Genomic DNA, 113,891 nt, shown 5'->3' on the forward strand with positions numbered 1-113,891 from the left:
GTCGGGGATGGGCGTCGGCAGCACCACGTCGTAGATCGAGATGCGGTCGGAGGCGACCAGGATCAGGTCGTCGCCGTCGGCGTAGACGTCCCGGACCTTGCCCGAGTGCAGAAGTTCCACGCGCCCTAGTACACCACGCGGCCCGGGGACGCCCGGTGTGGCCACCCGGCGTCCCGCCGTCCGTCGTGCGGGGTCGACTCCGCCGCGGCCAGGTCGGCCCGGCCGCGGGACGTTGACACCCGGGCGCGGAGCCTGCGTGAATGGTCCGACCTCGTCCACCCGCCCAGGAGCGCACCGTGCCCGCTGTCCGCCCATCGCTCTCCCGGCCCGGCGCCGACCCGGCCCGACGGCGGCTGCTCGGCGCGCTGCTCGCGGTGCCCGCGCTCGCCACCGGCGGGCTCACCGGGTGCCGCGCGGAGGTGGTCGACGGGGTGACCGACGGCCCGATCGAGCTCTCGGTCTTCTGGTACGGCACGGCCCGGCGGGCCCAGGCCACCGAGCGGGCGCTGCGCCTCTACTCGGCCCGCAACCCCCGGGTCACCTTCCGGGTGACCTGGCAGGGCGGTGCCGGCTACTACGACCGGATCGCCACCCAGGCCGCCGGCGGCAACGTGCCGGACCTGTTCCAGCTCGACGACACCATGCTGACCGAGTACGCGCAGCGGGCCATCGCCCTCGACCTCGGCCCGTACGTCGCCGACGGCCGGCTCGACCTGCGCGGCCTGCCGCCCGGGCTCGCCGACTACGGCACGGTGGACGGTCGTCCCGTCGGCGTCCCGGCGGCGCAGACCCACCCCGTCGTGGTCTACAACCGGGACCTGCTGCGCCGGCTGGGGATGCCCGTCCCGACGATCATGCCCTGGGCCGAGTACCTCGACTGGGCGGCCCGGGTGACCCGGGCCAGCGGCGGCCGGGTCGCCGGCACCATGGACCCCTCCGGCGACCAGCGCGCCCTCTGGCTGTGGCTACGCGGGCAGGGCGGCAAGTTCTACCAGGGTCGGCAGCTCGGCTTCGACTCGGCGGCGCTGGTGGACTGGTTCGAACTCTGGCAGCGCGCCCGGCTGAACCGGGCCACCCCGGCCGCCATCCTGGTCGACCGCGCCGACTCCGGCGACCCGGCGCGGCAGCTCGTGGTGACCGGGCACACGGCCGCCTCGTTCGCCTGGTCCCACCAGCTCCCCGAACTGCAGCGGCACACCGACGACGAGCTGGGGCTGGCCGGCTTCCCCGGCCCGGCGGCCGCCCAGTGGGACCAGGCCTCGATGTACTGGGCCGCCTTCCGGGGCACCCGGCACCCGGGTGTGGTGGCGGACGTGCTGAGCTTCCTCACCACCAACGTCGAGGTCGGCCGGGTCCTCGGCATCGAACGAGGGCTCCCGGCCGACCTCGCCGTACGGGAGGCCGTCACCCAGGCCCTCGACGACCCGGCCGCGAAGCGCGTCGCCGCCCTCGGCACGACCCTCGACGACCTGGTCGGCCCGGCCCCGGCACCACCTCCCAAGGGGCACGGCCGGGTGCGTACGCTGCTCGCCGCCTCGGCCCGGACCATCCGGTCCGGGGACGCCGGGGTGCGCGCGACCACGTCGAAGTTCATGGCGCAGGCGCAGGCAGCGCTGGCCGCTTGAGATCGGCCGGTGCGCCGCCTGCGCCGGGGTCGTGCCGCGCCGACCACCCGGTCAGCGCGGCGGTCCGTTGCGGCGGCCCCGCATCATCTTCAGCACCAGCAGGACGATCACCACGACCACCGCGAGGCAGCAGAGCAGGCCGAGGAAGCCGAGGAAGCCGAAGCCACCCCGGGACCTGCGCCGTGCGGCCTCCACCACCAGCTCGCCGGTGCCCGTGGAGGCCCAGGCCGCGACCGGTACGAAGACCGAGAGCACGACCGCACCGAGGACCGCGCTCAGCCGGCCCCACCACCTGTTCAGAGAAGACATGCCCTCATCTTGACCGAGGTGGGCAACCGGGGCACGCCGGACGGCGGGGACGAAACCGCCTCGACCGGGTGCAGGCCGCCACGCGAAAGGCCCCGGAGCAGGACTCCGGGGCCTTTCGTCACGAGTAGCGGGGACAGGATTTGAACCTGCGACCTCTGGGTTATGAGCCCAGCGAGCTACCGAGCTGCTCCACCCCGCGTCGGCTCCATAAGCTTAGCGCACCCCCGCCGCGGAGATCAGCCGGGTCCCCGGATCGCCTCCGCAGCCCCTCCGACCAGGCACGACGGCGACCGACGTCGGATCCCGGACGCCTTGCCGGGCCCGATGGCGACCGGTTGTCGTCGCCCGGCCGCACTCCGGTCGGGACGGCGTCGCGGCCATTTGTCACTCGGGCCAGGCTGTCCCAGACAGCGCCAGCGGAGGGTGGACAAGGCGAACGGCCCGAGGATCATATCCTCGGGCCGTTCGTCGTGGTAGCGGGGACAGGATTTGAACCTGCGACCTCTGGGTTATGAGCCCAGCGAGCTACCGAGCTGCTCCACCCCGCGTCGGCTCGTTAACCGTAACCTACGGACCCCCGAGCCCGCAAAACGGACCCGGGTCCGCTCAGTCCAACCAGTCCCGGATCGCCTGCACCGCCCGGCGGCTGTCCGCGTCCACCTGCGACTTCGGGCTGGAACTTCCCTCCCAGCCCTGTTCCCAGAGCACCGTCACCACGTTGCCGACCCGGATCGCGCGGATCAGTCGCACCTCCTCGTCACCGGTCGGCTCGTCGTTGGCGTCCAGGAAGGGCTTGCGCATCTCGAACAGCACCGACTCGTCGCCGTACCCGCCGTCGGGGAGCAGCTTCTGCCGGGACGTCACCGACCCGATCTGCTGCTCGGGGCAGCCCTGGACAGCGGCGCGCAGTTCACGCAGCGCGTCGTCGGCCCGGCCCGACCGGTAGCTGGTGATGCTGTGCCGGTAGAGACCGTCCGGGACGTAGCCCTCCGGGGTGGTGGCCAGTTTGAACGGCACCGCACGTACCCGCTGCCGGACGACGCCGGACCCGCCCGGCTCCGCCCCGCAGAGCCTCGGCAGCACCGGCCCATCGCTGAACGCGGCCCCCGCGCCGGTGTCGTTCGCCGCCGCCAGGGCGAAGAAGGCCGAGTCGGGGATCGAGGTCGGCGTCCGGACGGGCGGACCACCACCGGCCGACGGCGGCGCCGACGGGGTCGTCCGCGACGGCAGCGCGCTCGGGGTCGACGACACCGACGGGGCAGGCGTCGGGTCGGCCGGGGGCGGCGACACCGACGGCGGGGCCGGCGTGCCGGCGGGCGGGCCGACCGGGGTGTCGGGGCCGGCGGTGAGGACGAACTGGGTGCCCACCGCCGTCCCGCCGACCAGCGCCGCCAGGGCCAGGACACCCACGGCCGCCCGGGCCCGCGCCCGGCGGTCGGCGTGCCGGCGGACCACGTCCGGCGAGGCCAGGCCACGCGGATCGGTGTCCTCGGCGAGGGAACGGTAGAGACCCGTCAGTTCACGCGACATCGTTGACCTCCAGCTCCTCGGAGGTGACACCGGGCAGCAGCTCGGCCAACCTCGACCTGCCCCGGGACAACCAGGACTTCACGGTGCCGGTGGGCACCCGCGTCTCACGGGCGATCTCCTCCACCGGCATGTCGAACAGGTAGTGCAGGGCCAACGCCTGGCGCTGGTTGGCCGGCAACTGCCGTAGCGCGCCGACCAGCAGGACGGTGTCCTCCCCGGGTGGTCGCACGTCCTGGGGCGGCCCGGTGCGGCTCATCGCCGTACGCCAGCCCTTCAGGCGCCGGAACCGGTCGGTGGCCAGTCGGCTGACCACCAGCCGCAGCCATGCCTCGGGCGCCGGATGGCTGGCCAGCTTCCCCCACTGCCGCCAGGCCCGGGCGTACGCCTCCTGCACGAGGTCCTGGGCCTCGCCGTGGTCGCCCGCCACCGCGTGGCCGTACCGGAGCGTCCGTGGGGACGTGCTCCGGTAGAACTCGTCGAAACTCTGTGCGTCCCTCATACCGCCACCACGCCTCCCCGTTCCGGTCCCCCCTTGCTGAGGAGACGGCGCACGGGGTCCGCAGGTTGCGGGCAGCCGGTGACAAAGACGAAAAGCCCGCGCCCTGACCACCGGGGACGGTCGTCAGGGCGCGGGCGGTGCCGGTCGACGGGCGGGCCCGTCGGTGTCAGCCGCCCGGTGTGGGCGAGGGCGAGCCGGAAGGGCTGCCGCTCGGCGACGGGCTCGCGCCGGCCGGGGCGGCGGCCTGCTGGGCCTGCTGGAACGCGGTCATCGCCTCGTCCAGGGCCTTGAGCGCCCGGCCGTACCGCTCGAAGTCGCCGGACGTCTGCGCGGCCTTGACCTCGCCGATGGCCGCCTGCACCCGCTGCGCCGCCTCGGCCAGCTCACCCGTCAGCGGCGGCGGGGTGGCCTGGTCGGGGGGCGGCGGGGTGCCGCCGCTCGGAGGCGGGGTGCCGCCACTCGGGGCGGCCCGCTTGCCCTGGTCGACGAGCTGCTTGATGCCGTCGGTGATGTTGTCGGCCAGCACGACGTACGAACCGCCGTCACCGTACGAGAGCAGCACCTTCTGCAGCAGCGGGTACGCGTCCTGCTGGTTGCTCTTGACGTAGACCGGCTCGACGTACAGCATTCCGTCGCCGAACGGCAGCGAGAGCAGGTTGCCGTACTGCACCTGCGCCTGGTTGGACGAGAGCAGGTTGAGCTGCTGCCGGATGTTGGCGTTGTTGGTCATCTGCTGGTGCACCTGGACCGGCCCGGAGATCCGGGTCTGGTCCGGCAGCTCCAGCACCTCCAGCCTGGGCTGGCCGTCGACGTACGACCCGGAGATCAGCGCGGCCAGGTTCTGCCGGCCGTTCGGGGTGACCGCGGCGGTCAGCTGGAACCGTGGCGCCTCCTGCCCGGGGAACTGGGTGAACAGGTAGTACGGCGGCTGCTTCTGCCCGCTGTCCGGGGCGTCCGGCACGTTCGGCACCTGCCAGAAGTCCTGGCCGGAGTAGAAGTCGCCGGGGTCGGTGACGTGGAACTTGGTGAGCAGGTTCCGCTGCACCTTGAACATGTCGGCCGGGTAGCGGAAGTGCTCGGCCAACTCGGCCGGGATGGCGCTCTTCGGCAGCACGACGTCACCGCCGAATGCCTTGTTCCACGCCTTGAGCACCGGGTCGTTCTCGTCGAACTCGTAGAGCCGCACCGTGCCGTCGTACGCGTCGACGGTGGCCTTCACCGAGTTACGCATGTAGTTGACGTTCTCCCGAGCCAGCTGGAACGTGCCCCGGTTGGTCAGCTCGTCGGCGGTCTCGGTCTGGAGGTTGACCCGCTCGGCGTACGGGTAGGTCGCCGCCGTCGTGTAGCCGTCGATGATCCACTGGACCCGGCCGCCCACCACCGCCGGGTACGGGTCGCCGTCGAGGGTGAGGAAGGGCGCGACCTTCTCCACCCGGTCGCGCGGGTTGCGCACGTAGAGCAGCCGGGAGTTGTCGTTGACCGCCTCGGAGAGCAGGAAGTTCGTCTCCTGCTCCTTGATCGTGTAGAGCAGCCGGCGGGTGAACGAGCCGATCTCGACGCCGCCCTCCCCGGTGTAGGTGTAGTACTGCTCGCCGCCGTCCTCCGTGGTGGGCCGGTCGAACTCGGCGTTCCTGCCCTCCCCGGCCTGCCCGACGATGGCGTAGTCGTCCGGGCCCATCCGCTCGCCATAGTAGATCCGCGGCTGGGTGGCCGGGATCTGCTCGGCCTGCGAGGAGCACGCCTCCTGGGCCTTCTCGCCGAGGAAGCCGGAGACGAAGTACGGCTGACCACCGCAGACCACCTGGTTGGCCGGGGCCGCGACGAGCCCGTACCCGTGGGTGTAGACGGTGTGCTTGTTGATCCAGTTGCTCTGCTGGTCGGTCAGCTCGTTGTAGTTGATCTCACGGACACCGACCACGAAGTCGGAGGTCTTGTTCGCCACCGAGTACCGGTCGATGTCGAGCTTCGGGCCAAAGTCGTAGAAGCCGCGCACCTGCTGGAGCTGGGTGTACGTCTCGGAGACGAGCTGCGGGTCGAGCAGCCGGACGTTCGGCACCACCGCGGTGTCGGAGGCCAGGGTCGCCGGTGGGACGAGGTTGTTCGCCGCGTACCCGGTGGTCTTCGTGTCGACCAGGCCGAACGCGTTCCGGGTGGCGGTGATGCTGCGCTCGATGTACGGCGCCTCCTTGTCCCGGGCGCTCGGCTTGACCTCGAAGGTCTGCACCGCCCAGGGGTAGATGCCGCCGATGGCGACGGCGGAGACGCCGAGCAGTGCCAGCGAGATGCCCGGCCAGACCAGGTTCCGCATCACCGCGTTGGAGAACACGATGATCGCGATCGCGACCACCACCGAGATGTACGCCAGGATCTCCTTGGCCGGCAGCAGCGCGTTGACGTCGGCGTAGCCGGCACCGTAGAGCTTGGCCCCCTCGTTGTACTCCAGCAGCATCGCCCGCCGGTCCAGCACGTACGCGACGGCCTTGAGCAGTACGAAGGCGGCGACCAACGTGCTGAGGTGGGCCCGCGCGGCGTTGGTCATCCGGTCGCCGACACCCTGCAGCCGTACCCCGCCGAAGATGTAGTGCACGGCGAGCGCGCCCAGCAGCGCGAGCACCACCGCGGTGAAGCCGACCCCGAGCAGGTAGCGCCAGAAGGGCAGTTGGAAGACGTAGAAGCCGACGTCGACGCCGAACTCCGGGTCCTTGACGCCGAAGTCGCCACCGTTGCGGAAGAGCAGCCACTGGTTCCACCGACTCTGCGCCGACAGGCCGGCGAAGAGGCCGAGCACGGCCGCGGTCAGGCTGATCCAGGTGCCCATCCGGGGGCTGATCAGCATCCGGTACCGCTCCAGGGTGGCCTGCTCCAGCGAGTGCGGCCGCAGCTGCGGGCGCAGCCGGTACGCCAACCAGAGGTTGGCGCCGACGAAGAGCGCCATCGCCACGCCGACGGTGAGGAAGAGCAGCAGACGGGTGACCAGTACGCCGGTGAAGACCTGGGTGTACCGGACCTCCTCGAACCAGAGCCAGTCCGTCCACGCCTGGACACCCCAGCCGAGCAGGGTGAAGAGCACGAACACCCCGACCAGGACACCGATGGTGACGCGTCCGCGCCGGCTCATTCTCGGCAGGGGGCTGCTACGCATGACCACTGTTGGCTCCGCATGCTCGATGTGATCGGCTCCGGGCAGGCACCCAGAGTACGGGGTGTTCCTGAGAGTGTCGGGTCAAGGTCATGCCGGGCGGCACAGCGTCGGCTGCCCACCGGAGCGCAGGGTCTCCAGCGCCGTCAGCGCCTCGTCCAGCGAACCGACCCTGATCAGGGGCAGATCGGGCTGCGGATTGCGGACCGCCTCGGCGCAGTTGTCGGCCGGCACGAGGAAGACGTCCGCCTTGGCCTCCTTGGCCCCGACCAGCTTCTGGGCGATGCCGCCGATCGGGCCGACCCGACCCTCGTCGTCGATGGTGCCGGTGCCGGCGATGACCTTCCCGCCGGTGAGGTCGGCCGGTTCGAGCTTGTCGACGATGCCGAGCGCGAACATCAGCCCGGCGCTCGGCCCGCCGATGTTGTTGAGGTCGATCTTGAGGTTGAACGGGTGCGGCTGACGCTGCTCGGGCACCAGGCCGATCCGCGGCCGGCCGTCCTGCTCCCGACTGGTCACGGTGGCCGTCCCGGCCACCCCGTCCCGGGTGTAGCCGATCTTCAACGCGGTGCCGGCGGGCTTGCCCCGGACCAGCTCGACCAGCCTGGTCGCGCTGGTGACCTTCGCCCCGTCGACCGTGGTGACCACGTCACCGGCCTTCAGCACGCCCTGCGCCGGACCGTCGGCGGTGACCTCCTTGACCACCACCTCGACCGGGTAGCCGAGCTCGACCAGCGCGGCGGTCTCGGCGCTGCTCTGCGAGTTCTGGAAGTCCTCGGCGTTGCGCTTCTCCACCTCCTCCTGGCTCTCCCCCGGCGGGTAGACCAGCTCCCGGGGCACCACCGCCTCGTCGTCGGAGAGCCAGCCGGCGATCGCCGCGCGCAGCTTGACCGTGGGCTGCACGCCGACCGTGGTCATCCGCAGCTGACCGGCGGAGGTGGACGTCGCCCGCCCGGTCACCTGGATGACCTCCTTGCCGTCGGAGGTGCCGAGAGTGTCGACGGTCGGCCCCGGGCCGAGCACCACGTACGGGATCGGGGCGCCGAGCACGCCGATGCTGAGCAGGGTGGTGAGCAGAGCACCGAGGAGGACGGTCACGCCGCGACGTCTCATGCGGCAGAGCGTACCGACCAGGGCGGGTGGGGCCGGGTGGCCGACGCGGACTTCGCCCTCAGCGCAACGCCAGCGGCGGCTACCTGGGGCGCGGCCCGCGTACCGTAGACGTCGTGCCTGATATTCCGTTCGGTTTCGCGCTCCCGGGTGGGCAACCACCAGACCCCAACGACCCCGCGCAGATGCAGCAGTTCATGTCGCAGTTGCAGCACCTGCTCTCCGCGTCGGGCAGCGGGCCGGTCAACTGGGACCTGGCCCGGCAGGTGGCGGCGAGTCAGCTCGCCGCCGCGGGCGACCCGGCGGTGTCGCCGTACGAGCGGCACGCGGTGGAGGAGGCGCTGCGTCTCGCCGACCTCTGGCTGGAGCCCGCCTCCGACCTGCCCTCGGGCATCCGTACCTCGGTGGCCTGGAACCGCAACGAGTGGATCTACAAGACCCTCGACGTCTGGCGGAAGCTCTGCGACCCGGTGGCCAGCCGGATGGTCGGCGCGATGGGCGACCTGGTGCCGCCGGAGGCCCGGGCCCAGCTCGGCCCGATGCAGTCGATGGTGGCCACCCTCGGTGGCGCGCTCTTCGGCGGGCAACTCGGCCAGGCGCTCGGTTCGCTCGCCGGCGAGGTGCTCTCGGCCGGCGACATCGGCCTGCCGCTCGGCCCGGCCGGCACGGCCGCGCTCGTCCCGGCCAACATCCGGACCTACGGCGAGGGCCTGGAGCTGCCCGAGGACGAGGTACGCCTCTACGTCGCCCTGCGCGAGGCGGCCCACCAGCGGCTCTTCGAGCATGTCCCGTGGCTGCGCGGGCACGTGCTGACCGCGGTGGAGAACTACGCCTCCGGTATCCGGGTCAACCGGGAAGCGATCGAGGAGGCGATGGGCCGGGTCGACCCGACCGACCCGGAGTCGATGCAGGCGATCGCCCTGGAGGGCATCTTCACCCCCGAGGACACGCCGGCGCAGAAGGCGTCGCTGGCCCGGCTGGAGACGGTGCTCGCCCTGGTTGAGGGGTGGGTCTGCCACGTGGTGGACAACGCCGCCGGTGAGCGCCTGCCCAACGTGGTCCGCCTCGGCGAGGCGTTCCGCCGCCGCCGGGCGGCCGGGGGGCCGGCCGAGCAGACCTTCGCGGCGCTGGTCGGGCTGGAGTTGCGACCGCGGCGGCTGCGCGAGGCGTCCGCGCTCTGGGCGGCGCTCACCACGCATCGCGGCATCGCCGGGCGGGACGCGGTCTGGGGTCACCCCGACCTGCTCCCCTCGGACGACGACTTCGCCGACCCGGTGGCCTTCGCCACCCGGTCGACCGACCTGGACGACGAGCTGGCGAACTTCGACTTCACCGCACCCGGCGCACCGGAGGGGAAGGCACCCGGCACCGAGGACGACTCCGACGACGACCGGTCCTGATCACGGACCACCCGGCCGGGGGGAACGGCGGCTGGCAGGCGGAGCGGCTAGCCGTGCACCGGGCGTGCCCGGCCGACGCCGTCTCCGCACCCGCCCTCACCGACTTTGATCTTGAAGTTGTCGCCACGACCCGCCGCCCAGGCGGGTGACGGCAACGCCATGATCAGCGCTGACGCGGTGGGCCGGAGCCGGTGAGCAGGGCGCGGGTGGTCTCCCAGCCCTCGACGGCGGGGTTGAGGGCGGCCAGGTCGGCCGGGCCGCGCAGCCGCCGCCAGGCGGGGGTGACCGCCACGTCGCCCGGGGCCGGGGCCGCCCGGCGCACGTCCGCCGGGACCGCGGCGTCCAGGTCCAGCGCCGGAAACCAGTCGGGTACGGGCAGCCGCGCCGCCACCCCGAGCAGCCCGGGGCCGCCCCCCTCCACCGGGGCGACCGCGACGGGTCGGCTGGTCAACGGCCGGAGCAGCTTGCCCAGGGTCAGGCCCGGCAGGTCGGGGGCGTCGGCGGCGAGCACGGCCGCCTGCTCGTACCCGCCCAGCGCCGCGAGGACGGCGTTCACCGTGGGCTCGGGCACCTCGTGGATCGCGGTGCCGGGCCAGACCACCGCCTCGGCCAGCCACCGGTCAGCCGGTGTCACGGCGACCGCGGTCTCCACCTCGGTCAACATGGCGAGCAGGTCCACCACGTCCTCGGCCAGGGCGGAACGCCAGTCCGCCGGGTCGATCCCGGGAGGCGACCAGGCCACCGGGGCGAGCAACGCCACCACCACACGTCGGACCACCTCCCGACCCTAGCCCGCCCCGCCTCGGCCCGCTGCCACCGACTCCGCCGGTCCGCGCCGACCGGACGACGACCCGCGGCGCCGACCGAGCGCCTGCCCCCGACCCACGACACCGATCGACTCCATGCCCCCGACCCACGACACCGATCGAGCACATGTCGCCTACCCACGACATTTGATCGACTCCATGTCGCCGACATGGCGGTGTCAACGCGCGTGGACACCGCCATGTCGGCGCAACGGAGTCGATCATGGCCCGCGGAGCCGGACCTGACCGGCCGAGGGACAGAGGCGGGGCGGCGGGCGGAGGCGGGGCGCGCGTCAGCCGGGCAGGGGAACGGCGGAGGCGGCGGCGACACCCTCCAGGTAGCCGCGGGCCCGCTCGGTCTTGGCGTACCGCCCGACGAGTTCCCAGAAGCGGGCGTTGTGGCTCGGCACGACGAGGTGCGCCAACTCGTGCAACAGCACGTAGTCGAGGACCCAGTCGGGCATCTCCTGGAGCCGGTGCGAGATGCGGATGCTCCGGTCGGCCGGAGTGCAGGACCCCCAGCGGCCGTTCTGGTTGGTGACCCAGCGGACGCTTGCCGGCAGCGCGTCGGCGCCCTGGTCGGCGAGGTAGAGGTTGATCAGGCGCAACGCCCGGTCGAGCAGCTCGGTGTCGGAGCGGGCCAGCCGTCCCTCACGGGCGGCGAGGCGGGCCAGCATCCGGTCGACCCACTCGCTCTCCTCGGCCCGGGAGAACTGGTCGGGGATGAGCACCACGACCCGCTCCCCGTCGCGGTACGCGGACACCGTCCGTCGCCGACGCTGACTGCGCCGTACCTCGACGACAGGCTTCCGCGCCCCAGCCATCAGTGGGCCACGCAGCCGTGGTTCGCTGCCACGATGGAAAGCTAATGCGTACTGACCAGGGGTCCGCAAGGGTCAACACGGCGACACGCGCCCGGAAAATGATGGTTGGACGCCGAGCGTCCCGAAAAAATCTGCAGATGACCATGTCGGGACAACCCGGTCACCCCCTGACGGTGGCCGGGCCGGCCACGAGGCCGTTCTCCACGGTAGGAGATCACGCTGCGTCGTGCCGCTCGGGCCCCCGCTCGGGTCGTTCGCGCGGCTCCGCCCGGCGTGTCCCCGGCAAACTGACTGATCCCACCTATTTCGGCATGCACACTCTCGACGTCGACTTCCTCACAGTGTCGATGCACAGCTGACATGGAACTACCCAGACCTGGGTAGGGTCCGCCAACCAGCGGTCACGTCGGTGGCCGCGAGAACGACCCGGCGCCGGGGGCCGTGTGGCCCGCCGCCGGGAACCCCGCCGGGCCGGCTCGCCCGGCGGACGAGACGAGGAGGGCTACCGTGGCCGACCAGGCCCAGACCTACAACGGTTACTGCGTCAAGTGCAAGGAGAAGCGGGACTTCGAGGGACACGTCGAGGTCTCGAAGACCGGGATGAACATGGCCAAGGGCAAGTGTCCCGTGTGCGGCACAACAGTGAACCGCATCCTGGGCAAGGCCAAGGTCTGACCCGAACGGCCTACGGGGGAGGGGCGGCCGGCGGCCGCCCCTCCCCCGTACCGTCTGCGGACCCCGGTCCGGCACCACTCCGCGCCCGCCGACCAGCCCGAACGGCACTGTCGGCTGCCCGACAGAAGCTACCGGCGGGTTGTGGACAACTCGCGATTTTCTGTGGACAACCCTGGACAGGGCCCCGCCCACCTGTGGACAACGATCGATAGACAGCTCTGACACGGTCACGATCCGTCGTCATGAGCACGTCCCCCGTCGCACTGCCCCGCCCGACGCTGCTGCCCGGCCTGACCCGGCTCTGGCGTGACCGGCACACCCTGCAACTCGGACTCGATCCGGGCCGCGCCGTCCTGCTGGAGGTGGCCGACCCGCGCGCCGCCCGGCTGCTCGACCTGCTCGACGGCAGCCGCAGCGAGCGCGCCGTCCTGACCGACGCGACCCTGCGGATCGGCCCCGACGCGGCCCGCGCCCTGCTCGACGCGCTGCGTTCCGCCGGTCTGGTCGTACCCGCGCACACCCTGCTCCCCCGCGACCTCGCCGGCCCGGCGCGGAGCCGGCTCGCGGCGGAGGCCACCGCCCTGGCACTGGCCTCGCCCGCGTTGCCCGGCACGCCGGCCCAGGTGCTCCGCCGCCGACGGGCCGCCCGGGTCGTGGTCACCGGCGCCGGCCGGCTCGGCGGGCCGGTCGCCGTCGCGCTGGCCCAGGCCGGGGTGGGTCATGTGGCGCCGGAGCTCACCGGGGCGGTCCACCCCGGCGATCTGGTCGGGACCGGGCTCAGCGCCGCCGACGTCGGACGTCCGCTGGCCGGCGCGCTGCGCGCGGCGATCACCCGGGTCGCCCCCGGCACGGTCACCCGGTCACCCGGTCGTGGACGGGTCGAGCTGGTGGTCCAGCTCGGCGCGGACCGCCCGGCCGCGCTGCTCGCCGCCGGGTACGCCCGCCGTCGCCAACCGCACCTGCTGCTCGGCCTGCGGGAGGGCGTGCCGGTGATCGGGCCGCTGGTGCGGCCACCGGTCGGCCCCTGCCTGCACTGCCTGGACCTGCACCGCATCGACCGGGACCCGGGCTGGCCGACGCTCGCCGCCCAGCTCGCCACCGATCCGGCCGACCAGGCGTGCGGCGCCGCCACCCTGCTCTCCGCCGTCGGGTACGCGGTCGCCGAGGCACTCGCCCAGCTCGACGGCGGCACCCCGGAGACGCTGGGCTGCGCCGTCGAGATCGGCGCGGCCGGCCGATTCCGGCGACGCGTCTGGCCACCGCACCCCGCCTGCGACTGCTCCGGACGGCGTCGCTGACGGGGGATGACTGGGGCCAGCCCGGCTCTGGAGCAGCCGCGGGCCCCCGAAGTCGGTAACAATGACCGGGTGACCGACATCCCGCGCCGGGCCGTGTCCCGCACCGCCAAGCTCGCCGCTCTGCCGCTCGGCTTCGCCGGCCGGACCGTCCTCGGCATGGGTAAGCGTGTCACCGGGCTCGCCTCCGATGTCATCTCCGCCGAGATCCAGCAGCGCACCGCCGAGCAGCTGTTCAGCGTCCTCGGGCAGCTCAAGGGCGGTGCGATGAAGTTCGGCCAGGCGCTGTCGGTCTTCGAGGCGGCTCTGCCGGACGAGATCGCCGCGCCGTACCGGCAGGCGTTGACCAAGCTCCAGGAGGCCGCGCCGCCGCTGCCGGTGGCCAGCGTGCACAAGGTGCTCACCGAGCAGCTCGGGCCGGACTGGCGGGAGCGGTTCGTCGAGTTCGACGACACCCCGGCCGCGGCGGCGAGCATCGGGCAGGTGCACCGGGCGCTCTGGCACGACCCGGAGACGGGGGAGGCGCGGGCCGCCGCCGTCAAGATCCAGTATCCGGGCGCGGGCGAGGCGCTGCTGGCCGACCTCAAGCAGCTCTCCCGGCTCGCCGGGATGTTCCGCGCCATCCAGCCCGGGCTGGACGTCAAGCCGCTCCTGGTCGAGCTGCGGGAGCGGATCACCGAGGAACTCGACTACGAGTTGGAGGCCGAGTCGCAGCGCGCCTTCGCCGCCGCGTACGCCGGCGACCCGGAGATCTTCATCCCTGCGGTGTTCCACTCCGCCCCCCGGGTGCTGGTCACCGAATGGATCGAGGGCACGCCGCTGGCCGACATCATCCGCGAGGGCACCGAGCAGCAGCGCGACGAGGCCGGCCGGCTGATGGCGATCCTGCACCTGTCCGCCCCGCCCCGGGCCGGGCTGCTGCACGCCGACCCGCACCCGGGCAACTTCCGGCTCCTGCCCGACGGGCGGCTCGGCGTGATCGACTTCGGCGCGGTGGCCCGGATGCCGGAGGGCACCCCGGAGCCGATCGGCCGGATCGCGGGGCTGGCGCTACGCGGTGACGCGGACGGGGTGGTGAACGGCCTGCGGAAGGAGGGCTTCGTCAGTTCGACGGAGCCGATCGACGCCCACGCGGTGCTCGACTTCCTACGGCCGATGCTGGAACCGATCGCCGCCGAGGAATTCCGGTTCACCCGGGCCTGGCTGCGCTCCGAGGCGGCCCGCCTGGCCAGCCCGAAGTCGCCGACCTACCAGCTGAGCCGGCAGCTCAACCTGCCGCCGTCGTACCTGCTCATCCACCGGGTGACGTTGGGCTCCATCGGGGTGCTCTGCCAGTTGGAGGCCAAGGCGCCGTACCGGGGGATCCTCGAGCGGTGGCTGCCCGGTTTCGCGCCGGTGGCCTGACCACGACGAACGCCGCGGGGGCGGTGACCGGAACTCCGGTCACCGCCCCCACGTACTGGTAGGGATCTAGAGAACGCCCAGGTCACGCGCCGACTGGCTACGGCTCTGCATCGCGACGGTACGGGCGGAACGGGCTGCCTCAGTGCTCGTGGTGGTACGACCGGCCTGAGGCCGTCGCATTCGGGCACGGGACAACGCTTCGTGGAGTAGTTGCATCTCGGTTCCGTTCGGCAGGTGCAGCATGGATCTCAGCTTTCTCGCGGCCGGTGGATCACCGGCGGGACGTGTGGATCGGGAAGTTGTCAGGCAGCCAGCCGGACCGCGTCGCGCTTGGTGGCCACACCACTGGCCGTCAGGCGCGCCTCGGCCTCGACCCGGAGGGCGGCGTCGCGGGCGAGGTCCTCCTTGCGCGGACGGCCACGGGGCCGCTTGCGCGGGACGACCGCGCCACGCTCGAAGATCTCGCCGCCCCAGACGCCCCAGGGCTCGGCCCGCTCGACCGCACCGGCCAGGCACTCGACGCGCAGCGGGCAGTCCCCGCAGAGCGACTTGGCCAGCTCCAGCTCGGCCGGCTGGTCGGAGAACCACAGGTCGGGGTCGAACTTCCGGCAGGGCAGATTCGCCTCCATCTCGACATCTGCGTCGAGCGGGGCCAACGCCAGACTCATCACCCGGTCACCTCTCTCTCACATCGATCTCGTGGATCGCTCTTCCGACGTACGGCGGGACAAAAAAACTGAGGCCGCGGATCCCGGTGTACGGGTTCCGCGGCCTCGAGGTGAGCCGGTGGTCTGTGGTTCAGACCGGTCTACCTCGAGGTGGAACACCGCGGACATCCGTGCGCTTCTCGGCGACACCGATGCCCATGCCCGTGAAGCCACTGGTGCCATCGATTCCGTTGACGGGCGCGACGGTCAGGGTCAGCTCGGCCTGGACCCGGACCTGGTGCACCTGCGGAACCGACGGTCGCGTGGCGGCAAGGGCCACCCGGACAGCCGACAGCGGAGCGCAGGCAGCTGGCATCGCCGCCGGACGCTCATAGGTGAAGATCTCCATTGGTGCCACCTCCCTGACTTTCCTCGTGCCGACTCGGTCTCCACCCCGTGAGCAGCCGGAATGGCGCCGCTCGCGAGGTGTGTCCTGAGGCTATTCCTCGCCCCGGGGCGAGGGCAAACGAATTTACGACGAGATTTCGAAAGTTTTCTCCGGGGCGATGTCGTCCACCGCCGCGCCCTCCACCAGCGCCAGTACCGCGTCGCCGTACAGGCCCAGCTTGCGGGGGCCGATCCCGGCGATCGCGATCAGCTCCTCGGTCCGCCCGGGACGCCGCTCGGCCAACGCGGTCAACGTCGCGTCGGTGAAGACCACGTACGCCGGGACCTTCTGCGCGCCGGCCACCCGGGCCCGCCAGTCGCGCAGCCGCTCGTACAGCTCCTCGTCGATGTCGGACGGGCAGGTGGGGCAGCGCCCCAGCTTGCGGTCCGGGCCGGCGAGCAGGGTCGCGCCGCAGATCCGGCAGGAGACCACCTGGGTACGCCGTCGCTCCACACCGGCCCGACGGGCCGCCACGCCGCCGCCGGCCCGCTCCCCGCCGCCGGATCGGTCCAGCTGCGGCAGGAAGCGGCACGGCCGCCGGGCCCGCCCGCCCGGCGAGCGCGCCGAGGCGTACGACAGCCAGAGCCACCGGCGGGCCCGGGTGATCCCGACGTAGAGCAGCCGGCGCTCCTCCTCGACCTGCTCCGGGGTCCGGGCGTACGTGGTGGGCAGGGTGCCCTCGGAGAGCCCGACCAGGAAGACCGCGTCCCACTCCAGCCCCTTGGCCGAATGCAGCGAGGCCAGGGTCACCCCGTCCACCGTGGGCACGTGCTGCTGGGCGGCCCGGCGGGCCAGCTCCTCGTTGAAGTCCGACAACGTCACCGGACGCTCCACCGCGGCGGCCTCGCCGATCGGCAGCACCTCGGGCGTGGCGGCGTACTCGTCGGCGAGCTGGACGAGCGCGGCGAGCGCCTCCCAGCGCTCCCGCGCCGCACCGCCGGCCGGGGCGGCGTCGGGGGCCCAGCCGACCGCCGCGAGCGCCTCGCGCACCGCGACCGGCAACGGGGTCTCCCCCGGGATCGACCGGGTGGCCGCCCGCAGCGCCACCATCGCCTGACGCACCTCGACCCGTTCGAAGAAGCGTTCCGCGCCCTGCACCACGTACGGCACGCCGGCCTCGGTCAGTGCCTTCTCGTACGCCTCGGACTGCGCGTTGGTCCGGAACAGCACGGCGATCTCCTTCGCCGGCGTACCCCCCTCGACCAGGGCCCGGCAGCGGGCCGCCACGGCGGTCGCCTCGGCCGGCTCGTCGGTGAAGATCCGCAGCTCCGGCTCGGGGCCCGGCGGTCGCTGCCCGTGCAGTTCCAGGCGCAGCCGCGCCTCGGCGCCCCGGGCCTGGCCGATCACCGCGTTGGCCAGCCCGACGACCTGCGGGGTGGAGCGGTAGTCCCGGACCAGCCGGACCACCGTCGCGTTCCGGTGCCGGCGCGGGAAGTCGACCAGGTACGACGAGGTGGCCCCGGTGAACGAGTAGATGGTCTGGCTGGCGTCGCCGACCACGGTGAGGTCGTCCCGGCCGCCGAGCCACGCCTCCAGCAGCCGCTGCTGCAACGGGTTGACGTCCTGGTACTCGTCGACCACGAAGTGCCGGTACTGGCCGCGCACCTGCTCGGCGACGTCCCGGTGCTCCTCGATCCCCCAGACCGCCGCGCGCAGCATGTCCTCGAAGTCGATCACCCCGTTGGCGCGTTTGAGCCGCTCGTACGCGGCGAAGACGTCGGCCACCTTCGCCGGCTCGTACGGCGTCTCGCGCAGCGCCTTCGCCGCGGCGACGACGTACTCCCCGGGCTCGACCAGCGACGACTTGGCCCACTCGATCTCACCGGCCAGGTCACGGGCGGCGGCCCGGTCGGCGCGCAGCCCGACCTTGGCCGCGGCCAGGGTGACCACCCGCACCTTGCTGTCCAGCAGCTCGGGCATGGCCCGGCCGTCGAGCAGCCGGGGGGCGAAGTAGCGGACCTGGCGCAGCGCGGCCGCGTGGAACGTGCGCGCCTGCACACCGGACACCCCGAGCACGGTGAGACGGCTTCGCATCTCGGCGGCGGCACGGGCGGTGAAGGTGACCGCCAGGACGTGCCGGGCGGAGATCTCCCCGGTCAGGGCACGGTGCGCGATCCGGGAGGTCACCGCGCGGGTCTTGCCGGTGCCGGCGCCGGCCAGGATGCAGACCGGGCCGGCCGGAGCGGTCACCGCCGACCGCTGCTCCGGATCCAGTCCGGCGAGCACGAGTTCGGCCGCTGAGTGAACCACCACAACGAGGAATCATCTCAGCTCGCGGTGATGTTGCAGCGACTAGCCTGGCCTGATCGGAGCCGGGCCGATCGACCCTGGGAGGACCTGACCATGTTGACGATGTATTCCACCTCGTGGTGCGGCTACTGCCACCGGCTCAAGTCGCAACTCGACCGGGAGGGCATCGGGTACGAGGTCGTCGACATCGAGCGGGACCCGAAGTCGGCCGAGTTCGTGATGAGCGTCAACGGCGGCAACCAGACCGTCCCGACCCTGCGCTTCGCCGACGGCAGCGCCCTGACCAACCCCTCGATCAACCAGGTCAAGCAGCACCTCGCCCGCATCGCCGGCTGACCCGTCCCGCCCCGACCCCGACCCGGTCGTCGATCATGAAGTTATTGCCAACTCTCCCGGCGTGTCGCGGCGATAACTTCATGATCGACGATGGTCTCCGGGGATCGGCGGGGGGACGGGAGCCGTGGGGGTGGGGGTGAGGGCTGCGGGGTGGGGGGCAGGGGGGCGGGTGGGGAGAGTCGGCGGCCGCGCCAGAGCCAGGCACCGGCGGCGGTGGTGACCACCCCGACGACGACGAAGAGCAGCCGGTAGTCGAACGCGCCGACGAGCAGCGCACCGGCCCCGATCGAGAACGCCTGCGGACCGCTGACCAGCGCCTCCGAGGCCGCGGTCACCCGGCCCAGCAGCCCCGGCGGGGTACGCCGCTGCACGAGCGTGTTCAGCCCGACCATGGTCAGCGGCAGCGACACCCCGGCCAGCAGCAGGGCGAGCACCCCCAGCCGCAGGTCCGGCCAGGCCAGCGCCAGCGCGGCCGGACCGAAGAAGGTCACCCCGGCGGCGAGCGCCCCCACCTCGCCGACCCGGCGCACCACGGCCGGTGAGAGCAGACCGCCGACCAGCCCGCCGACCCCCTGCACGGTGACCAGCACCCCCACGAACGCGGCGTCGCGGCCCAGCCCCTGGTCGACGTACGCGAAGATCAGCGACTCGCTGAAGCCCATCACCAGCGAGCCCAGCCCGTAGCCGAGCAGGGCCCGGCGCAGCGCGGGCTCACCCGCCAGGTGGCGCAGCCCCACGCCCAGCTCGGCCGGCCAGCGGAGGGTGGCCGCGGCCGGCTCCACCTCGCGCGTCCGGAGCAGCCCCACCACGGCGGCGGCGCTGACGAACCCGACCATCGCCAGCGTGGCCAGCAGCCAGCCGCCGACCGTCGCGTAGAGGGCCGCGCCGGCGAGCGGGCCGCCCAGCCGGAGCCCTTGCCGGACGGTCTGCAACGCCCCGTTCGCCTCGGCGAGCAGCTCGCTGGGCACCAGTTGCCGGATCAGGCCGCTGAGGGTCGCGCTGAGCGTCAGGTACGACAGCCCGTACAGGCCGGCCACCACGTAGATGATCCACACGCCGGCCCGGTCCCGCACGGCGAAGAGCGGGGTGAGCAGCATGGCGGTGCCGAGGTTCGCGGCCACGAAGAACGGCCGGCGGCGGTACCGGTCGACGACCCAGCCGACCAGTGGCGCCATCGTCATCGGCGCGATGATCGCGAAGATGGTCGCGCCGGCCAGGCCGTTCGAGCCGGTCAGGTCCTTGACCCAGATGGCGAGCGCGAGCAGCAGGATGGACTCGGCGGCCATGCTGGCCAGCAGCGCGCCGAAGAGCAGTCGGAAGTCGGGGTGGCGCAGGACGGTGCGCATGGGGGTTCCCTCCGCTGGGGTGGCGCCCGTCGGGCGCGGTCTGGAGGAGTTGTGGCCGGTCCGGTCATCGTCGTCCGGGCCGCTGACACTTTCCACAGTCCTCTTTTTGTCCCGTGACACGCCCTTGTCGGGGACCCCCGACGGCGACCGCGCGTCCATACTGTCCGTGTGGGCCGAATTTCATACAGTTACCGTCGCGTCCGCGGCGGTCTACGGAATCGAGGACACCCGTGCCTCCTGCCGTACCGAGCCCGATCCTGCGCCGACGCAGGCTCGGCACCGAACTGCGCCGCCTGCGCGAGGCGGCGGAACTCACCGGCGACCAGGTGATCGATCGGATCGGCTGGGCGTCGGCGTCCAAGCTGTCCCGACTGGAGAACGGCCGCAGCCGGCCCGACCCGGACGACGTGGCCGTCCTGCTGGAGCTCTACGGGGCGGATCCGGACCAGCGCGCGGAGCTGATCAACATCGCCCACGAGGCCGGCGACGTGCGCGGCTGGCGCAAGTCGTACCCGGTGATGACCCGGCAGCAGCTCGGCTGGGCGGAGATCGAGGCCGGCTGCGCGGAGATCCGTGAGTACAACCCGGTGCTGGTGCCGGGGCTGCTGCAGACCGCGGGCTACGCCCGGCTGCGGATCGTCTCGGCCGACCTGGCCGCCGCCGCGGCCGGCGACCCGGAGGCCGGCGAGGACCCGGAGACCGAGGTACGCGCCCGGCTGGCCCGACAGTCGCTGCTGGACCGCTCCGACGGCCCCTGCTACACGGCAGTGCTGGAGGAGGCCGCGCTCGGCGAGCGGGCCGGCCCGGTCGAGGTGCGCCGGGAACAGCTCGCCAAGCTCTGCGAGCTGGCGATGCTGCCCAACGTCACCCTGCACCTGCTGCAACGGACGACGGTGATCGGCGAGTTCTACCTGCCGCCGACCGCCTTCTCGCTCTACCGCTTCGCCGACCCGCAGGACCCGGAGACGCTGGCGATCGAAGGTGGCTTCATCGACGTCATGTCGCATGAGGCAAATACTGTAAATCGCTATAAAATGGCCTTCGAGTGGCTATGCTCGGCGGCGCTCTCCGCATCGGACACCCTCTCCTGGCTCTTCGAGGCGACGGGACGGCTGACCGACACGGCAGCCCCGTCCACGGCGGCCCACGGGGCGGCAGCAGCGCCGGTCCAGCGCCGCCGACCTACCGGGCGCCTGACGGAGCGGTGATCCACACCGGACCTCCGCCGGGGCCGGGCGGGCGCCACTCGTCCCCATCGGAGCAGCCCAGGAGCAGGAGCAGAACCATGAACGAGATCCGTAACACCGTCGTCACCCGGCAGTTCGCCGACGCCCCCTGGCGCAAGAGCACCCGGAGCCAGACCTCGAACTGCGTCGAGGTCGCCCCGCTGGGCGCGGCGGTGGTCGCGCTGCGGGACAGCAAGGACCCGGGCGGGCCGGTGCTGCTGTTCAACCGGGCCGGCTGGCTCGGCTTCATCAGCGGCGCAAAGAACGGCCAGTTCGATCTGAACTGATCCGGTGAGCGGGTGAGGGGCCGTCGGCGTGACGCTGGCGGCCTCTCGTCGTCTACCCGTCCACGACCGCCCTGACCAGGCATCGGATGATCGGATGACGCGCCGGACCGATGGTCGCGTTTCACTTGCCGGGATCACTGGCAGGCGTAACATGACGTTTCAGTGACGTGGAAGTTTCACTCGGTACCCGTCCGTCGCGGTCCATCCGGAGACAGCCATGCGTTTCCTGATCGTTCGAACCGACATCCGCACCGCCGCCGACACCGACATCGCAGCCGCCTGGGCCGGCGGTGGTGTGCTCCGCGACGAGACGACCGCGCCCGAACCCCGCCGCCAGATCGTGCACGCCGAGGACCGGGAGGCCGCACTGCTGCTGGCGCGGGCGCTCGCCACGGTCGGCGCGGTCCGCTCCGGACGGCAGCGGGTCAAGGTGCTGCCGCTCGACGAGCCCGCCCCCACCCGCCAGGAATGCTGGGAGGCCACCGGAAGCTGACCCCCGCACCGACGTCCGTCGTGGTCGGACCGGCTCCCCCGCCGCGGTTCCTACGCCCCATCCGCCACGACGGCCCGTGTCCGGCCCGTGACCGTCGCGGCAACGACGGTCACGGGCCGGGACCGTGTCCGGGCCAGGTCCGTCACCGGCACGGGTACGGCATCCACGAGCCCTCGGCCGCGCACCGGGACGACGGGCGGTCAGCAGTGGCCGTCGAGCCAGCGGTGCACGAGGAAGAGCGCGATCGACGACGGCGGCGGCAGGATCAACCGGTCACCACCGCCGACGTCCACCGCCCGCCCGGCCAACGCCGCGCCGATCTCCCGGCGGGTGAACCAACGGGCGTACGCGATCTCGGCCGGATCGACCCGGACCGGTGCCGCCGGATCCGCCTCGGCCAGGAAGCCCAGCATCAGCGAGCCGGGAAACGGCCACGCCTGGCTGCCCGCGTACCCGATCTTCTCGACCGCGACCCCGACCTCCTCGCGGACCTCGCGCAGCACGGCGGCCTCCGCCGACTCCCCCGGCTCGACGTAACCGGCCAGGCAGGAGTAACGCCGCACGCCCGGCGTACGCGGCCAGGTGGCGTTGTTGCCGAGCAGGCAGCGGCCGTCCGGGCCGTCCACCCCGTCGTGCACCAGCACGATCATCGCCGGGTCGGTGCGCGGCCAGGCCCGGTGGCCCTGTGCGTCCACCCGGGACCAGCCGCCCTCGTCCAGCTCCGTGCGGTGCCCCGTCCGGGGCGACCAGCCGTGCCCGAGGTGCCAGTTGACCAGGGCCAGGGCGGTGGTGAAGACACCCGCGTCCCGGTCGCTGAGCAGGTGGCCGACCTCCCGCAGGCTCACCGCGCGGGTCGCCGGCAGCTCCGGCAGCGGCGCGTCCACCGCGAAGACCGGTACGCCGTCCGGCTCCACCCCGAGGAAGAGCGGCACCGCCTCCCCGGTCGGCCCCAGGTCGGCCGGGTCCCGCAGCACCAGCGCGGGTGGGCTGGCGTCGGTACGCACCAGCGCCCGACCCCCGTGGGTCGAGTCGAGCACGAGCACCCGGGCCCGCCGCCACGCCTGCGCCAGCCACTCCCGGTCGGTACGCCGGTGCGCCGCCCGGTCGAGGGTGGAGCGGGCCAGCGGCGGGGCCGGCTCGCCACTCACGCCGACTCCCGCCGTACCGGGGTCAACACCGCCAGCTGCCCCTCGATCCGGTCGGCGTCGCCCAGCACCAACGTGACCGCGTTCGCCGGCGCCAGGTAGCGGGCGGCCACCTCGGCGACATCGTCCACGGTCGCCTTCGCCAGCCGGGCGGCGTGCTCGGCGAGGAACTCCAGGCGCAGCCCGTTGCCGGCGTACGCGCTGGTCAGCGAGGCGAGCCCGGCCTGGGTGGACATGCCGAGCTGGAGCGTGCCGAGGGCGTACTGCCGGGCCTGCTCCAGTTCGTCCGGCTTCGGCGCGACGGTGGCCAGCCGGCCCAGCTCGTACATGGTCTCCAGCAGCGCCGGGCCGGTCACCTCGGTGGCCACCTCCGCGGCGGCCACCAGCACCGACCCGGCGACCGAGTGCTCGACGGTGGAGTGCGGCCCGTACGTGTAGCCCTTGTCCTCGCGGATGTTCTCCGTCCAGCGGGACGAGAAGTAACCGCCGAAGAGCAGGTTGGCCAGTTGCAGCGGAGCGTGGTCGGGGTGGGTGCGGGGCACCGCCGGCAGCGCGACCCGCAGCGAGGACTGCACCGAACCGGGCCGGTCGACCAGCAGCAACGGGCCCGGCTCCAGCGGTGGCGCGGGCGGCAGCTCGGCGCCCCGGCGGTCGCCGTTCCAGCCGGCCAGGGCCTTCTCGGCGGCGTCCAGCGCGCGCTCCGGCTGCACGTCGCCGACCAGCACCAGCACCGCCTCGGCCGGATGCACCTGATCGGCGTGCAGCTTACGCAGGGCGGCCGGGCGGACCGCCCGCACCTGGTCGGGCTCCGGCGTCTGCACCGCGTACGGATGCCGGCCGTAGATCCGCTTGAGCAGGGCGGTACGGGCCAGGTGAGCGGGCTGGCTCTGGGCCACCTGGATCCGGTCGACCAACCGGTCCCGCTCGGTGTCGACCCACTCGGCCGGGTAGGTGGCCCCGATCAGCACGTCGGCGAGGATCTCCAGCATCCGGTCCAGGCCGGTGACCAGGCCCGCCCCGGAGAGCATCAGCCGGTCCGGGTCGATGCCGGCCGACAGGCCGCCGCCGACCTTCTGCAGCTCGGCGGCGATCCGGGTCGCGGTGTGCGTCCGGGTGCCGGAGAGGACGGTCTGCGAGAGCATCGCGCCGCGGGCCAGGTGGGTCCGGCCGAACGGCATCCAGAGCCGCAGCTCGACCAGGGGGACGGCGGGACGGCGTACCGCGATCACGGTGAGCCCGTTGGCCAGCCGTCGCTCGGCCTGCTTCGGCAGCTTGAGCTTGCGGGTCGGGCCGAGCGGCGGCAGCGCGCGGGCCTCGGCGGGAGGGGTCGTCGTCACCGAGCTCACCTGGCACCTCCGGGGATGACCTCGACTGCGGCGCGGCGCTCCGGCCGCAGGGTGGCGGCGGCGGCCCGCACCTGGTCCTCGGTGACCTCGCCGACCAGCCGGGGCAGCTCGTTGAGCAGGCCCGGCTCGCCGCGCTGCTGCTCCAGCACCGCCATCCGCAGCGCCCGGCCGAGCACCGCGTCGGTGTCCCGCAGCAGGTGGGTGGCCATCCGGGCCTGGGTCCGCGCCAGCTCGCCCTCGGTCAGCCCGTCGGTGGCGAGCCGGTCCAGTTCCTCATCGAAGGTCCGCAGCACCTTGTCGACGTCGCCGCCGGGCGGCAGGTGCGCCTGGAGCAACAGCGCGGTCGGGTCCCGCACGTCGAAGGGGTCGCCCATGAAGCCCAGGTACCCGCCGATGCCGGTCACCGTCCGGTCCCGCTGGACCAGCCGCTCGACCAGCCGGGACGCGTCGCCGTCGGTGAGTACCTCGGCCAGCACCACGTACGGCAGGTAGCCGGCGAAGTCGTCGATCGGGTCGGGCACCCGCCAGGCCCCGGCCACCGCCGGCAACGGCGCCAGCTGGTCGGTGTACGCGTGCCGCCGCTCGACGGTCAGGTCCGGCTCGGTGAAGTCGGGGCGTTCCGGCGCGGGGCGGGCCGGCACGTCGCCGAAGTGCCGCTCGATCAGCGCGGTCGCCTCGACCACGTCGATGTCTCCGCTGACCGCCAGCACGGCGTTGCCGCTGGCGTAGTAGCGGCGGAAGAAGTCGGCGGCGTCGGCGACGGTGGCCGACTCCAGGTCGGTGAAGGAGCCGTACCCGTCGTGCGCGTTGGGGAACGTGTCGAACATGACCGGTGGCAGGGTCAGCCAGGGAAACCCGCCGTACGGCCGGTTGAGCACGTTGACCCGGATCTCCTCCTTGACCACGTCGACCTGGTTGCGCAGGTTCTCCTCGGTCAGCCGGGGGCCGCGCATCCGGTCGGCCTCCAGGAACAGCGCCCGTTCCAGGGCGTTGCTCGGCAGCGTCTCGAAGTAGTCGGTGTAGTCCAGGTGGGTGGAGCCGTTGAAGGTGCCGCCGGCACCCTGGACGTGCCGGAAGTGGGCCAGCTTCTCCAGGTTCTCCGAGCCCTGGAACATCAGGTGCTCGAAGAGGTGGGCGAAGCCGGTGCGTCCCTCCGGTTCGGACCGGATGCCGACGTCGTAGACGACCGCGACCCCGATCACCGGGGCGCTGCGGTCCGGGGTGAGGACCACCCGCAGACCGTTGTCGAGGCGGAACCGCTCGACGGGGTATTTCGTCGTTGGAATCTTCGCTCTCCGCGTCGGCACGTGCTCGACCCTAGCGTGTCCGCACCGCCCGCACCCGGCACCTGACACAGTGGTGACCCGCGGCCCCGCCGACCCCGACGTCGGCCCGCCCGCCGCTGTGCCAGGTCGGGCCGACGTCGGGGTCGGCGTCGCCGAACTGCCAGGCCGTCGAGCGGCCCGCCCCCCACGCCGACGCGGTCAGCCGGCCGTCAACTCGACGGCCGGTGCGCTCACGCCGCCCGGGCTGTGCAGCTCGACCAGACCGGCCGGGGCGGCCCGGCCCGGCCTCGGGTGCCAGGGGGCGAACGCCGCGACCATGGCGAGCAACAGCCCTGCGCCCGCCACCGCGAGCACCACCATCAGCTCACGCATCGCCCCCGAGTCGACGTCGACCACCATGTCACCCTTCCCGAGCCGGCCCCCCGGCCGGCTCTTCCCCCCGGGGACAAGCTTCGACCAGCCGTGGATCCGGGAACAGTCGCCGATCGGACGCACTTACGCCTGTTTGCCGACTCGGCCGGCGACATGATCACCCTGCGCAGCCGCCTGCTCGCCCCACGTCCCGCGGGGTCGGGTCAGGACAGGACGGGGCTCAGGCGCTGCGGGGGCGGCGCGGCCGGCGCGAACGGCCGGAGGCCCGGTGGGCGCGGCCACCCTCCCCACCGGCGGTACGCGGGCGGGCGGCCGGGGCCGGCTGCGGCACGGCGATGGTCACCGGCACCCCGGACGGCTCCCGGGCCCCGGTCACCCGGGTCAGGGCCTCGTCGCCGGGGCGTACCTGGGCGGTGTGCGGCTTGATGCCGGCCACGCTCATCAGCCGGGAGACGTCCCGGCGCTGCTCGGGCAGGACCAGCGTGACCACGGCGCCCGACTCCCCCGCCCGGGCGGTACGACCGCCCCGGTGCAGGTAGTCCTTCGCCTCGGTCGGCGGGTCGACGTTGACCACGAGGTCGAGCCCGTCGACGTGGATGCCCCGGGCCGCCACGTCGGTGGCGACCAGGGCGGTCACCTGACCGGTGCGGAACTGCTCCAGGATCCGGGTGCGCTGCGGCTGCGACTTGCCACCGTGCAGGGCCGCGGCGCGTACCCCCCTGGCCAGGAGCTGGCGGGCGACCCGGTCGGCGCGGTGCTTGGTCGCCATGAACAGGATGGTGCGGCCCTCGCGGGCGGCGATCCGGGCGAGCGCGTCGGGCTTGTCCGCCGCGTCGAGGTGCAGGACGTGGTGCGTCATCGCGCTCACCGTCGCGGTGCCCGGGTCGACCGAGTGCGAGACCGGGTCGGTGAGGAAGCGGCGGACCAGCTTGTCCACGCCACCGTCGAGGGTGGCGGAGAAGAGCATCCGCTGGCCGTTCGGGGCGACCTGCTCCAGCAGCTTGGTGACCTGCGGCAGGAAGCCCATGTCGGCCATCTGGTCTGCCTCGTCGAGCACGGTGACGGCCACCTGGTCGAGGCGGGCGTCACCCCGGTTGATCAGGTCGTGCAGCCGGCCCGGGGTGGCGACCAGCACCTCTGCGCCGGCGCGCAGCGCGTCGGCCTGCCGTTGCAGCGACAGGCCACCGACGACGGTGGCGCAGCGCAGCCCGAGGACCCGGGCGTACGGGGTGAGCGCGGTGGTGACCTGCTGGGCCAGCTCACGGGTCGGCACCAGCACCAGCGCCAGCGGGCGGCCCGGGCGGGCCCGGCGGCCGGCGGTGCGGTGCAGCACGGGCAGCCCGAAGGCGAGCGTCTTGCCGGAACCGGTCCGGCCCCGGCCGAGCAGATCACGGCCGGCGAGCGAGTCCGGCAGGGAAGCCGCCTGGATCGGGAACGGCTCGGTGATGCCCTGCGCGGCCAGTTCGGCGACGAGCGCGGGCGCGAGGCCGGTGGCGGCGAAGGTGGGAATGGTCATGGTCATGCGCAATGCCTTCCTCGACGCGGCACGTGTCGAGGGAGGGCGCCGGGAATGCGGCGCTGTCGCAGGCGGAGAGTGCGCCGCGACTCACAAGCACGAACCGATTGGGTACGGGGCGGTCCGCCGCAGCGCGCCGCCCCGCCGGAGCGGGTGGGCGGCGCGGCGGACCGGCCCGTCACCACGCCCGGGGGGCGCGATGGGTGTTACCGGTCGATCCGAGGGTCAGAGCGGACGGATGTTCTCCGCCTGCGGGCCCTTCTGGCCCTGGGTCACCTCGAACTCGACCCGCTGGTTCTCGTCCAGGCTGCGGTAGCCGGAGGACTGGATCGCCGAGAAGTGGGCGAAGACGTCCGCGCCGCCGCCGTCCGGGGTGATGAAGCCGAAGCCCTTGTCAGCGTTGAACCACTTGACGGTACCAATTGCCATGTGTTTCGTCTCCTTGACGGAACGTTCGGACCCGCACCTGTTGCGGACCGAAGGGAGCACGCCACGCGCGATTGCGCGGCATGCCTGTCGCTGCTGGTCGCCCCGCCCGGAGAACTCCGGACACAACAAAGAGCGCCTGGGGCCACAATCCGCCAGGCGCACACAGAGTCTCTGGAAACCAAAACTGCAACGCGGTTAACGTATCACGGATTCGGGCCCGTGCCACCCCCAACCGGGATTTCCGGCACTCCGGCGACCAACGCGGTGAGCCCGTCGGCGTCGAGCAGGTCGGTCGGACGCACGGTGACGCCCTCCCAGACGTAGTGGAAGGCGGCCCCGACCCGCTCGACCGGCACCCCGGCCAGCTCCGCCCAGGCCAGCCGGTACACGGCCAGCTGCACCGCCGCCACCTCGGCCTCCCGCCCGACCGGCTGCCGGCCGGTCTTCCAGTCGACCACGTCGTACCGGCCGCCGGGGCGGGCGAAGACGGCGTCCATCCGGCCCCGGACCACCACGCCGGCGATCACTGTGGCGAACGGCACCTCCACCTCGACCGGCACCCGGTCGGCCCACTCGCTGGACAGGAAGCGCTCCTGCAACTCGGTCAGCGCCTCGTCCCCGACGGCCTCCGCGTCGGCCGCGCCGGGCAGCTCGTCCACGTCGAGCAGCCGGTCCGCGCCGAAGCGCTGCTCCAGCCAGGTGTGGAAGGCGGTGCCACGGCGGGCGTACGGGTTGGGCGCGGTGGGCATCGGTCGGCGCAGCGTACGGGCCAACGCCTCCGGGTCACGGCGCAGCGCCACGAGCTGGGTCACCGAGAGGTGCCCGGGCAGCGCCACCTCGACCGCCTCGGCCTGCCGCAGCAGTTCGGCCCGCTCGGCAAGGAGCAGGTCCGCCTCCTGCCGCCAGCGCGCCACCTCCGGGTCGTCGGCCGCCGGGTCGGTGGCGTCGCCGTCGGAGCCGGCCCGTACGCCGGTCGGGTCGGTGGCGGCCGGTGTGGCCGCGCGGTCGGTGGGGAACTCGCGGCGGGCCGCGTCCGGGTCGGCGAGGAAGCGGCGCACCAGCGCGGCGGCCTCCGCCAGCGCGGGCCGGCGCGGGCCGAGCGGGTCGGCCGGCCACTCGGCCCGCAGCACCGTCTCCGCGGTCGGGTTGGCGGCGTCGCCGGCCGGCTCCGGCGTCCACGCGTCGACCAGGTGCCCGTCCACGCCGTCCAGGCAGGCGTCGTGCACCTCGCGCAGGAAGACCGACGGGCCACGGAACCGCTTGGTCCCCTCCCCCCACCAGTACCCGGAGCAGAGCAGCAGCCGGCGGGGGCGGGTCACCGCCACGTACGTCAGCCGGCGCTCCTCCCGCTCGTCGTGCGCCCGCCAGGCGTCGGTGAAGTCCGCCAGCGCCCGGGCCACCCCGCGCTGGTCCTCGACGTCGGCCAGGCCCAGCTCCGGCAGCCCGTCGGCGTCGCCCCGCAGCGGGAACGGCAGCACCCCGAGCCCGCCCAGCCAGTGGTCGGAGTTGCGCACCGGGCCCGGCCAGACGCCCCGGGTCAGCCCGGCGACCGACACCACGTCCCACTCCAGGCCCTTGGCGGCGTGCGCGGTGAGCACCTGCACCGCGCCCTCCACCACCTCCACCTCGCCGGGGGCCAGCCCACGCTCCTCGTCCTCGGCGGCGGCGAGGTAGGCCAGGAAACCGGCGAGGGTCGCCCCCGGGGTCTCCCCGCTGAACCGGGCCGCGACGTCGCCGAGGGCGTCCAGGTGGCCCCGGGCCAGGCCGGCGTCGCCGGCGCCGTCCCGGCCGGCCCGCACGGCCACCTCCACGTCCAGGCCGATGGTCCGTTCGATGTCCGCGATCAGCTCCGGCAGCGTCTGGTCCAGCCGGTAACGCAGCAGCGCCAGCTCCATCGCGTACGACCGCAGCCGCGCGTAGCCCTCCGCCGAGTACGCCTGCGCCGGCCCCAGGTCGGCCAGGGCCTCGACCAGGGTCGCCTCGTCCAGCACGTCCACCACGATCTCCGGCCCGTCGTCGCCGGTCAGCTCCCGCCGCGCCCGCCCGATGGCCCGGGCCCGCCGGTGCAGGGCGACCAGGTCGCGCGGCCCGATCCGCCAGCGTGCGCCGGTGAGCAGCCGCAGCAGCGCCGCACCGTCGGTCGGGTCGGCCAGCACCCGCAGGGTGCAGACCACGTCGCGGACCTCGGGGGTGTCGAGCAGGCCACCCAGGCCGACCACCTCGACCGGCAGGCCCCGGGCGCGCAGCGCCGCCTCGATCGCCGGGATCTGGCTGCGCAGCCGGACCAGCACCGCGGTGGTGGGGCGACGCGGCACCGGGATGTGCTCGGGCAGCGCGTCGGGCATCCCGGCCGCACCCCGCCAGGCGGCCAGCACGCTGTCGGCGATCCAGTCGGCCTCGTCGACGTACGTGTGCAGCAGCGCGCAGTGCACGGTGCCGGCGGCCTGGCCGCGCGGACTGCGGTGCGGGATCGGATCCTTGACGCTCATCGCCGCGTGCAGCTCCGGCACCCGGGCGCCCGCGGCGCGCAGTGGGACCGAGAGCGCGTTGGCCACGCCGAGGATCTCCGGCCGGTTGCGCCAGCTCGTGGTGAGGCTGAGCACCTCGGCCGGGGTGCCGTCGGCGCGGGCGAACTCGGTCGGGAAGCGCTCCAGGGTGCCGGCGCTGGCCCCGCGCCAGCCGTAGATGGACTGGCAGGGGTCGCCGACCGCGGTGACCGGGTGGCCGCCGCCGAAGAGCGCGTTGAGGAGCACCACCTGGGCGTGGCTGGTGTCCTGGTACTCGTCGAGCAGCACCACCCGGAACCGCTCCCGCTCGATGACACCCACGCCGGGATGCTCGCGGGCCACCCGCGCGGCCCGGGCGAGCTGGTCGGCGAAGTCCATCGCCTCGAAGTCGTCCTTGCGCCGGGCGTACGCGCGCACCAGCGGCAGCAGCTTCAGCCGGGTCCGCTGGAGCTGCAACGCCCTGCGCACGTCGGCGTAGACCCGGCCGGGGCGGGACTGCACGTCGGCGAAGAAGCGACCCGTCCAGGCGGCCAGGTCGTCCGGGTCGACCAGGTGCTCGTCCAGCTCCCCGGCGAGCGCCAGCACGGCGTCGGTGATGGTGCTCGGCATCCGGTCGACGTCGGTCATGTCGCCGTCGTAGTTGCGCACCAGCAGGTCGACCAGTTGCCAGCGGGACGCCTCGGTGAGCAGCCGGGTGGTCGGCTCGTAGCCGGCGCGCAGCCCGTGCTCGGTGACGATCCGGCCCGCGTACGAGTGGTAGGTGGAGACGGTGGGCTCGCCGGCGAGCGGGTCGTCCAGTGGGTCGCGACCACGCCGGCCCAGCCGCCGGACGAGTTGGTCGAGCCGGGTACGCACCCGGTGCGCCAGCTCGCCGGCAGCCTTGCGGGTGAAGGTGAGGCCGAGGATCTGCTCCGGCCGGACGTACGAGTTGGCGACCAGCCAGACCACCCGGGCGGCCATCGTCTCCGTCTTGCCCGAGCCCGCGCCCGCCACCACCAGCAGCGGCTCCACCGGGGCGGAGATGATCGCCGCCTGCTCCGGGGTCGGGGCCGGCAGCCGCAGCAGCTTCGCCAGCTCGACCGGCGTGTAGCGGGGCCCGGAGTCCGGCGTGCGGGGCACCGGGGCGGTGGTGCCGAAGAGGGCGGGCTGGGTCATCGCGCCGTCCTCTTCGGCGGCCGTGTGACGCGCTGCCGACCGCAGGCGCCCGCGGTGCGGCGGCCGTCGCCGAGAGCAGCGGCGGGCGGCTCGGTGCTCACGCTCACGGCAGCTCCGGGGGACGGACGGTCGGCGGCTCGACGACCTGGCGGCCCTGGCCAGAGACCGGGCAGCTGGTCCGTACCGGGCAGACCCGGCACTTCGAGTTGGCGACCGCGGCGAAGGTGGCGGCGGCCATCGTATCGGCGGTGCGCCGGACCAGGGCGGTGGCCCAGCCGGCCTCGGGGCCCTGCCCGGCGGCGGCCTGGGTCTGTTCCTTCGCCTCCTTCGCCCCGGTGCCGAGCTGCACCAGCGCCGCACCACCCGCCTCGCCGCCGAACTCGGCGAACGCGCCCGCCTCGACCGCCGCCTGGTACGCCCCGAGCTGCGGGTGCTCGGCCACCTCCCGCTCGGTGACCGCGGTGGACTTGCCGGTCTTCAGGTCGATCACCACGAGCCGGCCCTCGGCGTCCACCTCCAGCCGGTCCACCCGGCCGGTCAGCTCGACCGGGCGGCTCGGGTCGTCGAGCCGTACCGCGAACTCGTGCTCGATGGCGAGCAGCCGGCGCGGGTTGCCCGCCAGCCAGCGGAGGAGCTTGTCCACCATGGCCTCGGCGCGTTCCCGCTCCGGGCCGACCATCCAGCGGGCGGCCAGTTCGATCGCGTCGAAGCGGGCGGCCACGTACTCCAGCAGGGCGGTGCGGTCGGCGCTGGCGTCCTCGGCGAGCATCGCGGCGGCGTGCACCAGGTTGCCCACGCCCTGCGCGGCGCTGGCCGGGCCGCTGCCGCCGTGCCGTTCCAGCAGCCAGCGCAGGCTGCACCGCAGCGCGCTCTCCATCGCCGACGGGGTGACCCGGACCGGTTCGCCCTCGTCGACCAGTGGCCGGTCGTCGGAGAGGCCGCGCAACCCCCACCAGTCGTCGGGGTGCGCCCCGGGGATGCCGGCGGCGGCGAGACGGGCCAGCTCGGCCGCCGCCGCGCGCCGCCGGGTGACCGACGCCGCCGGGTCGGTGACGGCGGTACGCAGCTCCGCCACCAGCGCCGACAGGGTGAGCGCCCGGGGCGGGCGCCCGACGGGCAACTCCCGGGGCCGGTCGTCGTCCGCGTCGTCGGCGGTCCGGACGGTCGCGCCGGTCGTGGACGGGCCGGAGCCCGGCGGCGTCGGGCCGCCCGGCCCGGGCGCGATGGGGCCGGACGGGCCCAGCTCGTGCAGGAAGCGGCTGGGCTGTTCCTCGTGGTCGTCGCCGCCGACCGCCGCCGAGGCGACGGCGGTGACCAGCAGCCGCCGACGGGCCCGGGTCACCGCGACGTGGAACAGCCGCCGCTCCTCGTCCAGCAGGGCGGAGGTCTGGCCGACCAGGCTGGCCCGCACGCCCGCGCCGTCGGCCCGGCCGGCGAGCACGTCGACCAGACGCTCCGAGCCGAGCAGGCTGCCCCGCAACCGCAGGTCGGGCCAGACGCCCTCCTGCACCCCGGCCACCGCGACCAGGTCCCACTCCAGGCCTTTCGCCGCGTGCGCGGTGAGCAGCCGGACCGCCTCGCCGCGGTCGGCGCTGGCGGCCAGGGTGTCGGCGGGCAGATCCTGGCCGAGCACGTGGTCGAGGAAGACCTCGGTCCGCGCGCCGGGGAGCCGGTCGGTGAACCGGGCCGCCGCGTCGAAGAGCACCAGCACGGCGTCCAGGTCGCGGTCGGCGGCCTCGGCCCGCCAACGCTGCGCGGTCTCGTGTTCGCCGGTGGCGGCCCGGCCCCGGTTGATCACGCCGGCCCAGCGTTCGGCCAGCCCGCTGGCCTGCCACACGGCCCAGAGCACGTCCTCGGCGGTGGCACCCGCGGTGGCCGCCGCCCGACGCGCGGTGTCGAGCAGTTCGGCCACCGTACGGGCGGGCTCGACCCAGCGCCGGTCGATGCCGGCCAGCTCGGCCGGGTCGCGCAGCGCCTCGACGATCAGCTCGCCGGAGGGGCGGCGGTCGCCCCTGGCCAGGGCGAGGGCGCGCAGCCCCTGACGCAGCCGCCGCTCGGCCAGCGGGTCGGCCCCGCCCAGCGGGGAGTGCAGCAGGGCGACCGCCGCCTCCTCGTCCAGCCGCGTCGGTTCCAGGGCGCAGCGCAGCAGGAGCAGCAGCGGGGCGACCGCCGGTTGCAGGTGCAGCGGCAGGTCCTCACCGTGCACCACGGTCGGCACCCCGGCGGTGTGCAGGGCGCGGCGCAACGAGGGCAGGTGCAGGTGGGTGGAGCGGACCAGCACCGCCATCCGCGACCAGGGCACGCCGTCGAGCAGGTGCGCGGAACGCAGCGCGTGGGCCAGCCAGGCCGCCTCGCTGGTGGCGGAACGGAAGGTGCGTACCTCGACGGTGCCGGGCGGGACGTCGGGCAGCGGGCGCAGCCGCCGGTGCGCCGACGGGCCGCGCAGCCGCCGGGCCAACCGCCCGGCCGCCCCGAGCAGCACCGCACCGGCCCGGTACGACGTGGTCAGCGTGACCTGGGCCGCCGGTGCCCCGGAGGCGGTGCGGAACCGGTGCGGGAAGCCGCTCACCACGGCCGGGTCGGCGCCCCGGAAGGCGTACGTGGAGGAGTCGGGGTCGGCGAAGGCGACCAGGGACTTGCCGCCGCCGGCGATGACGGCGAGCAGCTCCTGCTGGGCGGGGTCGGTGTCGGCCAGCTCGTCGACGTAGACGTGGGCCAGCCGGCGGCGCTCGGCGTCCAGCAGGCCGGGGTCGTCGAGCAACATGCCGGTGGCGGCCCGGACCAGCTCGGCCGGGTCGTAGGCGACCGAGCCCCGGTTGCTGACGTCGCGCAGCGCGAGGACGGCGACGTACTCCCGGAGGAAGCGCGCGGCGGCCGGCCAGTCGGCGCGGCCCAGCTTCTCCCCCAGCCGGGCCAGCTCGACCGGGCCGACCCCGCGCTCGGCGGCGCGCATCAGCAGGTCGCGGAGCTGGCCGGCGAAGGCCCGGGTACGCAGGGCGGGGCGCAGGTCCTCCGGCCAGCCGACCGGGTCGTCGCCGGACTCCTCGCCGACCACGTCGAGCAGCTCGCGGATGATCAGATCCTGTTCGGGCCCGGTGAGCAACCGGGGAGACGGCTCGCCGCGCTCGGCCGCGGCCCGGCGCAGCAGCCCGAAGGCGTACGCCGGGAAGGTGCGCACCAGCGGCTCGCGCAGCACCCGGTGCCCGTCGGCGGCGATCCGCGCCTCGATCCGCTGCCGCAGGTCGGTGGCCTGCCGGCGGGCGAAGGTGAGCACCAGGACGCGCTCCGGGTCGACGCCCTCGGCCACCCGGGTGGCGACCGCCTCGACCAGGGTGCGGGACTTGCCGGTGCCCGGCCCGCCGACGACCAGCATCGGCCCGTCGGTGTGCGCGACGACCTCGGCCTGGAGCGGATCGGTCAGCCGTCCCAGGGGGTGCGCGGCAGCGCCCGGCGGCTGGCCGGCAGGGCCCGTCGGGTGCGCGGCAGCGCCCGCCGACCCTCCGGACCGCGGCTCCCCCTCGGCGCCCGCGCCGGCCCGACCGGGCCCCTCGGTCGGCCCGCCCGGCCGACGGTCCCCCCGAACCGTCGCGGCGGACCGCCCGTCACCCGGGACCGGTCCGGCAGGCCGGCGCACCAGCCGGTACCCCTGCACCCCCACATCCCACCACGCCGGTACGACAGCCGGGCGCACCCCACCCCGCCGCTCGGGCGAGCACGGGACCGGCGCCCTCCACCGGCTCCACGTCCGACACTGCCGGACGGGTCCGGTCAGGTCAGCCGGGACTCGATGGTGTCGAGGGCCTCGGGGACCGTCCGGGCGACCGCGAGCAGGTCGAGGCCGGCCGGTTTGAGGAAGGTCTGGTCGGCCAGGGCGGCCAGCCAGTCGAGCATCGGGCGGTAGAAGCCGTCGGTGTCGACCAGCACCATCGGCTTGGCGTGCAGCGCCAACGTGGCGGTGGTCCACACCTCGAACAGCTCGTCCAGCGTGCCGAGCCCGCCCGGCAGGGTGAGGAACGCGTCCGACTTCTCGATCATCAGAGTTTTGCGGTCGGCCATGCTCTCGGTGACCAGCAGCTCGTCCGAGGCCAGGTCGGCGACCTCCAGGTCGACCAGGGACTGCGGGATCACCCCGAGCGTCCGCCCGCCCGCCGCCCGCGCGCCGTCGGCCAGCGCGCCCATCATCCCGACGCAGCCACCGCCGCTGACCAGGGTGTGTCCGCGCCGGGCGAGCTGCGCGCCCGTCTCGGCCGCCAGCTCCAGCCAGCGCTGGTCGAGGGTACGGGAGGACGCACAGAAGACGCAGATCGCGGCCACCCGGTCAGCCCTCCCGCCCGTCCCCGGCGGCCCGGTCCGGCCGGCCGGCCGACGCCCGCCGCGCGGCGCGCTGGTCGGCGGCGGCCACCGCGACGGCCTCCTCGCGGACCGCCTCCTGCTCGGCGGAGAGGGCGGCCTCGGCCTCCACGATGTGCCGGACGGCGGCGGCGACGTCGTCGGTGAGGCAGATCAGCTCCAGGTCGATCGCCCCGATCTTGCCCTCGACGGCCATCGTGTCGCGCAACCAGTCGATCAGCCCACTCCAGTACGCCGTGCCCATGAGCACCACCGGGAAGCGGGTGACCTTGCCGGTCTGCACCAGGGTGAGCGCCTCGAAGAGCTCGTCCATCGTGCCGAAGCCCCCCGGCAGCACGACGAAGGCCTGGGCGTACTTGACGAACATGGTCTTGCGGGCGAAGAAGTAGCGGAAGTCGATGGCCAGGTCGACCCAGTCGTTGAGCCCCTGCTCGAAGGGAAGCTCGATGCCGAGCCCGACGGAGAGTCCACCGGCCTCGCTGGCTCCCCGGTTGGCCGCCTCCATCACGCCCGGCCCGCCGCCGGTGATCACGGCGTACCCGGCCCGGGTCAGCGCGGCGCCCAGTTCCTCGGCCATCCGGCACTCGGGGCTCTCCGGCTTGCTGCGCGCGGATCCGAAGACGCTGACCGCGGGCGGCAGGTCGGCCAGGGTGTCGAATCCCTCGACGAACTCGGAGAGGATCCGCAGCGCCCGCCAGGCGTCCTTGGTCTTCCAGTCGCTGCGGCTGCGCGAGTCGAGCAGTCGCTGGTCGGCGGTGCTGGTCGGGATCGCGCCACGGCGCAGGGTGACCGCGCCCCGGTGCCGCTCCGGATCGCGGCCCGGCTGCCGCCCCTTGCTCTCACTCATGGGAGCAACCGTAGTTCAGCGGCACCTCCGGAGTGAGTGGGGCGACGACCCGGCGAAAAAGTTCGCGATCTTGGGCAACTAATTCGCTCGCCCGTACGTCTTACTATTCACATACCGGGTATGCCCCGGCACGCGCCTTCGGGGGAGGAGCACAGCGTGATCAGCAACAACGAGCGGATGCGGATCCGCCGGCAGATGCAGCGGCGCATCCGCGACGTGGTTGCCGAGCGCCGCCGCGCCCGGCAACTGGAGTCCCCGGCGGAACCCGCCGCCGAGTCCACCGAGCCCACCGACGACTCTCTGCTCACCAGCGTCTGACCCGGACGCACCGTCTTCCGGCCGGTCCCCGGCCACCCGCGAGGCCCCGCACGGTCCCACGACCGCCGGGGCCTCACCCCGTCCCACCCCACGCCGCCCCCCCCACGCCCACGCCCACGCGCACGCCCACGCGCACGCGCACGCCCACGCGATCTTGCAGTTCGGGCCGCGACAAAGGGTGCATCACGCCCGAAATCGGCGGCCCTAAGTGCAAGATCGCGGGGCGGGAGGGTGGGAGGGCGGGAGGGCGGGGGCGGGAGGGCGGGGGGGTCAGAGTGGGGAGAGCCAGCGGTGCAGGGTGGCGGCGCCGTCGCGGATCTTGGTGATCTCGACGTGCTCGTCCTTGTGGTGGGCCAGGTTGGGGTCGCCGGGGCCGAAGTTCAGCGCCGGGATGCCCATCGCCGCGAAGCGGGCCACGTCCGTCCAGCCCAGCTTGCCGATCGGCGCAGCGCCCACCGCCGCCAGGAACTCCTGCGCGGCCGGCGCGTCCAGGCCGGGGGCCGCACCCGCCGCCGCGTCCGTCACCGCCAGGTCGAAGCCGGCGAACACCTCGCGCAGGTGCGCCTCGGCCGCCGCCGGGTCACGGTCCGGGGCGTACCGGTAGTTGACCTCGATCTCGCACCGGTCCGGGACGACGTTGCCGGCCACCCCGCCGTTGATCCGGACCGCGTTCAGCCCCTCGCGGTAGTCACAGCCGTCGATGGTCACCCGCCGCGCCTGGTACTCCCCCAGCCGGCGCAACACCTCGCCCGCGCCGTGGATGGCGTTCACCCCGTGCCAGGACCGGGCGGCGTGGGCGCGCTCGCCGTGCGTGGTGACGATCGCCCGCATGGTGCCCTGGCAGCCCGCCTCGACGATGCCGTACGTCGGCTCCAGCAGCACCGCGAAGTCCGCCTGTAACCACTGCGGGTGCGCCTCGGCGACCAGGGTGAGCCCGTTGTACCTCGACTCGATCTCCTCGGCCTCGTAGAAGAGGTACGTCACGTCGTAGCGCGGGTCGGGCAGGGTGACCGCCAGGTGCAGGGCGAACGCCACCCCGGACTTCATGTCGGAGGTGCCGCAGCCGTACATCAGGTCGCCGCGCATGGTCGACGGGAAGTTGTTGTTCAGCGGCACCGTGTCCAGGTGGCCGGCGAGCACCACCCGGGAGGACCGCCCCAGGTCGGTACGCGCCATCACCGTGTTGCTGTGCCGGAAGGTGGTCAGGTGTGGCACCTTCCGCAGCACCTCCTCGACGCAGTCGGCGATCGCCTTCTCGTTGAGGGAGACGGACTCTATGTCGACCAGAGCACGGGTCAGGGCCACCGGATCGGCCAGGACCTCGGGGGTCAGCGGGTTCTCCATGGATCGCACGGTACCTTCAGGATCGGTGGGCGCGAGGAGTGAGCGGTCCCGGGCGGCGGGTGTCAAGACACCCGGTCACGCGGGGCGCGAGGAGCCCGCGAGCCCGCGGTCGCGAACGAGAGGGAGTGCTGTGACGTCCGGATCCGCCTGGGGTATCGGCCTGGCCACCATCACGGCTGAGGATCAGGTGCTCGACACCTGGTACCCGACCGGCAAGCTGGGACTCGGTGAGCTGCCGCTGGTCCCCGGCGAGGACCAGGCCGACGTGCTCGACCTGCCGCCGGGCGCGATCGGCGAGCGGGCGCTGCCCGGCCTGCGTACCGTCCAGGTGGTCACCGTGATCGGCTCGCTGGACGACCCGATCAAGGATGCCGCCGACGCGTACCTGCGCCTGCACCTGCTCTCCCACCGCCTGGTCCGGCCCAACGAGCTCAACCTGGACGGCATCTTCGGCAAGCTGGCCAATGTGGCCTGGACCTCGGCCGGGCCGTGCCCGCCGGAGCGGGTCGACGAGCTGCGGGTGATCGAGCGGGCCGCCGGCCGCCACCTGGCGGTGTACGGGGTGGACAAGTTCCCCCGGATGACCGACTACGTGGTCCCCTCCGGCGTGCGGATCGCCGACGCCGACCGGGTGCGCCTCGGCGCGCACCTCGCCTCCGGTACCACCGTGATGCACGAGGGCTTCGTCAACTTCAACGCCGGCACGCTGGGCACCTCGATGGTGGAGGGGCGGATCGTGCAGGGCGTGCTGGTCGGTGACGGCTCCGACATCGGCGGCGGCGCCTCGATCATGGGCACCCTCTCCGGCGGCGGCACCGAGAAGATCAGCATCGGTGAGCGGAGCCTGGTCGGCGCGAACGCCGGCGTCGGCATCTCCCTCGGCGACGACTGCGTGGTCGAGGCGGGCTGCTACGTCACCGCCGCCTCGAAGATCACTTTGCCGGACGGCCGGGTGGTCAAGGCCCGGGAGCTCTCCGGCGTGGCCGGGCTGCTCTTCTGGCGCAACTCGGTCACCGGCGCGCTGGAGGCGAAGCCGCGTACCGGCCGGGGCATCGAGCTGAACGCCGCCCTGCACGCCAACGACTGAGCGGGGCCGGGGCACGACGCCCCGACCCCGCTTCCTCCGGGCCCGCGCCGGCGGGCCCGGAGGCACGGCTCACTTCAGCCGGTACGCCTGGATGATCCGCGTGGTCACCGTGTTGCCGTCGGTGTCCCGGGCGGTGGCCCGCAGGGACGCGTACCCGGCGGTGGCAGGGTGCTTGATCATCGCCACCCAGCCGGCACGGGGCAGCCGCAGGACGCTGACCTCGCTCCAGGTCTTCCCGCCGTCGTACGAGACGTCGATGGTCAGCTTCTCCACCTTCGCGGTGCCCGCGCCGGGTTGCCGCCGCACCTCGACCGGGACGGCGAGGAGCCGGCCCGCCCGGGCGCTGTTGTCGGCGGACAGCGGTGGCGTGAAGCGGATCGCCGACAGCGGCAGCCGGACCGGGTCCTCGCCCGCCACGTGCTTCGAGCGGAAGGTCCAGGTGGACTCGACCTCGGTGCTCAGGTCGGTGAAGCTGCGGGTCGCCGAGACGGACAACTGGTAGTCGGCCGCGCCGGCGGGCACGTCGAACTGGCCGTACCCGGCGTACGCGGACTCGCCGACCAGCTTGCCGTCGCGCCAGAGCCGGGTGCCCTCCCGGTCCGTCACCGAACCGCCGGGGTGGCCGGCGGCGTCGCTGAAGACCGGCAGGCCGACGAAGATGGAGTCACCCAGCCTGCTGACGCTCTGGTCCGGCCAGCGCGGCGTCGGGAACGACGGCCCGTAGGGGGCCTGGTTCCAGTGCTCGTGGACGGTCCGGCCGGCCCGGTACGCCGTCGGCGTGGAGAAGAGCGCGGCCTTCACATCGAGCCAGGGCACGTCGGGTTTGACCGTCCCGAAGCCGATCTCGGACTCCCACCGCACCCTCCTGGTGTTGTAGTGCTCGACCCGCTGACCGGGCACGGTGACGCGCAGGACGATCGCCGAGGCGCCGGTGTTGTACTCCAACTCGGGGAAGACGTGCCGCTCGGCCGCCAGCCCGGCGTAGCCGCCGTGGAACTTGTGCACCACGGTGGCCAGGTCCTTCTCCTGGTAGTCGCGGACGAAGCCGGTGGGCATCCGGCCCGGGACAGCCTCGCTCATCGCGTACAGGTACGGGCTGCTCGCCGCCTCCGCGTCGGCCCACTGGCTGCTGACCGTCGCCACGAACTGCTCGTCCGAGACGGTGCGTCCGCCGGCCTGGCCGGTGGTCAGGCCCTCGAAGGTGTCGGTCCAGAGCCCGAAGCCGTAGATGCCGCCGTCGTCGGCGAAGAAGATCGCGCTGACGTCGATCAGCATCGGGCTCGCCCCGCGCTGCGGGATCGTCGTCCGCACCGGCTTCGCCGTCCGCGTGTCCAGGGTGAGGCTGAGGTCCCGGTCGATCACCAGCTCGGGTCGGGCCAGCATGGTCAGCCCGGGGGCCTCGCCCTCCGGAGCCGGCTCGAAGATCAGCGAGTTGAGCCCGTACCGGCCCTTGGGGAGGCGCACCTCGGCGGTCCCGTCGGCGCCGTAGGCGTCCCGGACGTCGAAGCGCTCCAGGCTGGCGAGGGTGGTCCAGTGGTCGGCCGCCTTCGCACCGGCCCGGTCCAGGTGGGTCAGCCGCAGCGTGTAGCTCTCCACCTCCTTGTGCACGGCCAGCGGGGTGACCGCGGCCTGGGTCCCGGACCGGGCGAGCACCCGGCCGGTCCAGTAGCCGTCGGCGTCGCCGAGGCGGGTGTTCGCGGTGACGGTGGTCTCGGCCCGACCGCCCGCCGGCACGGTGATCCGGTTCGTGCCGAGGGTGAACATGCCGGCCGGGGCGGCCTGCCCGCCGGGGCCGTTCGCCTCGACCGTCAGGTCGAGGGTGACCGAGGCGGAGCCGGCGTTGCGCCAGGCGACCGTCCGGGTGACCGGCGCGTCGTCGTGGTGCGGCCAGAGGGTACGACCGAAGGAGACACTCACCGGGTCGCTGGTGACCTGCTGGGTGATCGCCCGGGTCAGGTCGACCCGCCCCGCCCCCTGCTGGTACGCGGTCTGCGCCGGGTGCGGCTTCGCCGCCGCCATCAGCGTCGACTTGAGCTGACCGGCCTTCCAGTCCGGGTGCTGCTGGGCCAGCAGGGCCGCCGAGCCGGCCACGTGCGGGGTGGCCATCGAGGTGCCGGAGAGGGTGACGTAGCGCTCCCCCACCGGGTCGCCGATCTGCCCGTGGGCGGAGCGGGCGGCCACCACGTCCACGCCGGGCGCGGTGATGTCGGGCTTCAACGCGTCATCGCCCACCCGGGGTCCCCGGCTGGAGAAGTCGGCGAGGCGGTCGTCGCGGTCCACCGCGCCCACCGCGAGCGCGGCGTCGGCGCTGGCCGGCGAGCCGACCGACCCGTCGGAGCCGGAGTTGCCGGCGGCGATGACGAAGAGCGTGCCGGTCTCGGCGGTAAGCGTGCCGACCGCCTCCTCCAGCGGGTCGACGTCGGGGCTGTCCCAACCGCCGAGGCTCATGTTGATCACTGCGGCGCGCTTGTCGACGGCGGCCCACTGCATGCCGGCGAGGATGGCCGACTCGCTGCACCCGAAGTCCTCGCAGACCTTGCCGTCGAGCAGGGCCACATCGGGTGCCACGCCCTTGTACCGGCCGCCGGAGGCGGCACCGCTGCCGACGATGGTGGAGGCGACGTGGGTGCCGTGCCCGACGGTGTCCCGGGCGTCGGGCGTCTCGGCGAAGTTGCGCGCCTCGGCGACCTTGCCGGCCAGGTCGGGGTGGGTGGCGTCGACGCCGGTGTCCAGCACCGCCACGGTCACGCCCTTGCCGGTGAGGCCGGCGGACCAGGCGGCGGGCGCGCCGATCTGGGGGACGGTGTGGTCGAGCGTGGGGGTGCGTCGGCCGTCGAGCCAGAGCCGCTCGACGCCCCCCGCCGCGCCGAGCCGCGCACCGGCCGGGCCGGTGGTCACCGTGGACCAGACCGCGCCGGTGGAGGACTTGCCGGCGGTCACCGCCGCGCCCCGGATCGCCGGCAGCTCCCGGGTCACCCGCGCGCCGGGCAGCGCGGTCACGCCACGCCGGGTCTCGCCGGAGGCGTACGACACCAGCAGCGGCAGGTTGTCGCGGCGGGCGTCGTCGTAGCCGGCGGCGATCAGGCCGGTGACGTCGAAGAGCCGCCGGTCGACCCGACCGGCCCGGATCAGTGGGACCGCGTCCTGCGGCGTCACCGACAGGCGCCCGCGTTCGCGGCGTACCAGGAAGCGCAGGTCGTCGCGGTCGGGGCCGGGTCGCACGGCGGCCTTGCCGTCAGCGGTGACGGTGACCCGGTCCCCGGTGACCAGGGTGACCGTGGTGGACTTCCGGGGCGCGGCCGCCGGTCCGACTGCCGGGTCGCCGGCCGCCGGGGCGGCCGAGGCGGTGGTCGGCACGACGGCGGGCGCGGTGACCGCCAGGCCGAGCACGAGGCCGAGTGCGGCCGTCCTTCTTCTCCTGTGCAACGGTTCCTCCTCGTGAAGCGTCATCACTACGGGAGTCGCATTGACGGAGACCAGAATTACATACTAAGTATGTAATTTGAAGTACAGAAAATGACGGTCCTGACACGGTCCGGAGTCCCGGTCCGGCACGATCGACCGATGACGTCCATGAAGGACCGGATGCTCGCCGGCGAGCCGTACCTCGCGAACGAGCCCGAGATCATCGCCGACCTCGACCGCGCCGCCCGGCTGACGGAACGCTTCAACACCAGCCCTTCGGCCGACCCGCAGGGGCGGCTCGCCGCCCTGCGCGAACTGCTCGGCTCCCTCGGCGAGAACACCTGGATCCGCCCGCCGTTCCACTGCGACCACGGCTGGCAGATCCACATCGGCCCGCGCAGCTTCGTGAACTTCAACGCGGTGTTCCTCGACGTCGCCCGGATCACCATCGGAGCCGACGTCCAGATCGGACCGAACGTGCAGCTGCTCACCCCCACCCACCCGGTCGAGCCCGGCCCCCGCCGGGACAAGTGGGAGGCGGCGAAGCCGATCACCATCGGCGACAACGTCTGGCTCGGCGGCGGAGCCATCGTGCTCGCCGGAGTCACCGTCGGCGAGAACACGGTGGTCGGCGCCGGCGCCGTGGTGACCAGAGACCTACCACCCAACGTGGTCGCCGTCGGCAACCCCGCCCGCGTGGTGAGAACCCTGGAATAGTCGTTCTGGCGCGACACCGACCGCTGGGGCCGGCAGGTCAGCGTCGGCGAACGGGACGGCCCGGTGGCCGGTCCGGAGGCGCTGCACCCCAACGGCGGGGAGGTCGCCGACCCGCCGATCCGCAACCGCAGCGGCTACCCGGAGGCGGTGGAGTTCCTGCGGGAACGTGCCCTGATGGCCCGGCTGCTGCGCCGGAGCACCCCCTCACCCCGGCAGCGGACCGGTCAGGCGCACCACCAGCTCCGCGTGGCGGGCGGTGCCGGAGACCAGGGCGGCGTTCACCTCGTCGCTGCCGTGCGCCCAGGCCGCCGCCTCGGCCGGTGACCGCCCGTACGCCTCGTGCCGGGCGACCAGCCGGCGCAGCCGCCGCTCCACGTCCAGGTCGAGGAACCACGCCTCGTGCAGCAGTGCCCGGATCTCGTCCCAGGGCGGATCGGTCAGCAGCAGGTAGTTGCCCTCGGTCACCACCAGCCGGACCGAGGGCGGCACCTCGATCGCCCCGGCCACCGGCTCCTCGATGTCCCGCCGGAACAGCGGCGCGTAGACCGCGCTCGGCTCCAGCCGGCGCAACCGGCGCAGCAGCGAGACGTACCCGTTGGCGTCGAAGGTGTCCGCCGCCCCCTTGCGGTCGGCGCGACCCAGCCGTTCCAGCTCCGCCTGCGCCAGGTGGAAGCCGTCCAGCGGGACCAGCCGGGCGGCCGGACCGACCGCCGCCACGATCCGCTCGGCGAGGGTCGACTTGCCCGCCCCCGGTGCGCCGGCGATGCCGAGCAGCTGCCGGGGACCGGCCTCGGCCAGGGCGCGGGCCCGGGCCACCAGGTCGGCGAGCGGGAGCGGGGACGGATCGGGCATCAGGACAGGACCGGCTCGCTGATGGTGAACCGGGCCCGCACCACGGCGTGCACGGTCTGCGGTTGCGGGTCCAACTCCAGCTCGGGCGGCTCGCCGGCCATCGCGCGGAACGCCACTGCGCTCCCCGCCCCGCCGAATCCCTCGTCCGTGTCGGCCAGTTCCAGCAGGGCCGTCACCCGGGCGCCCAGCGCCTCGGCGTACTCCCGGGCGCGGCGCAGCGCGTCGGCGATCGCGGCGTGCCGTGCCTCCCGGTGGACCGGGCTGTCCGGGCGCAGCGACCACCAGGGCCCGGCGACCTCGACCTGCTCCTGGTCGGCCAGGCGCAGCATCAGCTCGGCGAGGGCGGTGAAGTCGGTGACGGTGACCGTTGTGGTGACGCTGCCGTGGTAGCCGACCACCCGCTCGCCGGAACGGTTCGTCTCGGGGCGTACCCGCAGCTCGCCGGTCTCCCGGCGGTCGACGTCCGAGGCGTGCTCGTCGAGCAGCACCCGGACGGCGGCGGCCCGCTCGGCGAGCCGGGTCAGAGTGACCGCACGGTCCCGCTCGCGCGCCGTCGCGGTCACCCGGAAGCGGGCCAGTTCCGGCGCGACCTCCCGGTACGCCTCGCCCCGCACCGCCACGACCGGTCCCTCCGCCACGCCCTCACCCTAACGGCGCGACGGGCCGGCCGCCCGGTTCCGCCACCAACCGGCGGGCCGAATACTCCACCCCGTCCCCGGTGGTCCGGCAGCCGTCCAGGTGTCCGCCGGCCGCGCCCAGCTCGTGCAGGAAGCGCAGTTCATCGCCCCCGCCGGCCGGTGGGAAGATGCGCCGCACCTCGACCGTCGGCCGGCCGGCCAACGCCACCCGGGCGTCGCGCCCCTCGGCGTGCCCGGCGGTCAGGGTGGCCCGGTCCCCGGCGCGCAGCGCGGCGGCCAGCTCGTCCAGGACGGCGGTCACCGAACCCAGCGCGGCCAGCACCTCGGCCCGGTTGCCGAGCAGCATGTTGGCGGTTCGCTCCGGTGGCGTCCCGGCGACCCGGGTGCCGTCGGAGAAGCTGCCGGCGGCCAGGGCGAGGACCGCGTCGCGCAGCGGCGAGCGTTCGGCCGCCCCCGCCAGCGCCCCGGCGAGCAGGTGCGGTACGTGCGAGGCGAGGGCGACGACGGCGTCGTGCCGGTCGGCCGCCATCGGCACCACCCGGGCGGCGAAGACGTCCATGACCAGCGCGGCGAGCCGGCGGAACGCGGGCAGGCCCGGGCCGGGGGCCGGGCAGAGCACCCAGGCGGCGTCGTGGAAGAGCTCGGGCAGGGCCGCGGTGAGCCCCGCCCGGTCCGTGCCGGCCATCGGATGCCCGGGGACGAACCGGTGGGTCAGCCCTCGCTCGGCAGCGAACGCCGCCAGCTGCGCCTTGGTGCTCCCGACGTCGGTGAGCAGGCAGTCCTCGGCGGTCGCCGCGGCCACCTCGACCAGCGTCGCGGGCAGGGTGGGCAGCGGCCCGCAGAGGAAGACCACGTCCCGGTCGGCCACCGCGTCGGCCAGCCGCTCCACAGCGGGTACGCCGAGCTCGCGGGCCCGCCGGCGGGTCGCCCCGTCCGGGTCCCAGCCGGCCACGTCCAGGCCGGCGGCGTGCAGCCGGAGCAGCACCGACCCGCCGATCAGCCCGGTGCCGACCACCGCCGCCCGCAGCCGCGTGTCGGCCCCGCCCATCGTGGGTCAGCCCTGCGCGAGGCGCGCGGCGACCGCCGCGACGTGCGCGTCCGACTCGGTCAGCGCCGCCCGCACGTGCTGGGCGCCCCCGGGGCCGTAGAAGACGCCGGCGGCGACCAGGATGCCTCGGCGGGCCAGCCAGTCGACGGTGGCCCAGCAGTCCTCGCCCCGGGTCATCCAGAGGTAGAGCCCGGCCTCGGAGTGCTCGACCGTGAAGCCCGCCCGAGTGAACGCGGCGAGCAGGGTCTCCCGCCGGGCCCGGTAGCGTTCCCGCTGCTCGTCGGCGTGCGTCTGGTCGGCCAGCGCGGCCACCATGGCGGCCTGCACGGGCGCCGGCACGATCATCCCGGCGTGCTTGCGGATCTTCAGCAGCTCGGCCACCAGGGCCGGGTCGCCGGCGACGAAGCCGGCCCGGTAACCGGCCAGGTTGGAGCGCTTGGAGAGCGAGTGCACCGCCAGCACCGAGTCGTACGACCCGCCGCAGACCTCGGGTGAGAGCACCGAGACCGGCGCGGCGTCGGCCGTCCAGCCCAGCGGCAGGTAGCACTCGTCGCTGGCCACCACGGCGCCGCGTTCGCGGGCCCAGTCGACCACCTTGCGCAGGTGGGCGACGGGCAGCACCCGCCCGGTCGGATTGCCGGGCGAGTTGACCCAGACCAGGCGTACCCGGGGGGTCGGGCCGAGCGCGGTGAGCGAGTCGGTACGGACCACGGTGGCGCCGGCGAGCCGAGCCCCGTCGGAGTACGTCGGGTAGGCGATCGACGGCACCACGACCACGTCACCGGGGCCGATCCCGAGCAGGGTGGGCAACCAGGCGACCAGTTCCTTGGAACCGATCGTCGGCAGCACGCCGAGTGCGTCGACACCGGCGCCGCAGGCCCGGGCCACCCAGGCGGCGATGGCGTCGCGCAGCGCCGGGGTGCCCGCGGTGAGCGGGTACCCCGGGGCGTCGGACGCGTCCGCCAGCGCCCGCCGGATCACCGGGGGAACCGGATCGACCGGCGTGCCCATGGAGAGGTTGATCAGGCCGTCCGGGTGCGCCGCGGCCAGGGTGGCCGCGGCGTCCAGGGTGTCCCAGGTGAACTCGGGCAGCCGTGCCGAGACCGGCGCGGGCCGGTTCAGTTGCCCTCTCCGCGCGGCGGCTGGGCGGCGACGAACGTCGCGTCCTTCTCCACCTTGCCGATCTTCGAGGCACCACCCGGCGAGCCGAGGTCCTCGAAGAACTCGTAGTTGGCCGCGGTGTAGTCCTTCCACTGCTCCGGGACGTCGTCCTCGTAGAAGATCGCCTCGACCGGGCAGACCGGCTCACAGGCACCACAGTCGACGCACTCGTCGGGGTGGATGTAGAGCATCCGATTGCCCTCGTAAATGCAGTCGACCGGGCACTCCTCGATGCATGCCTTGTCGAGCACATCCACGCACGGCTCGGCGATGATGTAGGTCACCGGTCTTCTCCTCCGCAAGACTCGCCGCGATCACCCGCGACGGTAAGAGCCTAGTATCTCGCCGGGGGGGAGGTCGATCGTGCTCCGACAGCAAGATGTGGGACATCGCATCGTGGTCCGACGGGTGGTGGGCGTCCGCGCGGGTCGGCCCCTCTTCTCGGACGCTCTGGGGGAACTCGTCGAGCTGGACGAGACGCATCTCACGCTGGCGACCGGGCAGGGCCGGCTGCGGGTTCCGCTGGACGAGGTGCACCGCGCCAAGCGGGTGCCGCCGGCCCGCCGGCCCACCGCCACCGCCGTGGTGGAGCTGGAGTTGGCCGCCGACGAGGCCTGGCCGGCCGCCGTCCGGGGCCGGCTGGGCGACTGGCTGCTGCGCGCCGCGGCGGGCTGGTCCGGTCGGGCCAACTCCGCGCTGCCGGTCGGCGACCCGGATCGTCCGCTGTCCGCCGCCCTCGACGCGGTCGAGTCCTGGTACGCCGACCTCGGCCAGCCGGCGATGGTGAACACCCCGCTCCCGCTGGCCGCACCGGTCGGCGCCGAACTCGACGCCCGGGGCTGGGACGCCCGGCCCCTGGTGCTGGTGCAGACCGTGCCGCTGGCGGCGCTGCCGCCGGCCCCGCCGGTCGCCGCCGACGCGCCGCCGGTCGAGCTGGCCGGCACGCCGTCGGAGGACTGGTTCGCGGTCGCCGCCGGCCGTAAGGGCGACCTCCCGGACGCCGCCCGGCAGGTGCTCACCGCCGTGGACCGGGTCCGCTTCGCCCAGGTGTACGCCGACGGCACGCTGCTGGCGACGGGCCGGGGCACCGTCACCGGGCAGGGCCGCTGGCTCGGGCTCAGCCTGATCGAGGTGGCGCCCGGGGCACGGCGGCGCGGGCTGGCCCGCCAGGTGGTCAGGGCGCTGGTCGAGTGGGGCCGGGCGGAGGGCGCCACGCAGGCGTTCCTCCAGGTGGAGCAGCGCAATACGGCGGCGGTGGGGCTCTACCGGTCGCTGGGTTTCACCACCCACCACACCTACCTGACCCGGGTCGCCCCACCGGCCTGAGCGCCCCTCAGCGGCGGACCACCCGCCGCGGCCTGGCCGCCTTGATCTCGGCGTACCGCTTGAGCTGCTGCGAGCGGTGGTCGAGGCCGAGCGCGGTGAGCACCAGGTACCCGACGGCGACACCGGCCCCCGTGGCCAGCAGGTACAACCAGATCTGGGCGAAGAAGAGCCCGGCGCCCCCACCGAACGGGTTGTCGCCGACCAGCAACGGCCCCACCAGCACGGTCAGCGCCAGCGCGATCAGCACGGCCGCGCCCACGTCCGCGCCCCAGCTGCCGGCCGGACGCTCCCGTCCCTGGGCGAACACCACCGCGGCGAGGATCAGCCCGAGCACCACGAACATGCCGAGCGAGACCCGGTCGGCGGCGGTGTCGTTGCCGTCGAAGCCGAGTTCGATGATCACCCGAGCCACCACGTTGACCGCGAACAGCGCTCCCGCGAGCACGCCGATCGTGCGCCACCGATCCCTCATCGCACGCCTCCCGCCGTACCGCCCGCCCCCACGGCGGGCCTTCTGGCAGGAATGTCTACCACCACAGGCAACGCGTCGTCATCACCCGTCGTGACGACCCTGCGTCGGGCCAAGGATCTGCCGGAACGCCATCACCGCGAAGGTCATCGCCCCGCAGGTGATCATGGCCAGCCCCACCCAGTTGTCCCCGGCGACGAGCAGGTCGCCCTCGGCCGTGCGGACCGCCGCCAGGGCCATCAGCGCGAACCAGGGCAGCGCGGGCAGCGCCACCGCCCACTTCCGGCCGACCGTCGCGTACGCGAACCAGCCCAGCGCGATCGCCGCGCCGATCGTCACCGGCACCGACACCCCGACCAGGTGACCGCCCGCCCGTACCGTCGACAGCCCCAGGCCGAGCAGCGCGGCGAGCACCCCGCCGACGACCGAGACCACCCCTCCGGCCACCCGCAGGGCGGCGTCGAGCAGGCGCTGCACCTGGCTCGGGGACGGTGGCGGGACCTCGTGCTCGACGAGCGGCATCGGCGCGGCGGGCAGGGTCACCGGAGCCCGGCCGCCGCGACCGGGGTGCGGTCCGGCCCGTCCGTCACCAGCCCGGCGAAGAGGTCGTCCTCCCAGCCGTACGGGCCCCGGCCGGGGCCCTTCTCCCCCACCGCGAGGGTGAAGTACTCCACGCCCATGAACTCCGCGCCGAAGTTGCCGGCGATCGAGTAGAGCCACGAGGTGGCCGGGATCTGGGTGGCGTGCGCCCGCATCGCCGCCTCCTTGGCGAGATGCTGCTCGGTGGCGTCGATCCGGGCGGCGATCTCGGCGTCCGGGGTGCCGAAGGGCAGTTCGTCGACGCTCTCGATGCCGTCGAAGGGGTTGTCCGACGACTCGGTGAACTGGTCCAGGCCGGCCTCCAGGACGCTGCGCGGCATCGCCGTCCAGTAGACCTTGGCCGGGGCACAGCCCTCGGCGGCGGCCAGCTCGGCCGCCCGCATCGCCACCCGGTGGGCCTGGATGTGGTCGGGGTGGCCGTAGAAGCCGTTCGGGTCGTACGTGATCATGACCTGCGGCCGGACCTCGCGGATGACCTCCACCAGATGCCCGGCGGCCTCGTCGAGGTCGGCCTGCCAGAAGGCCCGGGGGTGCTCGTTGGTGGCCAGCCCCATCATGCCGGAGTCGCGGTAACGGCCGGCGCCGCCGAGGAAGCGGTGGTCGGTGACACCCAGGGCGGCGCAGGCGGCGGCCAGCTCCCCGATCCGGTAGCCGCCGAGCTGGTCGGCCTCGGCCGCGCAGAGCTGCGCCAGCTCCGGCACGTGGATCTCACCCTCCTCGCCGAGGGTGCAGGTCACCAGCGTGACGTGGGCGCCGGCGGCGGCGTAGTGGGCCATCGTCGATCCGGTGCCGATGGACTCGTCGTCGGGGTGCGCGTGGACCAGCAGCAGGCGTCGGTCGGGCAGCGTCGTCACGGGCGTCACTCTATCCGGCGGTTCTGGCCGTCCGAGGGTTACGCGTCCGCTCAGGTCGGCCACATCACGCCGGAGGCGCCCCTACGATCCGAAGCGTGGACTTTCCCGAGCTGGCCGCCCGTACCCGTCGGTTCAGCCACGGGGCGCCGCGCGCCGTCACCGTGGCGGACGACGGCTCCCGGGTGGTCTTCCTCCGCTCGGGCGGCCCGGAGGATCCGGCCGAGGCGCTCTGGTCGCTGGACGTCGCCACCGGCGAGGAGCGGCTGGTCGCCGACCCGAGGGCGCTGCTCGGCACGGACGAGGCGGCCACGCCCGCCCCGGGCGAGCGGGCGCTGCGCGAGCGGCTGCGGCTGAGCACCGCCGGCATCGGCTCGTACGCCCTGGACGCGGCCGGCCGGGTGGCGGTCCTGCCGCTGGGCGGACGGCTGTTCCGGGCCGACCTGGTGCACGGCGACGTGGTGGAGGTGGCCACCGTCGGGCCGGTGATCGACCCGCGCCCCGACCCGACCGGCGAGCGGTTGGCGTACGTCACGGACGCCGCCGAGGGGGTGCGCCGGGGGCAGCTGCGGGTGGTGGAGCCGGACGGCACCGACGTCCTGCTGGCCGGCGAGGACTCCGGGGTGACCTGGGGGCTGGCCGAGCACGTCGCGGCGGAGGAGTTCGACCGCTTCCGCGGCTACTGGTGGGCGCCGGACGGCCGGTCCGTGCTCGCCGCCCGGGTCGACGAGAGCCGGTTGCCGCGCTGGTGCCGGCACGACCCGGCGGATCCGGAGAGCCCGCCGAGCAGCGTCGCGTACCCCCGGGCGGGCGGCCCGAACGCCGAGGTCAGCCTGCACCTGCTCGACCTCGACGGCGGTTGGGTCGACGTGCACTGGGACCGGGAGACCTACCCGTACCTGGCGTCGGTGAGCTGGGCCGACGGTGGCCCGCTGATCACGGTGCTGCGCCGCTCGCAGCAGCACGGCCTGGTGCTGGCGGTCGATCCGCGCACCGGCGAGACGCAGGTGCACGCCGAGTTGGCCGACCCGCGCTGGGTGGAGCCGATCCCGGGTACCCCGGCACACCTGCCGGACGGCCGGGTGCTGGTCGGCGGCGAGCTGGCCCACGACGGGTACGACGCCCGCTGCCTCTTCGCCGACGGCACCCTGCTCACCCCGCCCTCGCTGTACGTCCGCCGGGTGGTGGGGCGGCTGCCGGGCGGCGGTGGCCCGGCCGACCTGCTGGTGGAGGCGAGCGAGGGCGAACCGAGCCAGCGCCACCTCTACCGGGTCCGCACGACGATCGGCGGCGGCGTGGACGTGCGCCGGATGAGCGCCACCCCGGGCTGGCACACCGCCGCCGTCGGCGGGGACGTGCTGGTGGTGGGCACCGCGTCGCTCGACGAGGCGGGCACCAGTTGGGTGGTGTGGCGCGGGGACCGGGAGGTGGCCCGGCTGCGTTCGCTGGCGGCCAACCCGCCGTACGCCCCGCGGCCGATGCTGGTCCGGGTGACCGACCGGCGGCTGCCCACCGCGGTGCTCTACCCGACCGACCATGTCAAGGGCACCCGGCTGCCGGTGCTGCTGGACGTCCACGGCGGCCCGGGCCACCAGGAGGTGGTGGCCGCCCGGTCGGCGTGGCTGGAGCGGCAGTGGTGGGCCGACCAGGGCTTCGGGGTGGTGACCATCGACAACCGGGGCACCCCGGGCATCGCCCCCTCGTTCGAGAAGGCGGTGCACCGGCGGCTGGCCGACGTGATCCTCGCCGACCAGGTCGACGCCCTGACCGCGCTGGCCGGCAAGCACCCGGACCTGGACCTGGAGCGGGTGGCGGTACGCGGCTGGTCGTTCGGTGGCTGGCTGGCCGGGCTGGCCGTGCTGCGGCACCCGGAGCTGTTCAGGTGCGGCATCGCGGGGGCCCCGGTCACCGACTGGTCCCTGTACGACACCGCCTACACCGAGCGCTACCTCGGGATGCCGGACGACGGGATCGACGTGTACGGCCACCATTCGCTGGTGGAGCTGGCCGCCGAGCCGGTGGTCGACCGGGAGCAGGCCCGGCCGCTGCTGCTGGTGCACGGTCTGGCCGACGGCAACGTGGTGGCCGCGCACACGCTGCGGCTCTCGGCGGCGCTGCTGGCCGCCGGTCGCCCGCACGCGGTGCTGCCGCTGACCGGGGCGACCCACCTGGCGGCAGGTGGGGTGTCGGAGCGGCTGCTCCGGCTGGAGCTGGACTTCCTGCGTACGCGCCTCTAGGCGGAACGGACGGGGGCCCCGGTCGACATCGTTGTCGACCGGGGCCCGTCCGTGGTGCGGGTGCTGCTTGACCTGCGGGTGTTACGGCTTGACGTGCGCGTTGACGAAGGACGGGTAGCCGAAGACGCTGGAGATGAAGACCCCGCCGGCCTTCGACCCGTGCGCGGCGTAGGCCACGTCGACGAAGAGCGGCACGACGGGGGCGTGCTCCTTCATGATCCGCTCGTCGAGCTTGCCCCACTCCGGGCCCTGCTGGGCCGGGGGAAGGGCCAGGATCCGGTCCATCTCGGCGTTGATCGCCGCGTCGTTGAAGTACGACTGGTTGCTGTTGCCCTCGGCCTTGATGGAGCGGCCGTCGTAGAGCACCGGCAGGATGGACGCGCCGCTGGGCCAGTCCGCCGCCCAGTTACCGATGTACAGGTCCCAGGGGTTGTCCTTCTTCTTGATCTCGTCGAGCTTCGCGTCGTCCGGGATGTTCCGGACGGTGATCTTGAAACCGGCGCGCTCCAGGTTGCCCTTGAGCTGGGTGGCCATCTGCTGCTCGGTGGTGTTGTCGGCGACGCCGAGGACCAGCTCCGGGGTCTGCCCGCCGAGCAGTTCCTTGGCCTTGTCGACGTTGCCGTTCGCGCCCGCCGGGTAGGCGTCGTACGCCTTGTAGCCGATGGTGGCCGGCGGCATCAGCGTGGTGAGTGGCTGGGCCACGGTCTGCCCGCCGAGCGCCTTGATCAGGCCGTCCCGGTCGATGGCGTAGTTGAGCGCCTGGCGGACCTTCAGGTCCTTGACCCGCTGGGTGTTGATGACCAGCTGGTTGGCGCTCGGCGTCGGGGAGAGGATGGTCCGCTGCTTGAGCGCCGCGTCCTGGGCCACCCGGGCGACCAGGGAGGCGGGCACGAAGTTGAAGGAGATCGCGCTCTGGTCGGCGCCGTTGTCGGCGATCACCCGGTTGACCGCCGCGTCCGCGGTCGGGCCGAAGGTCCAGACGAACTGGTCCGGGTACTGGTGGCGCACCGGGTCGGTCTTCGGGTCCCAGTGCGGGTTCCGGTCGAGGGTGAGCTGCACGCCGACCTGGTTCTTGGCGACCTTGTACGGCCCGGACGAGAACGGCCTGGCGTCCAGGTTGACGCCGGTGTCCTGCTCGGGCTTGAGCGGGGCGGTGGTCGGCAGGGAGACCGCGAACGGCAGGTCGCAGCGGGGCTTGGCGAACTCGAAGCGCAGGGTCTTCGGATCCGGCGTGCTCAGGCCCGGCGGCAGCGAGGTCTTGTTCGCCTTGAAGTCCCACCTGGTGTCGTACTGCGCGGTGTCGGCGAGCCATTCCTGGACGTACGTCGGGCCACCGGTGAGGTCCGGGTCGAAGGAGCGGGCGATGCCGTAGGCGATCTCCTTCGAGGTGATCGGCGTGCCGTCCTCGAACTTCACCCCGTCCTTGACCTTGAACTCCCAGACCTTGCAGTCGTTGTTGACGTTGGTGCCGGGCGTCTCGGCGAGGTCACCGACGAGGACCAGACCACCCTTGCCGTCGTCCTTCCAGGTGGTCAGGTAGCGCGCGAAGAGCGGGCTGGCCATCAGGCCGGCGAACGAGTACGTCCGCTGCGGGTCCAGATGGGAGATGGGGGTCTCCCGGATGATGGTGAAGGTGCCGCCCTTCTGCGCCCCCGCCACCTCGGCCGCCGGCCCCTGTGAGTCCTTGGGGTCGGTGGCGATGACGCCGGTCTGCTTCCGGTCGGTGTCCACCGTGGTGCCCTCGCCCGTGTTCTCCGAACACGCACCCAATGCCGCAACCAGGGCGATCGCGCCGCCTGCGGCGGCCGCTGCACGTCGTCGCATCTCCTACCTCCTCCACCCGGGTGCCGTCGGGCGTGAACGCCGACGTCCCGTGGATCGTAAAGAAGAAAACCTTCGAATTGTGTAACAGTTGTCGATAAATTTCGTCACCCGCCGGGCGGTCGACGGCCCCGGCGGCGGGCGTACGGTCAGCGCAGCCGGACCCGGGGGTCGATCGCCGCGTAGAGCAGGTCCACCAGGACGTTGGCCAGCACCACGAAGACCGCGGCGATCAGCACGGTCGCCATGATGGTCGGCAGGTCACCGGCGCGGACCGCGTCGACGGCGGTGCGGCCCATCCCGTTCAGACCGAAGGTGGTCTCCGTGATCACCGTGCCGCCGAGCGCGGCGCCGACGTCCAGCCCGGCGACGGTGACCACCGGGGTGATCGCCGCGCGCAGCGCGTGCCGGCCGTACACCCGGGGTTTGGCCAGTCCCTTCGCCCGCGCCGTCCGGACGAAGTCCTCCGACAGCGTCTCCAGCATCTGGGCCCGGGACAGCCGCGCGTAGATCGCGGAGAAGAGGAACGCCAGCGCCACCCAGGCCAGCACCAGCCCGCTGGCCCACCGCACCGGATCGTCGAGCAACGGGGTGTAGCTCGGCACCGGCAGCAGCCGCAGGCTGTAGACGAAGACCAGCAGCAGCACCGCGCCGACGAAGTAGAGCTGCAACGACGCGCCGGTCAGCGAGAAGCCGATCGCCACCCGGTCCAGCCAGGTGCCCCGCCGCAGTGCCGACACCATGCCCAGCCCCACCCCGAGCAGCAGCCAGAGCACCGCCGCCGGGATCACGATGCTCAGGGTCACCGGCAGCACCCGGGCGATGGTGTCGAAGACCGCCTCGTTCGACACGTACGACCAGCCCAGGCAGGGCGCGTCGCACCGGCCGCCCTGGGCGCTGCCCAGGTCCCGCCCGGTGACGATGCCCTTCATGTAGCCGGCGTACTGGGTGATCAGCGGGTCGCGCAGGCCCAACTCCTGGCGGACCCGTTCGAGCCGTTCCGGGTTGCAGTTCTTCGGGCACATCCCGCTGACCGGGTCCCGGGGCAGGGCGAAGAACATCAGGAAGGTGAGCACGCTGACCGCGAAGAGGGTGAGCGTGGCGGAGAAGAGCCGCTTGACCAGGAAACGCACCATCTCTCGGCACACCCCTACCGGGAGGACTTCGGGTCGAGCGCGTCGCGCAACGCGTCGCCGAAGAGGTTGAAGGCGAACACGAGCGCGAAGATCGTGACGCCGGGGAAGAAGACGTACGCCGGGTCGGTCTGCAGGTAGTCCAGGCTTCGGTAGATCATCCGGCCGAAGCTCGGCGTCTCGTCGGTCAGCCCGACCCCGATGAACGACAGCGCCGCCTCGCTGGTGATGTACGCCGGCACGGCCAGTGAGAACGACACCAGGATCGGCGCCCAGATGTTCGGCAGCAGCTGCCGGAAGAGCATGTGCCCGAGACCCGCCCCGGCGGCCCGGGCCGCCTCCACGAACTCCCGCTCGCGCAGCGCGATGACCTGCCCACGCACCAGCCGGGCGGTGCTGGTCCAGCCGAAGAGGGCGAAGATGGCGACGAGCACCCCGATCTGGAACGCGGGCGGCACCGCCTCACGCTGGCCGTAGAAGCGCAACGCGAGGGTCGGGGTCAGGGCCAACGCGATGATCAGGAACGGCATGGCGAGGGTGAGGTCGGTGACCCAGTTGACCACCGCGTCGACCCAGCCGCCGAGGTAACCGGCCACGGTGCCCAGCACGATGCCGATCGCGGCGGTGATGACCGCGGCGGCGAAGGCGATGAAGAGCGAGGTGCGCAGGCCGTGCACCATCCGGATGAAGATGTCCCGGCCGAGGCCCGGCTCCAGGCCGAACCAGTGCTCACCGGTGACGCCGCCGGCGTAGCCGAGCGGCATGCCGAAGCCGTCCAGCCGGTTCTGGAACTGCTCGCGCGGGCCGATGCCGTACGCCATCTCGATCAGCGGGACGGCCAGCGCGACCACCACGAAGAAGAGCAGCATCGCGCCGCTGACCACGGCCGTGCGGTCCCGGCGCAGCCGGGCCCAGGCCAGTTGCCCGGGCGACCGGCCGACGAAGCCCTTCTCCGCACCGGCGTCGCCGCCGGACTCGATCTCGGCCAGCGCCACGCCCTCCACCGGGGACAGGCTCACCTCGCCACCTCCTGCGCGTCCGGGCCCGCCGTCGCCGCCGGGTCCACGGTCTCGTCCCCGTCCGCCGCGACCGCGCGCTGCGCCGGTGCGGGCGCGGTCACCGGGCCGCTCTCCGGGAAGTGGCAGGCGGTGGCCTGCCGGCCGCCGTCGCGCGGCACCAGGGCCGGCTCCTCGGTGGCGCAGACGTCCCGGGCCTTCCAGCAGCGGGTACGGAACCGGCAGCCCGACGGCGGGTCCAGCGGCGTCGGGACGTCCCCGGTGAGCCGGATGCGCCCGCCCGGGCCGAGGGTGGTCACGTCCGGAATCGCCGAGAGCAGGGCCCGGGTGTACGGGTGCTGCGGGCGCTCGTAGATATCGGCGCGGTCACCGAGCTCGACGATCCGGCCCAGGTACATGACGGCGACGCGGTGGCAGAAGTGCCGCACCACGGCCAGGTCGTGGGCGATGAAGACGAACGCCAGCCCGAGGTCCCGTTGCAGGTCCCGGAGCAGATTGACGACCTGCGCCTGGATCGAGACGTCGAGGGCGGAGACCGGCTCGTCGGCGACGATCAGCTTCGGCCGCAGCGCCAGCGCCCGGGCGATGCCGACGCGCTGGCGCTGACCGCCGGAGAACTCGTGCGGGTACCGGTTGTAGTGCTCGGGGTTGAGCCCGACCAGCTCCAGCAGCTCCTGCACCCGCTGCTTTACGCCGCCGGGCGGGTCGATCCCGTTGACCTGCAACGGCATCGCCACGATCCGGCCCACCGTGTGCCGGGGGTTCAACGAGGCGTACGGGTCCTGGAAGATGATCTGGAGGTCCTGCCGCAGCGGCCGCAGCGCACGTCGCCCGGCGTGGGTGATGTCCCGCCCGGCGAACTCGATCGTCCCCGCCGTGGGTTCCAGGAGCCGGACCAGCATCCGGCCGGTGGTGGTCTTGCCACAGCCGGACTCCCCGACCAGGCCGAGGCTCTCCCCCGGCCGCACGTCGAAGTCGAGCCCGTCCACCGCCCGGACCAGCCCCCGGCTCCGGAAGCCGGTGCGGACCGGGAAGTGCTTGGCCAGCCCGCGTACCCGCAGCAGCGGCTCGTCGGCCCTCGTTTCCGTCATCGGGCCACCCCCGCGTGGGCGACGTCCTCGCGGTAGAGCCGGGCGCGCGTGTCGGCCGGCAGGTGACAGGCGACCAGGTGTCCGGCCTCTCCCGCTCCGACCAGCGACGGCACCTCGGTCCGCGATCGACCGTCGGTGCGCGCGGCGTACCGGCACCGGGGGTGGAACGCGCAGCCCGACGGCAGGTTGATCAGCGAGGGCGGGTTGCCGGGGATCGGCACCAGGTCCGCCGCCGCGTCGCCGTGCAGCGAGGGCACGCTCGACAGCAACCCCCAGGTGTACGGGTGCTGCGGCCGGCGCAGCACCTGCTCCACGCCGCCCTGCTCGACGGCGCGTCCGCCGTACATCACCAGCACGTCGTCGGCGACCTGGGAGACCACCCCGAGGTCGTGGGTGATCAGGATGATCGCCGAGTGGAACTCGGCCTGGAGGTCGGCGAGCAGGTCCAGGATCTGCGCCTGCACGGTCACGTCCAGCGCGGTGGTGGGCTCGTCGGCGATGAGCAGGTCCGGGTCGTTGACCAGGGCCATGGCGATCATCGCCCGCTGCCGCATCCCGCCGGAGAACTCGTGCGGGTACTGGTCGAACCGGCGGGCCGGCTGCGGGATGCCGACCCGGCCGAGCATGTCGACCGCCCGGCTGCGCGCCGCCCGCCGCCCGGCCCGGGGATGGTGCACCCGGTACGCCTCGGCGATCTGCCGTCCGACCGTGTAGTACGGGTGCAGGGCCGACAGCGGATCCTGGAAGATCATCGCCATGTCCCGGCCGCGCAGCCGGCGTACCTCCTCCTCGCGGAGGCCGACGAGCTGGCGGCCACCGACGGAGATCTGCCCGGTGATGGTGCTGCGCTTCGGGTCGTGCAGACCGAGGACGGCCAGCGAGGTGACACTCTTGCCCGACCCGGACTCGCCGACGATGCCGAGCGTGCGGCCACGCTGGACGGCGAAGGACACCCCGTCGACCGCGCGCACCACGCCGTCGGCGGTGTCGAAGCGGACCCGCAGGTCGTCCACCCGCAGGTAGGGGTCCTCGCCGGCACGCTGCTGCGGCACGACCGGCGGGTCGCCCGGTCGCGGCGGCTGTTCCGGACTGTCCACGCCCGCCTCCCCGAAAAGTTTGAAGGTAACCTACAACAAACTCACGAGGCTGAAAATAAGCTACATGCGGCGGGCTGTCAGGAGACCACAGCGTAACGACTCGACAACACCCCCGCAGCGGCCCTCCAATCGCACCGGAAGTACAGCTGGCTGAACCCGTCAGGGCGACGATCCGGCCGGAGGAACTGCTGCCCTGACGGATGTCGGTCGGCTCGCCTAGGGTCGGGCCATGACCGAGTTCGACGCGGCCACCGCCGCCGTCCAGGCCGCCCTCGACGCGGGCGCCCGGTACGCGGACGCCCGGGTGATGCACCGCCGCTACGAGTCCATGTCGGCCCGCAACGGCGCGATCGAGGAGCTGACCCGGGACGAGAGCATAGGGCTGGGCGTCCGGGCCCTGGTCGGGTCGAGCTGGGGCTTCGCCGCCGTACCCGACCTGTCGGACGCCGCGGCCCGCGACGCCGGCCGCCGCGCGGCGGCGATCGCCGCTGCGAGCGCGCGGGTGCCCGGCCCGCCGGTCGACCTGGTGCCCACCGAGGCGGCCGTGGCGAGCTGGGCCTCCGACTGCCGGATCGACCCGCTCGGCGTCGCCCTCTCCGACAAGGGGGACCTGCTGGTCGGGGCCACCGCGACGATGCGCGAGCACGGCGCCGACCTCGCCGAAGGGCTCTACCAGATCTGGGACACCGCCAAGTGGTTCGTCTCCAGCGAGGGGCACCGCATCGACCAGCGGATCCGCGAGTGCGGGGGTGGCATCTCGGCCACCTCCATCGGCGACGGGGAGACCCAACGCCGCTCCTACCCCAGCTACCGCGGCCAGTACGGCACCACCGGCTGGGAGCTGGTCGAGTCGCTGGGCCTGGCCGCGCACGCCGCCCGGATCGCCGAGGAGTCGCGGGCGCTGCTCACCGCGCCCGAGTGCCCGGCGGGCGAGACCGATCTGATCCTCGGCGGCGAGCAGCTCGCCCTGCAGATCCACGAGTCCGTCGGGCACGCCATCGAGCTGGACCGGATCCTCGGCTGGGAGGCCGCCTTCGCCGGCACGTCCTGGCTGGACCTGGCCCGACTCGGCTCGCTGCGCTACGGCTCCGAGCTGATGAACGTCACCATCGACCCGACCATCCCCGGCGCGTTGGGCAGCTTCGGTTTCGACGACGAGGGATCCCCGGCGGTGAGGCGGCACGCGGTCCGCGAGGGCCGTTGGGTGGGCGTACTCGCCGGCCGGGACTCGGCCGCCGTCGCCGGCCTGGATCACGGCGGCAGCGTACGCGCCGACGGTTGGGCCCGGCTGCCGATGGTGCGGATGACCAACGTGGGCCTGGAGCCGGGGCCGCACACCCTGGACGAGATCGTCGCCGCCACCGACGACGGGGTGCTGATGGACGTCAACCGCTCCTGGTCGATCGACGACCGGCGGCTGAACTTCCAGTTCGGCTGCGAGATCGGCTGGGAGGTGAAGAAGGGCCGGCGCGGGCGGATGCTGCGCAACCCGACGTACACCGGCATCGGCCCGCTCTTCTGGCGCTCGATGGACATGCTCTCCTCGGAGACGGTGGCCTGGGGCACGCCCAACTGCGGCAAGGGCCAGCCCGGCCAGATCGGCCACACCGGCCATCCGGCCGCGCCGGCCCGTTTCCGCGACGTGCGAGTGGGGGTACGCGCATGACCGAGTTGGACATCGCCGGCCAGGTCGTCGAGCTGGTCCGCCGCCTCGCCGGCCCGGCCGCCGAGGCCGAGGTCACGGTGACCCGCCGCGACCTGGCGCTGACCCGGTTCGCCAACTCGTTCATCCACCAGAACGTCGCCGAGTCCGGTGTCGGGGTGCGGCTGCGGGTGCACGTCGACGGGCGCACGGCCGCCGGCAGCGGCAGCCTGGTCGACACCGACGGCCTGCGCGCGCTGGTCGAACGGACCCTCACCGCGGCCCGGCTCTGCCCGCCCGACCCGGCCTGGCCCGGCCTGACCCCGCCCGCCCCGGTGCGCTCCGACGGGCGCGTCGACGAGGCCACCGCGTACGCCGAGCCGGACGCGCGGGCCGACCGGGTACGCGGCTTCGTGGACGCCGTCGGCGGGCTGGAGGCGGCCGGCTACTGCCGCACGTCGTACCGGTCGGGGGCGTTCGCCAACTCGACCGGGCACGCCGCGCTCGGCCGCGCGGTCGAGGCGGCGATGGACGGCATCGCCCGGGCCGGCGGCGCGGACGGGGTGGCCCGGCTCTGCGTCGACCGGCTCGCCGACCTCGACGGGGCGGCGCTGGGCGTGCGGGCAGCCGCCAAGGCACGGGCCGCCGCCGACCCGGTCGAGCTGCCGCCGGGCCGGTACGAGGTGGTGCTGGAGCCGGCCGCCGTGGCCGACCTGCTGCAGAACCTCGCCTGGTACGGCTTCAACGGCAAGCGGTACGCGCAGCGGCAGTCCTTCGCCGAGCCGGGCACCGCCCAGTTCGATCCGACGGTGACCCTGGTCGACGACCCGTTGCACGGTTCCACCCTCCCGTACGACCTGGAGGGCACCGCCCGGCGGGCGCTCACCCTGGTCGAGGCCGGCATGACCCGTGCGATGGCGCACGACCGGCGCAGCGGCGCGGAGGTGGGCACGGCCTCGACCGGCCACGGCATGCTCGGCGGGTCCACCTTCGGGCCACTGCCGCACAACGTCCGGCTCCTCGCCGAGGCGCGGGTGACCGACGAGGTCGCCGCATCCGGGGGCGGTGTGGCCGCGTCCCGGGGCGGGGGCACGGCGTCCGGCGGTCCGGGTCGGGTCGACGGCGCGGCCGTTCGTGGTCCGGGCGCCGGTGTCCCGGGTCCGGCCGGCAGCGGCGGAGACGGCCTCCCGGGCGGCGTGGCTCAGGCGGTGGCCGACGCGGACACGGCGGCCCTGGTCGCCGGGGTGGAGCGGGGGCTGCTGGTCAGCGACTTCTGGTACACCCGGGTGCTCGACCCGAAGAGCCTGGTGGTCACCGGCCTGACCCGTAACGGGGTGTGGCTGATCGAGGACGGCGTGCCGGTCCGGGCGGTCCGCGACTTCCGCTTCACCGAGTCGTACCCCAAGGCGTTGGGGCCGGGCCGGGTGCGCGGGCTGGGCCGGCGGCCGGTCCGCCAGCCCGACCGGGTGGACGGCGTCTGGTGGGAGGCGCCGCCGCTGCGGCTGGCCGAGTGGAACTTCACCGGCGGCGCGTCGGGCTGACGGCCCCGCCGACGGGCCGCCGGCCGGGGTTGCGACCGCCGGCCGGGGTTGCGACCGCCGGAGGCAGGGACCCGGGAGGTAGAGCATCCGCCGGGTACAGGCCGAGGGGGTAGGCATCCGCCCGGTTCAGGGGAACTCAGGGTAGGCATCAGCTGGCTACCGACTTGATCGCATGAATGGATCGCCTCGACGGACGATGTCGCCTGATCCATCCGTGCGATCAGGTCGGTAGCGTGCTCGCCCCTCCTCCGGATCCCCGTGGACACGGGCCGCCGGGCCGGCGTGGCCGCCATGCCGCAGGGCCCGCCAGACCAGACCCGCCAGGCCTCCAGGCCACCGGGCCGCCAGACCACTGGGCCGCCGGGCCGCCGGACCACCGGGCTGCCGGGCTGCCGGGCCGCCAGAACGCCGGGCCGCCGGGCCGCCAGAACGCCAGAACGCCAGAACGCCGGGCCGCCGGGCCGCAGGACCACCGGGCTGCCGGGCTGCCGGGCCGCCAGAACGCCGGGCCGCCGGACCACCAGAACGCCGGGCCGCCGGGCCGACATGACTGCCGCGCCGCGCTGGCGGGCGACGCAATGGCACCGGCGAGTCGCGCAAGCCGGTCACCGGAAACTGCGCACCGGTCACCGACCACGGACGGCGACCGGAAGATTGATCATGGTCCGGGTCTTTCCAAGCTGCGGGACACACGGGACACTGCGTTGCGCGGCCGGGCCGTGAAGATCGGCGTAACGTGTGTCACCTAGCTGCGCCGATTTGCCGGTGCGGCCGTTGGTGTGCGCAAGACGTGGCAGTGGACGCGCCTCTGGCCGGTCCGCTGACCGGTACGGAATGTGATCCGCCGCCCGTAAGGGCCCCGTCAGGGAGACGACTCGAATGACTTCAACGGCAACGAAGCCGCGGGGGGCGCGGGCACGCGCCGCGATCGCGGCGAAGACGTTGCGGACCGACCGCTGGTGGCTCGCCCCACTGCTGACCGTCGTCGGCCTCACCGCCTGGGTCGCGTACGCGACGGTCCGGGTCTTCATGCACAAGTGGTACTGGGTCGACGCGTACCACTACCTGACCCCGTTCTACTCCCCCTGCGTGACCGACCGGTGCGTCGAGGGCGCCTCGCACTTCGGCCGTTTCCTGCCCGGCTGGTGGATCATCCCGGACGCGGCGCTGACCCTGCCGTTCCTGCTGCTGTTCCGGCTGACCTGCTACTACTACCGCAAGGCGTACTACCGGTCGTTCTGGCTGTCGCCGCCGGCCTGCGCGGTGCCGGACGGGCACAAGGCGTACAGCGGGGAGACCCGGTTCCCGCTGCTCGGGCAGAACCTGCACCGCTACTTCTTCTACGCCGCCGCCATCATCTCGCTGATCAACACCTGGGACGCGATCCTGGCGTTCCACTCCCCGAAGGGCTTCGGATTCGGGCTGGGCAACATCATCCTGCTGGTCAACGTGGTGATGCTCTGGGCGTACACGATCTCGTGCCACTCCTGCCGGCACATCATCGGCGGCCGGCTCAAGCACTTCTCCAAGAGCCCGGTGCGGTACAAGGCGTGGACGTTCGTGTCCAAGCTGAACGTCCGTCACATGCAGCTCGCCTGGATCACCCTCGGCACCCTGGCCCTCACCGACTTCTACGTCATGGCGGTCGCGGCCGAGTGGATCTCCGACCTGCGGTTCATCAACTAGAGGGCGCCCCGGACATGACCAATACCACTCGCATCGAACGACACCACTACGACGTCGTCGTGATCGGGGCCGGCGGCGCCGGCCTGCGCGCGGCGATCGAGGCCCGGCTGGCCGGCAAGAAGACCGCGATCATCTCCAAGTCGCTCTTCGGCAAGGCGCACACCGTGATGGCCGAGGGCGGCGCGGCGGCCGCCATGGGAAACGTGAACAGCCGGGACAACTGGCAGGTGCACTTCCGCGACACCATGCGCGGCGGCAAGTTCCTCAACAACTTCCGGATGGCCGAGCTGCACGCGAAGGAGTCGCCGCAGCGGATCTGGGAGCTGGAGACGTATGGCGCGCTCTTCGACCGCACCAAGGACGGGAAGATCTCCCAGCGCAACTTCGGCGGTCACGAGTACCCGCGGCTGGCGCACGTCGGCGACCGGACCGGCCTGGAGCTGATCCGCACCCTCCAGCAGAAGATCGTCTCCCTCCAGCAGGAGGACAAGCGGGACCACGGCAGCTACGAGGCGCGGATCAAGGTCTTCGCCGAGACGACCATCACCGAGTTGCTGCTCGACGGTGACCGGGTCGCCGGGGCGTTCGGCTACTACCGGGAGTCCGGCGAGTTCGTCCTCTTCGAGGCGCCCGCGGTGGTGCTGGCCACCGGCGGCGTCGGCCGGTCGTACAAGGTCACCTCGAACTCGTGGGAGTACACCGGGGACGGGCACGCGTTGGCGCTGCGCGCCGGGGCCACCCTGATCAACATGGAGTTCCTCCAGTTCCACCCGACCGGCATGGTCTGGCCGCCCTCGGTGAAGGGCATCCTGGTCACCGAGTCGGTGCGCGGTGACGGTGGCGTGCTGAAGAACTCCGACGGCAAGCGGTTCATGTTCGACTACGTCCCGGACGTGTTCCGCAAGCAGTACGCGGACAACGAGGCCGAGGCGGACCGCTGGTACTCCGACCCGGACAACAACCGGCGTCCGCCGGAGCTGCTCCCCCGCGACGAGGTCGCCCGCGCGATCAACAGTGAGGTCAAGGCCGGTCGGGGTACGCCGGCCGGCGGCGTCTACCTGGACATCGCCTCCCGGCTGCCGGCCGAGGAGATCCGCCGCCGCCTGCCGTCGATGTACCACCAGTTCAAGGAGCTGGCCGACGTCGACATCACCAAGGAGCCGATGGAGGTCGGCCCGACCTGTCACTACGTGATGGGCGGCGTCGAGGTGGACCCGGACTCGGGGGCCGCGTACGGCACCGTGCAGGGGCTGTTCGCCGCCGGTGAGGTGTCCGGCGGCATGCACGGCTCCAACCGGCTGGGCGGCAACTCCCTGTCCGACCTGCTGGTCTTCGGCAAGCGGGCCGGTGGGCACGCGGCGTCGTACACCGATCAGCTGACCGCCCGCCCGAAGGTGTCGGTCGGCGCGGTGGAGACCGCCGTGGAGACGGCGCTGGCGCCGTTGCAGCGGGACACCGGCGAGAACCCGTACAGCCTCCAGCAGGATCTCCAGGCGGTGATGGGAGATCTGGTCGGGATCATCCGGCGCGAGGGCGAGCTGGTGGACGCCTTGAGCCGGCTGGCGGAGCTGCGCGAGCGGGTGGCGAAGGTCAGCGCGAGCGGCGGCCGGCGCTACAACCCCGGCTGGCACCTGGCCCTGGACCTGCGCAACATGCTGGTGGTGTCGGAGTGCACCGCGAAGGCGGCGCTGGAGCGGCAGGAGTCCCGCGGCGGGCACACCCGGGAGGACTTCCCGACCATGGACCCGAAGTGGCGGCGGGTGAACCTGGTCTGCGCGCTGGACGGCGACACGGTGCGCCTGACGCACAAGCCGCTGCCGAGGATCCGGCCGGAGCTGATCAACCTGTTCGACCGCGCGGAACTGGCCAAGTACCTGACCGACGAGGAGCTCGCCGAGTTCGACGCCCTCGCTGCCGACGCTCACGCTGAGAAGGAGCGCTGAGGAATGGGCAACAACGGTTCCCCGGCGGCCGGCAAGCCGGCCGCGAAGCGACAGTTCCGCATCTGGCGGGGCGACGAGACCGGCGGTGACCTGCAGGACTACATGGTCGAGGTGAACGAGGGCGAGGTGGTCCTCGACGTCATCCACCGGCTCCAGGCCACCGACGCGCCCGACCTGGCCTGCCGCTGGAACTGCAAGGCGGGCAAGTGCGGCTCCTGCTCGATGGAGATCAACGGTAAGCCACGGCTGAGCTGCATGACCCGGATGTCCACCTTCGAGGAGGGCGAGACGGTCACGGTCACCCCGCTGCGCACCTTCCCGGTCATCCGGGACCTGGTCACCGACGTCTCCTTCAACTACGAGAAGGCGCGGGAGACGCCGGCGTTCGCGCCGCCGCCGGGGGTGGCCCCGGGCGACTACCGGATGCAGCAGGTCGACGTGGAGCGCTCGCAGGAGTTCCGCAAGTGCATCGAGTGCTTCCTGTGCCAGAACGTCTGCCACGTCATTCGTGACCATGAGGAGAACAAGCAGTCCTTCTCCGGCCCGCGGTTCTTCATCCGCGCCGCCGAGCTGGACATGCACCCGCTGGACGCGAAGACCGACCGCAAGGAGTACGCGCAGGCGGAGCAGGGCCTGGGCTACTGCAACATCACGAAGTGCTGCACGGAGGTCTGCCCCGAGCACATCAAGATCACTGACAATGGGATCATCCCCATGAAGGAGCGGGTCGTCGACCGCAGGTACGATCCCCTCGTGTGGCTTGGTAGCAAGATCTTCCGTCGGGGTGACACGCCCCAGAGCACCGCGAGCAGCGCGGGGAAGGAGTCCGTGGTGCACAGCGGCGCTCGTCAGGCTGGGGTTCACTCGCACGCGGGAGGGTCGCACGACCCGGCCGCCGAGGTGCAGGCCCAGAAGGGCGTGAACTGGCACCGCGAGGTCCCGCACCCGACCGCCCCGGCGGTGGACGCCAGCGGCAAGCTGCCGCTGACGGAGCTGACCTTCGACCGCGCGGCGGCGCCGTCGCCGTTCGGTGACGACGTCACCTTCCCGCTGCCTCCGGAGCACCTCAACTTCGCTCACCCGAGCCAGGACGAGAAGCACTGAGCAGCACGACGACATTCGACGGGGGGCTCGCGGCTGACGCTGCGGCCCCCCGTCCCCTTTCCGCCCCCCTGCCGCATTCCGCCCACCCCGCCGACACCACGACCCGGGGGGCCGGGGTGGGGTGGGTCAGGGGGTGGTGGCGAGCAGGAGGGGACGGAGGGCGGCGACGATGGGCGCGTCGGCGGGGAGCCAGGTGACGGTGTCCAGCTCGGCGGCGGAGAGCCAGCGCATCGCGGAGTGCTCCAGCGCTCTGGGCTCGTCACCGTGCAGCAGCCGGGCGGTGTACACCTTGAGCACCGAGCGGCCGTGGGCCATCCGCACGTCGCGGCCGACCCGCTCGCCGATCTCGACGCGTACGGCCAGTTCCTCGGCGCACTCGCGGACCAGGGCCGCGACCTCGCTCTCGCCCGGCTCGACCTTGCCGCCGGGGAACTCGTACATCCCGGCCACCTCGGGCGGGGCGGACCGCGCGCAGGCCAGCACCCGCCCACCGGCGAGGATCGCCGCCCCGACGATCACCCTCGGCTCGCGCCGCTCGGCCTGTCCGTTTCCGCCTACCCGTTCGGTCCGCACGGGCGTCCAGCGTGCCAGATCAATCGTCGGTTTGGGTACCGTCCCCGACCGGTAGGTCAGCAGAACACGGAAGTGTGGGCGTGGACACACCGAATGTCTCCCGACAGACTGGGAAACATCACGAGGACACGGGACGGCGACGATTTGGCCACAAGCCGGCAACGACGCCTGGGAGGTGCGGTGATGCGCGCGCTGTTCAGCAGCCGGGCGAAGCACGACTACCTCAGCGACGCGCTGACCCTCCTGCGCGGGTGGACCCGCGAGGGTGAGCAGATCCGACGCACGCTGGTCATGGACGACACCCAGCACGCGGCGCTGACCGAGCGGGTGAAGGTGGTCGCGGACGCGCTGCGGCTGCGTCCCGAGATCAGCCGGCGCGACCGCGAGACGCAGATCCGGGTCGGGCACGGCGACGGCGAGCCGCTCACCGAGGGCGAGGTCCTGCTGGCCGCCCGTATCGAGGACGCGTACCGGGCAGTCACCGAGCACTGAGCGGCGTCGGGCACTGCCGCGCCCGCGTGGCAGGTGTCCATCGTCGGCCCCCGTCCCGCCCCGACCGGTCGACCGGTCGACGTCTCCTCAGCCTAAAGGTCCCGCCGGACGTCAACCGTCACCGGAACGTCCGGTGCCGGCCGTTCGAGTGGTCACCCCATGACGTTACGTGTCCCTCCGGTCCGCCCGCTCCGGCAGGCGGGGCCCGGTCGGGTCAGCGGGCCTGTTCGCCCTGCGTCGTGGAGAGCCCCAGGGCCCGGCGTACGGCCAGCTCGGTCTGCGGGTCGCGGCGCTGCTCGGCCTGCGCCACCAGGCGGAGCATCTGGTCCCGGTCGGGGGCCTTCTCCGCGTCCCGCCAGGCGACCGCCGCCCCCTGCGCCTGGGCGACCAGCTTGCCGATCGGCTCCTGGGCCTGCGCCGGCCAGGTCCCGCCGCTGAGCGCCAGCCACATGCCGGCGTGCGCGGAGGCCGTCCGCTGCACCATCGTGCGCAGCTCGGCCGGCGGGGCGGTCGGCCCCTGGGCGGCGAGGACGTTGCGGGCCTCGTCGAAGTCGCGCACCGCCATCAGATACGCGAGCTGCTCGGGGCGCAGCACGGTGGCGTCCTGCCGCAGCGGCCGGGTCAACGGGCTCCCGCCGGCCGCGAGATAGCAGGTGATCTGCGGGTCGGTCCCCCACTCGACCCGCGACGGCACGTACCAGCGCAGCCGCACCTCGGCCGGGATCGAGAGCGGGTCGAGCACGTAGCTGCGCTGCTGCCGCCGGCACGCGCTCTCCGCCCGGGCCGAGAGCGCGGCCGTGCCCGGGTACGCCTCGTCGGCGTACCGCTCGTAGCCGGGCAGGCGGTCGACCAGCTCCGCGTCGTGCGGCTCGGTGCACGGCACCTCGGTGACCTCGTCAGGTGCGGCGCGCGTACCCGAGGGGATGTCCTCGACGCGGAAGCAGTCCCCGATCCGCAGCCCTCGGACGCCCGACTCCGGCTCGGGCCGGGACGGGGGCACCGTGAGGACCAGGACCAGCACCAGCGCCCACACACCGAAGAGCACCAGGCCGGCGACGGCGAACCCTCGCCCCCGCTCCCCGGTCCGACGGATCCGGCGTAGCGCGAACACCGCGAGGACCGCCCCGAGCACCCCGCCGAGCAGGCCGAGGACGAAGGCGGCGATCGCGAGCCGGTTCGTCCGCCCCTGTTGCGCCCCGGAGCCGGCCCACGGCTCCCACCCGTCGTCGGCCGTCTCCAGCACCCCCGGGAGCAGGGGTCGCCTCGGCCTGTGGTCGTCCGCGGTCATGTCCCGTTCCTTCCCCCGAGTCCTCGGTGCGGCGTGCAGATTAGCCGACAGCGGCTCCGCCGTGGACCGTCGTGCCTGGCGCGTGCTTCCTACCGTGGGCTCCATGGCCAATGCGACGTACGACCGCAAGGAGCAGTTCCAACAGATCCAGAGCGGACTGCTCGACGGAGAGCAGATCATCGCCGTCTACGACGCCGTCGGCACCGGCACCGGCTTCATCGGACTGACCGACCGCCGGGTGATCATCCAGGACCGGTCCTTCATCGGCAAGCGGTACGCGATCACCAGCATCCCGTACGCGAAGATCACCAGCGTGAGCGTGGTCAGCAACAAGTCGTGGGGCGGGTCCTTCTTCTCCACCGGGGCGATCGCGATCCACGTCGGCACGCACACGTACGAGGTGGAGTTCCGGGGCGCGCAGAAGAGCCACCACGTGCACAACGTGATCCTCCACTACATCTCCTGACTGCAGCGGCAGTGGCGCGGGGCAGTGGCGCTGTGCCGGGCGCATCGCGCCGGGGCGCATCGCCCGCCGGCCGCACTCCGGCCGCCCTCCGGGCCGCGTCCGTTCGGGCGCCGGAGACCGGAGGGGTGGTGAGACGCTACAGACCTGATGGCACAGATGGATCGGACCGACGACCGGCGAGATTGGCGGTCCGGGGCAGCGGCCGGCGATCCATCTACGCCATCAGGTTGGTAGCGTCCGACAGGTGGCGGGAGCGCCCGCGCGGAGCCCCGACGGCGGCACGGTGGATCGCGTCCGCAACGCGGGCGACGGGCCCCACCGACGGGCAGGTCAGCGCCAGGCAGGGCGACACCAGGCAGGTCAGCGCCGGGCGGGCCGGCGGGAGCAGGGGCCGTCGTGGTCGGCCCGGAGCAGGCAGCGCCGGCCGCCGGGCATCCGCAGGTCGCAGAAGACCCGATGGCGTACGCCCTGCTCGTCCTCGGCCGACACGGTGGTCTCCCCCGGGTCGGCCGGGGTGAGCACGCTCGCCCAGCGGGCCACCACCCGGGCGAGCCGGACCGCGCCGGCCAGGTCCACGGCGCGCATTGGCAGGTGTATGACGAAACGCTCCCGATCCACCATCAGCGCCGGTCCGCGTCGGCCCGCCGCGCCTGCTCGGACTGCCAGCGGCGCAACGCGTCCTTGATCCGTGCGGTCTCCAGCCGGCTCTCCCGCAGCGCCTGGTAGACCGTGTCGAGGTCACCGGCCACCCGGTCGAGGAAGAGTTGCACCTCCTCCGGGTCGAGGCCGCGCCGGCCGTACCCGGTCAGCCGGAACCGTCGCTGCCGCACCTGCCAGGGCAGCAGCGGGACGTACGACGAGGAGCGGTAGTTGCCGCCGGGCCGGCAGGCTGCCTCCGGCCGCCGGTTGCGGCCACGCCGTCGGAACAGGACACGCACGCTCGTCCACCTCTCCGTTCTCAGGGCATTGGAAGGGGTGGCCGCAACCGCCCGCCGCGCACGGGCGGACCACCCCGCCCTGCCACCGCAGCTCCGATCAGCGGTACGACAGCAGGGCCGCTCGATGGCGATGTCTCTCGAACGTTTCCGCCCGAGCACCGAACGTCACTGCGACTATACGGTCAGGGGCACAGGGGCACAACCACTCCGGGCGACGGGGGAACAAGGCTTTTCCGCATGACTATCGATCCGCGCTCGCACACGCCGGTCTACGTGCAGCTCGCCGACCTCCTGCGTGAGCGGATCGAGGCCGGCGAGCTGGCACCCGGCTCGGCGTTGCCCAGCGAGGCGCGGATGACGCAGGAATACGGTGTCGGCCGCGAGGCGGTCCGGATGTCGATCTCACTGCTCCGGTCGGAGGGCCTGGTCAACACCGTGCGCGGGCACGGCACCTACGTCCGCGAGCTGCCGCAGCGGCGGCAGGTGGAGGTGCCGCCGGGGGCATCGGTCGTCGCGCGGATGCCCAGCGGCAGGGAGCGTCGGGCGATGCAGCTCGACGAGGGCGTACCCGTGCTGGAGATCCGCGACGCCAAGGGTGACGTCGAGGTCCTGGCCGGCGACGAGGTCGAACTGACCCGCCCGGCCTGAGAATTGCCCGCGCGAGAACTACTCGCCGACCGGGCCGCCGGCCAGCTCCGCCACGATGTCCAGGTGCCCGACGTGGCGGGCGTACTCCTGCACGAGGTGGAACAGCACCCGCTCCAGCGACGCCGGGTCGGCACCGTCCCAGCGCTCGCCGGGTGCCCCGATCGCGCTGAGTTCACTGCCCTCCACCACCGCCCGCGTGTGCCTGCCCTGGGCACGCAGCGCGGCCAGCAGGTCCTCCCGGGTCTCCTCCGGCGCGACGTACCACCGGTCGTCGCGCCGGTCACCCCACGGGTCGCCGACGTCGCGCCCCTGGAAACCCCACTCGATCCAGCGCAGCTCCACGTACCGCAGGTGCTTGACCAGCTCCAGCGGGGTCCATCCGGAGGGCAGCGCGCTGCGGCGTACGTCGTCCTCGGTCAGCGCGGACACCTTCGCCACCACGCTCTCCCGGAAGTAGTCGAGGTACCGCAGGAACACCTCGGTACGCCCTGCGGCCGGGACAGTGGGCGAAGGAAACTGCAGCGTCATCCCGTCATTGTCCGGCGGATGCCCGACGACCGCGACAGGGCCAGCCCTCAACGCCGCCCCTCAGGCAACCGGCAGAAGGCCACGTAGCTTGTCGATGGCGGAACCGCTGCTCGTCCACGACGGTCAGCATGCCGGAGGGTGTCCTCCGGAAGCCACTCTGCAGGCGGGAGTCAGACGTTGAAGCGGAACTCGACCAGACTGCGTCGCCGATCAACAAACGTGACACACCTGCGCCGTCGCCGGAGAAAGCCCACCTACAGCCCGATGGCCCGAACCCGCTGCCCGCACAGCTTGACGATGTCATCGACATCGGATGTCAGGACCGCCACCGGCGCGGGTAGTCGCAACGCCACCTCGGCGACCATGGCATCTATGGCGTACTTGTGCCCATGAAGCCCCGCCGCTTTCAGCAGCCCCGCACTGCGGCGGGCGCTTTCCTTCGTCACCGCCTCCACCCGGATCCGGGACAGCAGCCAGGTCAACCGCGCGACGTCCACGCCGGAGTGGGAGACCTCGATGATCGTGGCGGCCGACATGGCAAGATCGACTCCATCACGCTCCGCCTGCTCCAGCAGTCGCATCACCTTGCGGTCCCGTTCGATCCACATTGTGAAGCCTTGCGAGTCGAGCACCAGCGACTCAAGGCTCACGCCGCACGCCCGATCTCCTCGGCCCCGTGCAGGAGCGCCCGAGCCTCGGCCATCTCCTCGTCAGTGAACGTCCCAAACTCGCCCTGGTAGCGATCCAACTCCTCTCGGAGAAGTCTGCGCCGCTCGGCCCGCTCGGCCAGCTCGGTGAGGTAGCCGGAGACGTTGTCGGTGTGTGTCTTCATGCTCTCCAGCAACTCTGCCGGCAGCGTGATCGTGACCTTCTTCGTCCTCGCCATCCTGCGACCATACCATGGTGTTACCACTGCTGAGCGAACCCGATCCAAGCCTGACGCGCATGCCCTGACCAGGATTGACCGCCCAGGACCTGCGCGCGGAAAGCTATGCGGGTTCGCACCAACGCCGACTACGAGCGGCGACCCGAGGCGGCAGACGTTGGACCGAAATCAGACGTTGAACCTGAACTCCACCACGTCGCCGTCCTGCATGACGTACTCCTTGCCCTCGATCCGGACCTTGCCGGCAGCCTTCGCCGCCGCCATCGATCCGGCCTCGACCAGGTCGTGGAAGGAGACCACCTCGGCCTTGATGAAGCCGCGCTGGAAGTCGCTGTGGATGACCCCCGCGGCCTCCGGCGCGGTCGCGCCGACCGGGATGGTCCAGGCGCGCGCCTCCTTGGGGCCCGCCGTCAGGTACGTCTGGAGGCCGAGCGTGCGGAAGCCGACCCGGACGAGCTGGTCCAGGCCGGGCTCGTGCTGCCCGATGGACTCCAGCAGCTCGCGGGCCTCCTCCTCGGGCAGGTCCACCAGCTCGGACTCGATCTTGGCGTCCATGAAGACGGCCTCGGCGGGGGCGACCAGCGCGCGCAGCTCGTCGAGGAACTCTTCGTTGGCCAGCTCGGCCTCGTCGACGTTGAAGACGTACAGGAACGGCTTGGTGGTGAGCAGGTGCAGCTCGCGCAGGTGCTCCAGCTCGATCTTCGCGGCGGCGGCCCCGGCGTACAGGGTGGTGCCGCCGTCGAGCACCTCGACGGCGGCCTTGGCGGCGGCGACCGCGGCGGCCCGGTCCTTGCGGAGCTTGGCCTCCTTCTCCAGCCGGGGCAGCGCCTTCTCCAGGGTCTGCAGGTCGGCCAGGATCAGCTCGGTGTTGATCGTCTCGATGTCGTCGGCCGGGGAGACCTTGCCGTCGACGTGCACCACGTTCGGGTCGGAGAAGGCGCGCACCACCTGGCAGATCGCCGAGGCGTCGCGGATGTTCGCCAGGAAGGCGTTGCCCCGGCCCTGCCCCTTGGAGGCGCCGCGCACCAGGCCGGCGATGTCGACGAACGACACCGGCGCGGGCAGCACCTTCTGCGAGGAGAAGATCTCGGCGAGCTTGGCCAGCCGCTCGTCCGGCAGCCCGACGACGCCGACGTTGGGCTCGATCGTGGCGAACGGGTAGTTCGCCGCGAGCACGTCGTTCTTGGTCAGCGCGTTGAACAGGGTGCTCTTGCCGACGTTGGGCAGGCCGACGATGCCGATGGAGAGACTCACGACGGGCCAGCTTACGCGCTTCGCCGCCGGCACCGGGCAGCCAGCCCCGCCGCACGCCGGAAACAGCCGGGTACGGCTGATCGTGGCGCGTACCGGATGGTGGTCAGCCGGCCTCGGCGGCGGCCAGGAGGGTACGGAGCAGGTCGCCCAGGCGTCGCCGGTCGTCGGGCGGCAGCGCGTCGAGGATGCGCCGCTGCACCTCCAGCCCGGCCTCGGCGGCATCCTCCACCGCGCGGCGGCCGGCGTCGGTCAGGGTGACCCGCAGCCCCCGCCGGTCGGCCGGGTCGGGGGTGCGGCGGACCAGCCCGGCCCGCTCCAGCCGGTCGAGCCGGCCGGTCATCCCGCCGGAGGTGAGCATCAGCGAGGCGGTCAGCTCCTTCGGGGCCAGCGTGTACGGTTCGCCGCTGCGGCGCAGCGCGGCCAGCACGTCGAACTCGCCCCGGCCGATGCCCCAGTCGGCGTACACCTTCTCCTGCGCGTCGCCGACGATGCGCGCCAGGCGGTAGATGCGGCCGAAGACGGCCATCGGCTCGGGCCGCATGCCGGCCCGCTCGCGCCGCCACTGCTCGACGATGACGTCGACGTCGTCCCGCTCGGTCACCCCCGGATTGTGCCGCACCTCGCACTTCCCGATTTTCCTCACCAGTGATTAGCTTAGCGCTAAGCTACTTAGCATCGAGAGAATCGAGCGCCCGATGAGCCGCCGCGGCACCGACATCGCGCTGACCGCCCTCGCCCCGGTCACCTGGGGCACCACCTACCTGGTCACCTCCGAACTGCTGCCGCCGGACCGGCCGCTCTGGTCAGGCGTGCTACGGGCGCTCCCCGCCGGGCTGCTGCTGCTCGCCGTCACCCGCCACCGACCACACGGCTCCTGGTGGTGGCGGGCCGCCGTGCTGGGCGCGCTGAACATCGGCGCGTTCTTCCCGCTGCTCTTCCTCGCCGCGTACCGGCTGCCGGGCGGCACCGCCGCCGTGCTCGGCGCGGCGCAGCCGCTGCTGGTCGCCGCGCTGACCGTCCTGGCGCTGCGCGACCGCCCGCACCGGCACACGCTGCTCGCCGCGCTCGCCGCCCCGCTCGGCGTCGCCCTGGTCGTACTGCGGCCGGATGCCGGCACCGACCCGCTCGGCGTCGCCGCCGGACTCACCGCCACCGCCGCGATGGCCACCGGACTGGTCCTCACCCGCCGCTGGGGACGCCCGGCCGGCGTCGGCACCCTCGCCGTGACGAGCTGGCAGCTCACCGCCGGTGGCCTGCTGGTCGTACCGCTCGCGGCCGCGGTCGAGGGAACGCCGCCCGCCCCGGACGGGCCGGCCCTGGCCGGGTACGCCTGGCTCGGGCTGGCCGGCACCGCGCTGGCGTACGCGCTCTGGTTCCGGGGCGCCGGACGGCTGCCGCTGACCCAGGTCTCGGTGCTCGGGGCGCTGAGCCCGCTGACCGCCGCCGCCCTGGGCTGGATCGTGCTCGGGCAGGCGCTGGACGCGACCCAGCTCACCGGCTTCGCCCTCGCGGTGGGCGCGATGGTGGTCGCCCAACTCCCGGCCCGGCCCGCGCCCACTCGACCAGGGAACCGCCCGAGCGCCGCTCAACCGGCCAGCCGCCGGCCCGCTGCTCAGCCGGCCAGCCGCCAGTCCGCGCCGATCGCGTCGGCCTCGGGCAACGCCCCGTCGGGCAGGTCGGCGGCGGCCGCCAGCGGCAGGGTGAACCGGTGCGCGGCGGCCGGCCCGGCAGCGTACGACTCGCCGAGCATCCAGCGCACCTCGTCGACCGTCCAGCCCAGCCCGCGCCGCCCGGCGATGTCGCGGACCAGTCTCAGGCCGGGTCGGGTGTCGTCGTCGTAGAAGCGCATGCACCAGTGGTGCGCCCACATACCCAGCGCGCGCAGCGCCACCGGGTCGAGCGAACCGGCCAGCCGCCCGCACGCCGTCTCGGCGAAGGGCCGCCCCGGATCACCGACCCGGTCCCGCTCGATCGCCCCGTACGCCGCCGGCGCGACCGCCCGCATCCGGTCGTAGAAGCCCTGCACCACCGCGCCGTCGAGCCGCGCCCGCCCCGACCGCATCAGCGGGCACCCCGCCCGGCCACGCCCACCATCGCCCCCGCACCCTTTCTGGAGTTGGTGGCGGGACGGTACCGGCCACCACCGACACTTTCCCGCCCCGAATTCGTTGCGCCACAACGGAAAGCCGCCCCCACCTGGGACATCAGAAATTTGGGCGAGCGCGGAGACGGGGAAGGCGGACGGACGACCGACGTGGGCGTACCGTCAGGTCCGATTCCCGCGCGCCACCGGCCCTGAGCTGCGGGCATCATCGGTGGCGTGGAGTTGGACTTCGAACGGTGCTACCGGGCCGTGGACAGCCGCGACCAGCGCTTCGACGGCTGGTTCTACACCGGCGTGACCTCGACCGGGATCTACTGCCGGCCGTCCTGCCCGGCGATGACGCCGAAGCGGCAGAACGTCCGGTTCTTCCCGTCCGCCGCCGCCGCGCAGGGCGCCGGGCTGCGGGCCTGCCGCCGCTGCCGCCCGGACGCCGCACCCGGCTCACCGCAGTGGGACGTCCGGGCCGACGTGGTGGGGCGGGCGATGCGGCTGATCGCCGACGGGGTGGTCGACCGGGACGGCGTGCCGGGGCTGGCCGGGCGGCTCGGCTACACCGAACGGCACCTGCACCGGATGCTCCGCGCCGAACTGGGCGCCGGCCCGCTGGCGCTGGCCCGGGCACAACGCGCGCAGACCGCCCGCACGCTGATCGAGACGACCGGGCTGGGGATGGCGGAGATCGCCTTCGCGGCCGGCTTCGGCAGCGTGCGGCAGTTCAACGACACCGTCCGCGAGGTCTACGGCACCGCTCCGTCCGAGCTGCGCATGCTGCGAGGACGCCGTCCGGCGACCGGTGGCGCGGGGACGATCACACTGCGGCTGGCGTACCGGCCACCGCTGCACGCCGCCGCGCTGCTGGACTTCCTGGCCGTCCGCGCGCTGCCCGGCGTGGAGAAGGTGCACGACGGGACGTACCGCCGGGGGTTGCGGCTGCCGCACGGCGCGGCGGATGTGGCGCTCACCCCGGTGGACGGCCACGTCGCCGCGACGTTGCGGCTGGCCGACATGCGGGACCTGGCCCCGGCGGTGGCCCGCTGCCGCCGCCTGCTCGACCTCGATGCCGACCCGGAGGCCGTGGACGCCACCCTCGCCGCCGATCCCGCGCTCGCCCCGGCGGTCCGCGCCGAGCCGGGGGTACGTCTGCCCCGCGCCGTCGACGGCTTCGAGATGGCCGTCCGCGCGATCGTCGGCCAGCAGGTCTCCGTCCGCTCCGCCCGCACCACCCTCACCCGCCTCCTCCAGACCACCACCCCCACCCCCACCCCCGACCCCGACCCCCGCCTCCGCCCTGTTGATCAAGAAGTTTTGGTCGATGAGAGCGCTTTCCCAATCCGCAAACCCCTTGATCAACGAGACAAGGGGCCGGACGAGGGGCAGGACGAGGGACGGGGCGGGGCGGGCGGTGGGTTGCGGGGGTTCCTGGGGGCCGAGGAGGTGGTGGGGTTGCCGGAGGGGGCGTTCGGGATGCCCGCCGGGCGGCGAGAGACGCTGCGGGCGCTGGCGCGGGCGGTCGCCGACGGGGAGATCGTGCTCGACCCGGGTGGAGACCGGGAGGAGACCGTGCGGCGGCTGCTCGCGATACCCGGGATCGGGGCGTGGACCGCAGGCTACGTGGCGATGCGCGCGCTCGGCGACCCGGACGTATTCCTCCCCACCGACCTCGCGGTACGCCGGGGCGGCGCCGCCCTCGGCCTGCCCGCCGACCCGACGACCCTCGACCCGTACGCCGACCGCTGGCGCCCCTGGCGCTCGTACGCGGTGATCCGACTCTGGAGAGCAGCATGACCATCGACAGCACCGTCATCGACACCCCCACCGGCCCGCTCAGCGTCCTGGCCGGCCCCGACGGGGCGGTACGCGCCGCCGGCTTCACGCCGGACCCCGCGACCCTGCTCCCCCTCGTCCACCCGAGCATGCGCGGCGAGATCCGCCACCGGGCGGACCTCGGGCCGGTCAGCCGGGCCGTCGCGTCCTACCTGGACGGCGACCTCACCGCGATCGACGGGGTGCCGGTGCAGCAGCACACCGGCGGCGTGTTCATGGCGCACGCCTGGGCGGTGCTGCGTGACGTGAAGCCCGGTGAGCCGGTGACGTACACCGGTTTCGCGGCGCTGGCCGGGCGGCCCGCCGCGGTCCGCGCCGCCGCCGCGGCCTGCGCCCGTAACGCCGCCGCCCTCTTCGTCCCCTGCCACCGGGTGCTGCGCACCGACGGCACGCTCGGCGGCTACCGCTGGGGCCTGGCCGTGAAGACCTGGCTGCTCGGCCACGAACGGGCACAGTGACGGCAAGCTGACACCGGCAGCGCTCCCGAATGACGCCACCGTCGGGTAGTGCCCGCGCAGCGCGACGGCGACCCCGGTGAACGGGTCGACGGCCGCCCACGCCCGCTGCGCAACCTCTGGCGGCTGCACCCTACCTGCGCCCGTACGCGGCCGAGTTCTGCTGGCTGCTGCTGGCGGCCACCGCGGCCAGCCTGGCCGTCCCGCTGGTGACGCAGCGGGTGGTCGACGGGCCGGTCGCCGACGGCGACGTGGCCGGCCTGGTCCGCCTCGGCGGCCTGGCCCTGCTGCTCGGGCTCGCCGAGCCGATGCAGGAGCTGAGCCGGTTCTACAACTCGTTGCAGTCGGCGACGGCGGCGCTGGAGAAGCTGGCCGGGGTGCTGGACGAAGAGCCCGGGGTGCCCGAGCCGGCCCGGCCGGTGCCGCTGCCGTCCGGGCCGGGCCGAGGGGCGGTGGAGTTCCGGTCCGTCTCCTTCGGCTACCGCACCGGCACGCCGATCCTCACCACGCTGGACCTGCGGGTGCCGGCCGGGCAGACGGTGGCGCTGATCGGCCCGACCGGTGCCGGCAAGTCCACCGTCGCCAAGCTGCTGGCCCGCTTCCACGACCCGGACAGCGGCACGGTGGAGCTGGACGGGTCGACCTGCGCGACCTGGCCGACGCCGAGCTGCGCCGCGCGGTGGTGCTGGTGACCCAGGAGAACCACCTGTTCAGCGGCACGGTGGCAGAGAACATCCGGTTCGGCCGTCCCACCGCCGACGACGCGGCGGTGCAGGCCGCCGCGCGGGCCATCGGCGCGCACGACTTCATCGCCGCCCTCCCCGACGGGTACGCCACCGAGGTGCACCGGCGCGGCGGCCGGCTCTCCGCCGGGCAGCGACAGCTCGTCGCGTTCGCCCGCGCGTTCCTGGCCGCCCCCGGGTGCTGATCCTCGACGCCGGCCGGGTGGTGGAGGACGGCCCGCCGGCCGGGCTCGCCACCACCGACGGCCGGTACGCCGCCCTGCACCGGCAGTGGCGCGACTCCCTCGTCTAGGACACCGTCCGGGCTCGACCACGGTCCCCGGTGGAGCGCGGCCTCCGGTTAGACTGCCGCTCGTCGATCGGTTCAGCCGTCAGCCGGGGTGCCGGCACGACGAGACGGGCCGGTCGGGCATCGCCGAACTACACGGGGAGGTTACGGCGTGCGGATTCGTCGACGGGCAGTCGTCGCGGCAGCGTTGGTGTTGGGCACGGTCGGTGCGACGACGGTCGCGCTGGCCCGGGAGGACGACGCCGGCCCGCCGGTCGCCACGGCGGCCTCCGGCGAGTGGTCCGCCGACGCCTCGCCGGCTGCCGCCGACGCAGCGCAGAACGCGGCGGACGGCACCGACCAGGCCGCCGCGCCCCGGTCCACGGCGGCCATCCGCCCGGTGACCGTCGCCGCCCGCCCGGCGAAGGAGGTGGCGCAGGCCGCCCCCGCATCGGTGGGCTATCTCGCCGAGCGCTACCGGGTGTCGCAGAGCGAGGCGGCCCGCCGGCTCGCTCTCCAGGAACTCTCCGCGCCGCTGGCCGGATCGCTGGCGGCGAGGTTCCCCGAGACGTACGCCGGCATGTGGCTGGACCAGGCCGGCGGCGGCCTGCTGACCATCGCCGCCACCGACCCGGGGACGATCCGCCGGGCGATCACCGGGGTGCCGGACGCCGCGCACGTCACGGTGGTACCGGTACGCCATCCGCTGCGCCGGCTCACCGAGGCGGCCGGCCGGCTGGCCACGGCGCTCGGCGGCCAGGCCGGGACCGACGTGGTGGTCGACGAGCAGGCCAACGAGGTCGTGGTGCTCACCGGCGACGTGATCGCCGCGGACGACACCCGGCTGGCCGGTGCCCGCGACGCGGCCGGGGTGCCGGTCCGGGTGCGGGCCCGGATGCCGGAGTCGGTGATCCCCAAGGCCTGCGACCCGCGGTACTGCGCCCAGGCGCCGATGCGCGGCGGCATCCGGCTGGACGTCCCCCGGGACAACGGCACGGTCGGCGGCTGCACCACCGGCTTCAACGTGCGGGCCCGCTCCGGGCGGTACTACGTGCTGACCGCCGGGCACTGCGTCGTCAGCGCCACCCACCAGCACGTCGACAAGACCTGGCACCAGTTCCTCGGGCCGAAGGTGCCGGTGGGCGTCGAGTCGACCGGCCCGGTGCTGGCCGAGAACGCCTTCCCCACCGACTACGCGATGCTGCCGTACCAGGACGGCGCGTTCGCGCGGTGGGCGTACCCGAAGCGCACCCAGGGGGCCAGCCTGGTCAACTACTGGTGCGTGACGGACAACCCGGCCTGCGCCACCCGGGGCAGTCGGGACGTGAAGATCACCGGGCACACGCCGTACAGCGCGGTGCAGGCCGGCTGGGTGGTCTGCGCCACCGGCTCGGCGTACACGCCGAAGGCGGGCGAGCAGTACGTCGACTCGGGCGCCGGCCTCGGGTACGTGCCGGGCACCCGCTGCGGCACCGTCACCGGCAAGGCCAGCGGTGGCATCGACGTGCGGATCTGCGCCCGCCCCGGTGACAGCGGCGGCCCGCTCTTCACCGAGTCCGACGGGCGGGCGCTGGGCATCCTCAGCTACGGCGACGACGGCTCGGGCGCCTGTGCCAACCCGGACGAGAAGAACTACTACGCGCCGGTCTCCACCATCCTGGACCGGGTGAACTCCCGCACCGGGCTGGGCTTCGAGATCGCCACCCGGGGCCCGCTGATCGGGCCGATCGCCTCCTCGACACGGTGACGACGACGCGACTGGGTACGGCGCGATAACCCGTGGGCGCGGGCCGGTCGGCTGCCTACGATCGAGCGATGACCGACACGGCGAGGACGGCCCGCGCCGGCGTCCCCGAGCGTCCCACCCTGGACGGCCTCGAGGAGACCTGGGCGCGCCGCTGGCAGGAGGAGGGCACGTACGCGTTCGACCGCTCGAAGCAGCGACCGGACGTGTACGCGATCGACACCCCGCCGCCGACGGTATCGGGCGAGCTGCACATGGGGCACGTCTTCTCGTACACGCACACCGACACGGTGGCCCGCTTCCAGCGGATGCGCGGCAAGGCCGTGTTCTACCCGATGGGCTGGGACGACAACGGCCTGCCCACCGAACGTCGGGTGCAGAACGTCCACGGGGTGCGCTGCGACCCGGCCCTGCCGTACGACCCGCACTGGCAGCCACCGGCCACCCCGGTCACCGAGGACGCCCGGAAGAACCCCACCTCGATCTCCCGGCGCAACTTCGTGGCACTGTGCGAGACGCTGACCGCCGAGGACGAGCAGGTCTTCGAGGCGTTGTGGCGGCGGCTCGGGCTGTCGGTGGACTGGTCGCTGACGTACACCACGATCGGGCGGGCGGCCCGGGCCACCTCGCAGCGGATGTTCCTGCGGAACCTGGCCCGGGGCGAGGCGTACCAGGCGGAGGCGCCGACGCTGTGGGACGTCGGCTTCGCCACCGCCGTGGCCCAGGCCGAACTGGAGGACCGGGAGCGCCCGGGGGCGTACCACCGGCTGCGGTTCAGCGGGCCGGGCGGGCGCGAGGTGCTGATCGACACCACCCGCCCGGAGCTGCTGCCGGCCTGCGTGGCGCTGGTCTGCCACCCCGACGACGAGCGGTACGCGGACCTGGTGGGCGCGCTGGTGCGTACCCCGGTCCTCGGGGTCGAGGTGCCGGTGCGCGCGCACCCGCTGGCGGACCCGGCCAAGGGCACCGGCATCGCGATGGTCTGCACCTTCGGTGACCTGACCGACGTGACCTGGTGGCGGGAGCTGGCGCTGCGGACCCGGGTGGTGATCGGCCGCGACGGCCGGCTGCTGCCGGAGCCACCGGCCGGGGTGCCGGCGGAGCCCTACGCGGCGCTGGCCGGGCAGACCGTCAACGGCGCCCGGCGGACGCTGGTGGCGATGCTGGCCGACGCGGGCGAGCTGGTGGGCGAGCCGCGCCCGATCACCCATCCGGTGAAGTTCTACGAGCGTGGCGACCGGCCGTTGGAGATCGTCTCAACCCGGCAGTGGTACCTGCGCAACGGCGGCCGGGACGCCCGGCTGCGGGAGGAACTGCTGGCCCGGGGGGCCGAGCTGCGCTGGGTGCCGGAGCACATGAAGCACCGGTACGACCACTGGGTGGGTGGGCTGACCGGTGACTGGCTGGTCAGCCGGCAGCGCTTCTTCGGCGTGCCGGTGCCGGTGTGGTACCGGCTCGACGACACCGGCGAGCCGGACTACGCCCACCCTCTCACCCCGGACGAGGCCACCCTGCCGGTCGACCCGTCCAGCGAGCCACCGCCCGGGTTCGCCGAGGAGCAGCGCGGCGTGCCGGGCGGCTTCGTCGGCGACCCGGACGTGCTGGACACCTGGGCCACCTCGTCGCTGACCCCGCAGATCGTCGGCGGCTGGGAGTCCGACCCGGACCTGTTCGCCCGGGTCTTCCCGATGGACCTGCGCCCGCAGGGCCAGGAGATCATCCGCACCTGGCTCTTCTCCACCGTGGTCCGTGCCCACCTGGAGCACGGGGTGCTGCCCTGGCGGGACGCGGTCCTCTCCGGCTGGATCCTCGACCCGGACCGCAAGAAGATGTCGAAGTCCAAGGGGAACGTGGTCACCCCGATGGCCCTGCTGGAGCAGCACGGCTCGGACGCGGTCCGCTACTGGGCGGCCAACGGTCGGCCCGGGATGGACCTGGCCTTCGACGCCGCGCAGATCAAGGTGGGCCGGCGGCTCGCCACGAAGCTGCTCAACGCGTCGAAGTTCGCCCTCGGGCTGGGCGCCGCCGACGCCTTGCGCATGCCGGCGACCGCGCCCCTGGACACCGCGATGCTCGCCGAACTGGCCACCGTGGTCGAGGTGGCCACGTCGGCCTTCGACTCCTACGACCACACGGCGGCGTTGCAGGCCACGGAGACGTTCTTCTGGCGGTTCTGCGACGACTACATCGAACTGGTGAAGGAACGCGCGTACGGCACCGGGCCGGGGGCCGATTCGGCCCGGGCGGCGCTGGCCACCGCGCTCTCGGTGCAGTTGCGGCTCTTCGCCCCGGTGCTGCCGTACGTGACCGAGGAGGTCTGGTCCTGGTGGCGGTACGGCTCGGTGCACCGGGCCACCTGGCCCACCACGTACGAGGTGCGGCGGGCGGTCACCGGCACCGCCGACCCGGGGCTGCTGCGGCTGGCCTCGGACGCGCTGAGCCAGGTGCGCCGGGCCAAGTCGGAGCGGAAGCTGTCGATGAAGGCGGAGGTGCCGCTGGCCGAGGCGCTGGGTCCGGCGGCACTGTTGGACCAGCTCACCCTGATCGCCGACGACCTCCGCGCCGCCGGGCGCATCGGCAAGCTCGACCTGCTCCCGGACCGCACCCCGGAACTCGTCGTCGCCTGCGCCTTCTGACCCACCTCCCCTCCTCAACCGCGCACTTTCGGAGAAGGTGTGGCTGTTCCGCGCGGACCAGCCACACCTTCTCCGTTCTTGCGGACTCGGAGGGGAGGGGTGGGGTCAGCTCGTTTCGCCGGCGATGCTGAAGGAGCGGAGGCGGTCGACCGCGAGGGCGGTGAAGCCGATCGCCACCAGCGCCGTCAGCACCACGGCCACCGGGACGGAGACCGTGGTGGAGAGCAGGTCGGTCGGGGCGCTCCGGTCGGCCAGCGCGATCACCCACTGCTGGATCGACAGCACCCTCGTGCCGCTGACGAACCGGCCCAGCAGCCCCTCCCAGATCAGCACGTAGACCAGCCCGAGCAGCACCGGCCGCCGGGTGAGCAGGCTCATCGCCAGGAACAGCGCCGAGTACGCCAGCGCGCCCAGCGCCGAGGCGGCGGCGAGCGCCCCGCCGAGGCGTACCGAATCGGCGAGCATGCCCGCGACGAAGATCGGCACGGCGACGGTGGCCGCGCTGACCCCGGTCGCCACCGCGAGCTTCGGCAGCACGATCTGCCAGCGGGGCAGCGGCTTGGTGAGGACGTGCACCACCGTCCCGTCGTCGATCTCGGCGCCCAGCACTCCGGTGCCGACGACCAGCGCCAGCACCGGCAGCACCACGGCCAGGCCGAGGCCGACCAGCACCGGCGGCCCCCAGTCGGCCGGCGCCACCCCCAGCGACCAGCAGAGCACGGCGAGAGCCACCAGCACCGCCGGCAGCGGCAGCAGCATCAGGAAACGGCGACGGCCGAACAGCCCGCGCGCGGTGATCCAGGTAACGGTCGACACGGCTCAGCCCTCCAGCAGGTAGGAGAAGACGCTCTCCAGGGACTCGTCCTCGGGCAGCAGCCGCCGGACCCGGATGCCGTGCGCCAGCGCGACCTTCGGCAGCGCTCGGGTGAAGGCGCCGTAGTCGCCGGCCCGCACCGTCAGCCCGGTGCGGGCCAACTCGACCCCGGTGACCGACGGCTCGGCCATCAGCGCGACCGCCAGCGCCCGGTCGTCGGTGGAGCGGACCGCGAACACGTGCGGCCGGTTGGTCATCAGCCGACGGATGGTGCGGAAGTCGCCGGAGGCGGCGAGCCGGCCGGCGACCATCACCTGCACCGTGCCGGAGACCTGCTCGACCTCCTCCAGGATGTGCGAGCTGAACAGGATGGTCCGGCCGGCGTCGCCGAGGGAGTGCAGCAGCGTCATCATGTGCAGTCGCTGCCGCGGGTCCATCCCGTTGAACGGCTCGTCGAGCAGCAGCACCTGCGGGTCGTGCACCAGCGCCGCGGCAACCCGCGCCCGCTGCCGCATGCCCTTGGAGTACGTGCCGATCCGCCGGTCCTGCGCCCCCTCCAGCTCGACCAGGGCGATCGCCCGGCGGGCCGCCGCGGCCGGGTCGGGCAGCCGGTGCAGCTTCGCGCTGGCCAGCACGAACTCGTACGCGGTGAGGAAGGTGTGCACCGCCTCCCGCTCGCTGACCAGCCCGAGCCGGCGGTACACCGACGGGTTGCGCCAGGTCGGCTCCCCGTCCAGGGTCACCGCGCCCCGGGACGGGGCGAGGAATCCGGCCATCATGTGCAGCAGGGTGGTCTTGCCGGCGCCGTTGGGGCCGAGCAGGCCGGTCACCCCGGGCCCCAGCCGCATGCTGACGTCGTTGACGGCCACCACGTTGCCGTACCAGCGGGAGACGCCGGCCAGGTCCAGGGTGCTGGTGGTGACGGCCGGGGCGGCCTCGGCGCTGATCGTGGTCATCGGGCGGCCACCTTCCGGTATCGCAGCAACAGCAGGGTGACGCAGGCGGCGACCAGCAGCACGGCGGCCACAGCGTAGACGGGACCGAACCCGCCGATCATCAGGCCCTCCCCCGAGTCGGCCCCCGGCGGGTCCGGCAGCGCCCAGGTGCCCACCCCCATCACCAGGGTGGACGGTGAGACGAGCCCGGCCAGTTCGTTGACCGTCCGGGACGGCAGGATCGCCAGGGTCCCACCGATCGGCATGGTCATCAGGAAGACCGCCACGATGCCACCGGCGGCGAACGCCCGCTTGCCGGTGAGCGAGGCGACCAGCAGCCCGACCGAGGCGAAGACGACCGCCCAGAGGCCGGCGTAGAGCAGCGCCGGCAGCAGGTCGAGCAGTTCGTCGCCGACCCCGCGCAGGCCGGCGTCGGTGGTGAACGCGGCGCCGAGGAACATCACCAGCTGCGGCCCGCCGAGCAGCAGCCACAGCCCGGTGACCAGGGCCAGCAGCTTGGCCGTCGCGTAGTCGCCGCGCGGCAGCGGCCGGGAGAAGTACAACGGCAGCACCCCGCTGCGCAGGTCGCGGGAGACCAGTTCGGGAGCGGCGACCGCGACGAAGAAGATGATCAGCCAGCTCATCGAGTCGGCGAACTGGGCGTACGTCAGCAGCACCTCGCCGATCTGGCTGCGTACGGCGGCGACGATCACGGCCACCAGGGTGACGATGCCGACCACCAGCCAGGGGAAGATCTTGGCCTTGGCGCTGCGGCCCAGGCCGAAGATGGTCCGCAGGCCGTGCAGGTAGAGCGCGCCGAAGACGTGCCGGCGGCCCAGCCGGGGGCCGGTGTAGCGCTGGTAGCCGATGTCGTGGATGACGCCGGTCGACTCAGGCATGGCTGGGCTCCCTCGTGGCGAAGAGTTCGGCCACCCGGTGCCGGCGCTGGTCCAGCCGGTGCAGCGGCAGGTCCAGCGCGGCGACCGCGCCGAGGATCAGGTCGTAGGTGGAGTCGTCGGCGAGCGGGACGAGCAGCAGCCGCCCCTCCCGGTCCACCGGCAGGTCGAGCGCCGCGAGCCGGGCGGCCAGCAGCTCCGTACCCTCGCTGACCTCGACGGCGAGCACGTCGGTCGCGGAGGTCATCGCGGCGATCGGGCCGGCGCGCAGCAGCCTCCCACCGTCGATGGCGACCAGGGTGTCGCAGATCCGCTCGACCTCGCCGAGCAGGTGCGAGCAGACCAGCACGGAGATGCCGAACTCGGTGCCGATCCGGTGCACCAGGGCGAGCATGTCGTCCCGGCCGGCGGGATCGAGGCCGTTGGTCGGCTCGTCGAGCAGCAGCAGGTCCGGGTCGTGCACCAGGGCCTGGGCGAGCTTCACCCGCTGCTTCATGCCGGTGGAGTAGCCGCCGACGGCACGGTGCCGCTCCTCGTGCAGCCCGACGTGCCGCAGCGCCTCGGAGGCCCGCTCACGGGCCGCCGTCCGGGGCAGGCCGCTGATCCGGCCGAGGTGGGTGACCAGCTCGGCGGCGGTGAGGTCGGGCGGGAGCGCGTCGTGCTCGGGCATGTAGCCGACCCGGGCGCGCACGGCGGCCGGGTCGGTGGTGGGGTCGAGGCCGAGCACGGAGACCCGCCCGCTGGTCGGGGCGAGCAGCCCCAGCAGGATCTTGATCAGGGTGGACTTCCCGGCGCCGTTGGCGCCGACCAGCCCGATGATGCCCGGCTCGACCGCGACGGTCAGGTCGGCCAACGCGGTGACCCGGCCCCCGTACGTCTTGGTCAGCGACTCGGTCGCGATCAGTGTCACGACCGCCAGCGTAGGGAGCGGGAACCCCGGGAGGCATCGGGAATCGCCCGGGTCCGCCCCTGATACCCGTCCCGGGGGGCCGGTAAGGCTTTCGTAAGGCCGCCGGCCGGTGCCCGGGCGGCCGCCGTCCGGCCAGACTGGACGGCATGCTCACCCGTCTGCTGCGTACTCCCCTGGCCTGGGTCGTCGTCGCCGTCCTCGCCGCCGGGGCGGCGGTCGGCCTGTACTGGTTCCAGCCCTGGAAGGCGGTCACCGACACCCGGGTCAGCGAGCGGCTGTCCGACGTGGCGGTGGGCACGCCGTCGGTCGGGCCCGCGCCCACGGGGGACGCGGTGACCCCGGCGCCACCGGCCGGGCCGACGCTGGTCAGCCGGGGCGAGTTCGTCACCCACGAGCACGACACCTCGGGCACCGCCCGGATCGTGCGGGCCGTCGACGGCAGCCACCGGCTGGAACTGGTCGGGCTGGACACCTCCAACGGACCCGACCTGCGGGTCTGGCTGAGCGACCAACCGGTGCGCACCGGCCGCGCCGGGTGGGACGTCTTCGACGACGGCCGCTGGGTCGAGCTGGGCCGGCTCAAGGGCAACCGGGGCGATCAGGCGTACGACATCCCCGCCGGGACCGACCTGGCCCGGCTGACCAGCGTCTCGATCTGGTGCAAGCGGTTCTCGGTCTCGTTCGGCGCCGCCCCGCTGACCCCGACGGGCTGACCCGGCCGCCCACCCTCGAGGCGCGGGAGTGGAGTGGCGCTCTCGACCGATCGCCGGTCGGCTGCGAAACTGTGTGCCGGTCAGCGAGTGAGGGGTACGGATGAGCAACGGGTGGGTGCTGCCCGACGAGGTGCTTCGGGACGCGCCGGCGTACACGCCGCGCCCGGGCGAGCTGGCCGATCTGGAATTGTTGCTGACCGGCGCGTACGCCCCGCTGACCGGTTTCATGACCCGCGCCGACCTGGTCTCGTTGCAGCGCCGGGGCCGGCTCGCCGACGGCACCCCGTGGCCGGTGCCGGTGACCCTCCAGGTGCCGGCCGCGCTGGCCGCCGGGCTGGACCCGGCCGACCCGGGCCGCCGCACGCTGGTGCTCAGCGACGGCGAGGGCGCGCCGGTGGCCGCGCTGGAGGTCGTCGACGTCTGGACGGCCCGGGAGGGTGTGGCCGGGGTGGGCGGCCGGGTCCGCCGGCTCGGCGACGGCGGGCACGGCCCGTTCCAGCGACTGCGCCGTACGCCGGAGGAGGTCCGGGCGCTGCTGCCCCCGGGCCGGGTGCTCGGGGTGATCGCCGACCGGCCGCTGCACCGCCCCCAACTGGCCCAGATCGCGCACGCCGCCCGTACCCTCGGGGCGCACCTGCTGGTGATGATCCCGGTGGCTGAGGACGGCCACGGCGGCCTGCCCTCCGAGGCGCTGGTCCGCGCGGTCTTCGCCGCCCGTGACCGGATGCCCCCGGCGACCCTGGTGGCGGTGCCGGTGCCGCGCCGCCGCGACGAGATCAGCGACGCCCTGCTGCGGGCCCGGATCTCCGCCGCGTACGGGGTGACCCACCTGCTCTCCACCGGCGAGATGCTCTCCGGCGCCGGGCTGCGGGTGCTGGTTCCCCGCGAGCTGGCCTACGACAACCGGGACGGGCAGTGGCGCTGGCGGGAGGACATCCCGCCGCGCAACCGGCGGCTGGCACTCAGCCAGGAGGAGATCGAGGACCTGCTGGACCGGGGCTTCCCGCTGCCCGAGTGGCACACCCCGCCGGCGGTGGCCAAGGAGCTGAGCCGGGCCCGGCCGCCGCGCCGGCACCGGGGACTGGTGGTCTTCCTCACCGGGCTCTCCGGCTCGGGCAAGTCGACGATCGCGCGGGGCCTGGCGGACCTGCTGCGCGAGCAGGGCGACCGGACGGTGACGCTGCTCGACGGGGACGTGGTGCGCCGGGAACTCTCGGCCGGGCTGGGCTTCAGCAAGGCCGACCGGGACGCCAACGTGCGCCGGATCGGCTGGGTGGCCGCCGAGATCGCCCGGCACCGGGGCGTCGGCATCTGCTGCCCGATCGCCCCGTACGCGCAGGCGCGTCAGACCGCCCGGGAGATGGCGCTGGCCGCCGGGGCGGGCTTCGTGCTGGTGCACGTCGCCACCCCGCTGGAGGTCTGCGAGCAGCGCGACCGCAAGGGCCTGTACGCCCGCGCCCGGGCCGGTCTGCTCACCGGGATGACCGGCATCGACGACCCGTACGAGGAGCCGACCGACGCCGACCTGGTGATCGACACCACCGGCCTCGACGTCGAGGAGGCGGTGCAGTCGGTGATGAATCTGCTCACCGAGACCGGCTGGGTGGAGCCCCGCCTCCAGTCCACCTGATTCCCCGGGGGTTCGCCTTCCGCCGCTGACGCCTGCGCGCTAGTGTTCGCTCTTGTTGGAACACGTTCGAGCGCGTGAGAGTGCGCGGGAGTCGGAGGTGCGGCGGATGCTGGCGCGACAGCGGCAGGCGGCCATCCTCGACCGGGTTCGCGCGACGGGCGGCGTCCGGGTCAGCGAACTGGCCGTCGAGTTCGGCGTCTCCGACATGACCATCCGGCGCGACCTGGACGTCCTGCACGAGCAGGGCCTGCTCGCCAAGGTGCACGGCGGCGCCACCGTCGCCGGGCCCGGCTCCACCGACGAACCGGGATTCCACGCCAAGTCCGTGCGCCAGCTCGCCGAGAAGGCCGCCATCGCCGCCCGGGCCGCCGAGCTGGTCCGCCCCGGGGCGGCGGTCGCCCTCTCCGCCGGCACCACCACCGCCGAGCTGGCCCGACGCCTGGTCGACGTGCCGGGCCTGACCGTGGTGACCAACTCGCTGCCGGTGGCCGAGATCCTGCACTCCGGCGGTCGCCCCGACCAGACCGTGGTGCTCACCGGGGGCGTCCGCACCCCGTCCGACGCGCTGGTCGGCCCGCTGGCCGTGGACGCGATCCGCTCGCTCCACCTGGACCTGCTCTTCCTCGGCGTGCACGGGATCAGCGAACGGGCCGGCTTCACCACCCCGAACCTGATGGAGGCGGAGACCGACCGCGCCCTGGTGGCCGCCGCCGACCGGCTGGTCGTCCTCGCCGACCACACCAAGTGGGAGACCGTCGGCATCTCCTCGATCGTCGGTCTCGCCGCCGCGGACGTGCTGGTCACCGACGACCGGTTGGCGCCCGAGGCACGCCGGGTACTCGACGAGAACGTGGGCGAGCTGGTGATCGTGCCGGGCACGGAGGGAGCGCAGTGAAGCGTACGGCGATCGAGCTGGCGGACGGCCGCGAGCTGATCTACTTCGACGAGCGGGACGACACGCTCCGCGACCAGCCCGACCGGCGTGAGCTGCCGCCGCCCCCACCGGCCTCCCAGCTCCGGTACGACCCGCTGACCGACGAGTGGGTGGCGGTCGCCGTGCACCGGCAGACCCGGACGTTCCTGCCGCCGGCCGACCAGTGCCCGCTCTGCCCCTCCCGGGGCGACCGGCTCAGCGAGATCCCCGCCCCCGACTACGACGTGGCGGTCTTCGAGAACCGTTTCCCGTCGCTGAGCCAGCGGGTCGCCGAGGAACCGGCGGAGATCACCCCGTTCACCCCGGTCCGGCCGGGTCGGGGCCGCTGCGAGGTGGTCTGCTTCACCGACGACCACCACGCCTCCTTCGCCGGGCTGCCGCCGAGTCGGGTCCGCACCGTGCTGGACGCGCTGGCCGACCGGACACTGGCGCTGAGCGAGCTGCCCGGGGTGGAGCAGGTGTTCTGCTTCGAGAACCGGGGCGTGGAGATCGGCGTGACCCTGCACCACCCGCACGGGCAGATCTACGCGTACCCCTTCCTCACCCCACGCACCCGGTCACTGCTGGCTGCCGCCCGCCGGCACGCCGAGCACACCGGCGGGGGCAACCTCTACGCCGACGTGCTCGCCGCCGAGCGCGCCGCCGGGGACCGGATCGTCGCGGCCAACGAGCACTGGACGGCGTACGTCCCGGCGGCCGCCCGCTGGCCGTTCGAGGTGCACGTGGCGCCGCACCGGCCGGTGCCGGACATCCCGGCGCTCGACGACGCCGAGCGGGACGCCTTCGGCCCGCTCTACCTGGACGTGCTGCGCCGCTTCGACGGGCTCTTCGAGCTGCCCATGCCGTACATCGCCGCCTGGCACCAGGCACCGGTGCACGTCGACCGGGAGCTGGGGCACCTGCACCTGCAGCTGTTCAGCATCCGGCGGGCCAGGGACAAGCTGAAGTACCTGGCCGGCTCGGAGTCGGGCATGGGCGTCTTCATCAACGACATCGCGCCCGAGCGGGCGGCGGAACTGCTCCGCGCCGGCTGACCGGGCCCTCCGGCCGACCCGGTTCTCCGGCCGACCCGCCGCGCCGACGGGTGCCCGCCCGCCGTCGTCGGCCCCGCGGCGCTCGGGCATCGGTGCCGGGCGGTGGGCCGGGAGACAGGGCGCGGGGGGCCCGGGACAGGGCCCCCCGCAGGGAAGGGACGGCTGGCTGTGCACGACAGCCGGGAAGGTTGGCTGATCGGCACTCGCGCCGCGAGGCGACCGCGGTCAACCTTCCTGGACGCGACTGGCATCACGTCCACCCCGTTCAACGACCTGGGCCTGCCCCGGTGACGGAGCGCCACCGTCACCGGGGCGCGCCGGCCCGGCGTGCGGCGTACGGCGTGGCGCTCGAAGATCATGCTCGATCCGGGATGTCGTGGCATCCACCGCACCGGAGACCACTACATCCAGGATCCTGTGCCCTCGACCGGGCCCGGGTACGACGGAGCCCGCCGGCGCGGGGCCGGCGGGCTCGATCGGTACGCGGGAATCAGGCGCCGAGCTTGCGCGCCAGGTTCTCGTCGAGCGCGTTCATGAACTCGTCGGTGGTCAGCCACGGGGCGTCGCGCGAGATGAGCAGCGCGAGGTCCTTGGTCATCTGGCCGCCCTCGACGGTGTCGATGATGACCTGCTCCAGGGTGTTGGCGAACTCGGTGACCGCCGGGGTGCCGTCCAGCTTGCCCCGGTGGGCCAGGCCCCGGGTCCAGGCGTAGATCGAGGCGATCGGGTTGGTCGAGGTCTTCTCGCCCTTCTGGTACTGCCGGTAGTGCCGGGTGACGGTGCCGTGCGCCGCCTCGGCCTCGACCGTGCGGCCGTCCGGGGTCATGAGCACGGAGGTCATCAGGCCGAGCGAGCCGAAGCCCTGCGCGACGGTGTCGGACTGCACGTCACCGTCGTAGTTCTTGCAGGCCCAGACGAAGCCACCCTCCCACTTGAGCGCGGCGGCGACCATGTCGTCGATGAGCCGGTGCTCGTAGGTGATGCCGGCGGCCTCGAACTCCGAGGAGAACTCGTTCTCGAACACCTCGGCGAAGATGTCCTTGAAGCGGCCGTCGTACGCCTTGAGGATGGTGTTCTTGGTCGACAGGTAGACCGGGTAGCCGCGGTCCAGGCCGTAGCGCATGGAGGCCCGGGCGAAGTCCCGGATCGACTCGTCGAAGTTGTACATGCCCATGGCGACGCCGCCGCCGGGGAAGTTGGCGACCTCCATCTCCATCGGGGCGCCGCCGTCGGCCGGCTGGTAGGTGATGGTCACCGTGCCCGGGCCGGGGACGACGAAGTCGGTGGCCTTGTACTGGTCACCGTGGGCGTGCCGGCCGATGATGATCGGCTTGGTCCAGCCGGGGACCAGCCGCGGCACGTTGGACATGATGATCGGCTCACGGAAGACGACGCCGCCGAGGATGTTGCGGATGGTGCCGTTCGGCGACCGCCACATCTTCTTCAGGCCGAACTCCTCGACCCGGGCCTCGTCCGGGGTGATGGTGGCGCACTTGACGCCCACGCCGTGCTGCTTGATGGCGTTGGCGGCGTCAACGGTGACCTGGTCGTCGGTCTCGTCGCGGTACTGGATCGACAGGTCGTAGTAGTGCAGGTCGACGTCGAGGTAGGGCAGGATCAGCTGCTCCCGGATCTGCTTCCAGATGATCCGGGTCATCTCGTCGCCGTCGAGCTCCACGACCGGGTTGTTTACCTTGATCTTCGCCATCGGCCGGCGCTCCTCTCGGGGGACACGTGCTCAAGCAGTACGAGCGTACTGGAAACGGGCCGGCACCCCCCAGCCGGCCTCGGCAGGTGGGACAACCGGGAGGCCGGCGCGGGAGATCACTGGCATCATCGGCCGATGCCATTGAGCCGCACCCTCGGGTCTATCACGGTCACCGCCCTCACCGACGGCGAGGGGGCTTTCTTCGAGCCCCGCAGCGTGGCGTTCCCGGACGCCAGCGCCGCACACTGGCGCGAGGCGGACCGGCGCGACCCCGGGGCGGTCACCGCCGACGGGCGGTGGTGGCTGCCGTTCCGCAGTTTCGCGCTGCGCGCCGGGGACGGGCCGGTCACCCTGGTCGACGCCGGCATCGGCCCGGCCGACTCCCCCGCGGCGAGCTGGGCGCCGGCGCCCGGCCGGCTGCCGGACGAGCTGGCCGCCGCCGGCATCGACCCGACCGACGTCCGTACCGTGATCCTCACCCACCTGCACAGCGACCACATCGGCTGGGCGGTGACCGGCACCCCGGGGCGGCCGTGGTTCCCGAACGCCGACTACCTGGTGCAGCGGGCGGAGCTGGACGCGATGGAGTCGATCAACCCGGGGCTGCCGGCCGGTCTGGTCGCGCCGTTGCGCGCCGCCGGCCGACTCCGGGTGATCGACGGCGACACCGACCTCACCCCGGGGGTACGCGTGCTGAGCACGCCCGGGCACACCCCCGGCCACCAGTCCGTGCTGGTCGACACCGGCGACGAGCGCCTGCTGCTCACCGGCGACCTGCTGGTGCACATGGTGCAACTGGTCGCCCCCGACCTGGCGTACGCCCACGAGCAGGACCCGCCCACGGCTCGCACCTCCCGCACCACCCTCCTGCGCGCCCTGGCCCCCGGCGGCCGCACCCTCCTCGCCACCCCCCACCTGTCCGCCCCCTTCACTCCACTCCAACCTCCCTCCTCCCTGACCTCCCTCTCCCCGCCGGTTGGTTGATCATGAAGTTATCGCTGCGACACGCCCCCGGCCTGGCTGACGACAACTTCACCGAGGCGGGACCCGGGGGAGGTGGGGGGAGGCCGGGGGGGATGTTGAGTGGAAATGTGGGAGGGGGCACGCCGCGTGTGTCGGCGTGCCCCCTCCGGGTGGTGCTTGTGGATCACATGTTGGCGACGTCGGCCTGCTTGGCGCGGACGGCCTCGGCGGCCTCCTTCAGGCTGGCCAGCTCGTCGGCGTCCAGGTCGGTCTCGACGACCTTCTTGACGCCCTCGGCGCCGATCTCGGCCTCGACGCCCAGGTAGACGCCGTTGATGCCGTACTCGCCGTCGACCCAGGCGCAGACCGGCATGACCTCGCCGGAGTCCTCCGCGACGGCCTTGGCCATCCGGGCGGCGGCGGCCGACGGGGCGTAGTACGCCGAGCCGGTCTTCAGCAGCGCGACGACCTCCGCGCCACCGTTGCGGGTCTTGACGACCAGCTCCTCGATCTGCTCGGCCGGCATCGCGTCACGCAGCGGCTTGCCGTTGACGGTGCTCTTCGACGGGACCGGGACCATGGTGTCGCCGTGCGAGCCGAGGGTCAGCGTCTTCACGGACTTCACCGGCACCTGGAGGGCCTCGGCGACGAAGTTGGTGAACCGGGCGGTGTCGAGCATGCCGGCCTGGCCGAGCACCCGGTTCTTCGGGAACTGGGTGGCGAGCTGGGCCAGCGCGGTCATCTCGTCCAGCGGGTTGGAGACCACGATGACCACGGCGTTCGGGGCGTACTTGGCGACGTTCTCGGAGACCTGACGGACGATCTTGGCGTTCGTCTCCAGCAGGTCCATCCGGCTCATGCCCGGCTTGCGGGGCAGGCCGGCGGTGATGACGACGACGTCCGAGCCCTCGATGGCCTCGTAGCCCTCGCCGTTCGGACCGGTGGTGACACCGACGACCTTGGTCTCGAAGCCCTCGATCGCGCGCGACTGGTTGAGGTCCAGCGCGAGACCCGCCGGCTTGCCCTCCACGATGTCGGTGATCACGACGGTGTCGAAGACGTCGTACTCGGCCAGGCGCTGTGCGGTGGTGGAGCCGTAGAAGCCGGCCCCGACGACAGTGACCTTCTTACCCATGGTCGTCCCACTCCCTGATACCAGTCGGTTTTCCGGACCGTATCAGCCATCCTGGCACCGATCGGGCCAGGGGCGACGGCCAACCGCCGGATGGGGCGAACGTCACCACCGGCCCGTTTCCGGGTCGGCCGCGACGGTCAGCCGCGCTCGGCCCGCTCGACCACGTTGGTCAGCAGCATCGCGCGGGTCATCGGCCCGACCCCGCCGGGCATCGGGACCAGCCGGCCGGCGACCTCGGCGACCTCCGGGTCCACGTCGCCGGTGTAGCGGCCCTTGCCGTCGGCCCCGATGACCCGGGTGATGCCGACGTCCACCACGGTCGCGCCCGGCGTGACCATGTCGGCGGTGAGCAGCCCGGGCACGCCGGCCGCGACGATCACGATGTCGGCGGCACGGGTGTGCGAGGCGAGGTCGAGGGTGCCGGTGTGGCAGAGGGTCACGGTGGCGTTCTCGCTGCGCCGGGTGAGCAGCAGGCCGAGCGGCCGGCCGACGGTGTTGCCGCGCCCGACCACCGCCACCTTGGCGCCGCGCAGCGCCACGTCGTGCCGGCGGAGCAGCTCGACGATGCCGCGCGGGGTGCAGGGCAGCGGACCGTCGTAGCCGAGGACGAGGCGGCCGAGGTTGACCGGGTGCAGGCCGTCGGCGTCCTTGTCCGGGTCGATCATCTCCAGCGCGCGTTGGGTGTCCAGGTGGGCCGGGAGCGGGAGCTGGACGATGTAGCCGTGGCAGGCCGGGTCGGCGTTCAGCTCGGCGAGGACCGCGTCGACCTGCCCCTGGGTGGCGTCGGCGGGCAGCTCACGGCGGATGGAGGCGATGCCGACCTCCGCGCAGTCCCGGTGCTTGCCGTTGACGTACGCCTGGGAGCCCGGATCCGCGCCGACCAGGACGGTGCCCAGGCCAGGGGTGATGCCGCGCTCCGCGAGTGCCTTAACCCGCGTCCGCAGTTCGTCCTTGATCTCCGCTGCGGTCGCCTTGCCGTCCAGGATGGTCGCCGTCACGCCCTGATCGTCTCATGTCGGACGACCGCCGCACCGGCGACAGCCGACCGTGACTATCTGCTACGTGCCGATCGTCACTGACAGTGACTCTCCATGGGCCACACCACACCCCGGGACGGACGGGCGGCCAGGAGGAGCGCCAGACCGGACATCCGACCGACAACCGCCCAGGCCCCTCCAGGAAGACCCGGACCCACCGCGAACGGACCAGAATTCGCCGCCCCTGAGCTGCCCCGACGCACACTTCCGATAACACGCTCCGGCACCGTCGGCAAAGACGGGGTGGGTGATCCGTTATCCCTTCGCAGCCCTCTCGTTGTCGACGGCGGCCGACCCGACCTACCGTTGCCGATTGTTGCGCAGCGTCACCCAGCGCCGGGCCCGACTGCGCAGCGTGAGTAGAGATGAGGAGACTTCATGCGTGTTCGTAGGCTGGCTGCCTGGACCGCCCTCCCGCTCGCGGTGACCCTGGGCCTGACGGCCTGCGGCTCGGGCGGCGGCAGCGGATCCGGCGAGAGCGACCCCAACGCGGCCGTGCGGATCGAGATCGCCGAGCCACAGCACCTGGTGCCCACCAATACCAACGAGACCAGCGGCTCGCAGGTGCTCAGCGCCCTGTTCAGCCCGCTGGTCGACTACGACGAGGCCAACAAGCCGTACGAGGTGGCGGCCGAGTCGGTGACGTCGTCCGACAACAAGGTCTGGACCGTCAGGCTCAAGGACGGCTACACCTTCCACAACGGCGAGAAGGTCACCGCCGACAGCTACCTCGACGCCTGGAACTACGGCGCGTACGCCCCGAACGGTCAGAACTCCAGCTACTTCTTCGAGAAGATCGCCGGGTACGACGACCTCCAGGGCGAGAAGCCGGCGGCGAAGACGCTCTCCGGCCTGAAGAAGGTCGACGACCTGACCTTCACCGTGACGCTGGCCGAGCCGTACAGCGAGTTCAGGACGATGCTCGGCTACACGGCCTTCTACCCGCTGCCGAAGGCGGCCTTCTCCGCCCCGGGCGTGCTCGCCGAGGGCTACGAGCAGGCGCCGATCGGCCAGGGCCCGTTCCGGATGAAGGGCACCTGGCAGCACGACGCCAAGGTCGAGGTCTCCCGGTACGACGCCTTCCCCGGCGAGAAGCCGAAGGTGGGCGGCGTCGAGTTCCGGATCTACCAGCAGCCGACCGCCGCGTACGCGGACGTGCTCTCGGACAACCTCGACGTGATCAAGACGATCCCGACCGAGAACCTGTCGACCGCCGCCACCGACCTCGGTGACCGGTTCCAGCAGAGCCCCGCCTCGTCGCTCCAGGTGCTGGCGTTCCCGACGTTCCAGAAGGAATTCAGCAACCCCGAGGTCCGCAAGGCGATCTCGATGGCGATCGACCGGGACGAGATCACCAAGTCGATCTTCAAGGACTCGCAGCAGCCGGCCCGCTCCTTCGTCTCGCCGGTCGTGGCGGGCTACCGGGAGAACACCATCGGCGCGGCCGGCGAGTTCGACCCGGCCAGGGCCAAGGCGATGTACGAGGCCGCGGGCGGTCCGAAGAAGATCGAGCTGTCCTACAACGGTGACGGCGGCCACAAGGACTGGATCGACGCGACCTGCAACCAGCTCAAAGCCAACCTGGGCGTGGAGTGCGTCGGCAACGCCGAGCCGAAGTTCGCGGACCTGCTGACCAAGCTGAAGGCCAAGGATTCGGTCGGCCTGTTCCGGATGGGCTGGGTCATGGACTACCCGTCCATGGAGAACTACCTCGGCCCGCTGTACAGCAGCAACGGCTCCTCGAACTACTACGGCTACTCGAACCCGGAGTTCGACCGGCTGCTGGCCGAGGGCGCCGCGGCGTCGACCGAGGACGAGGCGATCCAGAAGTACCAGGCGGCGGAGGACGTCCTGGCCCAGGACCTGCCGGTGATCCCGCTGCGGTACGGCCAGAACAACTTCGGCCACTCGACCAAGGTCAAGAACGTCGAGATGGACCTCTTCGACCGGATCGACCTGCTGAAGATCGAAGCCGTCAAGTAACGACGTGGGACGGGTCGGGTCACCGCGAGGTGGCCCGACCCGCCACACGCTTCGCCCCTTTTCAGAGAGACTGCACAGTATGCTCCGCTTCATTCTGCGGCGACTGCTCCAGATGGTCCTCGCCTTCTTCGGGACCACGCTGATCGTCTACGCGCTGATGTTCGCCGGCCAGGGCGATCCCATCCAGGCGCTGGCCGAGGAACGACCGGTCACCGCCGCCCAGCGGGCATACCTGACCGAGAAGTACCACCTCGACGCGACCGGGGTGGGCGGCTTCTTCTACCGCTACTTCGACTACATCTCCAACCTGCTCCGGGGCGACCTCGGGCAGTCCCTCACCGGCCGCCAGATCGGCGACATCCTCGCCGCGGCCTGGCCGGTCACCGTGAAGCTGGCGCTCATCGCGATGGTGGTGACCGTCGTCTTCGGCGTCACCGCGGGCGTGATCGCCGGCATCCGGCGGGCCAGCGTCTTCGACAACTCCACGCTGGTGCTCACCCTGCTGGTGCTCGGCATCCCGACCATCGTGCTGGCCCCGCTCGCGCAGTACTTCCTCGGCGTGCGGTGGCAGCTCTTCCCACCCACCGCCGGCGCCGACCCCGACCTGTACGCGCTGCTGCTGCCCGGCATCGTGCTCGGCTCGCTCTCGCTTGCCACCGCGCTGCGGCTGACCCGTACCTCGGTGGCGGAGAACCTGCGCGCCGACTACGTCCGTACCGCCCGTTCCAAGGGCCTGGTCAAGCGGCGGATCGTCGGCGTGCACGTGCTGCGCAACTCGCTCATCCCGGTGATCACCTTCCTCGGCGTCGAACTGGGCAACCTGATGAGCGGCGCGATCATCACCGAGGGCGTCTTCAACATCCCCGGCGTGGGCTTCAACCTGTTCCGCGGGATCCGCACCGAGGACGGCCCGCTGGTGGTGGGCATCGTCAGCGTGCTGGTCGTGGTCTACCTCGTCTCCAACCTGGTGGTGGACGTCCTGTACGCCGTACTCGATCCGAGGATCCGCTATGAGTGAGCGCAGCGAGGTGCCGGCGTGAATGATTTCGAGACCGTGGCGGCGTCGGAGAACCAGGGCGCGCGGCGGGGTGTGTCGGGCGAGCCCGGGACGCCCAACCAGGTCGGCGTACCGCAGAAGCCACGCAGCCTGGCCGGCGACGCCTGGCGCGACCTGCGCCGCAAGCCGGTCTTCTGGATCAGCCTGACCCTGGTCGTGCTGGTCGCCGCGATGGCCGCCGCACCCTCGCTCTTCACCGCGAACGACCCGCGCGACTGCGTCCTGTCCCGGCAGCACGCCGGGCCGTCCGGCGGGGCCGTCTTCGGGTACGACTTCCAGGGCTGCGACACGTACGCCCGGGCGGTGTACGGCGCCCGCGCCTCGCTGCTGGTCGGCGCCCTCTCCGCGCTGCTCACCGGCCTGATCGCGCTGGTCATCGGGATGGTGGCCGGCTACTTCGGCCGCTGGGTGGACGCGGTACTCTCCCGCGTCATCGACATCGTGCTCGGCATCCCGCTGCTGCTCGCCGCGATCGTGCTGCTCAAGCGGGTCGCCAGCGACAGTTCGGCGGTCCGGATCGCCGCGGTGATCTTCGTGCTGGCGGTGCTCGGCTGGACCACCGCCGCCCGGGTGGTCCGCTCCTCGGTGATCACCGCCAAGGAGCAGGACTACGTCGCCGCGGCCCGGATGCTCGGCGCGGGCGACGGTCGGATCATGTGGCGGCACATCCTGCCGAACGCGCTCGCCCCGGCGATCGTGGTGCTCACCATCGCACTCGGCTCGTTCATCGCCGCCGAGGCCACGCTGAGCTTCCTCGGCATCGGTCTCAAGGCGCCGACCATCTCCTGGGGCATCGACATCGACGCCGGCCGGGTGCACATGCGGGAGTCGGCGACGCCGCTGGTCGTACCGTCCGCCTTCCTGGCGCTGACCGTGCTCGCCTTCATCATGCTCGGCGACGCGATCCGCGACGCCTTCGACCCGAAGCTGCGGTGAGGCTCCCATGCGAGCGCGAGGAGTGAGCGGAGCGAGCCCCGCAGTCGCGAGCGAAAGGCCAACTCTGTGACCCGGTCCGCCGTCCACCCGACCCCGGCCTCACCGACCCCGCCCGGCGGGCACCTGCTCGACGTGCGCGACCTGCACATCGAGTTCCGCACCGGCGAGGGCGTCGCCAAGGTGATCAACGGGGTGTCGTACCACCTGGACCCCGGGGAGACCCTGGCCGTGCTGGGCGAGTCCGGCTCCGGCAAGTCGGTCACCGCCCAGGCGATCATGGGCATCCTCGACACTCCCCCGGCGGTGATCCGCTCCGGCCAGATCCTCTACCAGGGCCGGGACCTGCTGGCCCAGCCCGAGGAGCAGCGCCGGCAGGTACGCGGCCGGGAGATCGCGATGATCTTCCAGGACGCCCTCTCCGCGCTCAACCCGGTCTTCGGAGTCGGCTGGCAGATCGGCGAGACGCTGCGCCAACGCGAGGGGATGAGCAGGGCCGACGCCCGCAGGCGGGCGATCGAGCTGATGGACCTGGTGAAGATCCCCGGCGCGGCGGGGCGGATCGGCGACTACCCGCACCAGTTCTCCGGCGGCATGCGCCAGCGCGTCATGATCGCGATGGCGCTCGCCATGAACCCGAAGGTGCTGATCGCCGACGAGCCGACCACCGCGCTGGATGTGACCGTGCAGGCCCAGATCATGGACCTCCTCGCCGACCTGCGCCGGGACCTGGACATGGCGATGATCCTGATCACCCACGACCTCGGCGTGGTCGCCGGTGTCGCGGACCGGATCGCCGTCATGTACGCCGGCCGGATCGTCGAGCACGCCGACGTCCGCTCGCTGTACCGGACGCCGGCCCACCCCTACACGAAGGGCCTGCTGGAGTCGATCCCGCGCCTGGACGTGCGCGGCCAGGCGCTGTCCACGATCAAGGGATTGCCGCCGAACCTGATGCGCATCCCCTCCGGCTGCCCGTTCCACCCCCGGTGCCCGTACGCACAGCAGGTCTGCGTGGATGTGGTGCCGCACGACCTGGTCCTCGGCGACGGCCGGACCAGCGCGTGCCACTTCGCGCAGGAGGTCCGTGATGACAGCGCCCGCTAGCCCGGCCAAGGTCCGCGGCGAGACGATCCTCGCCGTCGACGACGTGGTCAAGCACTTCCCGATCACCCAGGGCGTGCTGTTCCAGCGGCAGGTCGGCGCGGTCAAGGCCGTCGACGGGGTGAGCTTCGAACTGCGCCGGGGCGAGACGCTCGGCGTGGTCGGCGAGTCCGGCTGCGGCAAGTCCACCCTCGCCCGGCTGCTCATGCGGCTGGAGACGCCGACCTCCGGCCGGGCCACCCTTGAGGGGCGGGACCTGTTCTCCGCCTCCGGGGCGCAGCTGCGCCGGCTGCGGCGCAACATGCAGATGGTGATGCAGGACCCGTACACCTCGCTCAACCCGCGGATGACGGTCGGCGACATCATCGGCGAGCCGTTCGACATCCACCCGGAGGCCGCCCCGAAGGGCAGCAAACGCCGGCGGGTGCAGGAACTGCTGGACGTGGTCGGGCTCAACCCGGAGCACGTCAACCGGTACCCGCACCAGTTCTCCGGCGGCCAGCGGCATCGCCCGGGCGCTGGCGCTGCGCCCCGAGGTGATCGTCTGCGACGAGCCGGTCTCGGCACTGGACGTCTCCATCCAGGCCCAGGTGATCAACCTGCTGGGGCAGCTCCAGGACGAGTTCGGGCTGTCGTACATCTTCATCGCGCACGACCTGTCGGTGGTCCGGCACATCTCGGACCGGGTCGCGGTGATGTACCTCGGGAAGATCGTGGAGATCGGCACCGAGGAGGAGATCTACGAGCGGGCCACCCACCCGTACACCCAGGCGCTGCTGTCGGCAGTGCCGGTGCCGGACCCGGACGCCCGTGACGCGCGGACCATGATCCGGCTCACCGGCGACGTGCCGAGCCCCGCCGACCCGCCGTCCGGCTGCCACTTCCGCACCCGCTGCTGGAAGGCGCAGGAGGTCTGCGCCCGGGAGGAGCCGCACGCGGTCCCCCGCGCCGCCGACCCGCACCCCTCCGCCTGCCACTTCGCCGAGCTACGCCCACCGACCGCCTGACCCGGGGTCTGCCGGCCTGACCGCCACGGGCCGCAGCGGCGCGGGTGCCCACCAGGCCGGCGAGGTACAGGGTTCGTCCGCTACCGACGTGATGGCGTAGGTGGATCGCCGTCCCGATCCACCTACGCGATCAGGTCCGTAGCGACCGCACCACCCGCCGATGTCGTCGGGAACCCGCCCAGCGCCGATCGGGACATGGTCACCCGTCACATCGGCGTGCCGTGGCGACAGCCGGTCGACGACACCGGGCGGGAACGGCGAGGCCCCGTCCCCCGGGGCGGGGACGGGGCCTCGGCCGAACAGGTCAGTGGAAGAAGTGGCGGGTGCCGGTCAGGTACATCGTGACGCCGGCCCCCTTGCAGGCCGCGACGACCTCCTCGTCGCGGATGGACCCACCGGGCTGCACGATCGCCTTGACCCCGGCCTCGATGAGGATCTTCGGCCCGTCGGCGAACGGGAAGAACGCGTCCGACGCGCAGACCGAGCCCCGGGCCCGCTCCGCACCGGCCCGGCTCACCGCGAGCTGCGCCGAGTCGACCCGGTTGACCTGGCCCATGCCGACGCCGACGGAGGCGCCGTCCTTGGCGAGCAGGATGGCGTTGCTCTTCACCGCGCGCACCGCCCGCCAGGCCAGCACGAGGTCGCGCAGGGTCGCCTCGTCGGCCGCCTCGCCGGTGGCGAGCCGCCAGTTGGCCGGGTCGTCGCCGGCAGCGTCGATCTTGTCGCGGGTCTGCACCAGCACGCCGCCGGTGACCTGCCGCCACTCGGTTGGCAGCGGGGCGAAGGCCGGGGCACGCAGCAACCGGATGTTCTTCTTGCCCTGGAGGATCTCCACCGCGCCGTCGTCGTAGCCGGGCGCCACCACGACCTCGGTGAAGATCTCGGCGACCTGCCGGGCCATCTCGACGGAGACGGGGCGGTTGACCGCGATCACGCCGCCGAACGCCGACACCGGGTCGCACTCGTGGGCCCTGCGGTGCGCCTCGGCGACGTCCACGCCGACCGCGATGCCGCACGGGTTGGCGTGCTTGATGATCGCCACCGCCGGCTCGTCGGGGAAGTCGTTCGCGGCCCGCCAGGCGGCGTCCGCGTCGACGTAGTTGTTGTAGGACATCTCCTTGCCGTGCAGCTGCTCGGCCTGGGCCAGGCCGGGCGGGCTGGACGGATCGGCGTACACGGCGGCGCCCTGGTGCGGGTTCTCGCCGTAGCGCAGCACCGCCTGGCGGCGCAGGGCCAGCCCGGCGAACTCCGGCCAGCCGTCCTCGGCCGGCGCGAGGGTGGTGGCGAACCACTCCGCGACGGCCACGTCGTAGTCGGCGATGTCGGCGAAGGCGCGGGCGGCCAGCGCCCGGCGCTGGGCCAGGGTGAAACCGCCCTCGGCGAGCGCGGCCAACAGCGCCGGGTACGCCGCCGGGTCGGTCACCACCGCGACCGAGTCGTGGTTCTTGGCGGCGGCCCGGACCATGGCCGGCCCACCGATGTCGATCTGCTCGACGCACTCGTCCTGGCTCGCGCCGGAGGCGACGGTGGCCTGGAACGGGTACAGATTGGAGACCAGCAGGTCGATCCCGGCGATGCCGTGCTCGTCGAGCTGGGCGGCGTGGGAGTCCTTGCGCAGGTCGGCGAGGAGGCCACCGTGGATCTTCGGGTGCAGGGTCTTCACCCGGCCGTCGAGGATCTCCGGGAAGCCGGTCACCTGCTCCACCGGGGTCACCGGCACACCCGCGCCGGAGATCATCGACGCGGTGCTGCCGGTCGAGACGATCTCCACCCCGGCGTCGTGCAGCGCCCGGGCCAGGTCGACCAGGCCGCTCTTGTCGTAGACGCTGACCAGCGCGCGCCTGATCGGGCGACGCGCGTCCTGAGTGGCACTCACGGAACGGTGACCTTTCTTCCGGTGATCGTCCAACCTTCACGAACCAGGCGGCCGACCTGCTCGACGAGCTGGCGGCGCTCGGCTTCCTTGATGCGCTCGGTGAGCGTCTCCTCGTCGTCGTCCTCGCGCACCGGCACGGCGACCTGCGCGACGATCGGCCCGGTGTCCATCCCGGCGTCGACGAAGAAGAGCGTGGCCCCGGTGATCTTGACGCCGTAGGCGAGCGCGTCGCGGGGGCCGTGAATACCGGGGAACGCCGGCAGCAGGGTGTTGTGCGTGTTCAGGTAGCGGTCGCCGAAGGCGGCGAGGAAGTGCGGCCCGACCAGCTTCAGGAAACCCGCCGAGATGACCAGGTCCGGCCGGTGCTCCGCGACGTGCGCGGTCAGCGCCTTGTCCCAGTCCTCGCGGGTCGGATGGTCCTTCACCCGGTCGACGAAGGTCGGCACCCCGGCGGCGACGGCCCGGTCCAGGCCGGCGATCCCGTCCCGGTCGGCGCCGACGGCGACCACCTGCGCCCCGTACGCGGGGTCGGCGGCGGCATCCAGCAGCGCCTGGAGGTTGCTGCCGGATCCGGAGACGAGGACGACGAGGCGGGCGACGGACGCAGGCTCGGTCACCGGGTCACCCTATCGGGCAGGTCGGAACGCCCAGCGATCGGGCAGCGGCGATTCGGGTGATCACGCACGTCGCACGTTCGCGATACGCTGCCCGTCGCCCGGTGGCTAAGCGCACGCCGCCACCGCACCCTTCAGAAATGATCAGGCACGGTCACCGTGCCGACGAACGAGGAGCACGAAGACCAATGCAGCCCGGTTACCCGAACCCCGCCCAGCCTGAGCCGATCAACAACAACATGACGATGTCCATCGTCGCCATCTTCTTCTTCTGGCCGCTGGCCATCCCCGCCATCATCAACGCCTCGAAGGTCAACCCGCTGCTCCAGCAGGGCGACTACGCGGGCGCGCAGGCGGCCGCCGCCGAGTCGAAGAAGTGGTCGAAGTGGGCCATCATCATCGGTTGCGTCTGGCTCGCCATCATCCTGGTGTGCTGCCTCGCCGGTGGCCTGGCCGGCGTGGTGGGCGGCACCGCCGACACGAGCAGCTACTGACGATCAGCGACTGAGGAGCTTCGCATGCAGCCCGGACATCCCGGTCAGGACCCGTACGGCCAGCAGCCCTCGCACGACCCGTACGGCCAGCCCGGCCCGGGTCAGCCGTACGGGCAGCAGCCGGACCCGTACGCCCAGCCGCCGCAGGCGCCGTACGGGCAGCAGCCCCACGACCCGTACGCCGCACCGCAGGCCCCGTACGGCCAGCAGCCCACCTCGGGCCAGCCGTACGGCCAGCCGGTTTCGGGGGACCCGTACGCGCCGACCTCCGGGCAGCCCTACGGGCAGCCGTACCAGGACCCGTACGGTCAGCAGCAGCCCTACGGCCTGCCGACCTACCCGAACGCCGGGTACCAGCAGCCGGGGGGCCAGCAGAACACCCTGGGCCTGGTGTCGATGATCCTCGGCATCGCCGCGATCCCGATGCTCTGCTGCTTCTTCCTGGGCCTCCCCCTGGGCATCGCCGCCACGATCACCGGATGGCTGGGCAAGCAGAAGGCCGACCAGGGGCTGGCCAGCAACGGCGGGCAGGCCAAGGCCGGCCTGATCTGCGGTGTGGTCGCCATCGGGCTGGGCATCCTGCTGATCATCCTCAACGTCGTGGCCAACGTCGCTCTGCCGACGCAGCCCTGACGCGCGAGAGCGGAAGGGGCGTCCCGGTCCACCGGGGCGCCCCTTCCGCCTTCCGGCACAGGCCCGGACGCAGACCAGGCCGCCCGGGCGCAGGTCAGGGGCGTGGATCAGGGTCAGGGACGCGACGCCGCGCCGGCCAGGACCTTGCCGGCCGCCGCCCCGAGCAGCGCGCCGACCGCCACCACCGCGGTGGCCACCATCCCCACCTGCCAGGGCACCGGCCCGATCTCGGCCAGCCGGCCGCCGCCGAGCGGACCGCCGGAGGCCGCGGCGGCGAGGCCGGCGAGCAGGCCGACCACCGGCCCGGCGAGCGCCGCCGGCCCGAGCAGCGCCGGCCAGCCGGGCTCGGTCCGATCGTCGGGCGCCGGCCGCAGCAGCCGGCGGGAGAGCAGCCAGCCCGCCGCCATCCCGGCCAGCACCGGCACCGCGAGCAGCGCTGCCCCGAACCCGTCGACCGGGCCGCTGGGCAGGCCGGCGAGCAGGGGTACGGCCGGCAGCGCGCCCACCGTCACCTCGCTGGTGCGGATCGCCGTGCCGGTGCCGACGGCGAACCCGGGGCCGAGCAGGTAGGCGGTCGACCAGACCGTGGCGTTGGGTGCGTACGCGAGGCTGACCAGGGTGATCCCGGCCTGCCCGGCCACTCCGGTCCGGTACGCCCCGATCATGTCGGCGGCATCACCCCCGCCGGTCGCCACCGCCAGCCCGGCCGCCCCGGCACCCGCCCCGAACAGCAGCAGCCCGGCCACCAGCCCGGTGCGCACGCCGTCGCGCACCACCGCCGGGGCGCGCTCGGCGAGCAGGCCGGCGACACCGGTGGTGCGTACCGACCCGACCAGCGCGGCCAGCGTGCCGAAGACCGCGTACGTGAGCCCGGCGCGGACCGGGGAGACGCTCAGCCCACCCGTGCCGACCAGCACCGCGGCGAGGACGCCGAGCAACGCGTACCCGGTGCCGACCGCGACCGCGGCGATGAGCGCCTGCCGGGGCGAGCGCCCCCCGCGCGCGCCCATGGCCCGGCTGGTGTGCACACCCGCCCGGGTCAGCCGCCAGATGATCAGCGCGGTGAGCGCCAGCGGGACGAGACCGAGCGGGCCGGCCTCGGTGCGCAACGGGACGCCGTGGCCGAGCAGCCAGCCGGCCAGCCCGGCGCGCAGCACGCCGGTCACGGCGGCGGCGTCCTCGCTGAGCTGGGCCAGTCCCAGCACCAGGGCGACCGGCAGGTACGACGTGAGCGCCGCCCAGCCGGCGGCGAACACGGCGGCGACGGCGAGCGGCGCGCGGCTCCGGGACGACTCGGACCGGCGGGGGGCGGGCACCCGGAAACCCGACGCCGGCCGGCCGGGCGGGCGGGCGTCGGCGCGGACGCCGGCGGCGGGACGGCGTGGCTGATCAGGGGTGACCGAGGACATCGGGTCTACTCTGGCACGCCGCGCGGGCGACGGCTGCCCGGCAGGGCCGCCCGGTGCCGGCGAGTTCCCCGATCCACCGGTTCCCGGCGTCCCGGTCATCGCCTTCGGCGTGTTCAACATCATCGGCACCACGATCCGGCGGGCCAGCGGGACGTACCCGCTCCGGGACGACAACTGAGGGGGCCGACCGTCGCCGGTCGGCCCCCTCGGTGTTGCACCGTCCGCTCAGCGGCCGGACATCAGCTCCCGCATCAGTTTGGCGGTCTCGGTCGGAGTCTTGCCGACCTTGACGCCGACGGCCTCCAGCGCCTCCTTCTTCGCCTCGGCGGTGCCCGCCGAGCCGGAGATGATCGCGCCGGCGTGCCCCATGGTCTTGCCGGGGGGCGCGGTGAAGCCGGCGATGTAGCCGACCACCGGCTTGGTGACGTTGGCCTTGATGAACTCCGCGGCCCGCTCCTCGGCGTCGCCGCCGATCTCGCCGATCATCACGATGGCGTCGGTCTCCGGGTCGGCCTCGAACGCGGCGAGGGCGTCGATGTGGGTGGTCCCGATGATCGGGTCACCGCCGATGCCCACGCAGGTCGAGAAGCCGATGTCCCGCAGCTCGTACATCATCTGGTAGGTCAGCGTGCCGCTCTTGCTGACCAGGCCGATCCGGCCGGTGCCGGTGATGTCGGCCGGGATGATGCCGGCGTTGGACGCGCCCGGCGAGGCGATGCCGGGGCAGTTCGGGCCGATGATCCGGGTCTTGGAACCCTTGCTCACGTTGTACGCCCAGAACGCGGCGGTGTCGTGCACCGGCACGCCCTCGGTGATCACCACGGCCAGTGGGATCTCGGCGTCGATCGCCTCGACCACCGCACCCCTGGTGAACTGCGGCGGCACGAAGATGACGGTGACGTCGGCCCCGGTCTCCTTCATCGCGTCCGCGACGGAGGCGAAGACCGGCAGTTCGGCGCCGTCGAAGTCGACGGTCGTGCCGGCCTTGCGCGGGTTGACGCCACCGACGACGTTGGTACCCGCGGCGAGCATCCGCCGGGTGTGCTTCGAACCCTCGGAACCGGTCATCCCCTGGACGATGACCTTCGACTCCTTGGTCAGCCAGATAGCCATGATCAGACCCCCGCAGCCGCCAGCTCGGCGGCCTTCTCGGCCGCGCCGTCCATGGTGTCGACCCGCTGGATCAGCGGGTTGTTCGCGCCGTCGAGGATCGCCCGACCGGCCTCGGCGTTGTTGCCGTCGAGACGGACGACGAGCGGCTTGGTGGCCTTCTCGCCGCGCTGCTCCAGCAGGGCCAGCGCCTGGACGATGCCGTTGGCGACGGCGTCGCATGCGGTGATGCCGCCGAAGACGTTGACGAAGACGCTCTTCACCGACGGGTCGGAGAGCACGATCTCCAGGCCGTTCGCCATCACCTCGGCGCTCGCGCCGCCGCCGATGTCGAGGAAGTTGGCCGGCTTGACGCCGCCGTGCCGCTCGCCCGCGTACGCGACCACGTCGAGCGTCGACATGACCAGGCCCGCCCCGTTGCCGATGATGCCGACCTCGCCGTCGAGCTTGACGTAGTTGAGGTCCTTCTCCTTGGCGGCCTGCTCCAGCGGGTCCACGGTGGCCTGGTCGACCAGGGCCTCGTGGTCCGGGTGCCGGAAGCCGGCGTTCTCGTCGAGGGTGATCTTGGCGTCGAGCAGCAGCAGCTTGCCCTCGCCGGTCTTGGCCAGCGGGTTCACCTCGACCAGCGTGGCGTCCTCGGCGACGAACGCCTTCCACAGACCCACGGCGACCTCGACGACCTGGTCGGCGACCTCGGCCGGGAAGCCGGCGGCCTCGACGATCTCCCGGGCCTTGGCCTCGTCGACGCCCTCGACGGCGTCGATCGGGGCCTTGACGACCTTGTCCGGGGTTTCGACGGCGACCTGCTCGATGTCCATGCCGCCGGCGACGCTGGCGATGCAGAGGAAGGTGCGGTTCGCCCGGTCGAGCAGGTACGAGAAGTAGTATTCCTCGGCCACGTCCGCGGTCACGGTGATCATGACCTTGTGGACGGTGTGACCCTTGATGTCCATGCCGAGGATGTCGGTGGCGCGGGCCACCGTCTCCTCCGCGCCCTCGGCCAGCTTGACGCCACCGGCCTTGCCTCGGCCGCCGACCTTCACCTGCGCCTTGACGACCACCCGACCGCCGAGGCGTTCGGCGATCGCGCGGGCCTCCTCCGGGGTAGTGGCGACGCCGCCGGCGAGCACGGGCAAGCCGTGCCGCTCGAACAGGTCCCGCCCCTGGTACTCGTACAGGTCCACGATTGCGCGTCCCGTCCCGTCTCCGCGGCGCGCCGTCGCGCCGCCACCAGCGTTGTGGAAACTCCTTCGATGCCTGTCATCAGTTAAAACAGGCTGTCGCCGCAGCCTAGCGAGACAGGCACCAGCGGCAACCGAGCGGGTGCGTGGTGTGCGGTAATACACAGCGCGCCGCAGGCGACCCGCCGGTGGGAGCGACCCCGCCCGTTCGGCCCGGGAAGATCCCGAGAATGTGGCGTAACCCCCTGGTGGGGGCGTCGTTGAGTCTGATGTCGGAGCGCTGATCGAGCGCGGCGACGGGAGCGGCCGATGCCCTGTCGGTCGAGGGGTGGCGGCGGGGCATCGTGCATAGAAGGGCCGGGCGTGTGAGGGGTGCGTCCGGCCCTTCCCCCTGCCCGGATTCCGGCTCCGCCTCCCGTCAGACGGCCCGCCCCGGATCCCTTCCGTCAGCGGTCCGCCCCGGATCCACAAGATCGGCGGTGTCCCGTTCCCGGGACACCGCCGGCATCGGAAGCGGAGTCGGTCAGGTCCTCGACAGGGCCGCCGGTCGGCGCGGCGGAGGCGTGCGGCGCAGCCGTCAGGCGACGGACTGGGCGACGTTCCCCCGGACCCACTCGACGATCGACTGGGTGGTCGCGCCCGGGGTGAAGATCTTCGCCACGCCGAGCTGCTCCAGCTCGGGGATGTCGGCGTCCGGGATGATGCCGCCGCCGAAGACGACGATGTCCCGGGCGTCCCGCTCGGCGAGCAGTTCCAGCACCCGACGAAAGAGGGTCATGTGCGCCCCGGAGAGCACGGAGAGGCCGACCGCGTCGGCGTCCTCCTGGATGGCGGTCTCCACGATCTGCTCCGGCGTCTGGTGCAGACCGGTGTAGATGACCTCCATGCCGGCGTCGCGGAGGGCGCGCGCAACGACCTTGGCGCCGCGGTCGTGGCCGTCCAGCCCCGGCTTCGCGACGACGACCCGGATACGAGAGCTCATCAGCGCACACCTTTCACGGGCTTCGCGGCCAACACTGAACGAACGGTAACCGACGGGGCCAGGGCGGGAAATCCGGGCCGCACCCCTATCGTCCACAGGCTCCGTCGGGAAGCCGGACGCCTCCGCCGATCGGTCACTGTCCGCGACGAACGGGCAGTTAGCGGGACAGCCGTACGGCGGCTGGAGCTATGACAATGGTGGACGGAAAGGGACAGAAAGACTCACCGGTTCGGCGCTTCCGCTTGTGACGGGAGCGGTGGAGGGCTACCGTGTCCACGGTTGTCATCAGGTCTACGGACGGGTGACGACGCGACCAACGGACGTTCGACGGAACCCGCCGGACGGCCGGAGGTGGCATCGGATCCCCGACAACGGAGGGTATGCGTGCGCCAGCGCCTGTCGTCTGAGCCCGATAGATATCGCGGCCGCCGCCGCGTACCCACCCCCCCGCGGAGCCGCTACGCCGCGGTCGTCACCACCGCATTCGTGGGAGCAGGGATCGTCGCGCTCGGCGCGAACGCCCTCCCCGACAGCAAGACGGTCAGCCCGTCGGTCCTCGACGAGCTGAAGCAGGCTTCGATCACCAGCCAGGACGCGGCGGCCCGCGCCGACGCCGCCGACCGCGCCTCCCGGGACACCGCCCGGGACTCCCAGGTCAGCGCCACCGAGCAGGACCCGTGGCTGCTCCCCCTGCAGGGCTACGACTTCAACTCCCCGTACGGGATGCGCTGGGGCAAGCTGCACACCGGCATCGACCTGGTCGCGCCGGAGGGCACCCCGTACGTCGCCATCCACTCCGGCACCGTGACCAAGGCCGGCTGGTTCGGCGGGTACGGCTACGCGGTGATCGTCCAGCACGCCGACGGCAGCGAGGCCATCTACGGCCACTCCTCCTCGGTGAGCGTGCGGGAGGGTCAGCAGGTCAAGGCGGGCGACCAGCTCGGCCTGGTGGGCAACACCGGCCACTCCTACGGCTCCCACCTGCACCTGGAGATCCATGTCAAGGGCGAGCCGCTGGACCCGGTGCCCTGGCTCCAGGAGCGCGGAGTGGACATCAAGCTGCAAGTCGAGGCATATTACAGCGAGGTAGCGGCTTCCTGACGCTGCGTATCACCCGTTGACCGCCCGGATCGTTCGATCCGGGCGGTTTTTCGTGCCCGTAAGTCTGCTGGGTCACACCAGCCAGTGTGACCGACGTCACCGTGCCGCAAGATCACAAAGCCGCACAAGACCCGCCAGAGCGGCACGAAGGCCGCGAGACGCGGCCACCCGCTCCGGTCACCCACCGGTACCGGTACCCACCGCCGACCCGACCTACACCCAGGATGGGCAGGTCCCGCCCCCGAGTGTGTGAAGGTCCGACGTGCAGGAAGACAACAACACCCGCAACGAGAAGATCGCGGCCGCCCCGGCGCGGCACCGGCGGCGGCGCCGCGGTGGACGCGCCCTCGTCGTCGGCGCGGTCGCCCTGGTCGGCCTCGGTCTCGCCGGCGCCTCGGCCGTCGCGCTCGACTCCGACGACCGGCCCGCCCCGACCGCCGTCGCGCTCGACGCCCAGGCCCGTGCCGAAGCCGACGCCCGGGCCGACCGCTCCGACCGGATGCCGATCACCCCGGCCAGCCCGTCGGCCACCGCGAGCCCGACCACGGCGAGCCCGAGCGCCAGCCCGACGCCGAAGCCCACGAGGAAGGCCACCCCGAAGCCCACGCCGAAGCGGACCGCCACGCCGAAGCCGAAGCCGTCCTGGGTCCTCCCGATGAAGGGCGCCGACATCACCTCCTGCTACGGCCCACGCTGGGGCACCCTGCACGCCGGCATCGACTTCGCGATGCCCGCCGGCACCCCGGTCCGCGCCGCCTTCGGCGGCACCGTCGAGAAGGCCGGTGACATCGGCGACGGGTACGGCATCTCCGTCGTGGTCAACCACGGCAACGGCTACCTGACCCACTACGCCCACCTGAGCACCGCAAAGGTGGGCGTGGGCGACAAGGTGGGCGCCGGGGAGACCATCGGCCTGGAGGGCTCCACCGGCGACTCCACCGGCCCGCACCTGCACTTCGAGGTGCACCAGGGCCAGATGTGGAACCAGATCGACCCGGGGCCGTTCCTGCGTGCCCGGGGCGTCGCCGTGGGCTGCTGAGCCCGAACGGCGGAGCGCCGCCCCGCCCGGCCGTGCCCGCCGGTCCCAAACCGGCACCACGGCTTCCCGGCACGTCGACCGGCGCCCGGACCCACGAGGACCGGTCCGCCATGGACGCACGCCAAGGGCCCGGCCCGGCCGTTCACCGGAGCCGGGCCCTCGCGTCGTTCAGAGCTTGTCGATCGGGGCGTGCCGGAGCACCAGCCACATGGTCTGCTCACCGAAGTCGATCTGCGCCCGCGCGCCCGGGCCGTGCCCCTCCACGGCCAGCACCCGGCCCAGCCCGTAGCGCTGGTGGTTGACCCGGTCGCCGACCGCGACCTTCGGACCCTGCGGCAGCTCGCTGGCGGTGGCCAGCCGGCTGGCGTCCACCCCGAGCCGCTTGGCGAGCTGCGCCGCCTTCGGCGTACCCCCGGTGAAGCCGCCACGCCCGCCGGGCGCGCGGTCCGCGCGGCCGCCGACGCCGCCACCCCCGCCGGCCCACGAGGTGTACGACCCCTCGGTGCGCTCCCAGCGGACCAGCTCCGGCGGCAACTCCTCCAGGAACCGCGACGGCGGGTTGTAGGCCGGCTGCCCCCAGGCCGAGCGGGTGACCGCCCGGGACAGGTGCAGCCGCTGCCGGGCCCGGGTGATGCCGACGTACGCCAGCCGGCGCTCCTCCTCCAGCTCGCGGGTGTCGCCGAGCGAGCGCAGGTGCGGGAAGACACCGTCCTCCAGGCCGGTCAGGAAGACCACCGGGAACTCCAGGCCCTTGGCGGTGTGCAGCGTCATGAGGGTGACCACGCCCTGATGCGGCGCGGCGTCGTCTGCCTCGGCGCCGTCAGATGCCGAGCCGGGCTGCGAGGGGATCTGGTCGGCGTCGGCGACCAGCGCCACCTGCTCCAGGAAGCCGGCCACCGTGGCCCGCTCCCCCTCCTCGGCGGTCGCCTCGATCCGCTCGGTGTACTCCCGGGCGACGCTGACCAGCTCCTGGAGGTTGTCCACCCGGCCGGCGTCCTGCGGGTCGAGGCTCTCCTCCAGCTCGGTGAGGTAGCCGGAGCGGGTGAGCAACGCCTCCAGCACCTCCTCCGGCGTCCCGGTCGC

The 113,891-nt window shown here is 73.1% G+C and carries 101 protein-coding genes, 2 tRNA genes and 3 pseudogenes (2 of these 106 only partly in view); 43 read left to right on the forward strand and 63 right to left on the reverse strand.

From position 1 onward, the window contains the following. Window positions 1–120: the 5' end (the start) of a phosphoribosylaminoimidazolesuccinocarboxamide synthase gene (locus GA0070560_RS00675; RefSeq protein WP_091289954.1), read on the reverse strand. 714 nt of this gene lie to the left of the window's left edge; the window shows 120 of its 834 coding nt (coding positions 1–120); its start codon is at window positions 118–120; its stop codon lies off the left edge, out of view. A 176-nt stretch (window positions 121–296) separates the two neighbouring features. Between GA0070560_RS00675 and GA0070560_RS00680 the strand changes: the two genes are divergently transcribed. After that, on the forward strand, window positions 297–1,625 hold the full coding sequence (locus tag GA0070560_RS00680; RefSeq protein ID WP_245675302.1) for an ABC transporter substrate-binding protein: 1,329 nt from the start codon (window positions 297–299) through the stop codon (window positions 1,623–1,625). 51 nt (window positions 1,626–1,676) lie between these two features. Here GA0070560_RS00680 and GA0070560_RS00685 read toward each other — a convergent pair whose 3' ends face one another. The 7 genes from GA0070560_RS00685 to GA0070560_RS00715 all read right to left on the reverse strand — a co-directional run bounded on the left by GA0070560_RS00685 (window position 1,677) and on the right by GA0070560_RS00715 (window position 8,215). Next, a complete protein-coding gene (locus GA0070560_RS00685) occupies window positions 1,677–1,934 on the reverse strand; it encodes a hypothetical protein (RefSeq protein ID WP_139131426.1) in 258 nt (85 codons plus the stop codon). 125 nt (window positions 1,935–2,059) lie between these two features. Beyond that, window positions 2,060–2,133, reverse strand: a tRNA-Met gene (locus tag GA0070560_RS00690). 272 nt (window positions 2,134–2,405) lie between these two features. Further along, window positions 2,406–2,482 (reverse strand) — tRNA-Met (locus GA0070560_RS00695). Between the two features lie 58 nt (window positions 2,483–2,540). Then, window positions 2,541–3,464 carry a hypothetical protein gene (locus tag GA0070560_RS00700; protein WP_091289962.1) on the reverse strand — a complete coding sequence of 308 codons (924 nt, stop codon included), beginning with the start codon at window positions 3,462–3,464 and terminating at the stop codon, window positions 2,541–2,543. Continuing rightward, window positions 3,454–3,963: a SigE family RNA polymerase sigma factor gene (locus GA0070560_RS00705; protein WP_091289964.1), complete on the reverse strand. Its 510-nt coding sequence runs from the start codon at window positions 3,961–3,963 to the stop codon at window positions 3,454–3,456. Before GA0070560_RS00705 ends, GA0070560_RS00700 begins: the two co-directional genes overlap by 11 nt. Window positions 3,964–4,129: 166 nt before the next feature. Next, window positions 4,130–7,105 carry a UPF0182 family membrane protein gene (locus tag GA0070560_RS00710; protein ID WP_170839231.1) on the reverse strand — a complete coding sequence of 992 codons (2,976 nt, stop codon included), beginning with the start codon at window positions 7,103–7,105 and terminating at the stop codon, window positions 4,130–4,132. Between the two features lie 87 nt (window positions 7,106–7,192). After that, on the reverse strand, window positions 7,193–8,215 hold the full coding sequence (locus GA0070560_RS00715; RefSeq protein WP_170839232.1) for a YlbL family protein: 1,023 nt from the start codon (window positions 8,213–8,215) through the stop codon (window positions 7,193–7,195). 113 nt (window positions 8,216–8,328) lie between these two features. On the opposite strand from GA0070560_RS00715, the gene GA0070560_RS00720 reads away from it, so the two are divergent. After that, window positions 8,329–9,612 carry a zinc-dependent metalloprotease gene (locus GA0070560_RS00720; protein WP_091289971.1) on the forward strand — a complete coding sequence of 428 codons (1,284 nt, stop codon included), beginning with the start codon at window positions 8,329–8,331 and terminating at the stop codon, window positions 9,610–9,612. Window positions 9,613–9,775: 163 nt separating this feature from the next. On the opposite strand, the gene GA0070560_RS00725 is transcribed toward GA0070560_RS00720, so the two are convergent. Together GA0070560_RS00725 and GA0070560_RS00730 are read right to left on the reverse strand one after the other, a co-directional pair. Next, entirely contained in the window at window positions 9,776–10,390 is a 615-nt protein-coding gene (locus GA0070560_RS00725; protein WP_091289973.1) for a glycosyltransferase family protein, read from the reverse strand. A gap of 321 nt (window positions 10,391–10,711) precedes the next feature. Further along, window positions 10,712–11,242, reverse strand: coding sequence for a M48 metallopeptidase family protein (locus GA0070560_RS00730; RefSeq protein ID WP_091289975.1), 531 nt, complete (start codon window positions 11,240–11,242; stop codon window positions 10,712–10,714). A 507-nt stretch (window positions 11,243–11,749) separates the two neighbouring features. Between GA0070560_RS00730 and GA0070560_RS28540 the strand changes: the two genes are divergently transcribed. The 3 genes from GA0070560_RS28540 (at window position 11,750) to GA0070560_RS00740 (ending at window position 14,616) form a co-directional block, all read left to right on the forward strand. Further along, window positions 11,750–11,917: a DUF5679 domain-containing protein gene (locus tag GA0070560_RS28540; protein WP_007464795.1), complete on the forward strand. Its 168-nt coding sequence runs from the start codon at window positions 11,750–11,752 to the stop codon at window positions 11,915–11,917. Between the two features lie 242 nt (window positions 11,918–12,159). Next, window positions 12,160–13,215, forward strand: a complete 1,056-nt coding sequence (locus GA0070560_RS00735; protein ID WP_091289977.1) for a ThiF family adenylyltransferase — start codon at window positions 12,160–12,162, stop codon at window positions 13,213–13,215. Window positions 13,216–13,284: 69 nt separating this feature from the next. Continuing rightward, window positions 13,285–14,616: an ABC1 kinase family protein gene (locus GA0070560_RS00740; RefSeq protein WP_091289979.1), complete on the forward strand. Its 1,332-nt coding sequence runs from the start codon at window positions 13,285–13,287 to the stop codon at window positions 14,614–14,616. A gap of 302 nt (window positions 14,617–14,918) precedes the next feature. Here the strand turns inward: GA0070560_RS00740 and GA0070560_RS00745 are convergent, their stop codons facing one another. The 3 genes from GA0070560_RS00745 to GA0070560_RS00755 form a co-directional block, all read right to left on the reverse strand. Beyond that, window positions 14,919–15,284: a WhiB family transcriptional regulator gene (locus GA0070560_RS00745; protein ID WP_091289981.1), complete on the reverse strand. Its 366-nt coding sequence runs from the start codon at window positions 15,282–15,284 to the stop codon at window positions 14,919–14,921. 130 nt (window positions 15,285–15,414) lie between these two features. Continuing rightward, entirely contained in the window at window positions 15,415–15,672 is a 258-nt protein-coding gene (locus GA0070560_RS00750; protein WP_091289983.1) for a hypothetical protein, read from the reverse strand. A 123-nt stretch (window positions 15,673–15,795) separates the two neighbouring features. Continuing rightward, a complete protein-coding gene (locus GA0070560_RS00755) occupies window positions 15,796–17,964 on the reverse strand; it encodes an ATP-dependent DNA helicase UvrD2 (protein ID WP_091289985.1) in 2,169 nt (722 codons plus the stop codon). A gap of 90 nt (window positions 17,965–18,054) precedes the next feature. Here GA0070560_RS00755 and GA0070560_RS00760 point away from each other — a divergent pair, with 90 nt between their 5' ends. Further along, complete coding sequence (locus GA0070560_RS00760; protein WP_091289987.1) at window positions 18,055–18,297, forward strand: mycoredoxin; 243 nt, start codon at window positions 18,055–18,057, stop codon at window positions 18,295–18,297. Between the two features lie 41 nt (window positions 18,298–18,338). On the opposite strand, the gene GA0070560_RS00765 is transcribed toward GA0070560_RS00760, so the two are convergent. Continuing rightward, entirely contained in the window at window positions 18,339–19,643 is a 1,305-nt protein-coding gene (locus GA0070560_RS00765) for an MFS transporter (RefSeq protein ID WP_091289990.1), read from the reverse strand. 230 nt (window positions 19,644–19,873) lie between these two features. Here GA0070560_RS00765 and GA0070560_RS00770 point away from each other — a divergent pair, with 230 nt between their 5' ends. The 3 genes from GA0070560_RS00770 to GA0070560_RS00780 all read left to right on the forward strand — a co-directional run bounded on the left by GA0070560_RS00770 (window position 19,874) and on the right by GA0070560_RS00780 (window position 21,649). After that, window positions 19,874–20,851, forward strand: a complete 978-nt coding sequence (locus GA0070560_RS00770) for a helix-turn-helix domain-containing protein (protein ID WP_091289992.1) — start codon at window positions 19,874–19,876, stop codon at window positions 20,849–20,851. 77 nt (window positions 20,852–20,928) lie between these two features. Beyond that, entirely contained in the window at window positions 20,929–21,156 is a 228-nt protein-coding gene (locus GA0070560_RS00775; protein WP_091289994.1) for a DUF397 domain-containing protein, read from the forward strand. A 217-nt stretch (window positions 21,157–21,373) separates the two neighbouring features. Then, complete coding sequence (locus GA0070560_RS00780) at window positions 21,374–21,649, forward strand: hypothetical protein (protein WP_091289996.1); 276 nt, start codon at window positions 21,374–21,376, stop codon at window positions 21,647–21,649. Between the two features lie 200 nt (window positions 21,650–21,849). On the opposite strand, the gene nudC is transcribed toward GA0070560_RS00780, so the two are convergent. The 10 genes from nudC to GA0070560_RS00830 all read right to left on the reverse strand — a co-directional run bounded on the left by nudC (window position 21,850) and on the right by GA0070560_RS00830 (window position 36,602). Continuing rightward, the gene (nudC, locus tag GA0070560_RS00785; protein ID WP_091289999.1) at window positions 21,850–22,797 is read right to left on the reverse strand and encodes an NAD(+) diphosphatase; all 948 of its coding nucleotides are present in this window, start codon (window positions 22,795–22,797) and stop codon (window positions 21,850–21,852) included. Then, complete coding sequence (locus GA0070560_RS00790; RefSeq protein ID WP_091290001.1) at window positions 22,794–24,140, reverse strand: M16 family metallopeptidase; 1,347 nt, start codon at window positions 24,138–24,140, stop codon at window positions 22,794–22,796. The genes nudC and GA0070560_RS00790 overlap by 4 nt, the downstream gene beginning before the upstream one ends. After that, window positions 24,137–25,447: a M16 family metallopeptidase gene (locus GA0070560_RS00795; protein ID WP_091290002.1), complete on the reverse strand. Its 1,311-nt coding sequence runs from the start codon at window positions 25,445–25,447 to the stop codon at window positions 24,137–24,139. The genes GA0070560_RS00790 and GA0070560_RS00795 overlap by 4 nt, the downstream gene beginning before the upstream one ends. Window positions 25,448–25,624: 177 nt before the next feature. Next, complete coding sequence (locus tag GA0070560_RS00800; RefSeq protein WP_091290005.1) at window positions 25,625–25,825, reverse strand: hypothetical protein; 201 nt, start codon at window positions 25,823–25,825, stop codon at window positions 25,625–25,627. Window positions 25,826–26,018: 193 nt separating this feature from the next. After that, the gene (locus GA0070560_RS00805) at window positions 26,019–27,320 is read right to left on the reverse strand and encodes a DEAD/DEAH box helicase (protein WP_091290007.1); all 1,302 of its coding nucleotides are present in this window, start codon (window positions 27,318–27,320) and stop codon (window positions 26,019–26,021) included. 219 nt (window positions 27,321–27,539) lie between these two features. Then, window positions 27,540–27,743: a transcription antiterminator/RNA stability regulator CspE gene (gene cspE / locus GA0070560_RS00810; RefSeq protein WP_007464836.1), complete on the reverse strand. Its 204-nt coding sequence runs from the start codon at window positions 27,741–27,743 to the stop codon at window positions 27,540–27,542. A 203-nt stretch (window positions 27,744–27,946) separates the two neighbouring features. Continuing rightward, the gene (locus tag GA0070560_RS00815; RefSeq protein ID WP_091290009.1) at window positions 27,947–31,405 is read right to left on the reverse strand and encodes an ATP-dependent helicase; all 3,459 of its coding nucleotides are present in this window, start codon (window positions 31,403–31,405) and stop codon (window positions 27,947–27,949) included. 103 nt (window positions 31,406–31,508) lie between these two features. After that, on the reverse strand, window positions 31,509–35,057 hold the full coding sequence (locus tag GA0070560_RS00820) for an ATP-dependent helicase (protein ID WP_091290829.1): 3,549 nt from the start codon (window positions 35,055–35,057) through the stop codon (window positions 31,509–31,511). 116 nt (window positions 35,058–35,173) lie between these two features. Beyond that, window positions 35,174–35,719 (reverse strand): LOG family protein, encoded by a 546-nt coding sequence (locus tag GA0070560_RS00825; RefSeq protein WP_091290012.1) that lies wholly within the window; start codon window positions 35,717–35,719, stop codon window positions 35,174–35,176. A 4-nt stretch (window positions 35,720–35,723) separates the two neighbouring features. Continuing rightward, window positions 35,724–36,602, reverse strand: coding sequence for an LOG family protein (locus GA0070560_RS00830; RefSeq protein ID WP_091290014.1), 879 nt, complete (start codon window positions 36,600–36,602; stop codon window positions 35,724–35,726). 156 nt (window positions 36,603–36,758) lie between these two features. Between GA0070560_RS00830 and GA0070560_RS28545 the strand changes: the two genes are divergently transcribed. Then, on the forward strand, window positions 36,759–36,920 hold the full coding sequence (locus GA0070560_RS28545; protein WP_170839223.1) for a hypothetical protein: 162 nt from the start codon (window positions 36,759–36,761) through the stop codon (window positions 36,918–36,920). A 270-nt stretch (window positions 36,921–37,190) separates the two neighbouring features. Here the strand turns inward: GA0070560_RS28545 and dapE are convergent, their stop codons facing one another. Further along, window positions 37,191–38,264 (reverse strand): succinyl-diaminopimelate desuccinylase, encoded by a 1,074-nt coding sequence (gene dapE, locus GA0070560_RS00835; RefSeq protein WP_091290016.1) that lies wholly within the window; start codon window positions 38,262–38,264, stop codon window positions 37,191–37,193. Between the two features lie 130 nt (window positions 38,265–38,394). Between dapE and dapD the strand changes: the two genes are divergently transcribed. Continuing rightward, a complete protein-coding gene (gene dapD / locus GA0070560_RS00840; RefSeq protein ID WP_091290019.1) occupies window positions 38,395–39,351 on the forward strand; it encodes a 2,3,4,5-tetrahydropyridine-2,6-dicarboxylate N-succinyltransferase in 957 nt (318 codons plus the stop codon). Window positions 39,352–39,420: 69 nt separating this feature from the next. On the opposite strand, the gene GA0070560_RS00845 is transcribed toward dapD, so the two are convergent. Next, complete coding sequence (locus tag GA0070560_RS00845) at window positions 39,421–42,741, reverse strand: S8 family serine peptidase (protein ID WP_425412591.1); 3,321 nt, start codon at window positions 42,739–42,741, stop codon at window positions 39,421–39,423. Between the two features lie 174 nt (window positions 42,742–42,915). Between GA0070560_RS00845 and GA0070560_RS00850 the strand changes: the two genes are divergently transcribed. After that, window positions 42,916–43,473, forward strand: a complete 558-nt coding sequence (locus GA0070560_RS00850; protein WP_091290023.1) for a sugar O-acetyltransferase — start codon at window positions 42,916–42,918, stop codon at window positions 43,471–43,473. A gap of 204 nt (window positions 43,474–43,677) precedes the next feature. On the opposite strand, the gene GA0070560_RS00860 is transcribed toward GA0070560_RS00850, so the two are convergent. The 5 genes from GA0070560_RS00860 to fdxA are packed head-to-tail and all read right to left on the reverse strand — an operon-like array spanning window position 43,678 to window position 47,456. Further along, complete coding sequence (locus GA0070560_RS00860) at window positions 43,678–44,325, reverse strand: nucleoside/nucleotide kinase family protein (protein ID WP_091290025.1); 648 nt, start codon at window positions 44,323–44,325, stop codon at window positions 43,678–43,680. Beyond that, a complete protein-coding gene (locus GA0070560_RS00865) occupies window positions 44,325–44,963 on the reverse strand; it encodes an SIMPL domain-containing protein (protein WP_091290027.1) in 639 nt (212 codons plus the stop codon). Before GA0070560_RS00865 ends, GA0070560_RS00860 begins: the two co-directional genes overlap by 1 nt. Window positions 44,964–44,967: 4 nt before the next feature. Beyond that, entirely contained in the window at window positions 44,968–46,011 is a 1,044-nt protein-coding gene (locus GA0070560_RS00870) for a prephenate dehydrogenase (protein ID WP_091290029.1), read from the reverse strand. Between the two features lie 6 nt (window positions 46,012–46,017). Beyond that, window positions 46,018–47,133, reverse strand: a complete 1,116-nt coding sequence (gene dapC, locus GA0070560_RS00875; protein ID WP_091290832.1) for a succinyldiaminopimelate transaminase — start codon at window positions 47,131–47,133, stop codon at window positions 46,018–46,020. Beyond that, window positions 47,130–47,456, reverse strand: coding sequence for a ferredoxin (gene fdxA, locus GA0070560_RS00880; protein WP_091290031.1), 327 nt, complete (start codon window positions 47,454–47,456; stop codon window positions 47,130–47,132). Before fdxA ends, dapC begins: the two co-directional genes overlap by 4 nt. Window positions 47,457–47,535: 79 nt before the next feature. Between fdxA and GA0070560_RS00885 the strand changes: the two genes are divergently transcribed. Continuing rightward, on the forward strand, window positions 47,536–48,498 hold the full coding sequence (locus tag GA0070560_RS00885) for a GNAT family N-acetyltransferase (RefSeq protein ID WP_091290033.1): 963 nt from the start codon (window positions 47,536–47,538) through the stop codon (window positions 48,496–48,498). Between the two features lie 7 nt (window positions 48,499–48,505). On the opposite strand, the gene GA0070560_RS00890 is transcribed toward GA0070560_RS00885, so the two are convergent. The 3 genes from GA0070560_RS00890 to mshB form a co-directional block, all read right to left on the reverse strand. Further along, on the reverse strand, window positions 48,506–48,970 hold the full coding sequence (locus GA0070560_RS00890; RefSeq protein ID WP_091290036.1) for a hypothetical protein: 465 nt from the start codon (window positions 48,968–48,970) through the stop codon (window positions 48,506–48,508). Window positions 48,971–49,051: 81 nt separating this feature from the next. Then, window positions 49,052–49,489, reverse strand: a complete 438-nt coding sequence (locus tag GA0070560_RS00895; protein ID WP_091290835.1) for a hypothetical protein — start codon at window positions 49,487–49,489, stop codon at window positions 49,052–49,054. Window positions 49,490–49,506: 17 nt separating this feature from the next. Then, on the reverse strand, window positions 49,507–50,430 hold the full coding sequence (gene mshB, locus GA0070560_RS00900; protein ID WP_170839233.1) for an N-acetyl-1-D-myo-inositol-2-amino-2-deoxy-alpha-D-glucopyranoside deacetylase: 924 nt from the start codon (window positions 50,428–50,430) through the stop codon (window positions 49,507–49,509). 86 nt (window positions 50,431–50,516) lie between these two features. Here mshB and GA0070560_RS00905 point away from each other — a divergent pair, with 86 nt between their 5' ends. Next, the gene (locus GA0070560_RS00905; RefSeq protein WP_091290040.1) at window positions 50,517–52,655 is read left to right on the forward strand and encodes a prolyl oligopeptidase family serine peptidase; all 2,139 of its coding nucleotides are present in this window, start codon (window positions 50,517–50,519) and stop codon (window positions 52,653–52,655) included. An 81-nt stretch (window positions 52,656–52,736) separates the two neighbouring features. Here the strand turns inward: GA0070560_RS00905 and GA0070560_RS00910 are convergent, their stop codons facing one another. From GA0070560_RS00910 to GA0070560_RS00930, 5 genes are all read right to left on the reverse strand, one after another. Then, a complete protein-coding gene (locus GA0070560_RS00910; RefSeq protein WP_091290043.1) occupies window positions 52,737–54,479 on the reverse strand; it encodes an ABC transporter substrate-binding protein in 1,743 nt (580 codons plus the stop codon). A 146-nt stretch (window positions 54,480–54,625) separates the two neighbouring features. Then, complete coding sequence (locus GA0070560_RS00915; RefSeq protein WP_091290045.1) at window positions 54,626–55,612, reverse strand: ABC transporter permease; 987 nt, start codon at window positions 55,610–55,612, stop codon at window positions 54,626–54,628. Between the two features lie 14 nt (window positions 55,613–55,626). Then, window positions 55,627–56,628 carry an ABC transporter permease gene (locus GA0070560_RS00920; protein WP_091290047.1) on the reverse strand — a complete coding sequence of 334 codons (1,002 nt, stop codon included), beginning with the start codon at window positions 56,626–56,628 and terminating at the stop codon, window positions 55,627–55,629. Further along, on the reverse strand, window positions 56,625–57,716 hold the full coding sequence (locus GA0070560_RS00925; protein WP_091290049.1) for an ABC transporter ATP-binding protein: 1,092 nt from the start codon (window positions 57,714–57,716) through the stop codon (window positions 56,625–56,627). The genes GA0070560_RS00920 and GA0070560_RS00925 overlap by 4 nt, the downstream gene beginning before the upstream one ends. Continuing rightward, complete coding sequence (locus GA0070560_RS00930; protein ID WP_170839254.1) at window positions 57,713–58,768, reverse strand: ABC transporter ATP-binding protein; 1,056 nt, start codon at window positions 58,766–58,768, stop codon at window positions 57,713–57,715. The genes GA0070560_RS00925 and GA0070560_RS00930 overlap by 4 nt, the downstream gene beginning before the upstream one ends. Window positions 58,769–59,042: 274 nt before the next feature. Here GA0070560_RS00930 and GA0070560_RS00935 point away from each other — a divergent pair, with 274 nt between their 5' ends. The 5 genes from GA0070560_RS00935 (at window position 59,043) to GA0070560_RS00955 (ending at window position 66,729) form a co-directional block, all read left to right on the forward strand. Further along, window positions 59,043–60,479, forward strand: coding sequence for a TldD/PmbA family protein (locus GA0070560_RS00935; RefSeq protein ID WP_091290053.1), 1,437 nt, complete (start codon window positions 59,043–59,045; stop codon window positions 60,477–60,479). Continuing rightward, the gene (locus GA0070560_RS00940; protein ID WP_091290055.1) at window positions 60,476–61,996 is read left to right on the forward strand and encodes a TldD/PmbA family protein; all 1,521 of its coding nucleotides are present in this window, start codon (window positions 60,476–60,478) and stop codon (window positions 61,994–61,996) included. Before GA0070560_RS00935 ends, GA0070560_RS00940 begins: the two co-directional genes overlap by 4 nt. A gap of 879 nt (window positions 61,997–62,875) precedes the next feature. Continuing rightward, complete coding sequence (locus GA0070560_RS00945) at window positions 62,876–63,682, forward strand: hypothetical protein (RefSeq protein WP_091290056.1); 807 nt, start codon at window positions 62,876–62,878, stop codon at window positions 63,680–63,682. Window positions 63,683–63,696: 14 nt separating this feature from the next. After that, window positions 63,697–65,625 carry a fumarate reductase/succinate dehydrogenase flavoprotein subunit gene (locus GA0070560_RS00950; RefSeq protein ID WP_091290058.1) on the forward strand — a complete coding sequence of 643 codons (1,929 nt, stop codon included), beginning with the start codon at window positions 63,697–63,699 and terminating at the stop codon, window positions 65,623–65,625. Window positions 65,626–65,628: 3 nt separating this feature from the next. Beyond that, window positions 65,629–66,729, forward strand: coding sequence for a succinate dehydrogenase/fumarate reductase iron-sulfur subunit (locus GA0070560_RS00955; protein WP_091290060.1), 1,101 nt, complete (start codon window positions 65,629–65,631; stop codon window positions 66,727–66,729). 126 nt (window positions 66,730–66,855) lie between these two features. Here the strand turns inward: GA0070560_RS00955 and GA0070560_RS00960 are convergent, their stop codons facing one another. Continuing rightward, entirely contained in the window at window positions 66,856–67,248 is a 393-nt protein-coding gene (locus tag GA0070560_RS00960; protein WP_425412592.1) for a (deoxy)nucleoside triphosphate pyrophosphohydrolase, read from the reverse strand. A 237-nt stretch (window positions 67,249–67,485) separates the two neighbouring features. Between GA0070560_RS00960 and GA0070560_RS00965 the strand changes: the two genes are divergently transcribed. Further along, complete coding sequence (locus tag GA0070560_RS00965; protein WP_091290064.1) at window positions 67,486–67,794, forward strand: 4a-hydroxytetrahydrobiopterin dehydratase; 309 nt, start codon at window positions 67,486–67,488, stop codon at window positions 67,792–67,794. A 214-nt stretch (window positions 67,795–68,008) separates the two neighbouring features. Here GA0070560_RS00965 and GA0070560_RS00970 read toward each other — a convergent pair whose 3' ends face one another. Continuing rightward, window positions 68,009–69,082 (reverse strand): DUF4190 domain-containing protein, encoded by a 1,074-nt coding sequence (locus GA0070560_RS00970; protein ID WP_170839234.1) that lies wholly within the window; start codon window positions 69,080–69,082, stop codon window positions 68,009–68,011. Between the two features lie 103 nt (window positions 69,083–69,185). Between GA0070560_RS00970 and GA0070560_RS00975 the strand changes: the two genes are divergently transcribed. Beyond that, window positions 69,186–69,548 (forward strand): PH domain-containing protein, encoded by a 363-nt coding sequence (locus tag GA0070560_RS00975; RefSeq protein ID WP_091290839.1) that lies wholly within the window; start codon window positions 69,186–69,188, stop codon window positions 69,546–69,548. Window positions 69,549–69,908: 360 nt separating this feature from the next. Here the strand turns inward: GA0070560_RS00975 and GA0070560_RS00980 are convergent, their stop codons facing one another. Together GA0070560_RS00980 and GA0070560_RS00985 are read right to left on the reverse strand one after the other, a co-directional pair. Next, window positions 69,909–70,169 carry a hypothetical protein gene (locus GA0070560_RS00980; protein ID WP_091290069.1) on the reverse strand — a complete coding sequence of 87 codons (261 nt, stop codon included), beginning with the start codon at window positions 70,167–70,169 and terminating at the stop codon, window positions 69,909–69,911. Then, window positions 70,169–70,486 carry a DivIVA domain-containing protein gene (locus GA0070560_RS00985; RefSeq protein WP_091290071.1) on the reverse strand — a complete coding sequence of 106 codons (318 nt, stop codon included), beginning with the start codon at window positions 70,484–70,486 and terminating at the stop codon, window positions 70,169–70,171. Before GA0070560_RS00985 ends, GA0070560_RS00980 begins: the two co-directional genes overlap by 1 nt. Window positions 70,487–70,723: 237 nt before the next feature. Between GA0070560_RS00985 and GA0070560_RS00990 the strand changes: the two genes are divergently transcribed. Beyond that, the gene (locus tag GA0070560_RS00990) at window positions 70,724–71,134 is read left to right on the forward strand and encodes a GntR family transcriptional regulator (RefSeq protein WP_091290074.1); all 411 of its coding nucleotides are present in this window, start codon (window positions 70,724–70,726) and stop codon (window positions 71,132–71,134) included. 18 nt (window positions 71,135–71,152) lie between these two features. Here GA0070560_RS00990 and GA0070560_RS00995 read toward each other — a convergent pair whose 3' ends face one another. The 5 genes from GA0070560_RS00995 to GA0070560_RS01015 all read right to left on the reverse strand — a co-directional run bounded on the left by GA0070560_RS00995 (window position 71,153) and on the right by GA0070560_RS01015 (window position 74,403). Continuing rightward, window positions 71,153–71,662, reverse strand: a complete 510-nt coding sequence (locus GA0070560_RS00995; protein ID WP_091290076.1) for a DinB family protein — start codon at window positions 71,660–71,662, stop codon at window positions 71,153–71,155. Between the two features lie 254 nt (window positions 71,663–71,916). Further along, window positions 71,917–72,312, reverse strand: coding sequence for a PIN domain-containing protein (locus tag GA0070560_RS01000; protein WP_211565722.1), 396 nt, complete (start codon window positions 72,310–72,312; stop codon window positions 71,917–71,919). Then, window positions 72,309–72,548: a hypothetical protein gene (locus GA0070560_RS01005; protein ID WP_091290079.1), complete on the reverse strand. Its 240-nt coding sequence runs from the start codon at window positions 72,546–72,548 to the stop codon at window positions 72,309–72,311. The genes GA0070560_RS01000 and GA0070560_RS01005 overlap by 4 nt, the downstream gene beginning before the upstream one ends. Before the next feature lie 168 nt (window positions 72,549–72,716). Then, window positions 72,717–73,802: a redox-regulated ATPase YchF gene (gene ychF, locus GA0070560_RS01010; RefSeq protein WP_091290081.1), complete on the reverse strand. Its 1,086-nt coding sequence runs from the start codon at window positions 73,800–73,802 to the stop codon at window positions 72,717–72,719. Window positions 73,803–73,905: 103 nt separating this feature from the next. After that, window positions 73,906–74,403 carry a MarR family winged helix-turn-helix transcriptional regulator gene (locus tag GA0070560_RS01015; RefSeq protein WP_245675304.1) on the reverse strand — a complete coding sequence of 166 codons (498 nt, stop codon included), beginning with the start codon at window positions 74,401–74,403 and terminating at the stop codon, window positions 73,906–73,908. A gap of 94 nt (window positions 74,404–74,497) precedes the next feature. On the opposite strand from GA0070560_RS01015, the pseudogene GA0070560_RS01020 reads away from it, so the two are divergent. Beyond that, window positions 74,498–75,319 (forward strand): annotated as a pseudogene (locus GA0070560_RS01020) (EamA family transporter); the annotation flags it as partial. Window positions 75,320–75,414: 95 nt separating this feature from the next. Here the strand turns inward: GA0070560_RS01020 and GA0070560_RS29250 are convergent. Then, the gene (locus GA0070560_RS29250; protein ID WP_245675305.1) at window positions 75,415–75,864 is read right to left on the reverse strand and encodes a hypothetical protein; all 450 of its coding nucleotides are present in this window, start codon (window positions 75,862–75,864) and stop codon (window positions 75,415–75,417) included. A gap of 258 nt (window positions 75,865–76,122) precedes the next feature. Between GA0070560_RS29250 and GA0070560_RS01025 the strand changes: the two genes are divergently transcribed. From GA0070560_RS01025 to valS, 5 genes and pseudogenes are all read left to right on the forward strand, one after another. Next, complete coding sequence (locus GA0070560_RS01025) at window positions 76,123–77,691, forward strand: DNA-3-methyladenine glycosylase 2 family protein (RefSeq protein WP_091290087.1); 1,569 nt, start codon at window positions 76,123–76,125, stop codon at window positions 77,689–77,691. Then, a complete protein-coding gene (locus tag GA0070560_RS01030) occupies window positions 77,688–78,188 on the forward strand; it encodes a methylated-DNA--[protein]-cysteine S-methyltransferase (RefSeq protein ID WP_091290090.1) in 501 nt (166 codons plus the stop codon). The genes GA0070560_RS01025 and GA0070560_RS01030 overlap by 4 nt, the downstream gene beginning before the upstream one ends. A gap of 215 nt (window positions 78,189–78,403) precedes the next feature. Continuing rightward, a pseudogene (locus GA0070560_RS01035) lies at window positions 78,404–79,220 on the forward strand (ABC transporter ATP-binding protein); the annotation flags it as partial. Between the two features lie 148 nt (window positions 79,221–79,368). Then, the gene (locus tag GA0070560_RS01040) at window positions 79,369–80,943 is read left to right on the forward strand and encodes a S1 family peptidase (RefSeq protein WP_139131427.1); all 1,575 of its coding nucleotides are present in this window, start codon (window positions 79,369–79,371) and stop codon (window positions 80,941–80,943) included. A gap of 68 nt (window positions 80,944–81,011) precedes the next feature. Beyond that, on the forward strand, window positions 81,012–83,576 hold the full coding sequence (valS, locus tag GA0070560_RS01045) for a valine--tRNA ligase (RefSeq protein ID WP_091290094.1): 2,565 nt from the start codon (window positions 81,012–81,014) through the stop codon (window positions 83,574–83,576). A gap of 105 nt (window positions 83,577–83,681) precedes the next feature. Here the strand turns inward: valS and GA0070560_RS01050 are convergent, their stop codons facing one another. Genes GA0070560_RS01050 through GA0070560_RS01065 form a run of 4 tightly spaced genes read right to left on the reverse strand, consistent with a single transcriptional unit; the run spans window position 83,682 to window position 87,131 of the window. Continuing rightward, window positions 83,682–84,392 carry an ABC transporter permease gene (locus GA0070560_RS01050; RefSeq protein WP_091290096.1) on the reverse strand — a complete coding sequence of 237 codons (711 nt, stop codon included), beginning with the start codon at window positions 84,390–84,392 and terminating at the stop codon, window positions 83,682–83,684. 3 nt (window positions 84,393–84,395) lie between these two features. After that, on the reverse strand, window positions 84,396–85,346 hold the full coding sequence (locus tag GA0070560_RS01055; protein ID WP_091290098.1) for an ABC transporter ATP-binding protein: 951 nt from the start codon (window positions 85,344–85,346) through the stop codon (window positions 84,396–84,398). Next, window positions 85,343–86,224 (reverse strand): ABC transporter permease, encoded by an 882-nt coding sequence (locus tag GA0070560_RS01060; protein WP_091290100.1) that lies wholly within the window; start codon window positions 86,222–86,224, stop codon window positions 85,343–85,345. Before GA0070560_RS01060 ends, GA0070560_RS01055 begins: the two co-directional genes overlap by 4 nt. Then, entirely contained in the window at window positions 86,217–87,131 is a 915-nt protein-coding gene (locus GA0070560_RS01065) for an ABC transporter ATP-binding protein (protein WP_091290103.1), read from the reverse strand. Before GA0070560_RS01065 ends, GA0070560_RS01060 begins: the two co-directional genes overlap by 8 nt. 146 nt (window positions 87,132–87,277) lie before the next feature. Here GA0070560_RS01065 and GA0070560_RS01070 point away from each other — a divergent pair, with 146 nt between their 5' ends. From GA0070560_RS01070 to galT, 4 genes are all read left to right on the forward strand, one after another. Further along, complete coding sequence (locus GA0070560_RS01070) at window positions 87,278–87,844, forward strand: DM13 domain-containing protein (protein WP_091290105.1); 567 nt, start codon at window positions 87,278–87,280, stop codon at window positions 87,842–87,844. A gap of 100 nt (window positions 87,845–87,944) precedes the next feature. Next, the gene (cysC, locus tag GA0070560_RS01075; protein WP_091290107.1) at window positions 87,945–89,474 is read left to right on the forward strand and encodes an adenylyl-sulfate kinase; all 1,530 of its coding nucleotides are present in this window, start codon (window positions 87,945–87,947) and stop codon (window positions 89,472–89,474) included. A gap of 106 nt (window positions 89,475–89,580) precedes the next feature. Next, complete coding sequence (locus GA0070560_RS01080) at window positions 89,581–90,369, forward strand: DeoR/GlpR family DNA-binding transcription regulator (RefSeq protein ID WP_091290110.1); 789 nt, start codon at window positions 89,581–89,583, stop codon at window positions 90,367–90,369. Continuing rightward, window positions 90,366–91,442, forward strand: a complete 1,077-nt coding sequence (galT, locus tag GA0070560_RS01085) for a galactose-1-phosphate uridylyltransferase (RefSeq protein WP_091290112.1) — start codon at window positions 90,366–90,368, stop codon at window positions 91,440–91,442. The genes GA0070560_RS01080 and galT overlap by 4 nt, the downstream gene beginning before the upstream one ends. Window positions 91,443–91,932: 490 nt before the next feature. Here the strand turns inward: galT and GA0070560_RS01090 are convergent, their stop codons facing one another. After that, window positions 91,933–93,150, reverse strand: a complete 1,218-nt coding sequence (locus GA0070560_RS01090) for an NADP-dependent isocitrate dehydrogenase (RefSeq protein ID WP_091290115.1) — start codon at window positions 93,148–93,150, stop codon at window positions 91,933–91,935. Between the two features lie 135 nt (window positions 93,151–93,285). Here GA0070560_RS01090 and GA0070560_RS01095 point away from each other — a divergent pair, with 135 nt between their 5' ends. Then, a complete protein-coding gene (locus tag GA0070560_RS01095) occupies window positions 93,286–94,134 on the forward strand; it encodes an MBL fold metallo-hydrolase (RefSeq protein WP_091290117.1) in 849 nt (282 codons plus the stop codon). Window positions 94,135–94,297: 163 nt separating this feature from the next. Here GA0070560_RS01095 and mdh read toward each other — a convergent pair whose 3' ends face one another. Together mdh and GA0070560_RS01105 are read right to left on the reverse strand one after the other, a co-directional pair. Further along, complete coding sequence (gene mdh / locus GA0070560_RS01100; RefSeq protein ID WP_091290120.1) at window positions 94,298–95,248, reverse strand: malate dehydrogenase; 951 nt, start codon at window positions 95,246–95,248, stop codon at window positions 94,298–94,300. 137 nt (window positions 95,249–95,385) lie between these two features. After that, on the reverse strand, window positions 95,386–96,246 hold the full coding sequence (locus GA0070560_RS01105; RefSeq protein ID WP_091290123.1) for a bifunctional methylenetetrahydrofolate dehydrogenase/methenyltetrahydrofolate cyclohydrolase: 861 nt from the start codon (window positions 96,244–96,246) through the stop codon (window positions 95,386–95,388). Window positions 96,247–96,663: 417 nt separating this feature from the next. Here GA0070560_RS01105 and GA0070560_RS01110 point away from each other — a divergent pair, with 417 nt between their 5' ends. From GA0070560_RS01110 to GA0070560_RS01130, 5 genes and pseudogenes are all read left to right on the forward strand, one after another. Next, window positions 96,664–98,268 (forward strand): peptide ABC transporter substrate-binding protein, encoded by a 1,605-nt coding sequence (locus tag GA0070560_RS01110; RefSeq protein WP_091290126.1) that lies wholly within the window; start codon window positions 96,664–96,666, stop codon window positions 98,266–98,268. 79 nt (window positions 98,269–98,347) lie between these two features. Then, on the forward strand, window positions 98,348–99,286 hold the full coding sequence (locus tag GA0070560_RS01115) for an ABC transporter permease (protein WP_091290128.1): 939 nt from the start codon (window positions 98,348–98,350) through the stop codon (window positions 99,284–99,286). A gap of 18 nt (window positions 99,287–99,304) precedes the next feature. Continuing rightward, the gene (locus GA0070560_RS01120) at window positions 99,305–100,261 is read left to right on the forward strand and encodes an ABC transporter permease (RefSeq protein ID WP_091290131.1); all 957 of its coding nucleotides are present in this window, start codon (window positions 99,305–99,307) and stop codon (window positions 100,259–100,261) included. Between the two features lie 66 nt (window positions 100,262–100,327). Beyond that, window positions 100,328–101,365 (forward strand): ABC transporter ATP-binding protein, encoded by a 1,038-nt coding sequence (locus GA0070560_RS01125; protein ID WP_091290133.1) that lies wholly within the window; start codon window positions 100,328–100,330, stop codon window positions 101,363–101,365. Continuing rightward, window positions 101,349–102,369, forward strand: a pseudogene (locus tag GA0070560_RS01130) (ABC transporter ATP-binding protein). The gene GA0070560_RS01125 and the pseudogene GA0070560_RS01130 overlap by 17 nt, the downstream one beginning before the upstream one ends. 304 nt (window positions 102,370–102,673) lie before the next feature. On the opposite strand, the gene purH reads toward GA0070560_RS01130, so the two are convergent. Both purH and purN read right to left on the reverse strand, forming a co-directional pair. Further along, window positions 102,674–104,245 (reverse strand): bifunctional phosphoribosylaminoimidazolecarboxamide formyltransferase/IMP cyclohydrolase, encoded by a 1,572-nt coding sequence (purH, locus tag GA0070560_RS01135; protein WP_091290135.1) that lies wholly within the window; start codon window positions 104,243–104,245, stop codon window positions 102,674–102,676. Then, a complete protein-coding gene (gene purN / locus GA0070560_RS01140) occupies window positions 104,242–104,862 on the reverse strand; it encodes a phosphoribosylglycinamide formyltransferase (RefSeq protein WP_091290137.1) in 621 nt (206 codons plus the stop codon). Before purN ends, purH begins: the two co-directional genes overlap by 4 nt. A gap of 185 nt (window positions 104,863–105,047) precedes the next feature. On the opposite strand from purN, the gene GA0070560_RS01145 reads away from it, so the two are divergent. Then, window positions 105,048–105,353, forward strand: a complete 306-nt coding sequence (locus tag GA0070560_RS01145) for a CD225/dispanin family protein (protein ID WP_091290140.1) — start codon at window positions 105,048–105,050, stop codon at window positions 105,351–105,353. Between the two features lie 24 nt (window positions 105,354–105,377). Beyond that, the gene (locus GA0070560_RS01150) at window positions 105,378–105,986 is read left to right on the forward strand and encodes a DUF4190 domain-containing protein (RefSeq protein ID WP_091290141.1); all 609 of its coding nucleotides are present in this window, start codon (window positions 105,378–105,380) and stop codon (window positions 105,984–105,986) included. Window positions 105,987–106,099: 113 nt separating this feature from the next. Here the strand turns inward: GA0070560_RS01150 and GA0070560_RS01155 are convergent, their stop codons facing one another. Next, on the reverse strand, window positions 106,100–107,395 hold the full coding sequence (locus tag GA0070560_RS01155; RefSeq protein ID WP_091290144.1) for a cell division protein PerM: 1,296 nt from the start codon (window positions 107,393–107,395) through the stop codon (window positions 106,100–106,102). On the opposite strand from GA0070560_RS01155, the gene GA0070560_RS01160 reads away from it, so the two are divergent. Beyond that, window positions 107,382–107,573: a hypothetical protein gene (locus tag GA0070560_RS01160; protein WP_091290146.1), complete on the forward strand. Its 192-nt coding sequence runs from the start codon at window positions 107,382–107,384 to the stop codon at window positions 107,571–107,573. The genes GA0070560_RS01155 and GA0070560_RS01160 overlap by 14 nt on opposite strands. Window positions 107,574–107,620: 47 nt before the next feature. On the opposite strand, the gene sucD is transcribed toward GA0070560_RS01160, so the two are convergent. The 3 genes from sucD to icmB form a co-directional block, all read right to left on the reverse strand. Further along, window positions 107,621–108,508, reverse strand: a complete 888-nt coding sequence (gene sucD, locus GA0070560_RS01165) for a succinate--CoA ligase subunit alpha (protein ID WP_091290148.1) — start codon at window positions 108,506–108,508, stop codon at window positions 107,621–107,623. A 2-nt stretch (window positions 108,509–108,510) separates the two neighbouring features. After that, complete coding sequence (sucC, locus tag GA0070560_RS01170; RefSeq protein ID WP_091290150.1) at window positions 108,511–109,689, reverse strand: ADP-forming succinate--CoA ligase subunit beta; 1,179 nt, start codon at window positions 109,687–109,689, stop codon at window positions 108,511–108,513. 574 nt (window positions 109,690–110,263) lie between these two features. After that, window positions 110,264–110,668, reverse strand: coding sequence for a coenzyme B12-dependent isobutyryl CoA mutase small subunit (gene icmB / locus GA0070560_RS01175; RefSeq protein WP_088976008.1), 405 nt, complete (start codon window positions 110,666–110,668; stop codon window positions 110,264–110,266). Between the two features lie 384 nt (window positions 110,669–111,052). Here icmB and GA0070560_RS01180 point away from each other — a divergent pair, with 384 nt between their 5' ends. Further along, complete coding sequence (locus GA0070560_RS01180) at window positions 111,053–111,769, forward strand: M23 family metallopeptidase (protein WP_091290152.1); 717 nt, start codon at window positions 111,053–111,055, stop codon at window positions 111,767–111,769. A gap of 262 nt (window positions 111,770–112,031) precedes the next feature. After that, window positions 112,032–112,808 carry a M23 family metallopeptidase gene (locus tag GA0070560_RS01185; protein WP_091290154.1) on the forward strand — a complete coding sequence of 259 codons (777 nt, stop codon included), beginning with the start codon at window positions 112,032–112,034 and terminating at the stop codon, window positions 112,806–112,808. 168 nt (window positions 112,809–112,976) lie between these two features. Here the strand turns inward: GA0070560_RS01185 and pcrA are convergent, their stop codons facing one another. Beyond that, on the reverse strand, window positions 112,977–113,891 hold the 3' portion of the coding sequence (pcrA, locus tag GA0070560_RS01190; protein WP_091290156.1) for a DNA helicase PcrA. The gene runs 1,527 nt beyond the window's last position; the window shows 915 of its 2,442 coding nt (coding positions 1,528–2,442); its start codon lies off the right edge, out of view; the stop codon is at window positions 112,977–112,979.

Origin of the sequence: Micromonospora halophytica (genome assembly GCF_900090245.1) — a bacterium.
GTDB lineage: Bacteria > Actinomycetota > Actinomycetes > Mycobacteriales > Micromonosporaceae > Micromonospora > Micromonospora halophytica.

Coding starts and splice junctions, on each gene's coding strand:
- GA0070560_RS01145 (WP_091290140.1), top strand. CDS start 105,048: ATGCAGCCCGGTTACCCGAACCCCGCCCAGCCTGAGCCGATCAACAAC.
- GA0070560_RS00850 (WP_091290023.1), top strand. CDS start 42,916: ATGACGTCCATGAAGGACCGGATGCTCGCCGGCGAGCCGTACCTCGCG.
- GA0070560_RS01080 (WP_091290110.1), top strand. CDS start 89,581: ATGCTGGCGCGACAGCGGCAGGCGGCCATCCTCGACCGGGTTCGCGCG.
- GA0070560_RS00745 (WP_091289981.1), bottom strand. CDS start 15,284: ATGAGTCTGGCGTTGGCCCCGCTCGACGCAGATGTCGAGATGGAGGCG.
- GA0070560_RS00800 (WP_091290005.1), bottom strand. CDS start 25,825: ATGGTGGTCGACGTCGACTCGGGGGCGATGCGTGAGCTGATGGTGGTG.
- GA0070560_RS00915 (WP_091290045.1), bottom strand. CDS start 55,612: ATGGTGCGTTTCCTGGTCAAGCGGCTCTTCTCCGCCACGCTCACCCTC.
- GA0070560_RS00980 (WP_091290069.1), bottom strand. CDS start 70,169: ATGGTGGATCGGGAGCGTTTCGTCATACACCTGCCAATGCGCGCCGTG.
- GA0070560_RS01155 (WP_091290144.1), bottom strand. CDS start 107,395: ATGTCCTCGGTCACCCCTGATCAGCCACGCCGTCCCGCCGCCGGCGTC.
- GA0070560_RS00990 (WP_091290074.1), top strand. CDS start 70,724: ATGACTATCGATCCGCGCTCGCACACGCCGGTCTACGTGCAGCTCGCC.
- GA0070560_RS01060 (WP_091290100.1), bottom strand. CDS start 86,224: ATGCCTGAGTCGACCGGCGTCATCCACGACATCGGCTACCAGCGCTAC.
- GA0070560_RS00910 (WP_091290043.1), bottom strand. CDS start 54,479: ATGCGACGACGTGCAGCGGCCGCCGCAGGCGGCGCGATCGCCCTGGTT.
- GA0070560_RS00750 (WP_091289983.1), bottom strand. CDS start 15,672: ATGGAGATCTTCACCTATGAGCGTCCGGCGGCGATGCCAGCTGCCTGC.
- GA0070560_RS00945 (WP_091290056.1), top strand. CDS start 62,876: ATGACTTCAACGGCAACGAAGCCGCGGGGGGCGCGGGCACGCGCCGCG.
- GA0070560_RS01005 (WP_091290079.1), bottom strand. CDS start 72,548: ATGGCGAGGACGAAGAAGGTCACGATCACGCTGCCGGCAGAGTTGCTG.
- GA0070560_RS00970 (WP_170839234.1), bottom strand. CDS start 69,082: ATGACCGCGGACGACCACAGGCCGAGGCGACCCCTGCTCCCGGGGGTG.
- GA0070560_RS00815 (WP_091290009.1), bottom strand. CDS start 31,405: ATGACCCAGCCCGCCCTCTTCGGCACCACCGCCCCGGTGCCCCGCACG.
- GA0070560_RS01030 (WP_091290090.1), top strand. CDS start 77,688: ATGACCATCGACAGCACCGTCATCGACACCCCCACCGGCCCGCTCAGC.
- GA0070560_RS00870 (WP_091290029.1), bottom strand. CDS start 46,011: ATGGGCGGGGCCGACACGCGGCTGCGGGCGGCGGTGGTCGGCACCGGG.
- GA0070560_RS01070 (WP_091290105.1), top strand. CDS start 87,278: ATGCTCACCCGTCTGCTGCGTACTCCCCTGGCCTGGGTCGTCGTCGCC.
- GA0070560_RS00775 (WP_091289994.1), top strand. CDS start 20,929: ATGAACGAGATCCGTAACACCGTCGTCACCCGGCAGTTCGCCGACGCC.
- GA0070560_RS00955 (WP_091290060.1), top strand. CDS start 65,629: ATGGGCAACAACGGTTCCCCGGCGGCCGGCAAGCCGGCCGCGAAGCGA.
- GA0070560_RS00730 (WP_091289975.1), bottom strand. CDS start 11,242: ATGGCTGGGGCGCGGAAGCCTGTCGTCGAGGTACGGCGCAGTCAGCGT.
- GA0070560_RS00860 (WP_091290025.1), bottom strand. CDS start 44,325: ATGCCCGATCCGTCCCCGCTCCCGCTCGCCGACCTGGTGGCCCGGGCC.
- GA0070560_RS00950 (WP_091290058.1), top strand. CDS start 63,697: ATGACCAATACCACTCGCATCGAACGACACCACTACGACGTCGTCGTG.
- GA0070560_RS00705 (WP_091289964.1), bottom strand. CDS start 3,963: ATGAGGGACGCACAGAGTTTCGACGAGTTCTACCGGAGCACGTCCCCA.
- GA0070560_RS00760 (WP_091289987.1), top strand. CDS start 18,055: ATGTTGACGATGTATTCCACCTCGTGGTGCGGCTACTGCCACCGGCTC.
- dapE (WP_091290016.1), bottom strand. CDS start 38,264: ATGGAGAACCCGCTGACCCCCGAGGTCCTGGCCGATCCGGTGGCCCTG.
- GA0070560_RS00935 (WP_091290053.1), top strand. CDS start 59,043: ATGACCGAGTTCGACGCGGCCACCGCCGCCGTCCAGGCCGCCCTCGAC.
- valS (WP_091290094.1), top strand. CDS start 81,012: ATGACCGACACGGCGAGGACGGCCCGCGCCGGCGTCCCCGAGCGTCCC.
- GA0070560_RS29250 (WP_245675305.1), bottom strand. CDS start 75,864: ATGCGGTCGGGGCGGGCGCGGCTCGACGGCGCGGTGGTGCAGGGCTTC.
- GA0070560_RS01150 (WP_091290141.1), top strand. CDS start 105,378: ATGCAGCCCGGACATCCCGGTCAGGACCCGTACGGCCAGCAGCCCTCG.
- mdh (WP_091290120.1), bottom strand. CDS start 95,248: ATGGGTAAGAAGGTCACTGTCGTCGGGGCCGGCTTCTACGGCTCCACC.
- icmB (WP_088976008.1), bottom strand. CDS start 110,668: ATGAGCTCTCGTATCCGGGTCGTCGTCGCGAAGCCGGGGCTGGACGGC.
- GA0070560_RS00765 (WP_091289990.1), bottom strand. CDS start 19,643: ATGCGCACCGTCCTGCGCCACCCCGACTTCCGACTGCTCTTCGGCGCG.
- cysC (WP_091290107.1), top strand. CDS start 87,945: ATGAGCAACGGGTGGGTGCTGCCCGACGAGGTGCTTCGGGACGCGCCG.
- GA0070560_RS00995 (WP_091290076.1), bottom strand. CDS start 71,662: ATGACGCTGCAGTTTCCTTCGCCCACTGTCCCGGCCGCAGGGCGTACC.
- GA0070560_RS00925 (WP_091290049.1), bottom strand. CDS start 57,716: ATGACGGAAACGAGGGCCGACGAGCCGCTGCTGCGGGTACGCGGGCTG.
- GA0070560_RS00940 (WP_091290055.1), top strand. CDS start 60,476: ATGACCGAGTTGGACATCGCCGGCCAGGTCGTCGAGCTGGTCCGCCGC.
- GA0070560_RS01110 (WP_091290126.1), top strand. CDS start 96,664: ATGCGTGTTCGTAGGCTGGCTGCCTGGACCGCCCTCCCGCTCGCGGTG.
- cspE (WP_007464836.1), bottom strand. CDS start 27,743: ATGGCAATTGGTACCGTCAAGTGGTTCAACGCTGACAAGGGCTTCGGC.
- GA0070560_RS00965 (WP_091290064.1), top strand. CDS start 67,486: ATGCGCGCGCTGTTCAGCAGCCGGGCGAAGCACGACTACCTCAGCGAC.
- GA0070560_RS00805 (WP_091290007.1), bottom strand. CDS start 27,320: ATGACCATGACCATTCCCACCTTCGCCGCCACCGGCCTCGCGCCCGCG.
- GA0070560_RS00975 (WP_091290839.1), top strand. CDS start 69,186: ATGGCCAATGCGACGTACGACCGCAAGGAGCAGTTCCAACAGATCCAG.
- GA0070560_RS00700 (WP_091289962.1), bottom strand. CDS start 3,464: ATGTCGCGTGAACTGACGGGTCTCTACCGTTCCCTCGCCGAGGACACC.
- GA0070560_RS01055 (WP_091290098.1), bottom strand. CDS start 85,346: ATGACCACGATCAGCGCCGAGGCCGCCCCGGCCGTCACCACCAGCACC.
- GA0070560_RS00715 (WP_170839232.1), bottom strand. CDS start 8,215: ATGAGACGTCGCGGCGTGACCGTCCTCCTCGGTGCTCTGCTCACCACC.
- GA0070560_RS01115 (WP_091290128.1), top strand. CDS start 98,348: ATGCTCCGCTTCATTCTGCGGCGACTGCTCCAGATGGTCCTCGCCTTC.
- GA0070560_RS01095 (WP_091290117.1), top strand. CDS start 93,286: ATGCCATTGAGCCGCACCCTCGGGTCTATCACGGTCACCGCCCTCACC.
- GA0070560_RS00685 (WP_139131426.1), bottom strand. CDS start 1,934: ATGTCTTCTCTGAACAGGTGGTGGGGCCGGCTGAGCGCGGTCCTCGGT.
- GA0070560_RS01090 (WP_091290115.1), bottom strand. CDS start 93,150: ATGGCGAAGATCAAGGTAAACAACCCGGTCGTGGAGCTCGACGGCGAC.
- sucD (WP_091290148.1), bottom strand. CDS start 108,508: ATGGCTATCTGGCTGACCAAGGAGTCGAAGGTCATCGTCCAGGGGATG.
- GA0070560_RS00830 (WP_091290014.1), bottom strand. CDS start 36,602: ATGAGTGAGAGCAAGGGGCGGCAGCCGGGCCGCGATCCGGAGCGGCAC.
- GA0070560_RS00890 (WP_091290036.1), bottom strand. CDS start 48,970: ATGAGGGATCGGTGGCGCACGATCGGCGTGCTCGCGGGAGCGCTGTTC.
- GA0070560_RS00895 (WP_091290835.1), bottom strand. CDS start 49,489: ATGCCGCTCGTCGAGCACGAGGTCCCGCCACCGTCCCCGAGCCAGGTG.
- GA0070560_RS00710 (WP_170839231.1), bottom strand. CDS start 7,105: ATGCGTAGCAGCCCCCTGCCGAGAATGAGCCGGCGCGGACGCGTCACC.
- GA0070560_RS00735 (WP_091289977.1), top strand. CDS start 12,160: ATGAGCACGTCCCCCGTCGCACTGCCCCGCCCGACGCTGCTGCCCGGC.
- GA0070560_RS00780 (WP_091289996.1), top strand. CDS start 21,374: ATGCGTTTCCTGATCGTTCGAACCGACATCCGCACCGCCGCCGACACC.